Annotated in this window: 102 protein-coding genes and 1 pseudogene (2 of these 103 cut by a window edge); 53 read left to right on the top strand and 50 right to left on the bottom strand. The window is 57.6% G+C overall.

Features of this window, described 5'->3' with window-relative positions:
* The 6 genes from ACQY4Z_RS05770 to ACQY4Z_RS05745 all read left to right on the top strand — a co-directional run.
* Positions 1–226, top strand: the final stretch of a protein-coding gene (locus tag ACQY4Z_RS05770) for a GntR family transcriptional regulator (RefSeq protein ID WP_420339249.1). Its footprint begins 578 nt before the window's first position; only the last 226 of its 804 coding nucleotides appear in the window; its start codon lies off the left edge, out of view; the stop codon is at positions 224–226.
* Positions 223–1,629, top strand: coding sequence for a 3-isopropylmalate dehydratase large subunit (gene leuC / locus ACQY4Z_RS05765; protein WP_428527485.1), 1,407 nt, complete (start codon positions 223–225; stop codon positions 1,627–1,629). The genes ACQY4Z_RS05770 and leuC overlap by 4 nt, the downstream gene beginning before the upstream one ends.
* Positions 1,629–2,267: a 3-isopropylmalate dehydratase small subunit gene (gene leuD / locus ACQY4Z_RS05760; RefSeq protein WP_428527483.1), complete on the top strand. Its 639-nt coding sequence runs from the start codon at positions 1,629–1,631 to the stop codon at positions 2,265–2,267. The genes leuC and leuD overlap by 1 nt, the downstream gene beginning before the upstream one ends.
* A gap of 65 nt (positions 2,268–2,332) precedes the next feature.
* Positions 2,333–3,346, top strand: a complete 1,014-nt coding sequence (gene dctP, locus ACQY4Z_RS05755; RefSeq protein ID WP_428527481.1) for a TRAP transporter substrate-binding protein DctP — start codon at positions 2,333–2,335, stop codon at positions 3,344–3,346.
* A gap of 63 nt (positions 3,347–3,409) precedes the next feature.
* Positions 3,410–3,916 (top strand): TRAP transporter small permease, encoded by a 507-nt coding sequence (locus ACQY4Z_RS05750; protein ID WP_428527479.1) that lies wholly within the window; start codon positions 3,410–3,412, stop codon positions 3,914–3,916.
* Positions 3,916–5,223, top strand: coding sequence for a TRAP transporter large permease (locus ACQY4Z_RS05745; RefSeq protein WP_428527477.1), 1,308 nt, complete (start codon positions 3,916–3,918; stop codon positions 5,221–5,223). The genes ACQY4Z_RS05750 and ACQY4Z_RS05745 overlap by 1 nt, the downstream gene beginning before the upstream one ends.
* A 110-nt stretch (positions 5,224–5,333) precedes the next feature.
* On the opposite strand, the gene ACQY4Z_RS05740 is transcribed toward ACQY4Z_RS05745, so the two are convergent.
* Genes ACQY4Z_RS05740 through ACQY4Z_RS05730 form a run of 3 tightly spaced genes read right to left on the bottom strand, consistent with a single transcriptional unit; the run spans position 5,334 to position 12,036 of the window.
* Entirely contained in the window at positions 5,334–6,209 is an 876-nt protein-coding gene (locus ACQY4Z_RS05740; protein ID WP_428527475.1) for a transglutaminase family protein, read from the bottom strand.
* Positions 6,210–6,226: 17 nt separating this feature from the next.
* The gene (locus tag ACQY4Z_RS05735) at positions 6,227–8,623 is read right to left on the bottom strand and encodes a circularly permuted type 2 ATP-grasp protein (RefSeq protein WP_428527473.1); all 2,397 of its coding nucleotides are present in this window, start codon (positions 8,621–8,623) and stop codon (positions 6,227–6,229) included.
* Positions 8,620–12,036, bottom strand: a complete 3,417-nt coding sequence (locus tag ACQY4Z_RS05730) for a DUF2126 domain-containing protein (protein ID WP_428527471.1) — start codon at positions 12,034–12,036, stop codon at positions 8,620–8,622. Before ACQY4Z_RS05730 ends, ACQY4Z_RS05735 begins: the two co-directional genes overlap by 4 nt.
* 256 nt (positions 12,037–12,292) lie before the next feature.
* Here ACQY4Z_RS05730 and ACQY4Z_RS05725 point away from each other — a divergent pair, with 256 nt between their 5' ends.
* On the top strand, positions 12,293–13,177 hold the full coding sequence (locus ACQY4Z_RS05725; RefSeq protein WP_428527469.1) for a homocysteine S-methyltransferase family protein: 885 nt from the start codon (positions 12,293–12,295) through the stop codon (positions 13,175–13,177).
* A gap of 22 nt (positions 13,178–13,199) precedes the next feature.
* Here the strand turns inward: ACQY4Z_RS05725 and ACQY4Z_RS05720 are convergent, their stop codons facing one another.
* Positions 13,200–13,478 carry a hypothetical protein gene (locus ACQY4Z_RS05720; protein ID WP_428527467.1) on the bottom strand — a complete coding sequence of 93 codons (279 nt, stop codon included), beginning with the start codon at positions 13,476–13,478 and terminating at the stop codon, positions 13,200–13,202.
* Positions 13,479–13,869: 391 nt separating this feature from the next.
* On the opposite strand from ACQY4Z_RS05720, the gene cysQ reads away from it, so the two are divergent.
* Together cysQ and galE are read left to right on the top strand one after the other, a co-directional pair.
* The gene (gene cysQ, locus ACQY4Z_RS05715) at positions 13,870–14,715 is read left to right on the top strand and encodes a 3'(2'),5'-bisphosphate nucleotidase CysQ (protein ID WP_428527465.1); all 846 of its coding nucleotides are present in this window, start codon (positions 13,870–13,872) and stop codon (positions 14,713–14,715) included.
* 95 nt (positions 14,716–14,810) lie between these two features.
* Entirely contained in the window at positions 14,811–15,842 is a 1,032-nt protein-coding gene (gene galE / locus ACQY4Z_RS05710) for a UDP-glucose 4-epimerase GalE (protein WP_428527463.1), read from the top strand.
* 4 nt (positions 15,843–15,846) lie between these two features.
* Here galE and ACQY4Z_RS05705 read toward each other — a convergent pair whose 3' ends face one another.
* A complete protein-coding gene (locus tag ACQY4Z_RS05705) occupies positions 15,847–16,596 on the bottom strand; it encodes a metallophosphoesterase family protein (protein WP_428527461.1) in 750 nt (249 codons plus the stop codon).
* Between the two features lie 137 nt (positions 16,597–16,733).
* Complete coding sequence (gene purB / locus ACQY4Z_RS05700; RefSeq protein ID WP_133953011.1) at positions 16,734–18,062, bottom strand: adenylosuccinate lyase; 1,329 nt, start codon at positions 18,060–18,062, stop codon at positions 16,734–16,736.
* Between the two features lie 153 nt (positions 18,063–18,215).
* Between purB and ACQY4Z_RS05695 the strand changes: the two genes are divergently transcribed.
* Together ACQY4Z_RS05695 and ACQY4Z_RS05690 are read left to right on the top strand one after the other, a co-directional pair.
* Positions 18,216–18,698, top strand: a complete 483-nt coding sequence (locus tag ACQY4Z_RS05695; protein WP_428527459.1) for an NUDIX hydrolase — start codon at positions 18,216–18,218, stop codon at positions 18,696–18,698.
* An 89-nt stretch (positions 18,699–18,787) separates the two neighbouring features.
* Positions 18,788–20,413 (top strand): hypothetical protein, encoded by a 1,626-nt coding sequence (locus tag ACQY4Z_RS05690; protein WP_428527457.1) that lies wholly within the window; start codon positions 18,788–18,790, stop codon positions 20,411–20,413.
* Between the two features lie 20 nt (positions 20,414–20,433).
* On the opposite strand, the gene ACQY4Z_RS05685 is transcribed toward ACQY4Z_RS05690, so the two are convergent.
* The 4 genes from ACQY4Z_RS05685 to ACQY4Z_RS05670 form a co-directional block, all read right to left on the bottom strand.
* The gene (locus ACQY4Z_RS05685) at positions 20,434–22,053 is read right to left on the bottom strand and encodes an APC family permease (RefSeq protein WP_428529724.1); all 1,620 of its coding nucleotides are present in this window, start codon (positions 22,051–22,053) and stop codon (positions 20,434–20,436) included.
* A gap of 94 nt (positions 22,054–22,147) precedes the next feature.
* Complete coding sequence (rpe, locus tag ACQY4Z_RS05680) at positions 22,148–22,819, bottom strand: ribulose-phosphate 3-epimerase (protein ID WP_428527455.1); 672 nt, start codon at positions 22,817–22,819, stop codon at positions 22,148–22,150.
* 112 nt (positions 22,820–22,931) lie between these two features.
* The gene (locus tag ACQY4Z_RS05675) at positions 22,932–23,669 is read right to left on the bottom strand and encodes a DUF2259 domain-containing protein (RefSeq protein WP_428527453.1); all 738 of its coding nucleotides are present in this window, start codon (positions 23,667–23,669) and stop codon (positions 22,932–22,934) included.
* A gap of 52 nt (positions 23,670–23,721) precedes the next feature.
* Complete coding sequence (locus tag ACQY4Z_RS05670) at positions 23,722–24,696, bottom strand: sodium:proton symporter (protein ID WP_428527451.1); 975 nt, start codon at positions 24,694–24,696, stop codon at positions 23,722–23,724.
* Between the two features lie 109 nt (positions 24,697–24,805).
* Here ACQY4Z_RS05670 and ACQY4Z_RS05665 point away from each other — a divergent pair, with 109 nt between their 5' ends.
* The 3 genes from ACQY4Z_RS05665 to ACQY4Z_RS05655 all read left to right on the top strand — a co-directional run bounded on the left by ACQY4Z_RS05665 (position 24,806) and on the right by ACQY4Z_RS05655 (position 27,300).
* Positions 24,806–26,071 carry an NAD(P)/FAD-dependent oxidoreductase gene (locus ACQY4Z_RS05665; protein WP_428527449.1) on the top strand — a complete coding sequence of 422 codons (1,266 nt, stop codon included), beginning with the start codon at positions 24,806–24,808 and terminating at the stop codon, positions 26,069–26,071.
* Between the two features lie 218 nt (positions 26,072–26,289).
* Positions 26,290–26,586, top strand: coding sequence for a PepSY domain-containing protein (locus ACQY4Z_RS05660; protein ID WP_428527447.1), 297 nt, complete (start codon positions 26,290–26,292; stop codon positions 26,584–26,586).
* A 186-nt stretch (positions 26,587–26,772) separates the two neighbouring features.
* Complete coding sequence (locus ACQY4Z_RS05655; RefSeq protein WP_428527445.1) at positions 26,773–27,300, top strand: helix-turn-helix transcriptional regulator; 528 nt, start codon at positions 26,773–26,775, stop codon at positions 27,298–27,300.
* Here the strand turns inward: ACQY4Z_RS05655 and ACQY4Z_RS05650 are convergent.
* Complete coding sequence (locus ACQY4Z_RS05650) at positions 27,297–28,061, bottom strand: substrate-binding periplasmic protein (protein WP_428527443.1); 765 nt, start codon at positions 28,059–28,061, stop codon at positions 27,297–27,299. The genes ACQY4Z_RS05655 and ACQY4Z_RS05650 overlap by 4 nt on opposite strands.
* Before the next feature lie 112 nt (positions 28,062–28,173).
* Positions 28,174–28,653, bottom strand: coding sequence for an Lrp/AsnC family transcriptional regulator (locus ACQY4Z_RS05645; protein ID WP_008196258.1), 480 nt, complete (start codon positions 28,651–28,653; stop codon positions 28,174–28,176).
* Between the two features lie 145 nt (positions 28,654–28,798).
* Between ACQY4Z_RS05645 and ACQY4Z_RS05640 the strand changes: the two genes are divergently transcribed.
* The 3 genes from ACQY4Z_RS05640 to ACQY4Z_RS05630 all read left to right on the top strand — a co-directional run bounded on the left by ACQY4Z_RS05640 (position 28,799) and on the right by ACQY4Z_RS05630 (position 36,469).
* A complete protein-coding gene (locus ACQY4Z_RS05640; protein WP_428527441.1) occupies positions 28,799–32,320 on the top strand; it encodes an indolepyruvate ferredoxin oxidoreductase family protein in 3,522 nt (1,173 codons plus the stop codon).
* Positions 32,321–32,830: 510 nt separating this feature from the next.
* Positions 32,831–33,916: a DUF2336 domain-containing protein gene (locus ACQY4Z_RS05635; protein ID WP_422019006.1), complete on the top strand. Its 1,086-nt coding sequence runs from the start codon at positions 32,831–32,833 to the stop codon at positions 33,914–33,916.
* 150 nt (positions 33,917–34,066) lie between these two features.
* Complete coding sequence (locus tag ACQY4Z_RS05630) at positions 34,067–36,469, top strand: mechanosensitive ion channel domain-containing protein (RefSeq protein ID WP_428527438.1); 2,403 nt, start codon at positions 34,067–34,069, stop codon at positions 36,467–36,469.
* A gap of 94 nt (positions 36,470–36,563) precedes the next feature.
* Here the strand turns inward: ACQY4Z_RS05630 and ACQY4Z_RS05625 are convergent, their stop codons facing one another.
* A complete protein-coding gene (locus tag ACQY4Z_RS05625; RefSeq protein WP_428527436.1) occupies positions 36,564–38,675 on the bottom strand; it encodes a PQQ-dependent dehydrogenase, methanol/ethanol family in 2,112 nt (703 codons plus the stop codon).
* A 768-nt stretch (positions 38,676–39,443) separates the two neighbouring features.
* Between ACQY4Z_RS05625 and ACQY4Z_RS05620 the strand changes: the two genes are divergently transcribed.
* The 5 genes from ACQY4Z_RS05620 to ACQY4Z_RS05600 all read left to right on the top strand — a co-directional run bounded on the left by ACQY4Z_RS05620 (position 39,444) and on the right by ACQY4Z_RS05600 (position 46,716).
* Complete coding sequence (locus tag ACQY4Z_RS05620; RefSeq protein WP_428527434.1) at positions 39,444–40,322, top strand: LysR substrate-binding domain-containing protein; 879 nt, start codon at positions 39,444–39,446, stop codon at positions 40,320–40,322.
* Positions 40,323–40,454: 132 nt separating this feature from the next.
* Positions 40,455–41,465 carry an ArsR/SmtB family transcription factor gene (locus tag ACQY4Z_RS05615; RefSeq protein ID WP_306150327.1) on the top strand — a complete coding sequence of 337 codons (1,011 nt, stop codon included), beginning with the start codon at positions 40,455–40,457 and terminating at the stop codon, positions 41,463–41,465.
* A 1-nt stretch (position 41,466) separates the two neighbouring features.
* Positions 41,467–42,378 carry a methylenetetrahydrofolate reductase [NAD(P)H] gene (metF, locus tag ACQY4Z_RS05610; RefSeq protein WP_209173062.1) on the top strand — a complete coding sequence of 304 codons (912 nt, stop codon included), beginning with the start codon at positions 41,467–41,469 and terminating at the stop codon, positions 42,376–42,378.
* A 231-nt stretch (positions 42,379–42,609) separates the two neighbouring features.
* Positions 42,610–46,338, top strand: coding sequence for a methionine synthase (gene metH, locus ACQY4Z_RS05605; protein ID WP_428527431.1), 3,729 nt, complete (start codon positions 42,610–42,612; stop codon positions 46,336–46,338).
* A gap of 246 nt (positions 46,339–46,584) precedes the next feature.
* Positions 46,585–46,716, top strand: coding sequence for a hypothetical protein (locus tag ACQY4Z_RS05600; protein ID WP_286182913.1), 132 nt, complete (start codon positions 46,585–46,587; stop codon positions 46,714–46,716).
* Between the two features lie 146 nt (positions 46,717–46,862).
* Here the strand turns inward: ACQY4Z_RS05600 and ACQY4Z_RS05595 are convergent, their stop codons facing one another.
* Positions 46,863–47,549 (bottom strand): ArsR/SmtB family transcription factor, encoded by a 687-nt coding sequence (locus ACQY4Z_RS05595; protein WP_428527428.1) that lies wholly within the window; start codon positions 47,547–47,549, stop codon positions 46,863–46,865.
* 144 nt (positions 47,550–47,693) lie between these two features.
* On the opposite strand from ACQY4Z_RS05595, the gene ACQY4Z_RS05590 reads away from it, so the two are divergent.
* From ACQY4Z_RS05590 to ACQY4Z_RS05570, 5 genes are read left to right on the top strand one after another with little or no spacing between them, the layout of a single operon-like run.
* The gene (locus ACQY4Z_RS05590; RefSeq protein WP_428527426.1) at positions 47,694–48,038 is read left to right on the top strand and encodes an NIPSNAP family protein; all 345 of its coding nucleotides are present in this window, start codon (positions 47,694–47,696) and stop codon (positions 48,036–48,038) included.
* Positions 48,035–48,391, top strand: coding sequence for an antibiotic biosynthesis monooxygenase family protein (locus tag ACQY4Z_RS05585; protein WP_428527424.1), 357 nt, complete (start codon positions 48,035–48,037; stop codon positions 48,389–48,391). Before ACQY4Z_RS05590 ends, ACQY4Z_RS05585 begins: the two co-directional genes overlap by 4 nt.
* A complete protein-coding gene (locus ACQY4Z_RS05580) occupies positions 48,388–49,308 on the top strand; it encodes a DMT family transporter (RefSeq protein ID WP_428527422.1) in 921 nt (306 codons plus the stop codon). Before ACQY4Z_RS05585 ends, ACQY4Z_RS05580 begins: the two co-directional genes overlap by 4 nt.
* On the top strand, positions 49,305–49,727 hold the full coding sequence (locus ACQY4Z_RS05575; protein ID WP_133952994.1) for a (R)-mandelonitrile lyase: 423 nt from the start codon (positions 49,305–49,307) through the stop codon (positions 49,725–49,727). Before ACQY4Z_RS05580 ends, ACQY4Z_RS05575 begins: the two co-directional genes overlap by 4 nt.
* A 9-nt stretch (positions 49,728–49,736) precedes the next feature.
* Positions 49,737–50,249 (top strand): N-acetyltransferase family protein, encoded by a 513-nt coding sequence (locus ACQY4Z_RS05570; RefSeq protein WP_428527420.1) that lies wholly within the window; start codon positions 49,737–49,739, stop codon positions 50,247–50,249.
* Between the two features lie 170 nt (positions 50,250–50,419).
* On the opposite strand, the gene ACQY4Z_RS05565 is transcribed toward ACQY4Z_RS05570, so the two are convergent.
* The 6 genes from ACQY4Z_RS05565 to ACQY4Z_RS05540 form a co-directional block, all read right to left on the bottom strand.
* Positions 50,420–50,986, bottom strand: coding sequence for a DedA family protein (locus ACQY4Z_RS05565; protein WP_428527418.1), 567 nt, complete (start codon positions 50,984–50,986; stop codon positions 50,420–50,422).
* A 101-nt stretch (positions 50,987–51,087) separates the two neighbouring features.
* The gene (locus ACQY4Z_RS05560; RefSeq protein WP_428527416.1) at positions 51,088–51,909 is read right to left on the bottom strand and encodes an ABC transporter permease; all 822 of its coding nucleotides are present in this window, start codon (positions 51,907–51,909) and stop codon (positions 51,088–51,090) included.
* On the bottom strand, positions 51,902–52,669 hold the full coding sequence (locus ACQY4Z_RS05555; protein ID WP_428527414.1) for an ABC transporter ATP-binding protein: 768 nt from the start codon (positions 52,667–52,669) through the stop codon (positions 51,902–51,904). Before ACQY4Z_RS05555 ends, ACQY4Z_RS05560 begins: the two co-directional genes overlap by 8 nt.
* Before the next feature lie 50 nt (positions 52,670–52,719).
* A complete protein-coding gene (locus ACQY4Z_RS05550) occupies positions 52,720–53,742 on the bottom strand; it encodes an ABC transporter substrate-binding protein (protein ID WP_428527412.1) in 1,023 nt (340 codons plus the stop codon).
* A 152-nt stretch (positions 53,743–53,894) separates the two neighbouring features.
* A complete protein-coding gene (locus ACQY4Z_RS05545) occupies positions 53,895–55,334 on the bottom strand; it encodes an ATP-binding protein (RefSeq protein ID WP_428527410.1) in 1,440 nt (479 codons plus the stop codon).
* Positions 55,331–56,059: a response regulator gene (locus ACQY4Z_RS05540; protein WP_306150340.1), complete on the bottom strand. Its 729-nt coding sequence runs from the start codon at positions 56,057–56,059 to the stop codon at positions 55,331–55,333. Before ACQY4Z_RS05540 ends, ACQY4Z_RS05545 begins: the two co-directional genes overlap by 4 nt.
* Positions 56,060–56,295: 236 nt before the next feature.
* Here ACQY4Z_RS05540 and ACQY4Z_RS05535 point away from each other — a divergent pair, with 236 nt between their 5' ends.
* Together ACQY4Z_RS05535 and ACQY4Z_RS05530 are read left to right on the top strand one after the other, a co-directional pair.
* Positions 56,296–57,258, top strand: a complete 963-nt coding sequence (locus tag ACQY4Z_RS05535; RefSeq protein WP_428527407.1) for an EF-hand domain-containing protein — start codon at positions 56,296–56,298, stop codon at positions 57,256–57,258.
* 292 nt (positions 57,259–57,550) lie between these two features.
* Positions 57,551–58,552 carry a hypothetical protein gene (locus ACQY4Z_RS05530; protein ID WP_428527405.1) on the top strand — a complete coding sequence of 334 codons (1,002 nt, stop codon included), beginning with the start codon at positions 57,551–57,553 and terminating at the stop codon, positions 58,550–58,552.
* A gap of 112 nt (positions 58,553–58,664) precedes the next feature.
* Here the strand turns inward: ACQY4Z_RS05530 and ACQY4Z_RS05525 are convergent, their stop codons facing one another.
* Entirely contained in the window at positions 58,665–59,264 is a 600-nt protein-coding gene (locus tag ACQY4Z_RS05525; protein ID WP_428527403.1) for a YceI family protein, read from the bottom strand.
* Between the two features lie 609 nt (positions 59,265–59,873).
* Here ACQY4Z_RS05525 and ACQY4Z_RS05520 point away from each other — a divergent pair.
* The 3 genes from ACQY4Z_RS05520 (at position 59,874) to ACQY4Z_RS05510 (ending at position 63,841) form a co-directional block, all read left to right on the top strand.
* Entirely contained in the window at positions 59,874–61,004 is a 1,131-nt protein-coding gene (locus ACQY4Z_RS05520) for a type III PLP-dependent enzyme (RefSeq protein ID WP_428527401.1), read from the top strand.
* Positions 61,005–61,013: 9 nt separating this feature from the next.
* Entirely contained in the window at positions 61,014–61,565 is a 552-nt protein-coding gene (locus ACQY4Z_RS05515) for a GNAT family N-acetyltransferase (protein WP_428527399.1), read from the top strand.
* An 890-nt stretch (positions 61,566–62,455) separates the two neighbouring features.
* Positions 62,456–63,841 (top strand): homospermidine synthase, encoded by a 1,386-nt coding sequence (locus ACQY4Z_RS05510; RefSeq protein ID WP_428529722.1) that lies wholly within the window; start codon positions 62,456–62,458, stop codon positions 63,839–63,841.
* A 36-nt stretch (positions 63,842–63,877) separates the two neighbouring features.
* Here the strand turns inward: ACQY4Z_RS05510 and ACQY4Z_RS05505 are convergent, their stop codons facing one another.
* The 5 genes from ACQY4Z_RS05505 to ACQY4Z_RS05485 form a co-directional block, all read right to left on the bottom strand.
* Positions 63,878–64,540 carry a hypothetical protein gene (locus ACQY4Z_RS05505; protein ID WP_428527397.1) on the bottom strand — a complete coding sequence of 221 codons (663 nt, stop codon included), beginning with the start codon at positions 64,538–64,540 and terminating at the stop codon, positions 63,878–63,880.
* A gap of 273 nt (positions 64,541–64,813) precedes the next feature.
* Positions 64,814–66,214, bottom strand: coding sequence for a selenium-binding protein SBP56-related protein (locus tag ACQY4Z_RS05500; protein ID WP_428527395.1), 1,401 nt, complete (start codon positions 66,212–66,214; stop codon positions 64,814–64,816).
* 178 nt (positions 66,215–66,392) lie between these two features.
* The gene (locus tag ACQY4Z_RS05495; RefSeq protein ID WP_428527393.1) at positions 66,393–67,091 is read right to left on the bottom strand and encodes a Stf0 family sulfotransferase; all 699 of its coding nucleotides are present in this window, start codon (positions 67,089–67,091) and stop codon (positions 66,393–66,395) included.
* A 96-nt stretch (positions 67,092–67,187) separates the two neighbouring features.
* Positions 67,188–69,002 (bottom strand): adenylate/guanylate cyclase domain-containing protein, encoded by a 1,815-nt coding sequence (locus tag ACQY4Z_RS05490; protein ID WP_428527391.1) that lies wholly within the window; start codon positions 69,000–69,002, stop codon positions 67,188–67,190.
* Positions 69,003–69,140: 138 nt separating this feature from the next.
* Positions 69,141–70,739 carry a SulP family inorganic anion transporter gene (locus ACQY4Z_RS05485; RefSeq protein WP_428527389.1) on the bottom strand — a complete coding sequence of 533 codons (1,599 nt, stop codon included), beginning with the start codon at positions 70,737–70,739 and terminating at the stop codon, positions 69,141–69,143.
* Between the two features lie 373 nt (positions 70,740–71,112).
* Here ACQY4Z_RS05485 and ACQY4Z_RS05480 point away from each other — a divergent pair, with 373 nt between their 5' ends.
* Positions 71,113–71,772, top strand: a complete 660-nt coding sequence (locus ACQY4Z_RS05480; RefSeq protein WP_428527387.1) for a substrate-binding periplasmic protein — start codon at positions 71,113–71,115, stop codon at positions 71,770–71,772.
* A 26-nt stretch (positions 71,773–71,798) separates the two neighbouring features.
* Here the strand turns inward: ACQY4Z_RS05480 and ACQY4Z_RS05475 are convergent, their stop codons facing one another.
* Complete coding sequence (locus ACQY4Z_RS05475; RefSeq protein ID WP_428527385.1) at positions 71,799–73,160, bottom strand: adenylate/guanylate cyclase domain-containing protein; 1,362 nt, start codon at positions 73,158–73,160, stop codon at positions 71,799–71,801.
* Between the two features lie 170 nt (positions 73,161–73,330).
* The gene (locus tag ACQY4Z_RS05470) at positions 73,331–75,118 is read right to left on the bottom strand and encodes an SPFH domain-containing protein (protein ID WP_428527383.1); all 1,788 of its coding nucleotides are present in this window, start codon (positions 75,116–75,118) and stop codon (positions 73,331–73,333) included.
* A 236-nt stretch (positions 75,119–75,354) separates the two neighbouring features.
* Here ACQY4Z_RS05470 and ACQY4Z_RS05465 point away from each other — a divergent pair, with 236 nt between their 5' ends.
* Complete coding sequence (locus tag ACQY4Z_RS05465; protein WP_428527381.1) at positions 75,355–76,074, top strand: hypothetical protein; 720 nt, start codon at positions 75,355–75,357, stop codon at positions 76,072–76,074.
* 11 nt (positions 76,075–76,085) lie between these two features.
* Here the strand turns inward: ACQY4Z_RS05465 and ACQY4Z_RS05460 are convergent, their stop codons facing one another.
* Complete coding sequence (locus ACQY4Z_RS05460) at positions 76,086–77,552, bottom strand: alpha/beta hydrolase (protein WP_428527379.1); 1,467 nt, start codon at positions 77,550–77,552, stop codon at positions 76,086–76,088.
* A 200-nt stretch (positions 77,553–77,752) separates the two neighbouring features.
* Between ACQY4Z_RS05460 and ACQY4Z_RS05455 the strand changes: the two genes are divergently transcribed.
* Both ACQY4Z_RS05455 and ACQY4Z_RS05450 read left to right on the top strand, forming a co-directional pair.
* Complete coding sequence (locus ACQY4Z_RS05455; RefSeq protein WP_428527377.1) at positions 77,753–78,931, top strand: aminotransferase; 1,179 nt, start codon at positions 77,753–77,755, stop codon at positions 78,929–78,931.
* A gap of 38 nt (positions 78,932–78,969) precedes the next feature.
* On the top strand, positions 78,970–80,004 hold the full coding sequence (locus ACQY4Z_RS05450; RefSeq protein WP_428527375.1) for an asparaginase: 1,035 nt from the start codon (positions 78,970–78,972) through the stop codon (positions 80,002–80,004).
* 17 nt (positions 80,005–80,021) lie between these two features.
* Here the strand turns inward: ACQY4Z_RS05450 and ACQY4Z_RS05445 are convergent, their stop codons facing one another.
* The gene (locus tag ACQY4Z_RS05445) at positions 80,022–80,471 is read right to left on the bottom strand and encodes a GNAT family N-acetyltransferase (protein WP_428527373.1); all 450 of its coding nucleotides are present in this window, start codon (positions 80,469–80,471) and stop codon (positions 80,022–80,024) included.
* Positions 80,472–80,483: 12 nt separating this feature from the next.
* On the opposite strand from ACQY4Z_RS05445, the gene ACQY4Z_RS05440 reads away from it, so the two are divergent.
* The gene (locus ACQY4Z_RS05440) at positions 80,484–81,290 is read left to right on the top strand and encodes a dimethylarginine dimethylaminohydrolase family protein (RefSeq protein ID WP_428527371.1); all 807 of its coding nucleotides are present in this window, start codon (positions 80,484–80,486) and stop codon (positions 81,288–81,290) included.
* A gap of 153 nt (positions 81,291–81,443) precedes the next feature.
* On the opposite strand, the gene ACQY4Z_RS05435 is transcribed toward ACQY4Z_RS05440, so the two are convergent.
* Positions 81,444–82,796: a TIGR03808 family TAT-translocated repetitive protein gene (locus tag ACQY4Z_RS05435; protein WP_428529720.1), complete on the bottom strand. Its 1,353-nt coding sequence runs from the start codon at positions 82,794–82,796 to the stop codon at positions 81,444–81,446.
* 175 nt (positions 82,797–82,971) lie between these two features.
* Here ACQY4Z_RS05435 and ACQY4Z_RS05430 point away from each other — a divergent pair, with 175 nt between their 5' ends.
* On the top strand, positions 82,972–83,259 hold the full coding sequence (locus tag ACQY4Z_RS05430; protein ID WP_133952967.1) for a hypothetical protein: 288 nt from the start codon (positions 82,972–82,974) through the stop codon (positions 83,257–83,259).
* Positions 83,260–83,349: 90 nt separating this feature from the next.
* Here the strand turns inward: ACQY4Z_RS05430 and ACQY4Z_RS05425 are convergent, their stop codons facing one another.
* Complete coding sequence (locus tag ACQY4Z_RS05425) at positions 83,350–83,823, bottom strand: YHS domain-containing (seleno)protein (RefSeq protein WP_428527368.1); 474 nt, start codon at positions 83,821–83,823, stop codon at positions 83,350–83,352.
* Between the two features lie 289 nt (positions 83,824–84,112).
* Here ACQY4Z_RS05425 and ACQY4Z_RS05420 point away from each other — a divergent pair, with 289 nt between their 5' ends.
* Positions 84,113–84,736 (top strand): TetR/AcrR family transcriptional regulator, encoded by a 624-nt coding sequence (locus ACQY4Z_RS05420; protein WP_428527366.1) that lies wholly within the window; start codon positions 84,113–84,115, stop codon positions 84,734–84,736.
* Here the strand turns inward: ACQY4Z_RS05420 and ACQY4Z_RS05415 are convergent.
* From ACQY4Z_RS05415 to ACQY4Z_RS05385, 7 genes are all read right to left on the bottom strand, one after another.
* Positions 84,699–85,307, bottom strand: coding sequence for a peptidase C15 (locus ACQY4Z_RS05415; protein ID WP_428527364.1), 609 nt, complete (start codon positions 85,305–85,307; stop codon positions 84,699–84,701). The genes ACQY4Z_RS05420 and ACQY4Z_RS05415 overlap by 38 nt on opposite strands.
* A gap of 8 nt (positions 85,308–85,315) precedes the next feature.
* Positions 85,316–86,311 carry a methylmalonyl Co-A mutase-associated GTPase MeaB gene (gene meaB, locus ACQY4Z_RS05410; protein ID WP_209173094.1) on the bottom strand — a complete coding sequence of 332 codons (996 nt, stop codon included), beginning with the start codon at positions 86,309–86,311 and terminating at the stop codon, positions 85,316–85,318.
* 113 nt (positions 86,312–86,424) lie between these two features.
* On the bottom strand, positions 86,425–87,012 hold the full coding sequence (locus ACQY4Z_RS05405; protein WP_428527362.1) for a DUF1131 family protein: 588 nt from the start codon (positions 87,010–87,012) through the stop codon (positions 86,425–86,427).
* Between the two features lie 156 nt (positions 87,013–87,168).
* A complete protein-coding gene (locus ACQY4Z_RS05400; protein ID WP_428527360.1) occupies positions 87,169–87,750 on the bottom strand; it encodes a TIGR00730 family Rossman fold protein in 582 nt (193 codons plus the stop codon).
* 60 nt (positions 87,751–87,810) lie between these two features.
* Positions 87,811–89,199 carry a dipeptidase gene (locus ACQY4Z_RS05395; protein WP_428527358.1) on the bottom strand — a complete coding sequence of 463 codons (1,389 nt, stop codon included), beginning with the start codon at positions 89,197–89,199 and terminating at the stop codon, positions 87,811–87,813.
* Positions 89,200–89,304: 105 nt separating this feature from the next.
* A complete protein-coding gene (locus ACQY4Z_RS05390; RefSeq protein WP_428527356.1) occupies positions 89,305–90,255 on the bottom strand; it encodes a cation transporter in 951 nt (316 codons plus the stop codon).
* 19 nt (positions 90,256–90,274) lie between these two features.
* Positions 90,275–91,834, bottom strand: coding sequence for a helicase HerA-like domain-containing protein (locus ACQY4Z_RS05385; RefSeq protein WP_428527353.1), 1,560 nt, complete (start codon positions 91,832–91,834; stop codon positions 90,275–90,277).
* A 164-nt stretch (positions 91,835–91,998) separates the two neighbouring features.
* Between ACQY4Z_RS05385 and ACQY4Z_RS05380 the strand changes: the two genes are divergently transcribed.
* Together ACQY4Z_RS05380 and ACQY4Z_RS05375 are read left to right on the top strand one after the other, a co-directional pair.
* On the top strand, positions 91,999–92,388 hold the full coding sequence (locus ACQY4Z_RS05380; RefSeq protein ID WP_420338356.1) for a DUF2780 domain-containing protein: 390 nt from the start codon (positions 91,999–92,001) through the stop codon (positions 92,386–92,388).
* Between the two features lie 44 nt (positions 92,389–92,432).
* Positions 92,433–92,840, top strand: a complete 408-nt coding sequence (locus tag ACQY4Z_RS05375; RefSeq protein ID WP_209173100.1) for a DUF4332 domain-containing protein — start codon at positions 92,433–92,435, stop codon at positions 92,838–92,840.
* 93 nt (positions 92,841–92,933) lie between these two features.
* On the opposite strand, the gene ACQY4Z_RS05370 is transcribed toward ACQY4Z_RS05375, so the two are convergent.
* Both ACQY4Z_RS05370 and ACQY4Z_RS05365 read right to left on the bottom strand, forming a co-directional pair.
* Positions 92,934–93,512 (bottom strand): carbonic anhydrase, encoded by a 579-nt coding sequence (locus tag ACQY4Z_RS05370; RefSeq protein ID WP_428527350.1) that lies wholly within the window; start codon positions 93,510–93,512, stop codon positions 92,934–92,936.
* A gap of 30 nt (positions 93,513–93,542) precedes the next feature.
* Entirely contained in the window at positions 93,543–94,649 is a 1,107-nt protein-coding gene (locus ACQY4Z_RS05365) for an NmrA family NAD(P)-binding protein (protein WP_428527348.1), read from the bottom strand.
* Between the two features lie 89 nt (positions 94,650–94,738).
* On the opposite strand from ACQY4Z_RS05365, the gene ACQY4Z_RS05360 reads away from it, so the two are divergent.
* From ACQY4Z_RS05360 to ACQY4Z_RS05350, 3 genes are all read left to right on the top strand, one after another.
* Positions 94,739–95,335, top strand: a complete 597-nt coding sequence (locus tag ACQY4Z_RS05360; protein ID WP_428527346.1) for a TetR/AcrR family transcriptional regulator — start codon at positions 94,739–94,741, stop codon at positions 95,333–95,335.
* 73 nt (positions 95,336–95,408) lie between these two features.
* Entirely contained in the window at positions 95,409–96,686 is a 1,278-nt protein-coding gene (locus ACQY4Z_RS05355; RefSeq protein ID WP_428527344.1) for an amidase family protein, read from the top strand.
* 4 nt (positions 96,687–96,690) lie between these two features.
* The gene (locus tag ACQY4Z_RS05350; RefSeq protein WP_428527342.1) at positions 96,691–97,359 is read left to right on the top strand and encodes a hypothetical protein; all 669 of its coding nucleotides are present in this window, start codon (positions 96,691–96,693) and stop codon (positions 97,357–97,359) included.
* Between the two features lie 105 nt (positions 97,360–97,464).
* On the opposite strand, the gene ACQY4Z_RS05345 is transcribed toward ACQY4Z_RS05350, so the two are convergent.
* Both ACQY4Z_RS05345 and ACQY4Z_RS05340 read right to left on the bottom strand, forming a co-directional pair.
* Positions 97,465–98,433 carry a DMT family transporter gene (locus ACQY4Z_RS05345; RefSeq protein WP_428527340.1) on the bottom strand — a complete coding sequence of 323 codons (969 nt, stop codon included), beginning with the start codon at positions 98,431–98,433 and terminating at the stop codon, positions 97,465–97,467.
* Positions 98,434–98,635: 202 nt separating this feature from the next.
* Complete coding sequence (locus ACQY4Z_RS05340; RefSeq protein ID WP_133952949.1) at positions 98,636–98,968, bottom strand: hypothetical protein; 333 nt, start codon at positions 98,966–98,968, stop codon at positions 98,636–98,638.
* Between the two features lie 343 nt (positions 98,969–99,311).
* Between ACQY4Z_RS05340 and minC the strand changes: the two genes are divergently transcribed.
* From minC to minE, 3 genes are read left to right on the top strand one after another with little or no spacing between them, the layout of a single operon-like run.
* Positions 99,312–100,127: a septum site-determining protein MinC gene (minC, locus tag ACQY4Z_RS05335; RefSeq protein ID WP_428527338.1), complete on the top strand. Its 816-nt coding sequence runs from the start codon at positions 99,312–99,314 to the stop codon at positions 100,125–100,127.
* A gap of 54 nt (positions 100,128–100,181) precedes the next feature.
* Positions 100,182–101,003, top strand: coding sequence for a septum site-determining protein MinD (gene minD / locus ACQY4Z_RS05330; protein WP_008195504.1), 822 nt, complete (start codon positions 100,182–100,184; stop codon positions 101,001–101,003).
* A complete protein-coding gene (gene minE / locus ACQY4Z_RS05325; RefSeq protein ID WP_008195613.1) occupies positions 101,000–101,266 on the top strand; it encodes a cell division topological specificity factor MinE in 267 nt (88 codons plus the stop codon). Before minD ends, minE begins: the two co-directional genes overlap by 4 nt.
* Before the next feature lie 56 nt (positions 101,267–101,322).
* Here minE and ACQY4Z_RS05320 read toward each other — a convergent pair whose 3' ends face one another.
* Complete coding sequence (locus tag ACQY4Z_RS05320) at positions 101,323–101,562, bottom strand: CDGSH iron-sulfur domain-containing protein (RefSeq protein ID WP_008191849.1); 240 nt, start codon at positions 101,560–101,562, stop codon at positions 101,323–101,325.
* A 227-nt stretch (positions 101,563–101,789) separates the two neighbouring features.
* Between ACQY4Z_RS05320 and ACQY4Z_RS05315 the strand changes: the two genes are divergently transcribed.
* Together ACQY4Z_RS05315 and ACQY4Z_RS05310 are read left to right on the top strand one after the other, a co-directional pair.
* Positions 101,790–102,551: a methyltransferase family protein gene (locus ACQY4Z_RS05315; protein WP_428527335.1), complete on the top strand. Its 762-nt coding sequence runs from the start codon at positions 101,790–101,792 to the stop codon at positions 102,549–102,551.
* On the top strand, positions 102,548–102,949 hold the full coding sequence (locus ACQY4Z_RS05310) for a DUF4149 domain-containing protein (protein WP_428527333.1): 402 nt from the start codon (positions 102,548–102,550) through the stop codon (positions 102,947–102,949). The genes ACQY4Z_RS05315 and ACQY4Z_RS05310 overlap by 4 nt, the downstream gene beginning before the upstream one ends.
* An 8-nt stretch (positions 102,950–102,957) precedes the next feature.
* Here the strand turns inward: ACQY4Z_RS05310 and ACQY4Z_RS05305 are convergent, their stop codons facing one another.
* Positions 102,958–103,314, bottom strand: coding sequence for a winged helix-turn-helix transcriptional regulator (locus tag ACQY4Z_RS05305; RefSeq protein ID WP_428527331.1), 357 nt, complete (start codon positions 103,312–103,314; stop codon positions 102,958–102,960).
* A 66-nt stretch (positions 103,315–103,380) separates the two neighbouring features.
* Between ACQY4Z_RS05305 and ACQY4Z_RS05300 the strand changes: the two genes are divergently transcribed.
* Positions 103,381–104,295, top strand: a complete 915-nt coding sequence (locus tag ACQY4Z_RS05300; protein WP_428527329.1) for a DMT family transporter — start codon at positions 103,381–103,383, stop codon at positions 104,293–104,295.
* A 4-nt stretch (positions 104,296–104,299) separates the two neighbouring features.
* Here ACQY4Z_RS05300 and ACQY4Z_RS05295 read toward each other — a convergent pair whose 3' ends face one another.
* Positions 104,300–105,796: a diguanylate cyclase domain-containing protein gene (locus ACQY4Z_RS05295; protein WP_428527326.1), complete on the bottom strand. Its 1,497-nt coding sequence runs from the start codon at positions 105,794–105,796 to the stop codon at positions 104,300–104,302.
* A gap of 340 nt (positions 105,797–106,136) precedes the next feature.
* On the opposite strand from ACQY4Z_RS05295, the gene ACQY4Z_RS05290 reads away from it, so the two are divergent.
* Positions 106,137–106,706: a cadmium resistance transporter gene (locus ACQY4Z_RS05290; protein ID WP_428527324.1), complete on the top strand. Its 570-nt coding sequence runs from the start codon at positions 106,137–106,139 to the stop codon at positions 106,704–106,706.
* A 220-nt stretch (positions 106,707–106,926) separates the two neighbouring features.
* Positions 106,927–109,017 carry a methyl-accepting chemotaxis protein gene (locus ACQY4Z_RS05285; protein WP_428527322.1) on the top strand — a complete coding sequence of 697 codons (2,091 nt, stop codon included), beginning with the start codon at positions 106,927–106,929 and terminating at the stop codon, positions 109,015–109,017.
* Between the two features lie 17 nt (positions 109,018–109,034).
* Here ACQY4Z_RS05285 and ACQY4Z_RS05280 read toward each other — a convergent pair whose 3' ends face one another.
* The 3 genes and pseudogenes from ACQY4Z_RS05280 to ACQY4Z_RS05270 all read right to left on the bottom strand — a co-directional run.
* Complete coding sequence (locus ACQY4Z_RS05280) at positions 109,035–109,496, bottom strand: GNAT family N-acetyltransferase (protein ID WP_428527320.1); 462 nt, start codon at positions 109,494–109,496, stop codon at positions 109,035–109,037.
* 21 nt (positions 109,497–109,517) lie between these two features.
* Positions 109,518–110,018, bottom strand: a complete 501-nt coding sequence (locus ACQY4Z_RS05275; protein WP_428529718.1) for a hypothetical protein — start codon at positions 110,016–110,018, stop codon at positions 109,518–109,520.
* A gap of 15 nt (positions 110,019–110,033) precedes the next feature.
* A pseudogene (locus tag ACQY4Z_RS05270) lies at positions 110,034–111,115 on the bottom strand (peptide chain release factor 3); the annotation flags it as partial.
* 717 nt (positions 111,116–111,832) lie between these two features.
* Between ACQY4Z_RS05270 and ACQY4Z_RS05265 the strand changes: the two are divergent.
* Positions 111,833–112,387: a DUF2585 family protein gene (locus ACQY4Z_RS05265; protein WP_428527318.1), complete on the top strand. Its 555-nt coding sequence runs from the start codon at positions 111,833–111,835 to the stop codon at positions 112,385–112,387.
* 122 nt (positions 112,388–112,509) lie between these two features.
* Here the strand turns inward: ACQY4Z_RS05265 and ACQY4Z_RS05260 are convergent, their stop codons facing one another.
* A protein-coding gene (locus ACQY4Z_RS05260; RefSeq protein WP_428527316.1) for a di-heme oxidoredictase family protein crosses the window boundary here: on the bottom strand, positions 112,510–113,434 show its 3' portion. The gene runs 704 nt beyond the window's last position; the window shows 925 of its 1,629 coding nt (coding positions 705–1,629); its start codon lies beyond the right edge, outside the window; it ends in the stop codon at positions 112,510–112,512.

Raw genomic sequence — 113,434 nt, 5'->3', positions numbered from 1 at the left:
CCTTGCCGGCCCGGAAGTTGCCGACGCTCTCGAAGTCGCTGTCGGCTCTGCGCTTCTGTCCTTGCGCCGCGTGGTCAAGGACGTTGATGGCAACGGTGTGGAGTATTTGGCCGGACTTTACCGCCCGGACATGTTCCGGCTTGAGATGCCACTGACCCGCGTTGGGGATGGCAATGCCCGTCATTGGGAACCGGCGATTGGCAAGGCGCACGAGGAGGGTGCATGACTGCGGCCGCGACCCTTCTCGATAAGCTTTGGTCGTCGCACGAAGTGCTGACCCGTGAAGACGGGACATCGCTTTTGTGGGTGGACCGGCACCTTGTGCATGAAGGGTCCCATCATGCGTTCGCCAAACTAGCCGAGCGTGGTGCGGCCGTCGCTGAACCCGAATTGACCTTTGCCGTTGTTGATCACTATGCGCCAACGCGCCACCGAGAACATATTGCGGATCCCAAGATCCGCCGCATGATTCAAACACTGCGCGCGAATGCGACACAGCACGGTTTGCGTTTGTTCGATCTCATGGATCCGGCGCAGGGCATCGTGCATGTCGTGGGACCGGAGCAGGGCCTGACCTTGCCAGGTTTGTTGATCAATTGTGGCGACAGCCACACATCGACCCACGGTGCATTTGGTGCACTCGCCTTTGGCATCGGAGCGACGGAAGTTGCTCATGTTCTTGCGACACAAACCGTCTGGCAGAAAAAGCCAGCGGCCATGCGCATCGTCGTCGACGGAAAACTGGCCGAGGGCATCAGCGCCAAGGATATTGCGCTCAATTGGATTGCAAAACTTGGGTCCGACGGCGCACGGGGACACGCGATCGAATATGCCGGAAGCGCGATCCGGGACCTGTCCATGGAAGGGCGGATGACCCTCTGCAACCTTTCGATCGAAGGTGGCGGCCGCTTTGGCATGGTCGCGCCCGATGACACTACCCTTGCCTATCTGAAGGGGCGGCCCTTCGCGCCAACCGGCGAAGCTTTTGAAGAAGCTCAGAAAAAGTGGCAGAAACTGCGCTCGGACGAGGATGCGATCTTTGCCAAGGATGTAAATTTGGCCGCAGAAGAGATCGCCCCAACAGTCACTTGGGGCACGAGCCCTGAGCAAGCCTTGCCGGTTAGCGCAACGCTTCCTGATCCGTCCCGTTTGTCAGACGAAAAGCAAAAGGCTGCGCGCGACGCGCTGGACTATATGGGTCTGGCCGCGGGGCGCCCGATCGAAGGCACGCCGGTCGATCAGGTGTTCCTCGGTTCATGTACCAACGGGCGTATCGAAGATCTCCGCGCGGCCGCAGCTGTCCTTGCAGGACGCACTGCGAAGGTGCCCGGACTGGTTTCTCCGGGCTCGGCCCTTGTCCGCCACCAGGCAGAACAAGAAGGTCTGGACCAGATTTTTCGGGAAGCCGGTTTGGAATGGTCCGCGTCCGGCTGTTCGATGTGTGTCGGCATGAACGGCGACATCGTTGCGCCGGGCAAGCGCTGTGCATCGTCGACAAACCGGAATTTTCGCGGGCGCCAAGGCCCCGGTGCCCGCACGCATCTCATGTCACCGGCAATGGTCGCAGCCGCCGCTGTGACCGGCACCATCACCGATGTTCGCCCTCTCTTGAAGGGGAGGGCAGTCTGATGGCTGGCTGGACGGAACATCAGGGGCTAGCGGTGGTTTTGCCGGTTCACAACATCGATACGGATCAGTTGATTCCGGCCCGGTTCATGTCGACGCCACGGTCAGAGGGGTATGGACAGTTCCTCCTTCATGATCTTAGGCGTCTGGAGGGCGGATCGGAATGTCCGGACTTTCCGCTCAACCAGTTTCCGCAGGCCAGCGTCTTGATCGCGGGCCGGAATTTCGGCAGCGGCTCTTCGCGCGAAGCCGCGGTCTACGCTTTGGTGGATGCGGGTTTTAAGGCCGTGGTGGCACCGAGCTTCGGCGACATCTTTGCGAGCAATGCGGTCAACAACGGTCTGCTGCCGGCGCTCGTTTCCGAAGCCGATCTTGAGCGCCTGACGGGCGAACTCAACGAAGGCGGTGGTTCGGCACACATTCACCTGGAGCACGGACACATCATCGTCGGTGGATCCGAAGTCCCGTTCTCGCTCGACAACAGCTGGCGAACAAAGCTGATCAACGGGTGGGACGACATCGATCTGACACTGCAGCACGAACTCGCGATCGAGAAACACAAGCAAGATCGCAGAACAACTTCTTCCTGGGTTTGGCCCAACGCGGAAGACCAGAACTCTCAAGTGAATGGGAGCCAATAGCTGAGGGGCCAGCCTTGAAAACATAGGGACCAACAGAGGGACGTCCCGCAAAGTGGAGTGAGACTATGAAAAATATCCTCGTAGCTGGCCTGGTTGCCAGTGCATCACTGTTCACAGCGACCGCGTATGCGGAAGACAGGATTTCCGCAGTTCATGCGTTCCCGGAAACGCTGATCTACACCAAAAGCTTCCTGTCCTTCGTCGACAAGGTCAACGAAGCTGGAAAGGGCGTGATCCAGATTGATGTGCGCGGCGGGCCGGAAGCCATTGGCATGTTCCAGCAGCCGGATGCCGTGCGTGACGGCATTGTCGACATGGTTTACACGCCAGGCTCCTTTTATGGCGGCGCACTGCCGGAAAAAGACGCGATGGTTGGCTCCAACCTGACCGCCGTTGAGACCCGTCAGAACGGTGGTACGGAGCTGATTGATCAGATCCACCAGGAAAAAATGGGCCTGAAATACCTTGGCTGGTTTGACAGTGGCGTCTGCTACAATCTCTGGACCCGCGACGAGCCGACCTTCGATGCCAACGGCAATCTTGAGGTGGAAGGCCTGAAACTGCGCGGCAACAACGTCTACAACGCGTTTTTCTCCAACTACCTCGGCGCACAGGTCATCGATCTGCCGACCGGTGAAGTCTATGCTGCCCTGCAGCGAGGTGTTGTTGATGCAACCGGCTGGACCCAGATTGGTCTGATCGATCTGAAATGGAACGAGTTCCTGAACTACCGCATCGAGCCCTGCTTCTTCTCCACGGACCTTGGCGTGATCGTGAACCTGGAGAAATGGGATTCCCTGTCTGATGAATCCAAGAAGATCCTGCAGGACGTCGCCATCCAGCATGAGAAGGACAGTGTTGAGGCTCTGCGCAAGAAGCGGGATGAGGACTTTGCAGCGCTTGATGCTGCCGGCATGATCTCTGTCTCTTTGGAAGGTGAAGCGAAGGCCAACTACCTCGCAGCAGCCCGCGAAAAGACGTGGGAGCGCATGAAGGGCCTGATGGCAGAACAGCCGGGCGGTACCGACAATTACGACCGCTTGATCGAATTGTTCTACGATTTCGACGCTGCAAAATAAGCACTTGAAACACGGGCTCGCGGGAATCGCGGGCCCTCCTTTTTGCTGGAACAGGCGGCCTTCATGACAACACTCAAGAAAGCCTACAACGCCTTGATCGATGCAATGGCGATTGCAGCCGGGGCAACGCTTGTGTGGCTTATGGTATCGGTGGTCGGCTCTGTGCTCATGCGAAACTTGGGTATGCAGCCGTTTGCCTGGCTGTTTACGTCAGCCGAATACGGACTTCTCTATATGACCATGCTGGGGGCACCATGGCTGGTGCGCGAAAAAGGGCATGTGCATATCGAGCTCATTACGTCGATCTTGCCACCAGCCGTCCGGAACGTTGTGAGCCGGAGTGTTGCGCTCGCCTGTGTGCTGGTCTGTCTTATTCTGGCGTGGCAAGGCGTAGAGCTTTTTTTGAAAAATATCGAGCGCGGCGATTATGACACGCGTGCCTATTATTACCCGCGCTGGCTTCTCACGATCTCCTTTCCCGTCAGCTTCGGGCTGATGGCAATAGAGTTTTCGCGCTTTGTCGCCGGGCCGGACACCCTCCATACCGGCGAAGCAGGGATACACGAATAATGGAATGGTATGAGGCGCTCGCCCTTTTGCTGGGTGTGATCGTGGCCCTCATGGCGATCGGGATGCCGGTCGCCTTGGCGTTTCTTGCGGCGAACATCGTGGGCGCCTGGATCTTCATGGGCGGGGAGCGGGGCATTGGCCAGCTGCTCAACAATGGCCTTGGGTCGATGACGAAGTTCGCCCTGGTCCCCATCCCATTATTCTTGTTGATGGGGGAGATCTTCTTTCACACGGGTCTCGGCAACCGTATGTTCACGGCCATCGACAAGTTACTCGGCCGGCTTCCTGGGCGCCTCAGCTATGTCACGGTGATGGGCGGCACCGCGTTCTCCACTCTCTCTGGCTCATCCATGGGATCGACCGCGCTTCTTGGCTCGCTCATGGTCCCCGAGATGAACCGTCGCGGTTACAAGACCCATATGAGCATTGGTCCGATCCTTGGGACCGGTGGTTTGGCCATTATCATCCCGCCATCTGCTCTTGCCGTTCTTTTGGCAACGCTTGCGCAGATCGATGTTGGCGCCTTGCTGATTGCAGGGGTCATTCCGGGACTCATCCTGGCAGGATTCTACATCGCCACCATTTGGCTTCAGACGAAACTCGATCCGTCCGCTGCGCCAGCCTATGATGTGGAACCGATGTCCCTCGGTGCCAAACTCTCGCTCCTGGTGCGCGAGGTAGTACCGATGGTGGGCGTAATGGTGATCATAATTACACTGATGATCAATGGTTTCATCACGCCATCAGAAGCGGCTGCCTTCGGCGCGCTGGGCGTTCTCGTTCTGGCTGCCGTCTTCCGCTGCCTCACGTGGGAGGCCATGCGCAAATCGATCACCGGCGCGCTACGGGTCACCCTGATGGCCTACCTGATTGTGTTCGGCTCGGCCACTTTCAGCCAGCTGCTTGCATTTTCGGGGGCCTCCCGCGGGCTGGTCAACTGGGCAACATCCTTTGAGCTGGCACCGATCGCGATGCTACTCGTGATGTTTGCGGTTCTTTTGATCCTTGGCATGTTTATGGAGCAGATCTCGATCATGCTGCTGACAGTGCCGATTTTCTTCCCGCTTGCACTGACGCTGGGTTTCGATCCGATCTGGTTTGGCCTCATCATGCTCTTGTCGCTGGAAATCAGCTTTACAACACCGCCCTTTGGGCTGTTGTTGTTCGTGATGAAGGGGGTCGCGCCCCCTGGCACAACCATGCGCGACATTTACACCTCGGCTTTCCCATTCATTGGCTGCTCGCTGCTGGTTGTCGCATTGCTGGTCTTGTTTCCGGGCCTGGCGCTTTGGTTGCCGGGGTTGTAGGAGGCAATTGAGAAGGCTCTGACAAGCTGCCCACAACAGTGGGTCTGAGTGATGTGGTCTGTGCTTGAGACAACTGTGTGCAGCCTCGGGCGAACGTCAGGCCGCTCAAGTCAAAGTGGGCGAACATCGACTGCGTGAAAGCTGCTTTGGTTGCCGGAAGATCTGAGGACGCCTTTGACAGGCGCCACATCCGAATAGTCGCGACCATAGGCAACCACGATATGGTCCAGACCGGCAAAGCAGGCATTTGTTGGATCGTACTCGATCCAGCCTGTTTCGACGCCGCACCATGCGCAAACCCAAGCATGCATGGCATCCGCGCCCTCAAGGCGCGGCTGGCCTTTGGGGGGCAAGGTTCTCAAGAAGCCGGACACATATCCTGCTGGAATTCCGAGTGCCCGCAAGCCTGAAATCATGATGTGCGAAAAGTCCTGGCACACGCCATGGCGTTTTGCAAAAGCCTCTGCCGGCGGCGTGGTCACATCGGTGGCCTCAGGATCGAAGCTCATTGTTTCGTGCAAAGCCTTTCCGAAGCGCTCTACGAACTGCATGACCGAGAGGCCCTCATCTGCTTGGGCCTTTGCAAATTCGGTTATGGATGGATCGGGTGCGACCCTTGGCGACCTGCCCGTGTAGTGCGCCGGTGCGACTGCGGTCAGGCTCCGGTTTGCAATCACCTCTTGTTCAAGAGCCTGGAGATCGGGTGAAAAGTCCAGACCGGCAGCGGGGTGAAGCCGTTCAACTGTGGCCTTTAACGTTAGTTCGATCTTGTCAATTGGCTCATGAAAGACAAGCACGGTCATAACATTTCCAAAAAAGTCCCGGGTGTCGTGACGTTCCTGAGGTTTGGGATCGATGGTCAACAAACGGGCTGGAACGATCTGTTTGCCTGGAACGTCGGAGGGCAAAAGCCGGACGAGCGTTCGGGCGTGTTCAGATGGCGCACCATAATCATATCCGACAGTCAGGCGAATTTCGTAGCGCATTAGTTTTCGTTCCGATCCTAGATCAGATAATTGGTGGTCAGACGGTCCGAGACTTCGGACAGACGTATGCGAACGCGCTCAAGCCGCCGTGCGTTCATTTCTGATGGCGAGGCAACAGACAGCTGTGCTTCCAGAGGCAGCAGCAACCGGAGCACCGATGAAACACGGCCGCTTATCCGCGCATTCGGCAAGCCTTCTGCAATGCGCCGCATGGCTGTGACCTGAAACAGAATTGCGCGTGGATTGCTGGCATCAAGCGCCAGGAGGTCGGTGACCGTTTCGGTGGTTGGATCGATCCGGTAGCGCCGTTGATGGGTGATGACGCTGTCAGCATATTCAAGGGCGACATCCGGAAAACCTGGCCCAGCCTCTTCGCCGGCAAATGCCATCAACACACCTGCGGCGCCGTCGGCCCGTTCAATGGCCCGGCCGAGTGTCAGGAACCGCCAACCGGATGTCCGGTGCATATTCTCGTGTACGAGTCCCTTGAAGCCCGTAATTTTTCTCAAAAGGATACCGAGCGCTCTGGCCGTATCGTCTCCGCGCGCAAGGTCCGGGGTCAGATCTCTCAAGCTGTTGGTGAGATCGGCGAGCGCCGCCCAACCATCGATGGAAAACCGGTCGCGGACTTTGCCCGCAGACACCCGGGCAGCGCTCAACGGCGGGTTCAGAGCTGTGATAACGGCCTTATCTGGATCGAGCGACAGCAGCCGGAGCTGTTCCGCGATCTGAACAAGTCGTGGGTCTTGGTCGTAGCCGGCTTCAGCAAGCCGCAAATGATAGCCCCGCATCAGACGGATTACGCCCTCGGCCCTTTCAATGTAGCGTCCAAGCCAAAAGAGATTGTCTGCTGCCCGGCTGGGCAAGACGCTCGGGCCTTGACGCCGGAAGTTTTTCGCATCGAAAAGCGTCTCCTGCCGGACAGCGCTGTCTCTCATGACCCAGACGTCGGCAACCGAACCGCCTTGTTGCATGGATAAAGCTGTGGCATCGCCGTGGCGGCCAATCCGGGCATAGCCTCCGGGGAGGAATACCCAGCCTTGCGCGGTTCGGGCTGCAAAGACACGAATGCTCATGGGGCGGGGGACAAGACGATTGTCTTCCCAGACCGGCGTGGTGGACAACGTCACGGCTTCCTGGCCGACAAGCTGGCCGGCACGGCTGTCTATCCAGGCTGAGAGAGCCTTTTGTGTTTGCAGCGCCGGATCTTGTCTTGGCCCATCTGTTCGGCCGATGTCGAAGGGCAGCGCCCGGCTGAAAGCCTCACCAATGAACAAGTCTTTGGCATGGGCTTTCACGTAATCCCGCTCGGCGGCCTGTCCGCACCACCAGGTTGCCAGATTTGGAAGCTTGAGCGGTTCACCGAGAACAACATCTGAAATCTGCGGCAGAAATGCCATGAGCGCTCTGGTTTCCAGTATTCCGGACCCAAGACTGTTGACCAGATTTACATTGGATTGCCGGATGGCATCGACAAGACCCGGGGTGCCCAGGTGAGATGTTTCGTCAAGTTCCAATGGATCTGCATAGGAGGCGTCCAGACGGCGCCACAGAACACTGACCGGTTTCGGACCGGACACCGTCCGCATCTGCACGGTGCCATCCTGCACAAGAAGATCTGCTCCCTCCAGAAGCGTCAGGCCAAGATAACGCGCGATGTAGGTGTGTTCAAAGTAGGTATCGTTGCCGGGGCCAGGCGTCAGGATGGCGGTGCGCCCGCCCTCTGTCGACGGCAGATCATCCATGGCATCGCGAAAGGCGCGGAAGAAACCGGCCAAACGCTGAACTCTGGACTGGGGAAACGGTTCGGGAAACACCCGTACGGTCGCCATCCGGTTTTCCAGTGCAAAGCCAGCACCAGACGGGGCCTGCGTTCTGTCGCCCAGCACCAGCCAGGATCCGTCCGGGCTGCGGCCGATTTCAAACGCCAGAAAATGGAGATGGTGGCCTGAAGCCGGTGTTAAACCGACCAGTGGACGCTGCCATTCCGGGTTCTGGGCGACCAGCTCTGCGGGCAAGTGGCCGTCGCGGACAAGGGTCGCGTCGCCGTAAAGATCGGCAACAACCCGCTCCAAAAGCTCAGCGCGTTGCGTCAGCGCTTCGCAGATTTCTGTCCACTCTCTCTCATGCAAAATCACTGGAATATGGCTGAGGGGCCAGTCGCGTTCCTGATGAGAGTCTGTGCTGTACTGACGAAAAAACACACCTGCATCCCGCAGGTATTGATCCCCGCGGGCGAAACCGGCGGTGATTTGCTCTTGTGACAATCGCGACAGCTGCTGAATGAATGAACCCCAAACCGGGCGCATCACTCCGTCCGGGTCGAGCAGCTCGTCGGCAACACCTGATTGAACGGCATAATCCCGCAACAAGGGATTGGTTTCCGCGAGCGCCTCTTCCGCCGGGGTGGTCATATCAGCCCGCCCTGGCGCCGTAGATCAAGGGTCATTGGAAATTCCGGGTGCGGTGCTTCCCAAACGGGGGTGTACTGTCCGGTGGAATGGCCGAAACCTTCAAACCGGGCCAGCCGGCGTGCTTCTGCTTCATTGCCGTTGACCGGAAACGTGTCGTAGTTCCGGCCGCCTGGATGTGCCACATGATAAACGCATCCGCCGACCGGCCGCGAAGACCAGCGGTCGTAGATGTCGAAGGTCAAAGGGGCGTTGACGGGCAGAACGGGGTGCAACGCTTCTGCAGGTTGCCAGGCTTTGAAACGGACGCCGCCAACATTGACCCCGGAGGTGCCCGCCTCTGTCATCGGTATGGGCCGTTGATTGCACATGACGGCATAGCGGTCCTTGAAGGCGGTGGTCATCTTTACCTGCAGGCGCTCTACAGAGCTGTCGGTGTATCTGACCGTTCCACCGATCGCTCCGGTCTCGCCCAGGACATGCCAAGGCTCCAGGGCCTGGCGGATTTCCAGCTGAACGCCTTCGACATCGACTGCCCCACAAAACGGGAAACGGAACTCAGCTTGGGCTTCATACCAAACCGGATCGAGTTCGAAGCCATGGTCTTTCAAGTCTGTCAGAACGGCCAAAAAATCCTGCCAGACAAAGTGCGGGAGCATGTATCGATCATGAAGAACGGTGCCCCAGCGCACCGGCTGACCCGTTACCGGTTTCGCCCAGCATCGGGCAATGATTGCGCGCAAGAGCAGCTGCTGCGCAAGGTTCATGCGGGGATGCGGTGGCATTTCAAAACCGCGGAACTCCACAAGTCCCAAACGGCCGGTCGGACCATCTGGCGAATAAAGTTTGTCGATGCAGATTTCTGCCCGGTGGGTGTTGCCGGTCACATCCGTCAACATGTTCCGCAGCAAGCGGTCAACAAGCCAAGGAGGTGTGTAGTCTCCTGAGTCCGGTCCGGAAATCTGCGACAGGGCGATTTCAAGCTCGTACAGAGTATCGTGCCTTGCCTCGTCGATCCGCGGAGCTTGGCTGGTCGGACCGATAAACAGGCCGGAAAACAAGTAGGATAGGGAGGGGTGCCGCTGCCACAGCAAGATCAATGATTTCAGAAGGTCTGGCCGTCGCAAAAACGGACTGTTTTCCAGTGTTGCGCCGCCAACGACCACATGGTTCCCGCCACCGGTTCCCGTGTGGCGGCCATCGATCATGAATTTGTCGGCTCCCAAGCGGCATTGTCGGGCCTCTTCGTAGATCGCTTCCGTCGTCGTGACACAATCGTCCCAGTTTGCAGCGGGATGAATGTTGACCTCCAGAACGCCGGGGTCCGGAGCGACCCGGACGACGTTGAGCCTTGAGTCATTCGGTGGTCCATATCCCTCGATATGAACCTTGAGGCCAAGCTGTTCTGCACTCAGCTCTGCAGCGGCGAGAAGCTCGAGGTACTCTTCAAGACGTTCGACGGGCGGCATGAAGATGCACAGCCGACCCTCGCGCAATTCGATCGCAAGTGCGGTTCGGACGGATCCATCGGATGGATCGACCCCTCCTTGCGGGACAACAGTTTGCACATCCCCGGTTTCTCGCTGTGTCTGTACCGGTTGGGAATGCTCAGCACTTGCCTCTGGCAAAAGCTCAGCTTTTTCCTTCTCCTCTGCGACGAGCCGGTCAATTTCCTCCTGAATGGCACGCCGGCGTTTCTGTGTGAGCTCATCCTGATAGTCCGGCAGGGCAGCCGTTTGCAGGGAAGGGTCCGCCGTGTACGTGTAGGGATAATCGACAGGCCGTATATGGGGCAGGGATCCAAGCGGCAACCGGAAACCAGCAGGGCTGTCGCCAGGGACAAGGAACAAATGCCCACGCCGAGACCGCCAGCGTTCGGACCGCCATTTAGGGCCAGTACTCTTGCTCTGCCAGCATTGGACCGGCAGCACATAGCCGACCGCTGTTTCCAGGCCGCGCCCGAACACGCGTGCAAACCGGGCCCGCTCTTCGGCGTCTTTGAGTTTGGGATTGAGCGGTGAGATGTTGTCAGGCAGGTTCGCTTCTTTCACGATCCATTCGGCTGGATCTTCAAAGACAGGCTGGACGTGGTCTTTGGGAAGGTCGAGATGCTCCGCAATCGCTTCGAGCAGCGCTCCTGCTTTGGATGGATCTTCGACAGGCTCGCTGTCCTCGAGCGCAATCAGGTCCGGGTTCTTCCAGATCTGCGTACCATCTGTCCGCCAGAAGAGTGAGAACGTCCAGCGTGGAAGGGTTTCACCTGGGTACCATTTTCCCTGCCCGTAGTGCAGCACGCCACCGGGTGCAAACCGTTCGCGCAGGCGGCGTATCAGTTTATCGGCCAATCCCCGTTTTGTCGGCCCAACCGCGGCGGTGTTCCACTCTGAACTTTCAAAATCGTCAATGGAGACAAACGTGGGTTCCCCGCCCATTGTAAGTCGGACGTCTCCGGCTTCCAGCGCTTCATCGACTTTACGCCCGGTTTGAAGAAGCCGCTCCCAGGCGTCATCGGAAAAGGGCTTTGTGATCCTCGGGTGCTCGGAAACACGCGCGATCTTCATGTCGAACTTGAAGTCGGTTTCGGCAAAAGTGGCCGTGCCCGAAATCGGAGCCGCGTTTTTGAAATGGGGCGTTGCTGCCAGCGGGATATGGCTCTCACCGGTCAGAAGACCGGATGTCGGATCAAGACCGATCCAACCAGCGCCGGGGATATACACCTCGACCCAGGCATGGAGGTCAGTGAAGTCATGATCCGTACCGGTGGGCCCGTCCAGTGCCTTCAAATCCGGTTTCAACTGGATCAGGTAGCCGGAGACGAACCGTGCGGCAAATCCGAGATGCCGGAGGACCTGAACAAGAAGCCAGCTTGAATCCCGGCACGATCCCGACCCTTTTGTGAGGGTTTCCTCAGGTGTCTGTACGCCCGGCTCGAGACGGATTGTGTAATCCACCTCTTCGGAAATCCTATGATTGAGACCAACCAGAAAATCGACCGTTCGCGTTTCGTCAGGACTGACCGACCCGATGAACTTTGCCAGCTTCGGTCCTTCCGGCTCCGGTGTCCGGTAGATGACCAAATCATCCTTGAGGTCCGGGTCGTACTCGAACGGCCAATGTTCTGCGCGGTCTTCAACGAAAAAGTCGAACGGATTGTAGACAGTCATGTCCGCAACAAGATCGACTTCGATCTTGAACTCCCGAACGGGTTCCGGGAACACGAAGCGGGCGAGCCAATTTCCATACGGATCTTGCTGGTGATTGACGAAATGGCCGCTTGGAGAAACCTTCAGGCTGTGCGAAATCACCCGTGTCCGGCTGTGCGGTGCCGGTCTCAACCTGACAATCTGCGGTGAAAGTGTCACCGGCCGGTCATAGGCATAGTGGGTTAGGTGATAAAGACTTGCATGAATGGCCATGGAGTGCTCGTGTCGTGCGGGAGGTGCACCGCACTATGGCAGAGATGATTTGCTTTGCACAAGGACCGGGGCCAAACAGCTGTTTGAATGGGGCACCTGCCAGCGGATCTGCAGTGATCGCGTGCCAACCGGTTTTCGAACGGTCTCAGCAGCGGGTTGGACTTGATCATAATGGCCAGGATTGCGTTTCAACCTTGAAAATGCCGTGTCTCAGGACTAATTGCCCGCCGATCAGGAAATCGGGAAACGAACGAGAATGAGCAACATCACGATCCTCGACGGTGGCATGGGGCAGGAACTGGTTCACCGCAGCGGGCGGGTCCCGAGCGGGCTCTGGTCGTGCGAACTCATGATGGAACGGCCGGATCTCGTCCGAGCCATTCACGACGACTTTTTTGCTGCCGGCGCTCATGTCGCAACCGTCAACAGTTATACGCTCCACCGGGATCGGCTGCGGCCCAATGGCCTTGATGATCAGTTCAAGCGGCTGCATCACCTGGCCTGTGACCTTGCCTGCCAGTCCCGGGACGCACATGGCAGCGGGCTTGTGGCGGGTTGTCTTGGTCCGCTTGGCTGGTCCTACAGCCATGACGGGGCCCCGCCGCAAGACCAATCCATCGATCTCTATGACGAAATCTGCCGGGTTCAGAAGGACCACGTAGACCTGTTTGTCATCGAAACAATCGCTTCCATCGAACAGGCACGCGCATCCCTGACCGCAGCGCTGCGGCATGATAAACCGGTCTGGATCGCTCTGACAGTTGATGATGGGGATGGTGTTGCACTTCGGTCCGGTGAGCCGCTGCATGAGGTGGTGGATGTTGTCAAGGAACTTGGACCAGAGGCGGTTTTGATCAATTGTTCGGTGCCGGAGGCGGTGACCAGGGGCATGGCCGTTCTCGGACAGTCGGGCATGAAAACCGGTGCCTATGCCAACGGGTTTACGGCCATCAAACCGGAGTTTCTCAAGAAGGGCAGCAGCGTTTCAAAACTTGCCGCGCGCACTGATTTGACACCCGAAGTCTATGCGGATCACGCCGCTGACTGGATTGATCTTGGAGCCACGATCGTCGGCGGGTGTTGTGAGGTCAGCCCTGCCCACATAGAGGAACTGTCGCGCCGGTTTAACGCTGCGCCGTGAGTGAGCGTAGCGTGGCCTTAGATTATCGCGCGGCGGCGATCGCTGCCTGACCGAGGGACAGCCCGCCATCGTTGGCTGGCAGAGTCTTCGGAACCAGAACGTCGAACCCTTGTGCCTTAAGCTGTTCAAACAGCCCATCGGCAAGGGTCGCGTTTTGCAGGACGCCGCCCGACAAGGCGATTTTCCTGATATTCCGGGACAGGGCTGCGATTTTAAGCCCATCGCCAAAGGTCCAAATCAGCCGAAACGCACTGCAATTTATGACAGTCTGCCAGCCTACCCTGGACGCGGTCCAAGACATGGATCAAATGGCAGAAATAAGCAGGCGCGAATGTGACCTCGGCAGTCACACATCATGGCGCCACGGCGCCCTGAGATAGCTGCGTTTTCAAGCGACGCCCTACTTCGTGACGGTATCCGGATGCGCAAAAGGCCTATCGGCTCTCCCTGTTGTCGTCCCCGGATTTGAGCCGAGATCTATTCTCATCGCGGCCAGGACCAACCCATCAGTTTCGCGAGCAAGTCTTTGGGACCGAGAAGGTCCCGGATCTTCGCTCTGCTGCGTCCGGGACGACATTAGCGGGGGCAACGACGTGGGGATCTTGTAGAACGTGTCGCGAGGATCTGTGGTCTTGCGCCGGAGACAAAGCTGTTCCACAAGAGCGCCATCTTTCACTCAACACGGCGCAACGATGAGCGAACTCAAACACATGACCGGGACGGCAGATGGCCAGGTGGAAACACTCTTGAACTTGGCAGTGGCTGCCGGTGCTGAGATCCTGAAAGTCTATGCCGAAGATTTCAGCGCATCGGTCAAGGGAGACGGATCCCCGGTCACCGTCGCCGATCAGGCGGCAGAGGACGTGATCCTCAAAGGACTTGCAGATCTTTTTCCGGATGTGCCGGTGGTGGCCGAAGAATCCGTCGAAGCCGGGCAGCTGCCGGAGGGCGGTGCTCGGTATTTCCTTGTTGATCCTCTGGATGGCACCAAGGAATTCGTGAAGCGCAACGGTGAGTTCACGGTTAATATTGCGCTGATCGATGAGGGAACGCCAATTTTTGGCGTGGTTTATGCGCCCGCGCTGAAAGAGGTCTACTGGGGAGGCGCCTTGCCGGGTGGCGAAGCGCAGAGTGCCTTTCAGGGGCAGGTTTCAGGTGGTGAAATCGTTGATGTTGGAAAAATCTCTGTTCGAAAGCCGCCAGAGTCGGGATTGAGTGTTTTGGCAAGCCGCTCGCATTTGTCGGAAGAAACCGAAGCGCTGATCGCAAAGCTGAAAGTCGCCGAGAAGGTCTGTGTCGGTTCCTCGCTGAAGCTGTGCTGGGTCGCTGCAGGGCGGGCGGATCTCTATCCGCGCATGGCACCGACCATGCAGTGGGACATTGCGGCCGGCGATGCGGTGGTCCGGGCTGCCGGCGGCCATGTGGTGCTTGCAGAAACCGGTGGGGACTTCGTTTACAGGCTTGCCGAGGGCGCGACTAAAGACGATCTGCGCAATCCGCATTTCATCGCGGTGAGCGATCTGGCGCTCTTGCCATGATGGGCGTTGGGGCGCGTAAGGAAACGTGAAGGTGTTATCGGCAAATATGTCGTTGGCATTATAGGCGTTCGGCACGCGGGAAAGGCAACAGTGACATGACGATCCTGATCACCGGTGGCGCAGGCTACATCGGATCCCACTGCTGCGTGACCTTGCTGGAAGCAGGTCACGATGTCGTCGTGCTCGACAACTTTTCCAACTCCAGCCCCGAAAGCCTCAAACGGATCACCGCGATCACGGGCAAGGAAGTTGCTCATGAAGAGGGTGACATCCGGGACCGGGACACACTTGAAAGGGTGCTGAAGAAGTACAACTGCTCAGGCGTCATTCACTTTGCTGGATTAAAGGCTGTCGGTGAGTCCACAAAGGTTCCGCTCAGCTATTACGCCAACAACATCACCGGAACGCTCGAGCTCTTGGCCGCCATGGAGGCGTGCAATGTGCGCCAGCTCATATTCTCCTCTTCGGCCACTGTTTATGGCGAGCCGAAGTTCCTGCCCTTGACGGAAGATCATCCGCTGAGCGCCACCAACCCCTATGGCCGCACAAAGCTGATGATTGAGGAAATTCTGGGCGATGTCTCTGCGAGTGACCCGCGATGGCGCTTCGGCATCTTGCGCTATTTCAATCCGGTCGGCGCCCACAAAAGCGGCCTGATCGGGGAAGACCCGCAAGGGATTCCGAACAACCTGATGCCGTTTGTCTCGCAAGTCGCCAGCGGTCGACGCGACAAACTCTCGGTCTTTGGCAACGACTATGACACGCGCGATGGCACCGGTGTCCGCGATTACATCCACGTGGTCGATCTGGTGGTAGGGCACCTGCGCGCCTATGAGGCCCTGTCTTCGCTCACAGACACGGACAACAGCTTTACCGTCAATCTGGGGACCGGAACCGGGTACAGCGTGCTGGAGATGGTGAAAGCCTTTGAACGGGCGTCAAACCAGGCGATCCCTTATACAATCGCTCCGAGGCGTCCCGGGGACGTCGCCGAGGTGTATGCCGACACAAACAAAGCGGCGGAGAAGCTCAATTGGACCGCGGACCGCGGCCTGGAAGACATGTGCTCCGACACCTGGAACTGGGCCTGCAAGAACCCAAAGGGCTATGGCGCGTCGAGCGATTAAAACCCTACGACAAAGGCCCGTAAAACCCGCGGCGCAATGAGCGCCCCCAGCCTGGGCGCTTGTTCTTTTCCGCTTCTAGTGCCGCAGCTTCCCAGTCGTAAGGCAGGATCTTTTCCTGAAAACTCCATCCTGATGCACCTTTGGTCATCAGCGCATACCGCGCGTGCGGGCTGCCAACTTCCATTGTGTGGCGGTTCGGGTGATCATCTTCATAAGACGGCAAGCCGACGCTGCCGGGGTTAAGGATCGTCTGCCTCGTCTCATGAAGATGAATGACCCGCGGAATATGGGTGTGACCGCAGCAGATGATCGGGGATGTTTCGCCTTTGAGCTCAGCAATCAACGTTTCTTCATCCGGCAGATGACCTTTGGGGCCCTCCACCTTTTCGGTCAAATACCGGTCGTCATTGTCCGGAGTGCCATGGCAGAGGAAAACGTCATCACTCAACCGGATGGTCTGTTCAGACGTCTTCAACCAGTCAAGGCTTTGCCGAGACAGCCGTTCGGCTGTAAAGGCGTCCGTCGGGCCCATCTTCTCTTTCGGACTTTCAAGGACGATCCGATCATGATTGCCGCGCACCGTCGGCCACTTGGTTTCCCGCAGGATCTCAGCCGTCTCCTCCGGCCACAGAGGACCGGAGACGCAATCGCCGAGATTGACGACGACATCAGGAGCTTCGCCGGTAAGATCCGCCAGCACCGCTTCCAGCGCCAGCACATTCCCGTGAATGTCCGAAACAACCGCAATTTTCATGAATGATTGCCCCATTTACACCCTGCCGTCCCTGCGAAGGCAGGGATCCAGTAACCCGGGAAGATAGACAGGAACCCTGACAGCCGTTTGAAGGTTCCGAGCCCCTGCCTGCGCAGGGGCGGCACAGGGTCGTGCGGTCAGCTCTCGCCGAACACCCGCTCAAAAATAACGTCGACGTTCTTGGTGTGATAGCCAAGATCGAAGCGGTCGCGGATTTCTTCTTCGGACAGGTAGTTGCGGACGTCTTCGTCATTGAGAAGCTCGGTCAGGAAGTCGACTTTGGCGTCGCCGGATACCTGATAGCTGTCCCAGACCTTCATCGCGTTGCGCTGAACGAGGCGGTAGGCGTCTTCACGGGAGGAGCCTGCTTGCGTCAGGGCGAGCAGGATCCGCTGGGAATGGACGAGACCGCCGAGACGGTCCATGTTGCCCATCATGCGCTCCGGGTAGACCACAAGCTTGTCGATCACACCGGTGAGGCGCGCCAGGGCAAAGTCGAGGGTCACGGTCGTGTCCGGGCCGATCATGCGCTCAACGGACGAATGCGAGATGTCACGTTCGTGCCAGAGCGCCACGTTCTCCATGGCCGGTACGGTGGACATACGCACCAGACGGGCAAGGCCGGTCAGGTTTTCGGTCAGGACCGGGTTGCGCTTGTGCGGCATCGCCGACGAGCCTTTCTGGCCCTTGGAGAAGAATTCTTCTGCTTCCAGTACTTCCGTGCGCTGCAGGTGGCGGATTTCGGTCGCAAGACGCTCGATGGACGAGGCGATGACCCCAAGGGTCGCGAAGTACATCGCGTGGCGGTCGCGCGGGATCACCTGGGTAGATACCGGCTCGGCCTTAAGCCCAAGTGCCTTGGCGACATGTTCTTCAACGCGCGGGTCGATGTTGGCGAAGGTGCCGACAGCACCGGAGATGGCACCGGTGGCGATTTCCTCGCGGGCATTCAGAAGGCGCGCCTTGCAGCGGTCGAACTCCGCATAAGCTTGAGCCATTTTCAAACCGAAAGTGACCGGTTCGGCGTGGATGCCGTGGGATCGGCCGATGGTGACCGTGTCTTTGTGCTCAAATGCTCGGCGCTTGATGGCCGCCAGCAGCTCGTCCATGTCCTTCAAAAGAAGGTCGGTCGCCTTGACCAGCTGGATGTTGAAGCAGGTGTCCAGAACATCCGACGAGGTCATGCCCTGGTGCACGAAGCGCGCATCCGGTCCAACGATCTCTGCAAGATGGGTCAGGAAGGCGATGACGTCATGCTTTGTCTCCCGCTCGATCTCGTCGATACGGTCGATGTCGAAGGTGGCGCTACCGCCTTTTTCCCAGATTGTCTTGGCAGCGTCTTCCGGGATCACGCCGAGCTCCGCCAATGCATCGCAGGCATGGGCCTCGATCTCGAACCAGATGCGGAATTTCGACTCCGGAGACCAGATATCGACCATGTCTTGGCGGGAATAGCGCGGGATCATCGCAGGTTCAGTCCTCGTCTTGGGAAGTGTTGGCTGCGGGATAGCAGAGCGCGCCCGGCCCTTCAATGGAAAGCCGCCGTTTTTGCTTGCAGCGGGCCGGGGAATATGACTGATTATCGCGCAACTCACCCATTTCTGGTGTCGGAGGCCTTCATGACCATCTGGCGACCCGCCAATTTCATTACCGTCAAAGCCCTGGCGCTCATCTGGCAAGATGACGCTCTGCTCCTGACCGAGATCTATGACGATCATGGTAATGTAAAGGGCATGCGCCCCTTGGGCGGAACTGTTGAATTCGGCGAAGCTTGGCGCGATACGTTGCAGCGGGAGTTTTTGGAAGTACTCGGTGCGCGGATATCTCTGGGCAGTGACCATTTTGTCCTTGAAAACATCTACGAACACTACGGCCAAACCGGCCATGAGATCGTTTTCTTGTGCCACGCGCATTTTTCAGATGGGCGCTTCTACCGGCAAGATGCCATCCCGTTTCTGGAGCATGATGAAACCGAGTGTATTGCCAGATGGATGTCGGTTGCAGAATTGAAGGCCAAACAGATCGAACTCTATCCCGAAGGCTTGATGGAGCGGCTCACCCAACCTGTCGCCGGCTCGGCAGTAAGCCGCCGATACAGCTAAAACGACGCGCGATCGCTTGATTCTTTGTGTATCCGCCAGAAATACTGTGAGGAAGGTGTACGCGGAGACGGAAAGGGAGGCCGGTTTTGGTGCTTACACGGAGTGCAGGTCTGCCAATCGGTTTCTTGGCGGTTTTCATTGTTTGGATGAGTGTGATTTCCGGCCCAACGTTGGCGAACGGGGGATTGGAGGATGTCCGGCGGGTTTTGAACACGCCGGAACGCCTGTCTCTCATCGTTGAAAAACGCCGTCGGGAAATCAGCGCCTATTATGGGGCCGAAGACGCATCTCTCTTATGGCTTGGAACGGACAGGGCCGCGGCCTTCTTGGATCTCCTGAGAAATGCGCATCTCCACGGTCTCCGCCCGGAAGACTATCCGCACGCCTATCTTGAAGCCGAGCTCAAGTCCGTTGACGAAGGTCTCAATCCTTCAGAGGCCGCATGGATTGAGCTCCTGTTCACAGGCCATTTTCTTGACTTTGCCAATGACCTCCGGGCTGGCCGGGTAACGCCTCGGGTGCTCTATCCTGGCGCCTACATGCCCATCCACACAATCAATGGCACGGATGCCTTGAAGCGGCTCGCAGCCGCACCCCAACTGTCGGATTTCGTGTCGATTTGGGAACCGCAGGACGATACCTATCGCTTGCTGAAGACACACCTTGCGCGCCTGTATGCAGTCAAGGATGGCGGCGGTTTTACATACCTGGATATTCAAGAAGAGCTTTCGCCGGGCACACAGAGTGATCAGGTGCCCAACCTGCGGCGCCGGATGTTCGAAGACGGTCTTGTCGGCGAAAGTACAGGCGGAGAGCTTTTCGACAAGCGGCTTGCATTTGCGGTCGCCCAATCCAAACACAGATACGTTCTTCCTGTTTCTAGCGAGGTGACACCCCGGCTTGTCCGCGCGCTGAACATTCCCATTGAGCGCCGGATCGAGCAGGTCAGCAACGCCATGGAGCGCATTCGCTGGATCCCGCCGGAGTTTTCCCGGGTTAAGCTGTTCATCAACAAAGGTGAGAACCAGTTTGTATTCTCTGAGTCGGGGCGTGTGGTGATGGAAGGTCAGGCTTTCGCCAACTGCCCGGACAGAAACTACGCGAATACGGCGACAGCCATTGAAGCTGTGACCTTTCATCCGACCTGGCAGGTTCCTCTGGAGTTTCTTGGTAATGAATTGCTGCCGCGGTTGAAGGACGATCCGGCGGAGGTTGAGGGGGTTGGGTACTATTTGAGACGGAGAGGGGCGGATGTGCCGCTCAGTTCGCTCCCTTGGGGACAGGCAACGCCGCGCGCCATCAACCGTTTCAAAGATGAGTTCAATCTCTATCTGCCAGCTTCAGACGAAAATCCGCTTGGAAGCTACGCATTCCGGCTCCGGCAAGAACAGAAACTGGCGTTGTTCCATCTAGATTCTGCCCCGGAAGACGGTGTGTTCTGCAACCCCTATCTTCCGGCCAATGCGTTTGGAATTGTCGATGGGTTGGCGTTGCTGGAGCAGGTGATCGAACCGAGGGTGTTTCCGGCCGAGGGAATTGAAAACCGGCTCGCACGGGGGGATACGATTACTTTTCCTGCTCGGTCGGGCCTTATGGCTGTTGCAACGCACCAGTCCGTCTGGTTGCAGCATCAAGGCGCAATCCGCTTCGGCCATGACCCCTATCTAGAGGATGCACGGCTCACGGCCGCTTTGTCCGGGAGACCAAAGCCCTAGGTCTCTCTCGAGGAATGTAGTCATTCGCGTCCTGTTTTTCGAAACGGCCCTTCATAGATGTCGTCTTCAAGGGTGCCGTATTCTTCAACTTCATCCGCTTTTTCTTCGGCCATGTACTGGTCGAATTTGGACTGATGCAGTCTGAGATGAGCTGCAAGGATGTAAATCAGGGTCGAAAACAGGCCAACAACGGCGATGTCCGGACCAACCGGCAGCAGACCGGCTCCACTGCCAAATGATCCGAGATATGAGAGCAAGGCAATCCCAACGAAATAGGGAGCAAGCCAGATCGCTTCACGCCAATCGAGTTCGGCCATACCGACCCGGTAACCGCGATAGAGTAGCAGCAGGATACCGAGAATAAGGCAAATCCCAAGGTGCAGCATGGTGTCCCAGCCGCTCCAATAGATAATCAGCGTGGCAACAACAAACGCAAGGCAGCCGGTGACAGGGGCGGCTGGTAGCACAAAGGCTCTTGGTGTGTTCGGCAGCAGCCGGCGGAACGCGAGGACCGCGATTGGACCGACCACGAAGGACAGAACGATAGAAGAGGTGTTAAGCGCCAGAACTTCCTTGAACGGCAGAGCGACGAAGAACAGGGCGGACACGACAAAGTTCACCATCAGTGCGAACAGCGGCACGCCGCGGTTGGACAGGGTTTCCATGAACTTCGGGAACAGGCCGTTCTGGGCCATGGCAAGTCCCAGCCGTGCGTTTGATCCAACCGATACAAGACCTGAGGCAAATGAAGAAATCCGCGCACTTGTGTCGAGAATGGAAACGATCCAGAGCGCTCCAACTGCCGTTGCGATGGCGGCCATCGGCCCGAGTTCACCCGGGAAATGCAATGCTGGCCAGCCGTTCTCCAGCTCGCTGTGATCGAGCGCGCCGAGGAAGGCGAGTTGCAAGCCGCCATAAATCAGCAAGCAAATTACGAGGGACAGGACCAACGCAAGTGGCACATTCACTTTCGGATTGCGGGCTTCACCGGCCATGTCGATGACATGACGGAAGCCAATCAGCGCGAAGATAACACCACCTGTGGAGATTGCCGACAAGACGCCTTTCATACCTTCAGGGGCAAATCCGCCATAGTCCGTGAAATTCGCATATCGGAATTCCGATGTTAGAATGGCTGCGGCTAGGAGAGCCGGAACCACGATCTTGACCCATGTGAGTGTCGTGTTGATCCGCGCGAAAAAGCGGACACCAAACGCGTTTAGGACCGTAAATACTGCCAGCAGCAGCATGGCGACGCCCAAACCTGCGGTACTCAGCTTGTCTTCGCCCACGTAAAGCCAGGGAGCCAGACTGGTGGAATACCGCAGTACAGCCTCCACCTCGATGGTTGCGGTGGTGTTATACCCGACCCAGGCGGTCCAACCCATCGTCATGGAGACGACAGAGCCATGAGAAAAGTGAGGCACACGGCCAATCCCGCCAGCAACTGGAAGAATGGTGGCGATTTCCGCAAAGGTCGCTGCAAGCAGCAGCATGGCGAAGCCGCCGATGACCCAAGCGAGAAGGGCAGAGGGACCTGCGGCTTGGGCTGCCAGAAGCGGTGCGAACAGCCAACCCGACCCGAGAATGCCGCTGATTGCGACAAACGTCAGGCCGAGCAGGCCAATGTTGCGTTGCATATGTGCCAAACGACACCCCCCAGACTATGCCGTTCAGCTTAGCCGAAGGGACTGCCGGATCAAAAGGTGTTTGGCGAAGAGTTTTTTGCTTCTGTTAGGCGTTTGCAGCCGCAGTCCGGATTGCATCGATGTTGGACTTGTAGGCGTCGACTGTACCGCCCTTGAAAACCGCGGATCCGGCAACGAGAACGTTGGCACCGGCGGCTGCAACCAGCGGAGCGGTTTCGGGCGTGACGCCGCCATCGATCTCCAGATCGATTGGTCTATCGCCGATCATTTGTTTGATCCGGGCTGTCTTTTCCACCATGGCCTCAATGAACTTCTGACCGCCGAAGCCCGGGTTCACCGTCATCACAAGGATCAGGTCGAGTCGGTCGAGCACGTACTCCAAAACGCTTTCCGGCGTTGCCGGGTTGAGCGACACGCCGGCCTTTTTGCCGAGCGCGCGAATGGCCTGCAACGAACGGTCCAGGTGGGTGGTTGCTTCTGCGTGCACGGTGATGATGTCCGACCCGGCTTTGGCAAAGGCTTCCAGGTAAGGATCGCAAGGTTCGATCATCAAGTGCGTGTCGAACACCTTGTCGGTGTGCGGGCGCATCTTGGCGATGACATCCGGACCGAAGGTGATGTTCGGAACGAAATGGCCGTCCATTACGTCTAGATGGATCCAGTCTGCTCCCGCCTCGACAACATCGCGGACTTCCTGACCGAGCTTGGAAAAGTCAGACGCAAGGACGGACGGTGCAATTTTGATCTCGCGCGGCATTTGGGATCTCCTGAGGGCGGCGGCAACGCTGGCCATAGACTGTTGGCGCCGCGCTACCACGTGTCCGGCAGACCGGCAAGGGAAAGACTTCGTTCCTAATCGGTTTAACTGTTCACAGCCGCCCGGAGATGGCAAGAAACCGGCCGTCAGGTCCTTCAAAACCGTGGGTCGCCATGTGAACGATTAGGGTGATGACAGGTGGTTTACCTTCCGGGAAATAGCTGACGACTTTGTCTATCCGGTAGCCGATCGGGCACCCGCGGCTTTTCGGGAGACTTTTGTCCAGATGTCGGACGCGCGCTTCTCCGCCATAGATCGTGTTGAGCTGGAACCCCTTGGTGGCCGCGCCATAGCTGGCACACGTGTCGTCGGGCAGGGGAAATTCCATCAACTGGATCTCCATCGGCTCATCGATCGGGGGGACAACGGGCCGCAGATTGACCTTCATGTTGAAAGGATTGGCGGAGATTTCCGTGATCGGATTGCTGCCGACTGTCAGTCCGTGGCCGTCAATACCGAGGGAATTGAGAAGCGGGGCTGCAGCGGCTTTGTTGGCGGCCCGGGCAGCCTTTAGGAGAGCTACCGGATTGTAGCCGTTGCTGTCGTCGATTTCATCGCGGCGGCGAAACGGAGACGGGCTCACCCATTTGTCCTCATGGACATCGATCACGAATATTTCTGAATAGGGAAAACCGGAGCCGTCCTGAATTCCTGACTGCTCAAAGGCAAAGTAACGGCCATCTTCAGAGTAGCCGAGAATGTCCAAACGGGCCTGATCTCCGGCAATTGCTGCCGACATCGAGCCTGTTATGAACGCAAAAAAAGCAACGAGCAGTTTGCAGAAACGCATGACCGGTCTCCCTTCGATTTGTTCAAGAGAGTATCGCCGGGTTTTAGGTCTGTCAGGTCTGCGGCGTCACAGTTTTGAGCTTTAGTCCGCAAAACCATCCGACAAACGGTTTCAGGACCATCGGCAAAATATAGATCGGGAATTGTCCGACTGCGAACCAAAGCCACGTGAGCTCCGGCAGTGTTCCGCCAAAGGCGGCGACCATCAGCCCCATGTTGCGCGTGCCGCAAGTGTGCGCAATAGCATAGGCATCTTCTCGGCTTGCTGGCGAAAACAGGAGCAAGGTTACACCGATCTGTGCAAAGGCGAGGCAGAAAGTGATCGCGGTCAAGCCGAGGGTAAAGCCAGGTCTGTCCGCGAAACTCGCCGCAACGCCATCCATCGCCGCAATCGCAAAGATCAAAAGCAAGAGAACATTCAAGCCGCTGATCATGTTTGCGCCGTTTGCAATTCGTTCCTGTCCGGCAATCCGGCGGATCACCATTGCAGTGAGAAATGACCCAACAAGCAAAAATGACAGTTGCGCAGCCAGGCCACCGATACTCAGCGGCAAGGCGTCCCCCAGCATCAGTTCGCCGATGAAAGGTGCCGAAAGCGGCGTAACGATCAGGGCCGCAACGGAAAGCGCAAGGCTGAGCGTGCCATTCAGGCCCAGGAGATAAATAAATGCCGGTGCCGCCATAACCGGCGGGGCGGCTGTAGAGATAAACAGCGCTAGGACTAGATCTGGCCCAAGGGTTTCCGGTCCAATCAACTGAACGGCTGCAAAAGCAATCAACGGCACACCGAGCATCATCCAAACGAGTGCGGTGAGGAGAAGGGTCGGTCGTTTCAAGCGCAGTTTGATGGCTTCTATATCGACCCTCAAGAAAGCCAGCACCAGCAGGCTGAAGACCGAAACACCGAGATAGGGTCGCAGATGTTCCGACAGGGCTGGTAGCGCCATGCCGATGAAGATACTCACAGCCAAAGCGGCCGTTCCATGCTGGCCGATCCATGCCACAGCTACCGCGAGCATCCGAATCATTTAAAATCAACTCCTGAAAATCGCGTGTGGGCAGGGACTTGCGGTTCTTTTAAGGGAACTTGACCGGACTTGCCAATCACGATGGCGTCCTGCCGTCGGACTGTGGGCCATGACAACTTCGAAGCAGATGCAGACATTTGATGTGATGGTCCTGGGGGCCGGAATTGTCGGTGTTTCGACCGCAGCGCATTTGCGCCGCCTTGGCCTGGATGTCGCTTTGATCGATCGGAAGCATCCGGGCGGCGAAGCTTCTGCAGGCAACGCAGGTGTCGTCCAGCACAATGGGTTCGTCCCGCAAGGTCTGCCGAAAAACCCGGTGGCGTTCCTGAAGTCATCCTTCAATCTTGGCGGACCATTTTCGTACAGACCGCTTACCTTAGTGAAGATGCTCCCGTGGATCCGGCAGTATGTCCGGGCAAGTTACGGCGAGGCGGCAGAGGCATATTGCCGGGCCATCATGCCGTTGCGCCAACAGGCGGTCAAAGCGCATCTTGATCTTGCCGAGCAGTCAAATGCCGGCCGGTTTTACCGCAAGGGTGGTTGGCTGCACCTGTACCGAACGCCAGCCAGTTTTGATGCAGATGATATGTCCAGGTACTACGCCCGGATCTACGGTGTTGATTACAAGGAAATGGATGGCGCAGAAGCCAGTGTTCTGGAGCCTGGGTTGAAGCTTTCAGGCATCAAGGCCGTGCATTGGACCGAAAGCTGGTCGGTCTCCAACCCGGCTGCTGTCGTCGATGCATTCTGGCGGGGATACATCCAAAACGGTGGCCAGTATTTTCGCGCGGACGCCAAAAAGCTGATCCGCCAGAGAGGCGGGTGGAGCCTCGAGGGAGAACGTGGGCCCGTGTTCGCCCGCAATGTCGTCGTTTGCTTGGGCGCCTGGTCCATGGATGTCCTGAAGAAACTTGGCGAGCAGTATCCGCTGGCCGTCAAGCGCGGCTACCATATGCATTATAGGCCGCTCTCCGGGGCGTCCCTGTCGCGCCCCGTCGTGGACATCGACAACGGGTTTGCATTAACTCCCACCGACTTCGGCATCCGGCTGACGACGGGAGTGGAGCTGGCAGGACGCGACGCACCGCCCAACCCGCAGATCATCAAACAGGTCCGACGCAGGGCAGAAGAGATCTTTTCTCTTGGACGCGCGCTTCACGATGAACCATGGGTGGGAAGCCGGCCCTGTGTGCCGGATTCTCTTCCGGTCATCGGACCGTCCCCGTCTGTAAAAGGGTTGTGGCTCAATTTCGCCCATGGCCATGATGGTTTTACGCTCGGACCGGTCTCCGGCCAGATCATGGCCGATATGATTGCCAACAAACCTCTTGTTGCAGACCCCGCCGGTGTCTCACCGCACCGCTTTCAGAGCTGAGTTTGCACCCGCTGTGAAGATAGAGCCTGCTATCAAAAGCTTCCTTGAGACGGCGGTGGAACTCGTAAACCATGGTTTATCGGGTGGTTTATAGGCTTTCGGTTGATGGCTGTTGTTACCGTAGTGGCCTAGATCCATCGATGTGCTTAAGAGGTCAGGTTGATGCGACCTCCAAGGTAGGTGCGTATCCAACCAATGGGTCTAGGGTGACATTTTTCATGAAAGCCGTTGCGGTCGCCGGATTTATGGCAATCATCCCGCTTCCTAGCGCTGCCATCGCTTCCAAGACCGTTACGTTGGGCGAGACACTTGGCAACAACGAAAAGGCAATTCGTGCTGTTCTGGTTTCCCGTGGGTACGTCGTTTCAGAGATCGAGCCCGAGCATGGGAAGCTTGAAGCCGAAGTGATCCTAGATGGCCAGGAGATGGAGATCGTGATCGATGCACTGTCAGGTCGGGTTCTGGAAATGGAGCTAGATACTGACGGTTATCGCGACCAAAAAGACCACGATTGAAGCTCCATTGGTCGGCCCGGCTGGCAAACGCCTTAGGAGCACCCCCGCTCTTGCCGGTCGGGCCCCTTTATTATCACTTTCTATCTGTTGTCCTTCTAATTTCTAACCACGCTGGACAGGCCGCGTTAGCAAAGCTAGTCAACAACAGCGTCAATTCATTTAAGAGAAGATGGACTTCACCTTGCCATGTTGAAGGAAGCCGATTGGAAAGCCATTGCTCCTTGGGCGTTATTCGGCCTTCAGGCAATTTGCGTGCTCTTCATTGTTTCTGAGGAAGTTGCCGGGGCCATCTTTGGAGAACAGGCCATTGGGATACTTGAAAGTGATGGTCTGGAGTATCTGATAATCACTGCCTTGGTCGTTGGCTTGATCGCATCGGGTTTTGAAATCCGAAGAGGCCTCAAGCGGCAGAAGCGAATGGAACAGCAGGTCAAGGCTGCGTCTGGCGCTTTTGCAAGCCTTCTTGAAGAGCATTTTGAACTTTGGAAACTCACGCCATCGGAGGCCGATGTCGCATTGTTGGCTCTTAAAGGCTTTTCAATCGCGGAGATTGCCGCCTTTCGTCAGACGGCAGAGGGGACGGTCAAAGCCCAGTGCAATGCGATCTACCGCAAAGCGGGCGTTTCGGGCCGCCCTCAGCTGCTTTCTCTATTCATCGATGAATTGCTGGGTGGCGTGGTTGAGGCTGGAAATGTTCGCCGATCAGATCTCTAGCTGGAAGGCCCGATATAGGTCGCCTTGATTTGGTCGATAGATCCATCGTCTTTCATACGCCGGATGATCCGATCGTACTGGGTCTTTAACTTGTCCATATCCGGGTGCGTCGAGGCTTTGGAAAAGACGTTGTAATAGGCTTTCGACTTCATTGGTTTGGGCAGGAAATCGATTTGGTTTCGATAGCCGCCGATATGAGCCTGGTGCAGTGTCGAGATGGTGTTCATCGGAACCGCGTCGATCCTGCCTGCGAGCAGCTTGTCGATCTGCAGGGAATTCTCTGAGACAAGTTGCAGCTGGAGGCCCGCGTCCCAGAATTCCGGGGTGTAGGAAATTCCATGCGTTGCACCGATCGTCATTGAGCGCAGGTCATCGAACTTCGAAAACGTGAACTTGCCGCGATCTTCCGCCCTGATGAAGAAATTCCAGTCCAGATCGATGTAGCTTTCGCTTGGATAGTCCAGAAAGGTCCGGCGGTCTTCGTTTTGCGAATACAATAGCAGCACATCGATCCGCCCGGCTTTGGCTTCGACCTGCAGGCGCTGGTCGGACTCAATAAGCAGCACCTCATACTCAATCGCCAGTTCGCGCAGGACTTCGTCCATGACTTCAATGTCGATGCCCCGCACATTGCCGTCCGCCTCGTATTTGAAGGGGGCTTGAGGATTGGCGGCAATGATCAAAGGGCGGGCTGTCGCCGATGTTTGCCACATCGCAGCCAAAAGACAGCATATGCAAAACAGACCGATTTTCCGAAGCACGCCTAAAAACCTTCCCAAGTCACTGCCGGACAAACACACGGGAGTTTTCACTGTTCCATGCAATAGCCAAACAAACAGTGAATTTTGAAGAGGCAGCAATGTAAAGCGAGTCTTAATTCTCGCGAAGAGGCAGTGCAGCAGTATCCTTTACCGTGTTGACAACAATGCGTGACTGAACGTCAGATACCAGTGTATTATCAAGAAGCTTCAAACGCAGGAAGTCGTCATAGGTCTTGATGTCATCGGTTACCACCTTGATGAGGTAATCGACCGCACCTGTGATACGTTCACAAATAACGACTTCCGGCCAATGATGGACGAGCTTGTCGAAGGTTTCCATGTTTTCGCGGCTGGGAACAGCGAGCTTGACGAAGGAATAGGCGACAAAGCCAAGGCCCACAGCTTCGCGGTCTATGATCGCGGTAATTTGCTTGATAATGCCTTGTTCCTTCAACCGTTTGATGCGGCGCCAGCAAGGCGTTTGGCTCATGCCAGCCTCTTTGGCGACTTCTGCGATTGAAAGGGAGGCATCCCTTTGCAATACGCGCAAAACGCGGATGTCGGACGGGTCCAGAAGATTCTTTTCGGTCATTGGGTCATTTTCGGAAATTTTATGCTGCCTGGTGACGAATTGCGGTGACGATAGCACAGAAATCGCTGCTGAAAAGGACGATATTAATCGGAAATGGCAGTTCGCCGTAGAGGGCCGCCCCGGGGGCGTAGGAGGAGAATACCGAATGGATGTGCTTGTGTCCGATATCAGCCTTGAAGACAAATACACCGCGACGGACGGTCGTGTGTATCTGACAGGCATTCAGGCGCTGGTCAGACTGGCTCTGGACCGCGCGCGCCTGGACCGGCAGGCAGGTCTTAAAACCGGTGGTTTCATTTCCGGATACCGCGGGTCGCCGCTGGCTGGATATGACACTGAGCTGGAGCGCGCCCACCGGCACCTAAAGGGCCTTGAAGTTGTTTTCAAGCCTGGCGTGAACGAGGAACTTGGGGCGACCGCAGTTTGGGGAAGCCAAAAACTGCGCGGCGAGGGCGGTGTCGGACGGCCTACAGAATATGACGGCGTCTTTGGCATCTGGTACGGCAAGGCCCCAGGTGTTGACCGGGCTGGCGACGCACTGCGTCAGGGGAACGCGTCGGGCACGGACCGCAACGGCGGTGTTCTGGCTTTGGCCGGTGACGATCACCTCGCCAAGTCCTCCATCCTGCCTGCGCAGAGCGAATTCTTCTTTGAACATGCCGAAATGCCGGTTCTGAACCCGGCGGATATTCAGGACGTTCTCGACTACGGTCTGCACGGGCTTGAGATGTCCCGTTTTTCCAGTTTGTGGACGGCGTTGATTTGCGTGGCCGACACGATGGATGCGTCCGCCACCATCAATGTATCGCCAAACCGTTTGCGGATGGTTCGCCCTCTGGAAGGTGATCCGCGCAAGGATTATCATCAAAACCGCGATCTGCTGCTCGGCAACCGGTTGGAAACAGAGCGCCTGGTGCGTGAGCTGCGGATTCCTGCTGCCCAAGCCTATGTTCGCACAAACGGCCTTGATCGTGTGACCTTCGGTGTCCGGCAAAATCCGAAACTCGGCATTATTTCTTCCGGCAAAGCCTATCGGGACCTGCTTCAGGCACTCGATCTCATGGGTGTGACGGAAGACAAGGCCAAAGCGCTGGGCCTCGGCATCTATAAGGTTGCTATGACCTGGCCGATGGAACCGCTTGGCCTGCGGGATTTTGCCCGCGGCGCAGAGAAACTATTGGTCGTGGAGCACAAGCGGGCCTTCATGGAGCCGCAGATCAAGGAAATCTCCTATCACTGGCCGGACATGAGCCGTCCTGAGATTTGGGGCAAACGCCGCCCGGATGGCGCTCCGTTCCTGTCCGATGTTCTGGAGATCTCCGTTGCTGAGCTGATCGAAGGTTTGATGAAGTGGTTGCCGGCCGATGCCGTCACCGAAGAAATGCAGGCCGTTGCCGCGCGCATGACCAAGCAGGCCATGTGGGCGCAAGGCCATGCGGAACGCGCCTCCCGTGTGCCTTACTTCTGTTCCGGCTGTCCACATTCAACCTCGACTAAGACGCCGGAAGGCTCCCGGTCAATGCCGGGTATTGGCTGTCATGCCATGACCGAAATGGCGGGCCGGACCACGGAAGGCCAGATCCAGATGGGCGGAGAGGGCGTCCTTTGGGTTGGTCAGCAGCCGTTCTCGGGCGACAGCCACGTCTTTGCAAACGTTGGCGATGGCACCTATTTCCACTCCGGTATTCTCGCGATCCGTCAGGCGCTCGCGGCAAAGGTGCCAATCACCTACAAGATCCTTTACAACGATGCCGTGGCCATGACCGGTGGTCAGAAGCATGATGGACAGTTGAGTGTTCCGCAGATTACCCGTCAGTTGGAAGCTGAAGGCGTAGAACGCATTTCGGTGGTCTCCGAAAATCCAGATGCTTACGGATCGTGGACGCCAATTGCAGCCGGAACCAAGGTCTATCATCGCGACGAGTTGATGGATGTGCAGAAGGACCTGCAGACCTTCAACGGCGTTTCCGTAATCGTTTACGACCAAACCTGTGCAGCCGAGAAACGGCGCCGCCGGAAGCGCGGGCTGTTCCCGGATCCGGATCAGCGCCTGTTTATCAACGATCGCGTCTGCGAAGGCTGCGGTGACTGCTCGGTCCAGTCCAACTGCCTTTCGGTTGAACCGCTGGCAACGCCGTTTGGCGAAAAGCGTGTCATCAACCAGTCCAGCTGCAACAAGGATTTTTCCTGCATCAAGGGTTTCTGTCCGTCCTTTGTCGAGATCGACGGGGCGGCGCTCAAAAAGCCGAAAAAGGCTGATGTGGATATCGACGCGCTGGTCGAACAGCTGCCGGAGCCGGTTCTGCCGGCGCTGGACCGGACGCAGAACGCGTTGGTTGCCGGCATTGGTGGCATGGGTGTCACCACAATCAGTGCTGTTCTAGCAATGGCGGCGCATATCGATGGCAAGCAAGCCTCGACCCTGGACATGACGGGATTGGCGCAGAAGGGCGGGCCGGTGACCTCGCATGTTCGTTTCGCTTCCATTGACCGCGCCATTGAAGGTCCCCGGGTGCCGGCCGCGAGCCTCGATCTGTTGATTGCAAGTGACATGGTCGTTGCCACCAATGCGGAACAACTGGCACTGGCCCACCGTGGTCAGACCGTGACAGTGGCAAACACCAAGGTTGCCCCGACTGCAGAGTTTGTCCTGAAGCAGACCCTGTCTTTCGATGAGAAGAAGATGGACGCCGCCTTGAAGGCAGCATCCGGCACGTATCTCGCGATGGATGCGGCCGGAATTGCCGAGAAGCTGCTGGGCGATGCGATCTTTGCCAACATGCTGCTCGTGGGCATGGCGTATCAATCAGGCGCCCTGCCGGTTTCCGGCGATGCCATTGAGACAGCCTTGCAGCTGAACGGGGCGGCAGTGGCCGGAAACATCAAGGCGTTCCGCGCCGGCCGTGTTCTGGCTGCCGACGCTGAGCTGTTGTTGAAGGCTTTGCCAGCGAGCGAAAAACCGCGCACGTTCACATTGGATGAAAAGATTGCATTCAATGCCGACGAGCTTGTCAGGTATCAGGACGAAGCCTATGCGGCCCGTTATCGGGATCTCGTTGAAAAAGTGAAGGCAGCGGACGAAGCTCATGGCCCGGGGCAAATGCGCCTCTCCAGAACCGTTGCTGATCTGCTCTATAAAGTAATGGCTTACAAGGACGAATATGAAGTCGGCCGCCTTTATTCCGATCCGGCCTTCAAGGAAAAGATCGCGCAGCGGTTCGAAGATCCGAAGAAGCTGAAGGTCTATCTGGCCCCGCCGATGCTGGCGCACCGGAAGGACCCGAAAACCGGACGCCCGGAGAAGATGGCATTCGGACCGTGGATCTTTACCGCGTTCAAAATCCTTGCCGGGTTCAAAGGCATGCGCGGCAAATGGTACGACCCATTCGGACGGACCGCGGAGCGCCGCGCAGAACGGGCCCTGATCGCTCAGTACGAAAAGGACATTGCGGAGATCATCACCCGTTTGCCGAACGGTAATTACGGTCTCCTCGTAGAGCTGGCACGGGTGCCGGATCTGGTCCGCGGGTTTGGCCCGGTCAAGGAAGCGAACCTGGAAAAGGCCGCGGACAAACGCCGGGTGGTCCTTGAACAACTCAATACCCTCAAAGACGGCGGCAATGATGGCGATCATCAAAGCGGCGACTTCCTCCAAGCCGCCGAATAACGCGCGGTATTCTTATTGAAAATTCAGGCCGGCGCAGCTTCTGCGCCGGTTTTTCGTTTGAAGACATGGCAGTGCACTGCGCCAGTCTGACGCAAGAAAAACCAGCATATCTATCGAAGCTACGGAAGCGGCTTGTGCACGCGAATTTCCTTATATGCATCGCCGCTTTCGGATCTGCCCACCAGGGCAACGCGAATTAATACTCCGGTTAAAGAATTGAGGCATTCGGCGTGAAAACGAGGCTTGGCCAAGACAAAAATGCGCCCAGCTAACAAAAATTAATACTCGAATTTTTGACCTTCAGAGAGCGCTGAAACGGGATGTCAGATCCGATAAATTCATAAAAAACAATGGAATGTAGAGTAACTGGCAAATCTAGTTAGAATTCTTCGTAAAATTTATAAAAACACGATTACATTCTCCAAATACCTGTTTCTGTCTTCTTTAAATCTCCAATTCATTTTGTGGCCAGAGCCGAAGACCGGCGTAAGATTCAATCTGGTAATGAAAATGAGTGAAGCGTTGAAAACAGAACTGGTGAACTTCTCGGAGCTGACCGGGGAAGCAGCAAGCGCCCGCCGGGCAGAACTGGCCCGCCATGTGGCAACGCTCTTTGCGTTGACATCCGACAGATGCTCTGACGAACAGGTCGATATTTACGACTCCGTGCTGCTACGCTTGGTGGATATGGTGGAATCTGAAGTCCGCCGTTTTGTCGCCGAGCAGATGAGCACCTTACGCCGCGGTCCGGAAGAGACCATCCGGCGTCTTGCAAGTGATGTGATCGAGGTGTCCGAACCGATCCTCGTCCGCTCGACCGTCCTGCGCGATGCTGATCTGGTGTCAATTGCAGAAGAGCAGGGCAACGATCACCGCTATGCAATTGCGCAACGCGAAGTTCTCTCCGCGGATGTCAGCGAAATTCTTGTCCGGCGCGGTGATCTGAAGGTCAAGCGCAAGATAGCCAGCAACGAAGGTGCAAGCCTGTCAGGGTCTGCCATCGAGATACTCATTTCTGATTCCGCTGCTGACGCAACCCTTCAGCTCAGCTTGAGCGACCGGCCGGATCTCGCCGAAGCGCAGATCGCGAGCCTGATTTCCATCGCGAGCGACGAAGTCCGCAAGAAATTGCAGACATCCGGCCGTTCCGGTGAAACCGCGCAATTGAATGAGGCTGCCGATATTGCCGCGCGGCGTATGTCCAATCAGTACTGGTTGGGCCGGTACGATTTTGAAACAGCCCGTAGCCGCATTCTTCTCTTGGCGAAAAAGGGCATGGTGAATGAAGCCGCTTTGCGCCGGTTCGCGTCCGAAGACAGGTTCGCCGAAGCCGTTGCCACCTTCGCCTGGTTGGTTCGGTGCGGCGTTGAGGAAGCCAGCCACTGGATGGTGCGCCCGGACCCGGAGCCGTTTGTCATTCTCGCAAAAGCTTCCGGCTTTTCGTCGATCACCGTTGGGTCATTGTTAAGCATCGGCCCGTGGCGTCATCGCCTGACACCAGAGACCCGCAGCAATGCGATGAACCTTTATGAGCGCATGACTGTTGCAGAAGCCAAGCGCAAGATCGCCCATTGGAGCTACAACGTTCTGAAGTGATCTGACTAGGCAGAAAGCGCAAGACGTCAAGCCCGGCCTCTGTGCCGGGCTTTTTTTCGTCCGCAACTAACGAGCGACATGCCTTTTTTCCTTAGCGGAACCGTGCTTTACAGGGCGAAACAGATTCTGCAAAGAGCGGGGCCATGGGGTATGCGCAGATCCGTCCATCAACTACTGCAACATGAACTGCTTCCGGAGATGCGCACTTTCTTCGGCCGCGCCCCGGTCCTCGCAATTGCCGTCCTGAGCATGCTGTTTGTGAGTTTAAGCGCCGCTCCGGATTATGCCCACGCCCAAGGCCCCGCGAGCTTATTGTCGGCGGTTAGCGGCGGTTCGAAGGAAAAGGCTGCGGAGACAACCGCAAAACACACAGAACCTGCCTCTGAGGGAGGCGGTGTCAGCGCCGAAGAGGGCGGCGGCGCGATGATGGAGTCTATGGACGAGTTTGCAGATGAAGCCGTCCGTGCCCGCGACACTTTAAAATCAATCGTTCAGAAGATCCCGAATATTCGCGCTGCGATGGTCGATACGCTTCGCTCGCAAGGCGAAGACCAAGGACTGGGCTGGATATCATCCGCGCTGATCGATGTCGTGATCGCGGTTCTCTTCGGTCTTGCGGCCTCGACGTTGCTGGCGCGTTGGGGGCGGCGACAGTTCGCGGGAATGTACAAGCCCGACGTCTACACCCGTTCCGACAAGATTATCTATCTGTATTTGCGGGCGATTTTGATGATCGCCGGGGTGGTCCTCTATTTTGCAGTGGCGACGGTTGTTTATCTCCTGATTGGCACTGGTCTGGAAGCTGCCAATGAAACCGCCCTCGTCGCCTTCAGTATGAGCGCCGCCTTCATGGCACTGCGGATCATATGGATGAACCTGCTGGCCCCGGATGCGGAAAGCCATCGGTTGGTCGCACTGAGCAACAGGGAAGCGAAGGGGCTCTACCGGTTCTTGCTGGTCGGCAGTGGCATATCAATAGGTGCGATCGCGTTCTGCCTCTGGATGGAGCGTCTTGGTCTGCCGCAGGACATTCACAAACTGGCGCTCATCGCAGCGTCTGGTCTGTCAATGGTTATCCTATGCGTCATTGCCGTGGCGTATCGAGCGGTGATAGCGCGCTTGATCCGCGGAGGTGCAGGGGACCAAGCCCCGATGTGGCGCCGGGTGCTCGCCGCTGTTTGGCATCTCATCGCCGTTATCTACTTTGTGATTGCCTGGGGAATTTCTGCTCTTCGGATCCTTTTGGACTTGCCGTCCGCAACAGGACTTGTGGGGGCTCCGATCCAGGTTTTGCTGGTGGCAGCCGTTGCCTATGGGCTGCTTATCCTTCTGATCGACCGTGTGTTGTTGCCGCGTCTTGATACCGCTAAAGCCGAAGCGAAGATTGCTGAGGACATTCAGCGGGCAGAAGAGAGCGAGGGTGCTGAGCAGGACCCGGAAAGCACGCTGGCCCAAGCGCATGCTGAAGCTGCTGACCGCGAAGCCGATCGGTCCCCGTTCCGCGCACTACTGGATCGCGGCGCTGCGATCCTCGTGGTCTTCGGCGGACTGGACCTCTTGACGTCTCTTTGGGGTGTCGGCATGGCCGGGGAAGGGTCGATCATTGGATCCTTCATTGAGGTCCTGCTGGTCATGTTCCTTGGATACATGGCGTATGAGGCGGTCAAGATCCTGATCGACCGCCAGATCGCGAAGGAATCTCCAGCGGAGAAAGACGAAGAAGCTGAAATTGGCGGGGCCGGTGAAAGCCGGATTTCGACCCTGCTGCCGATCTTCCGGAACTTCTTGCTGATCACCATCGTGGTGATTGCGGCCATGGTTGTCCTGGCTGAGCTGGGTGTCAATATCGCGCCGCTCTTCGCCGGTGCTGGTGTTGTCGGTCTGGCGGTCGGGTTTGGCGCACAGACCCTCATTCGGGATATCTTTTCCGGTGCGTTCTACCTGATCGATGATGCCTTCCGGAAAGGCGAGTACATCGACATTGGCAGCGCCAAGGGGACTGTAGAGAAAATCTCGATCCGCTCCATGCAGCTGCGCCACCATCGCGGGGCGCTTACCACCATCCCGTTTGGCGAAATCCAGCAGGTGGAAAACTTCTCGCGCGACTGGGCCATCATGAAGCTCGCCTTCCGGGTCACCTATGACACGGATGTCGAAAAGATGCGCAAGATCATCAAGAAGTTCGGCCAACGGCTTCTTGAGGATGAGTACTATGGACCGATGTTCCTCGCGCCGCTGAAATCCCAGGGCATCATGTCCATGGAAGACTCCGCCATGATCGCCCGGGTGAAGTTCACCGCAAAACCCGGCAAGCAGTTCGAATTGCGGAAGGTGATCTACGCAGGTCTGCGCGATCTCTTCGAAGAAAATGGCATCAGGTTTGCCCATCGCCAGGTTACGGTCCGCGTTGCCGGTGCAGGAGATGATGAGGACGATGGCGCCAACGGCAAAATCTCACCAGAAGCGGCCAAGGCTGCTGCAGGTGCTGCGGCCATGTCGGGAATGCTGGACGAAGAAGCCAATGGGGACAGAGGTCAAGATGACCCGATCTGACGGTGGATAAGCACTTACAGAAAAAGGCTCTGCGGAGACATTGGCAGAGCCTTCTTCATTTGCTGTAAGGCCTCTCGGCCGTTGCGCCAAAACCCTACTGCGCCTTGGTTGCCGCCGCAGCCCTTAAAGAGTCGGCTGTGCCCTGGATAAACGCCAGCACGTTTTGAACGTCGGCATCGGTCAAATGCGCATCAAAGCGCGGCATGCCGTTGTGCAGTCCGGCACCTTGCAGGACCCAGGCGTCCGCATTGGTCAGGACTTCTGGTTCCGAGTAGCCAAGGTTTGGAACTGCACCGCCATTGTTGACCCCCGGCACACCGTGACAAAAGAGACAGTTGGAGACATAGGTCGCGAGCCCTGCTGTAACCTGTTCCGGGTCATAAGGAACGCCGGAGACGAGTTCGGTGCGGGTCGACAGTTCCGCTGTTGGAATCTCCTCAGTCGCGCCAATCCGGAAGGTGAAAACCCGACCCGGCCCGACCTTTTCGGTGGCCCGCTGCATGAGGCCATAAACCCCGCCCCAGCCGGCTGCAATCGTGACGTATTGTTCGCCCTCGTGTTCCCAGGTCATGGGGGCGGCAATGACGCCTGATGTCATGGGAACCTGCCAGAGCGTCTCTCCGTTCGTGGCATTGTAGGCAATGAACCGGCCATCAGCGGTTCCCTGAAACACCAGATTTCCGGCCGTGGTCAGGGTGCCGCCATTCCAGGGCGAGACATATTCCGCGCGCCAGGCCTCCCGCTGGTTCACCGGATCCCAAGCCAGAAGGTGTCCGAAGGGCGTTGCTTGCGGCGCAACAACGTTGAACAGATATCCGAGGTTCCAACCTACTCCTGACATGGTCGACATAGGCTTATGCGAATTGAGCTCCCAACTCGGATCGGTCGACTGCACCAGCGGCACGCCTTGAGCTGGGATGTAAACAAGTCCGGTATCCGGATTAAAGCTCATGGGATGCCAGTTATGCGCACCGTAAGCGGATGGAACCGGTTCGAACGGCTTGTCTTTTGAGCGGGCATCCGGGTTTTCGATAGGCCTGCCATCGGCGTCATAGGCCTTGGCCCAAGTCGTCTCAACGAATGGTTCTGCTGAAATGAATTCGCCGTTGGTGCGGTCAATCACATAGAAGAAGCCGTTCTTCGGGGCCTGCATCAGCACTTGGCGCATGTCGCCGTCGATCTCGAGATCGGCAAGAATAATGTGCTGAGTAGATGTATAGTCCCAGGTATCCCCTGGCGTGTTCTGGTAGTGCCAGACATAGTCGCCGGTGTCCGGATTTAGCGCGACGATGGAGGCAAGGAACAGGTTGTCGCCCCCGGCCGGTGAACGCAGATGCTGGTTCCATGGCGATCCGTTGCCCGTCCCGATGTAAAGAAGGTTCAGCTCCGGATCATAGGCCATGGCGTCCCAAACCGTGCCGCCGCCGCCTGCCTCCCAATATTTGGCGGACGGATCCCAGGTTTCCGCCGCCAATTTCATGGCGTCATTTTCATAAGGCTTGGCCGGGTCGCCAGGCACCGTATACCAACGCCAGGCGGTGTCCCCGGTCTCCGTATCATAGGCTGAAATGTAGCCGCGCACGCCAAACTCAGCGCCACCATTGCCGATGATGACCTTGCCGTTGACGACCCGTGGTGCCCCGGTCACGGTGTAGGACATATCCCGGTTTTCAATGGTGTCGATCTTCCAGAGTAGCTCGCCGGTGGCAGCATCCAGGGCATGCAGATAACCGTCATAGGATCCAACGAAGACCTTGCCTTCATAGATGGCGACGCCCCGGTTGACGACGTCGCAGCATCCCTTGGCGGCGTATTCGCCGGGCACCTCTGGATCATATGCCCAGAGCTTTTCTCCCGTAATGGCGTCCAGCGCATGAACAACAGACCAGGATGCGGTGACATACATGACACCATCAGCCACGATCGGTGTCGCCTGAACACCACGGCGGGATTCCAGATTGTAGGACCAGGCCAACCCAAGCTCGCCGACATTGTTGGCCGTTATTGTGTCGAGTTGAGAGTATCGCGTTTCGGCGTAATTCAGGCCGTAGTTGAGCCAATTTTGGTCTGACGAGTCGTTTTCGATGATCGTTGCCGTGTTGATGCCGCCGGTAGCCGCGCGAATGGCGTCTGCCGAAATTGGCTCAGCCGCCACCAGATCGGGGCTGACAAGTAGTGCCATTACCCCGCCAATAAAGCGTTTCATAAATTGTTTCCTCCCTCACGAATTTATTGTTTGCCCCGCGCAGAGCACCGTCCCGCGGTCCAACCTCAGGCTCTCCTCCAGCCGGTTGAACTCAGTGACGGGCAAGCGGGATAGAACCGTGCCTCCCAGTTTTGATGTTAGTGAATAATACTAATGCGAATTAAGTTGGGCGCAACTGAATGCGCGGTTCTCGTGCTAAAGTACAAGAAGCACTTATCGCGCGTGGTGGCGGGTGTAGCGAGCGATCAAAAGGATTTGCTGACGTCTTCGGCAGGCTTAAATACTTGATCGGTTTCGGCGGAAACCAAGGCGCTTTGCAAGCATTTCAAATTGCACAATCTCGGCCTTCGGCCATGTTTCATCGATCCGTTTCAGCTCGAATCGGAGGAACCTGCGTGAGCGCAACTGCGCGCGGGTGAGGCCAAGATCAGCCAAAACACTATCGGGTTCCTCCCGGAGCAAGTGTTGTCTCTCCGAGGCCAATTGCAGGAACTGCTTTATTTTTGTGGTTTTGTCGTGCAACCAGTTTGCCAGACGGTATTTGTGAGAAAATCTCTTAAGGCAGTGGTTTTGACTGGGGAAGGAAATAACCCGCGCCGTTTGCGGCGTCGAGATGGGTTTGAAAACGAGCTTTTGTGTCTTCACGGTATTTGTCCGGAGTAAGAGCGGAATGATTTCACTATCACGAAGAAATATCGCCTGGTCGAAGGAGAAGTTGTCAGTCTATTGTGAGAAAAAAGAACATATTTCGCGAGGTGAGAGACTGAGATGAAACGGCTGCCACCCTTGAATGCCTTGCCAGCTTTGGAAGCGACGGCGCGGCTCGGATCCATGAGTGCCGCTGCAGATGAGCTTGGCCGGACCCATGGCGCGATCAGCAAGCAGCTCGCTCATCTGGCAGAGCAGGCGGGTGTCGCCTTGTTCCGGAAGGACGGGCAGGGGGTGGCCCTGACCCCGGAAGGGGAAAAGTTTGCAAAGACGGTCGGTGGGTCGTTGCAGGAGATCGAAGCGGCTTGGCGGGGGCTCACGCAGCTTGCTGACAGTCCGACCCTCGACATCGGAATCAGCGCGACGTTTGCCATGCGCTGGTTGATGCCGCGTCTGCCGCGGTTCTATCAGAGGTATCCCGATGCACAGGTCAACTTCCGGATGACCGGGAAACACTGGCTGCCGGAAGAGCAGATGGATGCGATCCTGACCTGGGACCGTTTGCGCTGGCAGTTCGGTGGTCGAACGGACATTGAAATTCTGGGAGATGTTGCCTTCGGTATTGTCCATGCGCCCGGCCTCGACGTTGACGTCAAAGAATGCGTGCTGACGGTGAAGAACCGTTGCGTTCAGGAGTTGCCCGGCGATGTGTGGGGCGCTTATCAGACGCTGGCCGGAGTTGAAGTCGTCTCGGAAACAGCAACGGCTTACCCGCATACGTTTTTGGTGATTGAAGCCGCCTTGGCCGGTTTGGGAGCAGCTCTGGTGGAAAAGCGCATTGTGGCGGAGGAGCTGGCGGATGGCCGCCTTGTGGCCCCCTTTGGATTCACGCTGATCAAGGATGGTTTCGGTGCGATTGTTTCTCAACGAAAACGGCCGAAGCGTCTGGCGCGCGCCTTTCTGGGCTGGCTGCGTGAGGAAGCGGAAGCTGCGCAATAGCAGTCCCGTTAACTGTTGATTTGCCAATATTGTCGCTCAGAGACAAGAGCGTGACGCATTTGGGTCGCTGGGCTTGCATCGTTAATGTGTTTGATATAAAGATATCTTTATATTGACATTGGCGGTGAGTAAATGACCGAGCGAAACACCCTATCTGTGGAAGAGACCCTGGCCGCCTTGCGGGCAGTGGGGGAAGCAACACGGATCCGTCTGATCGCTCTGCTGGCGCAAAACGAACTCACCGTGAAGGATGCCACTGCGATCCTCGGTCAGAGTCAACCGCGCATCTCCCGTCATTTGAAACTGCTTGCTGAAGCCGACGTCATCCAACGCTTCCCGGAAGGCTCGTGGGTCTACTACCGTCTGTCGGACGGCCCCGAGGGCGCATTGGCGCGTGATGTCGTAGCCCGGATCTCTGATGAAGACGCCGTTCTGGCAGCCGATCAGGAGCGTTTTCAGGCTATCCGCAAAGCCAAGGCGGAAGAGGCAGCTGCCTTCTTTGCCGCCCGTGCGCTCACTTGGGATCGGGAGCGCTCTTTGCATGTGCTGGAGGCCGACGTTGAAGCGGCTATGCGCAATGCGCTTGGCGATGCACCGTTCCAGACATTCCTTGATCTTGGGACTGGCACAGGCCGTCTTCTGGAAGTCTTTTCGGATCAGTATGTCTCCGCTCTTGGCGTAGACGCCTCCCATGACATGCTGGCCGTCGCGCGGGCGAACTTGTCAAAAGCAGGCCTGAACAATGCCCAGGTTCGCCATGGCGATGTCTACGCTCTGAACGTGCCGCCGAAATCCTTTGACGTGGTCGCAATCCACCAGGTGCTGCACTTCCTGGATGATCCGGCACGTGCGCTTGCAGAAGCTGCACGGGCACTGCGCCCCGGCGGACGCTTGCTGATTGTCGATTTTGCGCCGCATGAGCTTGAGTTTCTGCGGGACCAGCATGCCCACCGCCGCCTCGGCTTTGCCAGCGAGCAGATGGAGCGCTGGCTGGACGCGCTGGATCTCGATCTTGAAAAAACAACGGACCTCGTTCCCGGCGAGGCCGATGACAGCAAACTGACCGTTACCCTTTGGCTGGCCCGCGATCGGCGGATCATCACCGACGTGCCTGCCCAGAATTCTTCCCGAGAGGTTGCCTGATATGACCGTTTTGTCATCCCGACTGTCCCGAGGTGCTACCCAGACACCGATCACCGCATCCTTCGAGTTCTTCCCCCCGAAGTCCGAGAAGATGGGTGAGACACTTTGGGAAACGGTCCAGCGCCTTGCGCCGCTCAACCCGTCCTTTGTGTCGGTCACCTATGGTGCAGGCGGATCGACCCGCGAGCGGACCCACAAGACCGTCGAGCGCATTTTGAACGAGACCGATCTTGCTCCGGCGGCACACTTGACTTGTGTCGGCTCTCCGAAAGCGGAAGTCGATGCGATTGTTAAAGACTATTGGGATCTTGGCGTGCGCCATCTTGTGGCACTGCGTGGTGACCCGCTTGCAGGCATCGGCGCGGTTTATGAGCCGCATCCTGAGGGATATGCCTACGCGACCGATCTGGTTGAAGGCATCAAGAAGATCGCCAATTTCGATGTGTCGGTATCAGGTTACCCGGAAAAACATCCTGAGAGTGGCAGCTGGCAGAAAGAGATCGACAATCTGAAGCGCAAGGTTGATGCCGGTGCGGACCGGATCATCACCCAGTACTTCTTCGACAACGATCTGTTCGATGATTACCTGGATCGTATTGCGGCGGCGGGTATCAATATCCCGGTGATCCCCGGCATCCTGCCGATCCATAATTTCGAGCAGACCATGGTGTTTTCCGCAAAATGCGGCACCTCGATCCCCGAATGGGTCGCGCGGCGCTTTGCCGGTCTGCAAAACGATCCGGAAACCCGCAAGCTCGTCGGCGTTGCCATCGCTTGTGAGCAGGTGATGGATCTGGTGGATCGCGGCCTGACGGACTTCCATTTCTATACGATGAACCGTGCCGATCTGACATACGCGATCTGCCACATGCTCGGCATGGGGCAGCAAGGCACCGAGAAAGTGGCGGCCTAAAACAAATCCTTAGGCTGCCATCCCGGCGTTGCGCCGGAACAGCATGAGTTTGAGATATGAGGGCCCCGGATCAGGTCCGGGGCGGCATTAGTATAACGACTGTCCCGGTCTTGAACCGGGACCTCACGAGTTTGGAATAACGCGGCCCGGAGCTAGTCCGGTGCGGCAATGTCAAAAAAACAGCCGTCCCGGCCTCAAGCCGGGATCATGGCCAAGAGGTAGGAAATCCCCGTGACCAAGTCTGACGCCTTCGCGCGCCTTCAGGAGATCGCAAAATCCCGCATCCTCGTGCTGGACGGAGCCATGGGGACTGAAATTCAGTTGCTCAAACTGGACGAGGCAGCCTATCGCGGTGAGCGTTTCAAGGACTGGCCGTCGGACGTCAAGGGCAACAACGATCTCCTCAGCCTAACAATGCCGGACGCCATCCGCCAGATCCATATCGACTATCTGGAAGCGGGCGCGGATATCGTTGAAACCAATACCTTTTCCTCAACCACCATCGCCCAGGCCGATTACGGCATGGAGGACTTGGCCTATGAGCTGAACCTGGAAAGCGCCCGCCTTGCTCGTGAGGCCTGCGATCAGGTAACAGCTCAAGATCCGTCCCGGCCCCGCTATGTTGCTGGAGCGCTTGGGCCGACCAACCGGACTGCATCGATCTCACCGGATGTAAACAATCCCGGCTACCGGGCCGTCAGCTTTGATGATCTCCGGATCGCCTATGCTGAGGCCGTGCGCGGCTTGATTGAAGGTGGTGCGGATATCCTTCTTGTCGAGACAATCTTCGACACGCTGAATGCCAAGGCTGCGCTGTTTGCCATTGAAGAAGTGTTCGAGGAAATCGGCAGGGAATTGCCGGTGATGATTTCCGGAACGATCACCGATCTCTCCGGCAGGACCTTGTCTGGTCAGACGCCGGAAGCTTTCTGGAATTCCGTGCGCCACACCAATCCGCTGACCATCGGCCTCAATTGTGCGCTCGGCGCGAAGGAAATGCGGGCGCATGTCGATGAGCTTGGCCGTGTGGCCGATACACTCGTCTGTGCCTATCCGAACGCGGGTCTGCCGAACGAGTTTGGCGAATATGATGAAAGCCCGGAGCATATGGCCGGCCTCATTGAGGAGTTCGCCTCCGCCGGTCTCGTGAACATGGTCGGTGGGTGCTGCGGCACCACGCCTGCGCACATCAAGGCGATTGCCGAGGCGGTCAAGGACAAGGCTCCGCGGCAGATACCGGAGGTTGCCCGTTTCATGCGGTTGTCGGGTCTCGAGCCGTTCACGCTGACGCCGGAAGTCAATTTTGTGAACGTCGGCGAGCGGACGAACGTCACCGGCTCAGCCCGGTTCCGCAAGCTGATCAAGGAAGGCGACTACGCGACTGCGCTCGACGTTGCCCGCCAGCAGGTCGAGAACGGTGCCCAGATCATCGACATCAACATGGACGAAGGGCTTCTGGATTCCGAAGAAGCCATGGTCACCTTCCTCAATCTCGTGGCAGCTGAACCCGATATCGCCAAAGTGCCGGTGATGATTGACAGTTCCAAATGGACGGTTATCGAAGCTGGATTGAAATGCATCCAGGGCAAAGGCGTCGTCAACTCGATCTCCCTGAAAGAGGGCGAAGAAGCCTTCCTGGAGCAAGCAAAGCTGATCCGGCGCTACGGCGCGGCTGTCGTCGTCATGGCCTTTGACGAACAGGGCCAGGCGGACACTTTTGAACGCAAGACCGAGATCTGCGCACGCTCTTACAAGGTTCTGACTGAAAAGGCAGGCTTTGCACCGGAAGACATCATCTTCGATCCGAACATCTTCGCCGTTGCGACAGGGATCGAGGAACACGACAACTACGGCGTCGATTTCATCGAGGCAACCGGCTGGATCCGTGAGAACCTGCCGCATGCCCATGTGTCGGGCGGGGTGTCCAACCTGTCGTTCTCGTTCCGCGGCAACGAGGCCGTGCGCGAGGCCATGCACTCCGTCTTCCTCTATCACTGCATCAAGCGCGGCATGGACATGGGGATCGTCAATGCCGGTCAGCTGGCAGTCTACAACGACCTTGATGCCGAACTGCGCGAGCTTTGCGAAGACGTTGTTCTGAACCGGCGGTCTGATGCAACGGACCGCATGCTGGAGGCGGCCGAGCGCTGGAAAGGCGAGGGTGGCAAAAAGAAAGAAGCCGATCTCACCTGGCGGACCTGGGGCGTCGCCAAACGCCTGGAGCACGCGCTGGTTCACGGCATTGACGACTATGTGGTGGAGGATACCGAGGAAGCCCGTCAAAGCTTCGACCGTCCGCTGCATGTGATCGAAGGTCCGCTGATGGACGGCATGAACGTGGTTGGCGATCTCTTCGGATCTGGTCAGATGTTCCTGCCGCAGGTGGTCAAATCCGCCCGCGTCATGAAAAAGGCCGTCGCCTATCTGATGCCCTTCATGGAGAAGGAAAAGGAAGAGCAGGGCCTCACCGGTCATTCCTCGCAGGGCAAGATCCTGATGGCAACGGTGAAGGGTGACGTCCACGACATCGGCAAGAACATTGTCGGCGTGGTCCTTCAGTGCAACAACTTCGAGGTCATCGACCTTGGGGTCATGGTTCCGGCTGCAAAGATCCTGGAGACGGCCAAGCAGGAACAGGTCGACATCATCGGTCTCAGCGGACTGATCACGCCGTCGCTGGATGAAATGTGTCACGTTGCAGCTGAAATGGAGCGCGAAGGACTGGATATTCCGCTGCTGATTGGCGGTGCCACCACGTCGAAGATCCACACAGCAGTGAAGATTCACCCAAACTATGAAAAGGGACAGGCGATCTATGTGACCGATGCGGGCCGAGCGGTTGGTGTTGCCTCAAAGCTGATGAGTGAGGGGGGACGTGCGCCATACTATGGCGAGGTGCGCACGGAATATGCGGATATAGCCGAAAAGCATGCTGCTGGCCGCGGTGCTGCCCGCCGGATCCAGTTGGCAGATGCCCGCGCCAATGCCTTCAAGGTCGATTTCGAAGAAACAGCGCCCGTCAGACCGAACCAGTTGGGAACAACGGTGTTTGACGACTTCCCGCTGGAAGAACTGGTGCCAGTAATCGACTGGACACCGTTCTTTGCGACTTGGGAAATCAAGGGCCGCTACCCGCAGGTTCTGACCGATGACCGCTATGGTGTTGCAGCAACGGCGCTTTTTGATGACGCCCGGCGGATGCTGGACGAAATCGTTGAAAAGAAACTTCTGACAGCGCGTGGCGTTGCGAAGCTGTGGCCGGCAAATGCGGTAGGCGACGACATTCTCGTTTACACCGGAGAAAACCGCGGCGAAGTCGCGGCGACCTTCCACACACTCCGTCAGCAAATGGCGCGCACGTCCGGTGGCCGGGCCAATGTCGCCATGAGCGATTTCGTAGCGCCACTCGACAGCGGCATCAATGACTGGATCGGCGGATTTGCTGTTACAGCTGGTCATGGCGAGGACGAGCTTGCTGGCCGCTACGCCAAGCAGGGCGACGATTACAACAAAATCCTGTCGCAGGCTCTCGCGGATCGTCTTGCAGAAGCTTTTGCCGAGAAGCTGCACCAAATCGTGCGCAAGGATCTTTGGGGCTACGCAGCGGATGAATCGTTGTCGAGTGAAGACCTGATTGCTGAGAAGTATCAGGGCATCCGTCCGGCTCCTGGTTATCCCGCACAGCCGGACCACACGGAGAAGGACACGCTCTTCCGCTTGCTTGATGCGGAGAAGCTGACAGGCATTCAACTCACCGAAAGCCGGGCCATGTTGCCGGGATCCTCCGTGTCCGGCCTCTATTTCGCGCATCCGGACAGCCACTATTTCGGTGTCGGGAAGATCGAAAAGGATCAAATCGTGGATTATGCAAAGAGAAAAGGCTGGGATGTCGAGTACGCAGAACGCTGGCTCGCTCCAATCCTCAATTATGATCCGGCGCAGCTACAAGCCGCGGAATAGATCACCTCTTTCAAATTGTTATGCATTGAGCGATTCCCGCGGCCTGTCCGCGGGATTTTTTTCGATGGTTAGTGATAAGTCGGCTAACAATTTGCGTTCGCCATGCTGGATCAGCTTTACGTCGGGAAGTTAAAGGAAATTTCATAAAAAATGCACAATGTGCGCCTTGAAAAGGTGCACGTGGTGCGCTAAATTTGTTTCCATAATAAAAGAACCCCACCCGGTTTCCGGGGAAAGGAGATAACAATGATTGTGCAAGTCGCTAAGACACTTCTGGTCAACCATCGTCAGGACTACAACCGTGACCGTTTGCCGTGGCTGCCCGCACGGCTCTACCGGTCATTGCGTGAAGCCCGTCAGGGCCGCAAGGCGAGCTGAGAAAGCTCTTTAGTGGCCCCGTACCGCATCCGGCCCAAGCGGAAAAACAAACAAAATACTTCGGATAATTTGAAACACTGAAAACCCGGCCTCGGCCGGGTTTTGTTTCGGTGAAACCAGAACTCGGGTATGGAAACGGACTCCAATCAAATTGGAAACAAGGCCGCGAGTTCAGCCTCGCCCTTTGAAGAAATATGGACCACACGGCTGTCAGGTTCGCGACGGAGCCATTTGTTTTGCTGAAAGCGGGACAAAAGGGCAGCTCCCACCGCACCGGCCAGATGATTGCGCCGTTCGCTCCAGTCGAGACACGGGCGGCACAAGGGTCTGCGGGCCGCCTTCAAAGGTGCAAGGTCAACGCCGATCGTCGCCAAAAAAGCCTCACCGGTCTCCGTTAAGGCAATCCCGCCGGCATCAGTGGATGTGGTCAAGAAGCCGCGCGTTTCGAGACTGTCATAGATCCGGACTGCCATATCGCCCGCAAGGTGATCATAACAAACACGGGCTGTGCGCATGGCCGGATCACGCGGTCCGGTTCGCGTGCGCAAATGCCCCTTTTTTGCCGCAAGCCCCATCAGGGCCTCAAGGGTCGTGCCAACGTCCGGGCCTGCCAGAGTGAAATACCGGTGCCTGCCCTGTTTGGCCTGGGCGAGCAGCCCGCCTTCCATGAGTTTTTTAAGGTGAGAGCTGGCTGTCTGGCCGGTGATCCCGGCTTCGACTGCCAGTTCTGTTGCAGTGAGCGCCTTGCCGCTCATCAGGGCTGACAGAATGTTGGCTCTGGCGGGATCGCCAATGAGTGCGCCAATCCGTGCAATGTCCGGTCCGTCTTTCATGGTTCGATCTCCATCAAAGTGTGGCCGCAAGATTGGCATGTGGCGGCAGGGAGCGCCAGTCACAATGCTTCGATCCGCGTCGAAGCATTCGAAGCGGCACCTGTGGCACATCCTCGGCCGGCACAACGAAAGAGGACCGCTGCCATGATCACTTGTTTCATCCGCTATCACATCGATCCTACCAAAAAGGCTCAGTTCGAAGAATATGCACGCAACTGGGGACAGGCGATTCCCCGCTTTGGTGCGGATCTCATCGGGTATTTTTCTCCGCATGAGGGCTCGACCACTCTGGCGTATGGCGTTTATTCCATTGAAAACTTGGCAGCCTATGAAACCTATCGCGCCAGGCTTTCCGCCGATCCGCTTGGACAGGAGAATTACGCCTTTGCCATGCGCGAAAAATTCATCTTGAGAGAAGACCGGACGTTCTTGAAACTGGCTTCAACACCGCATGGCAAACTGATCGGGTTTGAGGGAGAGCACCAATGATCGCAGTCATTTTCGAGGTCATACCGCATGAACACAAGAAACAGGATTACCTCGACATGGCCGCTGAGATGCGGCCCTTGGTCGAAGAAATCGACGGTTTCTTGTCTGTCGAGCGGTTTCAAAGCCTGACCAATCCGGAAAAGCTGCTCTCGCTGTCCTTCTTCAGAGATGAAGAGGCGCTCGATCAGTGGCGTCAGCTGACCCAGCACCGCAAGGCGCAATCGGTCGGGCGGAACAGCTATTTCAAGGACTACCGGCTCCGGGTGTCACATGTGCTGCGCGATTACGGCATGACGGAGCGGGCGGAAGCGCCGTCGGACAGCCGCGCCTTGCATGATTGCGAAGAGGGATGACCGGGCTGAGATTGGAGTTCGGCCTGCTGGGTCTGCTGGCGCTCCTTTGGGGCTCATCCTACATGTGGATCAGCCTTGCGCTCGACACCATTCCGCCGCTGACGCTGATCACATTCAGAGTTGGATTGGCGTCGCTGATCTTGGTCGCGATCCTGAGTTTTCGCGGTTTGCGATTGCCGTCCGAGACGCACACCTGGCGCGCACTCTTTATCCAATCCATCGTCAACAGCACAGGACCCTGGCTGCTTCTGGCCTGGGGACAGCAGTCCGTCGACAGCGCGGTCGCCAGTGTCCTGAACTCCACTTCTCCTCTGTTTGTCTTTTTCTTTTCCCTTTTCCTGATGTCCGGCAGTGATAGGCCAGCGGGGCAGCAGCTTCTCGGTGCCCTTGCCGGGATTGCGGGAATCGTTCTGATTGTCGGGACCGGGGCTTTGGAGAGTTTGGGCGGTGCTTTTGTGCCGCAAGTCGCGGTTCTCGCCGGTGCGGCTCTCTACGGGATTGCCGCGATCCGGGGACGCCAGTTTGCGCATATGCCGCCGCTGGTCACGGCCGCCGGGACGCTCATTTGCTCGACCCTGACGCTGCTGCCGCTCAGCCTGATGATCGATCATCCCTGGACCTTGCAAATTTCGCCTCAAAGCTTTTGGGCTGCAGGAATTCTGAGCGTTTTCTGCACAGCGTTTGCGTTTCTGATCTATTTCCGTCTGATCAACACGATCGGGCCCATGGGGACATCCAGCCAGGCCTATCTGCGCTCCGGAATTGGTGTTCTTCTGGGTATCGTCTTCTTGAACGAAACACTGGATCTGGAAACGTTTGCGGGGATTTGCCTTGCCATATTCGGTGTTGTTCTGATCAACTGGCGACGCCCCAAAAAGCAAGCATCGAGTAAAACGGCACAGGAGAGCTCCGGATGAGTGTGTTGACGGTTTATGAGGCGGGATCCCGGCCAACAAAACGGGCTAACCCGGACTATTTCACAGGAACCGTTTGGCAGGACCCGGTGATCGAGGCGCCGGCTCCGGCGCGGGTTCAAGCGGTCAAGGTGACCTTTGAACCAGGAGCCCGCACACATTGGCACACACATCCCCTCGGCCAGACCCTACAAATCCTCAGTGGCGCTGGCTTCGTGCATTTGTGGGGGCAGGAAAAGCTGTCGATCATGCCAGGCGACGTCATCTGGATCCCGCCCGGTGTCAAACACTGGCATGGCGCGGCCCGGCACGTTTCCATGGTGCATCTTGCGATCCACGAAGCTGAGAACGGGTCCGTCGCAGAGTGGCTGGAACCTGTCGATGAGGCCACCTACCGGGGAGATCTGGAAGCGCGGCGTTAAGGAGACTACATGGACGTTTTCATACGCAGACTGTCGGAAGCGGATGTCGCAACCTACAGGCAAATTCGGCTAGAGAGCTTGCAGCGGCATCCCGACTTGTTCGGGACCAGCTATGACGAAGAAGCAGCCCTGCCGGATGATGTATTCGTGGAGACACTGAGGACAAACTTAATCCTCGGCGGAGGGGCTGACGAACAACATATCACTGGAATTGTTGGTTTTGTCGTGGGTGGGGCGGCGAAGGTCGGGCACAAAGGTATCCTCTGGGGGCTTTATGTGCAGCCGGAAGCCCGTGGATCAGGATTGGCAAAAGCGCTGGTCAATACGCTTATTGATGCGGTGAAGGATGAAGTTGAGCAAATCCAATTGTCTGTTGGTACGCATAACATCCCGGCAGCCAGACTGTATCAGGGGTTTGGGTTTGAACCCTATGGACTTGAAAACAGCGCCCTAAAGGTTGGGGGGCAGTCCTTTGACGAAGTTCTCATGGCCCTCGATCTGCGCAAATTGAAGCAGTCCTAAGTTCATCGACCCAAAAGCCGCCGCTCAAGAAACCTGAGGACTATTCTGGCGATTTCCCGAACGGGGAAAGGAACGACACGTTCGCAGGTCGCCGGTCGATGAGGCTCTAGCCGGAGGGGGCTGGAATCTCAACGTAAACGGGTCCGGTCTGCTGCGAAACTTAGCAGCCGTTAGTTCGCAGAGGCGAGGGGCGTCCGGCTCAATCGCCACCACGTAAGGCCGATCACCAGAGCCATTGCAGCGAGCAACGCAACACTTACCAGTCCCCATCCGCCCTCGACGGCCGTTTGAACCTGCGCACCGAACACGTAGCCCGCACCGACCAAAACTCCTGTCCAGAGGGCTGCCGACGCAGCATTCAGCAGCGTGAAAGTTGGCCACGGCATCGGTCCAAGTCCCATGGGCAAGGCCCCGATGGTGCGCATGCCTTTCGGATACCGGTACATGAAGACGTAAAGCCATCCGTACCTGGTGACCAACGAGGTGGCCGTTGTAAACGCGCGTTGAAGACGAGGCCGGTGAGACAGGTCCGGGAGCCCGTAACGGCGGACCAGACCGAACCGCAACTCATCGCCGAGATACCCGCCCATAAACGTGGCTGCTGCGACGGGGCCGACCTCAAGAGCACCCGTTTGAGCAGCAAACCCCGCGAACAATGGCAATGCGCCGCTCTTCAACGCACAATAGCCAAAGAGCAGCACATAAACCAAAGGGCCGTAAGAGCTGATCAAGTCCAAGAGTTGTTCCAGAGAGATCTCCTGCAGGCTAAGAGTTTGAACTCAGGAGATCGAAGATAGGTCGTCTCTTGTCTGCGACCAGATCTGAAATGCCGGCAGCTCTAAACCCGCCATACCAGAAGCCTGCGTTCCAAGAAGCCAATGACCATGTTGAGGAGCACGCCGAGCAAGGACAGGATCACGACGCCTGCAAAAAGACGGTCAAGGTCATAGAGCGATCCGGCCTGAAGCACATAGGCGCCAATGCCGTATTCCGCGCCCAGCATCTCTGCGGCCGTCAGCAAGATGATGGCGATCGCCAGGGATATGCGGAGGCCGGACAGGATACCCGGCATGGCGCCCGGCAGAATGATTTTCCGGACAATCGACAGCCAGGACAGGCCGAAGCTCTGCCCCATCCGGATCAGAGTACGATCAACGTTGTCGACGGCTCCATAAGTCGCCACGACGGTGGGCGTGAAGGTGCCAAAGGCGATCAGCGCGTATTTCGACCCCTCATCGATGCCGAACCAGATGACAAACAAAGGCAAAAGGGCGATTTTCGGCACCGGAAACAACGCCGCGATCAGAGGTACGAGCCCTGAGCGGACGTAGCTGAACAGACCGATGAGAATGCCGGTTCCAATTCCAGCCACAGCACCGAGGAAACCGCCAACGGCCAACCGGGTCAGCGAGGGCGCCATATGGGCCGTGAACTGGCCCGACTGGTAGAGTTCGACAAGAGTGCCGAGCACGTCCGACGGTTTTGGCAGTGTTAGCGCCGAGATCCAGCCGGACTGCGTGCCCCATTCCAAAACCAGAATGAGCACAACAAAAACCGCAATGCCCGTCCAACGGCGCGGTTTTGGTGCAAAGCCGCCGCCGCGAAACCGAACGGTCTGGGCCGCGCCCTTGTTGCTGTCTGACAAAGAGGCATCAGCCATCGATCAATTCCGTATCGGCGGTCCGGGCCTCTTCCCTGAGAAGAGACCACAAGTGTTTCTGTGTTTTTTCCAGGTCTGGATCGCCCAGTTGACGCTCTTCCAGAGGCTTTTCGAGTGTCACGATCTCGCGGATCTTGCCCGGTCTGCGGGACAGGACCACAATGGAATGCCCAAGACGCACGGCCTCTGCCAGATTGTGGGTGACATAGACGGAGGTAAAGGGCGTCCGCGTCCACAGCCCGACCAGGTCGTCCATCAACAGTTCACGGGTCTGGCTGTCGAGGGCAGACAAGGGTTCGTCCATCAGCATGACCGCCGGTCGGACTGCCAAAGCTCTTGCAATCGTAACACGTTGTTTCATGCCGCCGGAGAGCTGCTTGGGCAGAGCCTTTTCGAAACCGGTGAGATTGGTCCGCGCAAGGACATCGGAAATGATCTCACGCGATTCCGAGCCTTTGATGCCATGGTCTTCCAGGACCAGCGAAATGTTGCCCTCAACGGTTCGCCAGGGAAGTAGCGCAAAATCCTGAAACACATACGTCAGCGGATTGAGACTTCCTGGCGGTGGCGATCCGACTTGAACAACGCGGCCCTTGGTCGGTTGTTCCAACCCCCCGATGAATCGCAAAAGCGTGGATTTTCCGCAGCCGGACGGGCCGACAATGCACACGATATGGCCGCTGGGGACGTCGAGCGTGATGTCTTCGAGCACGGTGACAGTGTCATAAGCGTGCCCGACGCCCTCAAGACGTAGGTCCATGAGTTACTCCGTGAAGTGCGGGCGCTTGGCGCCCGCCTTCATGCATTTTATCAGGATTTCAGGATCTCGACGTAGGACGGATCGACCAGTGTATCCAGCGTCACGTCCTTGGACACAAGATCCTCGGACTGGAACCAGGCCAGCTGGTTTTCGATCGATGTGACGTTCAAGGCTGCGCCTTTGTTGAGGTACATCGCGCCATTGATGATCGATGGGGCTGCCTTTTCCCGCGGACGGTCCGTGTAGACATACTTGTGAATGAGATCGACCATCTCGTTCACACCGGCGTCGCCATTTGTCTTCGAAACAAGATCAGCATCATAATCGGCAACGCCCCTGGAGAAGGCCGTCAGGAAATCCGTTGTCATGCCTTTTTCGTCTTCCGCGTTCTTGGTCGACGTAAAGACCGTGGTGACCTGGTAGTCCGGGATGTAGTCAACAACATTGCCGATGATGTGCACGGCGCCGGAGCCGGACAGCGGCTTGGCGATGTGTGGAACAATGGACCAAGCGTCGATCTGGCCGGACTTCAGGGCGCCAATGATCGCACCGACCTTCTGTAATGGCTTGAACTTGAGGTCTACGCCTTCTTTCGCAGCAATCGTGGAGCCCATGTAGTGGAAGGACGAGCCGGCCGTCGTAATGCCGAATGTCTTGCCGCCGAGATCGGCTGGGGTCTTCAGACCGCCTTGGAAGGCTGCGTCGGAGGCGAGAATTTTCTGTCCATCGACACCTTTCTTTTCAGACAAGGCACCACCGATCACCTTGATCGCGCCTTTGTCCGCAAGCGAAATCAGGCCGCCGGAAACGGCTGTTACGGCATAGTCGATGTCGCCGGAAGCGATGGCGACCGCCATCGGCTGGGCCGCCTGGAAGAATTTGAATTCAACGTCGAGACCGGCATCTGCAAAATAGCCGCGCTCATAGGCTACAAAGCTGCCCGAGTGTGATGTAAAGGGCAGCGCGCCGACCTTGATCTTTTTGTTGCTGGCAATCGCAGGGGCGCTCAGCGTGGTGGATGCTGCAGCAGCACCAAGCAGCGTTAGAGCCTTGCGGCGGTTCATCGAGATCATGGTGTCCTCCCTTTGGTATTAACCTCCGGCCATAAAGACATAAACGAGGCGTTTTGAAAAACGCCCGGCCGGAAAATCATCAGCTTTATCAATTGTTGGACAAAATGCTTAGCACGCAGCCGTGCCGTCGGCCAGACCGTGAAAGACGCAGATCAGTTCCCTTTCGGAAGGCGGACTTCTACCCTCAAGCCAGTGCCAGCTACATTGGAAAGCGTGATCGTGCCGCCATGAGCGTGGATGATTGATCGCGCGATCGCAAGGCCAAGACCGATACCACCGGTTTCTTCGTTGCGGCTTTCTTCAAGGCGCACAAAGGGTTCAAAGACATCCGCCAAACGGTCTTCCGGGATGCCGGGGCCCTGATCAAAGATCTCGACGATCACTTCAGCCTCCAGCGCCTTTGCCGTGATCTTGACCGAACCGCCGTAGCGGATGCCGTTTTCTATGAGATTGCGGAAGGCGCGCTTCAAGGAAAGAGGACGGCACGACAGGACAATCCTTTCCTCCACATCAACTTCGCAAGTATGGCCGAGGTCTTGCTGGTCGTCCGCCAGGCTCTCCAGCAAAGCACCCAGGTCCGCCTGCTCGGCAGGTTCCTGACTGGCATCGTCTTTGGCGAACCTGAGCGCGGCTTCGGCCATGGCTGCCATGTCGTCGAGGGTCTCGATCATCTTTGTCCTGTTTTCCTCATCGTCGATAAACTCCGCCCGAAGGCGCAATGAGGTGATCGGTGTTCTTAAATCATGGCTGATTGCCGCCAGCATCCGGGTGCGGTCGCGCACAAACCGGGTCAGATGCTCCTGCATCTCGTTAAAGGCGGACGTTACGGCGCGGACTTCGCTCGGACCGGTCTCCGGCAAACTGTCGACATCTTCGCCGCGCCCGAGCCGGCCGGCGGCATCTGCAAGACCGCGCAAGGGGCGGGTGACCCGGCGCACGGCAAAGGCGACGATGCCGATGATGGCCAATCCCATAAGTGAAAGCTGGACCACCAGCGGGATGAAGGCGCCGGGCGGCGGCCGGTAGCTCGTGGCCATGTTCAGCCAAGTGCCATCGTTCAGCTGGATGGAAAGGGACAGATCCTCCGGCTTGTTCATGACCCGTTTCAGGTGGCGTGGCCGCTCGGACTTAGGCACGTCGCGCCAGCTTTCCTTGAAGTCATCACCCCGGTTGCGCCAAGACGGGCCGCGTTTTTCATCTGAATGAAGATTGATGTGGATCGTCCGCTCAGATCCGAGTTGCCGCGCCGCGTAGTTTTGCACACGCTGTTCGAACCGGCTTTTTCCCGGCTCCTTTGCAAGCGGCACTTCGCCGGTCCAGAACGCGACATAGCGGGTGCTGCTGGCTTCCAGAACCCTGCTGTGCAGGTACGGCGGCGTTTCTTCCAGGAGCTCTGCGATAGAGACCGCACGGGCCAGGATGCTGTCACGGGCAAGGGCAACAAGGGCAATCCGGCGCTCGTCGTGGAAAATGTAGATCGAAATCGCCTGAACAACCACAATCGCTGCCAGTAGAAGCAGGATGAGCTGGGACGCCAGGTTGCGCGGCCACAAGCGCTGAAAAATCGAGGAGCGGGGAGATGATGCGCTCATTCCACCTGCTCTTTCACATCGGCCGTAAACATGTAACCGCCGCCCCAGACGGTTTTGATCAGCTTGGGATCTTTCGGATCCTCTTCAATTTTCCGGCGCAAGCGCGAGACCTGATTGTCGATGGACCGATCAAAGACGGCCGGCGTGCGCCCTGTGGTAAGGTCCATCAGCTGATCGCGGTTCAAGACCATTTTCGGCCGTTTCAGAAACGCGCAAAGCAGTTGAAATTCACCGCTGGAAAGCGCGACAGCGATGCCGTCCGGATCCGTCAATTCCCGGCGGGTCACATTGAGGGCCCAGCCGTCGAAATGCATCCGGTCCTGTTCGATCGGGTCGCGGTCCTTCGGCACCAGCGATGTCCGTCGCAGCACAGCTCGGATGCGAGCAAGCAATTCGCGCGGATTGAAGGGTTTGGTGACATAATCATCGGCGCCGATTTCCAGACCGATCACCCGGTCCGTATCATCGGCCATGGCGGTTAGAAGGATCACCGGCATGGAGCCCGTTTCGACAAGATGACGGCACAGCGACAGCCCATCTTCGCCCGGCATCATGATGTCGAGAACCACAAGATCTATGGAGGCAGCCTTCAGCGCCTTGCGGGCGGCGGCGGCATTTTCGCAAGCCGTCGCGCGCAGACCGTTCTTCACCAGATACCGGGCGAGGGTCTCGCGGATATCGCGGTGGTCATCGACGACAAGAATGTGTGGGCTCGGATCGCTCACCTTTATCTCCACTCGGTCGCGGTGCAAGGTACCGTTTCAGCACAAGCATTTGCGAACTGCGTTGTATCTAAAGGAAAAGTAATAACAACCCGGCTCCCGTGCGAGCAGAGTTTGTAACAAACTGTATCATCGGCCTGTCCCGTGACAGGTTGCGACACTTGAACGGGTTTTTGCAGGTAATCCTGCGACAATTGCCTCCTACCTTGAGCTCATCAACGAACCAAGGAGTTGTTGGAATGAAACCGTTCAAGACGATTGCAATCGCTGCCCTGGCCGCAAGTGTTGCCGGCACCGCACTCACCGCGGGCCTGCCCGCCTACGCCCAGTCCGGCACGGCAAACGCGGGCGGGGGGCAAAACAACCAGGCAACAGCCGAGCAGAGCTTGGCGCATATGGGTGAACGCGGCGGATATGAGTATGGTCATGGTCCGCGCGGCAGCCGCCGTATGGCCAACCGGATTTTCGAGCGCTTCGACGTCGATAAAGATGGCGCCATCACCCAGGCTGAGATCGAGGAGGTCCGCACGGCCGATTTTGCGGCAGCAGACACCAACGGTGACGGCGAGATCAGCCTGGAAGAGTTCAAGGCTGCTTTCATGGAGCGCTCCAATGACCGCATGGTCCGCGTCTTCCAGCGTCTCGACCGGGATGGTGACGGCATTGTGACCCAGGCCGAGGCGGATCGCGCGGCCAACCGGATGTTCAACCGGCTGGACCGGGACGGCAACGGTGTCGTTGAGAAGGTGCGCGGCGGCAAACGAGGTCATGACGGCGGCGGCAAGAAGGCCGAGGCCGGCAAGCGCGGCGAGCATGGCAAGCGCCATGCCCATGGAGGCCGCGGTGGTCCTGCCGGCATGTTCATGGCGGTCTTTGACACAGACGGCACCGGCTCTGTGACCCGTGAGGAGTATGATGCCAAACGTGCCGAGCTGTTTGCACTGGCCGACACCAACGGCAGCGGCTCTTTCACCCTGGAAGACTTCGGACCGCTTTGGCTGGCCATGAATGATGCCCGCATCGTCAACATGTTCCAGCGCGCAGATGCTGATGGCAGCCTGGGCATAACGGCCGAAGAGCAGGAACAAGCCTTGTCGAAGATGCTGAATCGGGTGGACCGGAACGGCGATGGTGTGATTACCAAGTCCGACTTCAAACGCAGTCACAAGGGAAAGCACGGCAAGCACCGCGACCGGAGCTAAGCCTCAAGAAACAGCTTCCAGGAGCGTTTCCAGGCGAAGTGGAGACCGGTTCGCCGTCCGGAAGCGCTTGAAAACAACAGCTGAGTGCATATCGCGTGAGTTAGCGAAACCGGGATATGCGCGAGCCCGCCTCTAGGAAGCTGGCCGGGTCCAATCCCCCGTCCCGGGAACCCGGATACAGAGAGGGAGCCGCCCGCGCGGCTCCCTTTTTTTGCCAACAAGCTGTACCCTGCGTAACCCTATCTTCAAGGTTGCTGGCAGATAGTGCGGTGCCAGATCGATGGGGGACACTATGGCAAAACCGGGCTTGGGTGAATTTCTGGACGTCAAGATTTCGAACGGTCAGTTTTCAGAAGATGATGTCATTACGCTGCGCCGGTACATCTATGGCGATATGCATGTCACGCTGGAAGAGGGCGCGGGTCTCTTCCGGCTGAACAATGCCGGTCTTGTGATGCCTCAAACCTGGTTCGAGCTGTTTCCTGAGGCGATCGGCGATATCCTCGTTCATCAGGCAAACCCTCAAGGGTACGTTTCTGATGAAAATGCCCACTGGTTGATCGGTGAGATCACTGCGAATGGCCATGTCTGCAGCCGCACGGAGCTTGATGCGGTGCTGCATGTCCTGGAAAAGGCGCGCCAGGCCCCCCAGTTCCTGGAACAGTTTGCTCTGAAGACTGTGGCCGATTCCGTCATTTCAGGGCAGGGGGCAACCCGCTCCGGCGCAACACTGACCCCAGGCGTGATCTTAGATGCGGAAGTGGAGATCCTTCGGCGCGTTCTTTATGCCGGCGCAGGCTGTGGGGGCATCGCCATATCCAAGGCGGAAGCTGAAATTCTGTTCGATCTGAATGATGCCACCAGCGAAGCGGATAACGCCCCGGCCTGGTCAGAGCTGTTTGCCAAGGCGGTTGCCAACTATCTGATGGCGCTGTCCGGTTTTGCGCCGCCGCCGCGAGAGGTCGCGCTGGCGCGAGAAGACTGGATCAACAGCCCCGGTGGCTTTGATGGCGGCATTTCCGGGTTTTTCAGATCCATGTTCGGCGGCGGTGTCAGCGGGATCCGCGATGCCTACTCTGATCAGCCGGATCCGTTTGCCGCAAAAGGGGCTGCCATGGCAGCCGAGATTGCGGTGAATGAGGTGGTGACCGAAGATGAGGCTCAGTGGCTTGTCGATCGGATTGGCCGCGACGGTGTTCTGCACGAGAACGAGAAGGCCCTGTTGCGCTTTATCCAGCAAGAGAGCCCGGATATTCATCCGGTGCTCAAGCCGTTGGTGGAGAAAGCCATTTAAAGCAAATCGCGTTTAAACTGATTCAGATTTCGCTGCGACTGTGCTTTGCCTCGTTCGCGAAACCTGAAGCAGCTTGAATTCAATGAGACGCGACACGCTCCAAGTCCGGCGCTTAGTCGACCCGCCAGGCTTCCGTTTCGATGATCACCTGGACGTCATCTCCAACGAAACCGTTTTCAACCGCATAGGTCATGCCGAAGTCGCTGCGCTTGACCACGCCTTGCGCACTGATGCCGAGCGTGAAACGGCCATGTCCAAACGGATATTTGGCGGCCTTGTTGAGGGTGACATCCAGCGTCAGAGGCTGGGTTTTGCCAAGCAGGGTCAACTCGCCCTCCACGACGCCGGATGTGTCATCGGCCGGTGTGCCGCCGGAGGCTGTGAAGGTCATCACCGGGTGGTTGGCAACGTCCAGAAAATCCTTGTTCAGGACATGATTGTCGCGGGCTTCGTTGAAGCTCTCAACGCTAGCCGTTTGAACGTTGACCTTCAGATCGCTCAGTTTCTGGGTGTCCATGTCATAGGTGAAGCTGCCCTCAAATTCCAGAAAGACACCGAGCGTGTCCGCATATCCCAGATGGTCCACCATGAACGCGATCGTGGTGTGTTCCGGATCAAGCTCATAGCGATGCGGCTCTGCTTGAGCGGATTGGACGAAGGGGACTACGGCAATACCTGCCAAAACCAGGCTTTTGCGGGCGAAACGAACCATCAGAATCCTCACATGCGTTGAGATCAAAAATGTCTGCGTCTGGTTTTCACAAGTAGCGTTTGCCGGTCCAGGTTCAACGGCAAGTGGCGATCACTTGTGGGTTGTGTTTACCAAATTGCAGCCCTGCAAAAATTTCCTGTTGCGCAAGCGGGCAAATCGGGTCATACACCCTCTGCCCAAATTCGCACGTGCCCGTGGTCGTTCATGGGATTTCGATGAAATCTCTTAAGGGGTAGCTGCCAAGAAACACCGCCAAGGGGCGGGGCAGTCAATCCGGACGGCTTAAAGCAACGACGTAAGAGGGCCCTTTTGGTCTCTGCCGGGGTTTCCAACCTCCGGGGTAACAGAAGAGGCACTTGTTACATCCTTGCCCGACGTGCGGTTCGGTTTCTCCCGATCCAATCAACGGCATTCCCGACGCGGGAAAGCTTTGCGCATCCACACCACGGTGCTGCATGGCCCAACCGTCTCTGAAGATCCTTGTACGCCCTCCGGTTCCATCCCGGGGGAGGCGCGCTCGCATCTTTGGCACCCTGCGACGTGAAACTGCAGCGCCTAACAGCGATTTTAAAGGCGGCTGCAGCCAGACATTGGAAAGGGGTAATCCCCATGAGCGAACGTATCCGCGAATTCCTCCGCCGACGCGACGAAGATGGTCCGTGCGTTGTTGTCGATCTCGACATCGTCCGCGACAATTTCGAAGCTTTTGCCCGGTCCCTGCCGGACACGTCCGTTTATTATGCGGTGAAAGCCAACCCGGCGCCTGAAATCCTGACCCTTCTGGAACGCCTTGGTTCTTCCTTCGACTGCGCCTCCGTTGGCGAAATCGAAATGGTTCTGGCAACCGGTGCCAATGCGTCCCGCATTTCCTATGGCAACACAATCAAGAAGGAGCGGGACATTGCGCGTGCCTTTGAATTCGGTGTCCGTCTCTTTGCCGTCGACTGCGTCGAAGAAGTCGAAAAAATCGCTCGGGTCGCGCCGGGCTCCCGCGTCTTCTGCCGAGTCCTGTGTGACGGCGTTGGTGCCGAGTGGCCGCTCTCCCGCAAATTCGGCTGCGACCCTCAAATGGCGCCCGACGTCCTTGAACACGCCCACCGCCACGGTCTCGAAGCCTATGGTGTCTCCTTCCACGTCGGCTCCCAGCAAGCCAACCTCCAAGCCTGGGATTTCGCTCTCGCCATGGCGGCAGGCGTCTTCCGGGAAATGGCGCTGCGCGGCATCGAACTGAAAATGGTCAACATGGGTGGGGGCTTTCCGACCCGCTACCTGAAAGACGTGCCAGGTGTGCCGCGGTATGGCGAAGCCATATTCCAGGCCCTGTCCAAGCATTTCGGCAACCGTTTGCCGTCAACCATCATTGAGCCGGGCCGCGGCATGGTCGGCAATGCCGGTTTGATCGAAGCAGAAGTCGTTCTGATTTCCAGGAAATCCGAGATGGATGAAGTCCGCTGGGTTTATCTGGATATCGGCAAGTTTCACGGTCTGGCCGAAACAATGGACGAAGCCATCCGGTATCCGATCAAGACACCGCGTGACGGCGATCGTACGGCGCCTTGTGTGCTGGCAGGTCCGACCTGCGACAGTGTCGATGTTCTTTATGAGAAGACGCCGTATGACCTGCCGGTCAGCCTTTCGATTGGCGACAAGGTGCTGATCGAAGCCTGCGGCGCTTACACGACCACTTATTCCTCGGTTGGGTTCAACGGCTTCGCGCCGCTGGCCTCCTACGTCATCTGACGCAAAGCCATGATCGACGTTGTTGACGAGGCGCAGGCGCATGGTTGTGCCCGCGAGGCGCTGCTCGACCTGAGTTTCGGCCTCGACCGGCATTTGAAGACATCGGAACGCCTGAGAGAAGGCCGACTTCCAGTGTTCGCCTTCACAGCGCTTGATGAAAACGGGAATTTGGTCGGCACTGTCCGGCTATGGGCTGTGGCAGACCGCTGGGGGCACCAGTCCCTTCTGCTTGGACCCCTGGCGGTGGACCCGGAGTGCCGCGGCCTGAAGGTTGGTGACCGGTTGATGCGACATGCGCTCAACCAGGCGGCCCTTCATGGTCATGGTTCAGTCCTGCTTGTTGGGGATCTGCCCTACTACGAGCGCTTTGGCTTTGCCGCTGGTCTGCTGGAAGATGTAGCGCTGCCGGGACCGGTGGACTATCGCCGCTTTCTTGGGCTTGAGATTGCACCTGGTCATTTGGCCGGATTGGAAGGAACACTGTGTGCAGCCGGTGTCCTCGATCCCATCGCGTCCTTTTCCGACGCCGACGATGGCCTTGTGCTTTCCAAGCTCGCATAACTACACTCAGCCGAATTGAAAATTTGCCCGGAGGTCTTGCGCTTCCGGGCAAAAATTGTCATGCCTACAATAGGGCGCAATCAGTGCGCTTTTTGTGTGAGGGGAAACAAGAATTACCGGGCGCGAACATGCATTCGAAGCAGCGGGCCGGACAATGAATGGAGCTTTGGAATATGACAGACGACCCGAAGGGCGACGCACCAAAAACCGCAGCAGCGAAACCGGCAACCCGCCGCAAACCGGCTGCAGCGAAAACGACCACCGGGAGTGCGTCCGGTTCGAGAACGTCCCGCACCAAAGCTTCTGCGAGTAAGACAACAGCCGCTTCCAAACCGGCCGCTGCCTCAGCGGCAAGCAAGTCTGCAACGTCCAAAGCAGCCGCTGCCAAGCCGACTGCTGCTAAAACAGCATCAGCCAAAACCACTGCGCGCAAACCGGTTGTTGCGGCCAGAGCCTCTGCTGCAAAGTCTGCAGCCGCACAACCTGCCACTTCGAAAACCGCGCCAAAGGCTCCAAGGACAACGAAGCCTGTAGCCGTGAAACCGTCCGCTCAAAAGTCCGCAGCGGCCAAAACATCGGCTACGTCCAAAACCGCTGCACCGGCAAAGGCCCCTGCTGCAAAACCTGCAACCACTAAGCCCGCTGCTTCGAAGGCGGCACCGAAGAAACCGCGGGCGACAAAGGCAGCGGCCACCAAACCAGCCGCTCAAAAATCTGCAGTGGCTAAACCGGCTGCTGCAGCCAAAACCGCTACAGCAGCCAAAGCGTCAGCCGCTAAAACGGCACCTGCCAAAACGCCTGCAAAGAAGCCTGCGACCCGCAAAGCGCCGGCGAAATCAGTCGCGAGCAAGTCCTGGCCGGTCCACGGCACGATCACGGGTCCGCTTGTGATGATCGGTCTCGGGTCGATCGGCAAAGGGACGCTGCCGCTGATCGAGCGCCACTTCAAATTCGACAAGTCCCGGTTCACGGTCATCGACCCGGTCGATAGTGATGCCAAACTGGTCACGGACAAGGGCTACAAGTTCCAGAAAGTAGCGCTAACTCCGGAAAACTACGAGGAAGTGCTGACGCCTTTGCTGAGCGAAGGTGAGGGACAAGGATTTGTTGTGAACCTGTCGGTCGACACGTCTTCCCTCGACCTCATGAAGTTCTGCCGCAACCTTGGTGTGCTGTATATCGATACAGTCGTCGAGCCTTGGCCCGGTTTTTACTTCGATGACACGGCGAAGGCCGCCGACCGGACGAACTACGCGCTTCGTGAGACGGTCCGCAAGGAAAAGAAGAAGAACCCTGGCGGTACCACGGCTGTGTCCTGCTGCGGCGCCAATCCCGGCATGGTGTCCTGGTTCGTCAAGCAGGCGCTTGTGGACATAGCGACCGACACCGGCGTCAAATTCAATGAGCCGTCCAGTCAGAAAGACTGGGCGAAGCTGATGAAAAAGGTTGGCGTCAAGGGCATCCATATTGCCGAGCGTGATACCCAGCGCGCAAAGAAGCCCAAGCCCATGGGCGAGTTTTGGAACACCTGGTCGGTGGAGGGCTTCCTCTCCGAAGGGTTCCAGCCGGCAGAACTCGGTTGGGGAACACACGAAACCTGGAAGCCAAAGAACGCCAAGGAACACAAGAAGGGCTGCCGCGCGGCAATCTATCTGGAACAGCCGGGGGCGAGCACACGGGTGCGCACCTGGTGCCCGACACCTGGCCCGCAATACGGCTTCCTTGTGACCCACAACGAGGCGATTTCGATCGCAGACTACTTCACGCTGGAGGGTGGCAAGAAACTGAAGTACCGCCCGACCTGCCACTACGCCTATCATCCGGCAAATGTTGCGGTTCTGTCGTTGCATGAGCTCTTCGGTTCGGCAGGCAAGATCCAGGAAAAACTACACGTCCTCGATGAAAGCGAAATCCAGGACGGCATCGATGAGCTGGGTGTCCTTCTCTATGGGCACAAGAAGAACGCCTATTGGTACGGCTCCCAATTGTCCGTTGAAGAAACCCGCAAGCTGGCGCCGTACCAGAATGCGACCGGTCTTCAGGTCACGTCCGCTGTTCTTGCGGGTATGGTCTGGGCGCTGGAAAACCCGGAAGCCGGGATCGTTGAAACGGACGAGATGGATTACAAGCGCTGCCTGGAAATCCAGAAGCCATATCTGGGGCCAGTGAAGGGCTATTATACCGACTGGACGCCGCTTGATGGCCGTCCGGGCTTTTACCCAGAAGACCTCGACACCAGCGACCCTTGGCAGTTCAAGAACATTCTTGTGCGGTGACAGACGGGCTCACAAAAACGGACGGGCGGCGCTCCTTCAAAGCGCCGCCCACAATCCGATGCCGCCGACCAGGATGAGGCTGAGGGCCCAGACCACATCCAGATTGAACCAGCTCTGGGAGACGAATTTCAGTCCCAGAATACGGTAGACCGCGTAAGCGACAGCGCCGCCCGAGAGGATCATCGCTGCGGTGTGAAGAACGGCGACGCCAAGAGCAATGCCTATATTGAAACTCATGAGCTGAACAGGCGCACCGTAGTCGGGTCCCGGACCGCCCGGCCCGCAGAGACCCAGATAGATCGGGACAAGCATCAGTCCCGCACCATGCGCCATGGCAACCAGAAACGACCAGAGCGCAAGGCGGGACGGTTTGACCCGGGACAAGAAGCGGGGGTGGCGCCGGTTGATCACGAGGTAGAGCCCGGCCGCGATCACGAGGCACGAAGCACCAATTCTGATTTCTCGTTGATACTCGACCAGCACAAACATCACCGCAAAGGGCAAAAGAATGCCGAGCATGGCGAGCAGGTGGCCGAAGCCGAGTGCTGCGAGCGCACGGAGCAGGGCCGTCCGCTGGCCTTCAAACAGCGCTGCGGAGACGGCAAGGGGCCAGCCCATACCGGGATTGATGCCGTGATAAATGCCTGAAGTCACAACGACGAGCCAAAGGCCCGCCGCCGAGGTCATGAAGTCTGACAAGTTTGGTCTCCAGAGCGGGTCGCGTTTAATCGGGTTCATTTGATGAGCTTACTGAGTTCATTCGGCAAGGCGCGTCGTGAAGCGCGGCCTGGTTGGCCGGGCAACGTCGCAACGCGGTCGATGGGCTCAGCAAGCTCACCCTTCGGGCCGGACAATTTTTGCCTCTGGCTTTGTTGTGGTCCGCTTATGGTACCCCGCACCACCGCGCGGACCACGCCTCGCCAAAAACAAAAATCGTCTCGGCCAAATGAAACCGATTAAATGCGACCCGCTCTAGACAGACGGATAGCAGAAGCTGTCCGTTGAGCAGTCCCCGCCCTCAAGCCGGATCTGGTGGCTGCGGTAGCCTTTCGGGAACTCGACATAGAAGTCTGGATCAAGCTCCAGTCCACCGCCTTCTTGAACGTGGGCGACGACCATCGCGGCACCCCGTTCCCCTGGATAGAACTGGTCATCCCAGGTGGAGTAGAGCGAATTGGTCCAGAACACCCGCTTTCCGTCGCGGCTGATCTCAACCATCTGCGGGCCGTAACCGAAATCCTTGCCGCTGGGATGTTTGGTTTTCTTGACGATCCCGCCGATCTCGACCTTGCCGGCCAGTTTCGGGTTCATCGGGTCGGAGACGTCATACTGGTGCATTTCACCCTGACCCCAGCACGAGACATACAGGTACTTGTCATCCAGGCTGAGATCGATATCGGTCACCAGGGCCGGAACCGCGCCGAACCCGGCCAGCAATGGCGGCAGATCTTCAGCATCAGCCGGTTGCGGAGCGATTGTGATGGTTTTCTTGGCTTCAAACGTCCCATCGTCGTTCCGCCACCAAGTGAAAATCGCACCTTCCAGATTGGTCGTGTCGACGACGACACCAACAAAGCCATACTGCTTGACTGGATCGTGCGCAGGGCGGATCTCCAGCGCCATTTGATGGTTTTCGCCAAGATCAATCGTCTGGATGTTTTTCCGGCCGCGCAGATCCCAGAAGTGAATCTTGTGGCCGTATTTGTTGCTGAGAAGATCTTCCGGGACGATGCCGTTTTCGAATTGTGGCGGCAGCGCCCACTCGGACGAGACCATATAGTCGCGCGGCAGGTTCCACCAGAAATCATAGTGTTTGTCCTGGATGCCGCGCTCGATCTCATACCGGCCGATGATCTCGAATGTCTGGCAGTCCATGATGAAAATGCCGGGAGGCCCGTCCGTTCCGTCCTCACCGCCACCGCCAAGGGTCGAGACATAGATGCCTTCGGGACCGCAATGGATGGTATGCGGCCGCGAATAGCCGGTTTTCTCAAAAACCTCTTTCGGCTCGATGATCTTGTGGATCTTCGCCTTGAGCGGCTCCTTGACATCAATGACGTAAATCCGGCTCGACCGGATGCCAGGAATAATCAGATAGCGGCGCTCAAGGAACGCATGCCCGGTCAAAGGGGAGAGGGCGGAGGAACAGGCGTTCCAGCCGAAATGGTGAAACTCATCGCCCGTATTGGGCATCATCACGGAGTGCAGGATTTGGCCGTACGTCTTTGACTTCGGATCGACATCAACGACGGCCAGACCGTCGGGCTGCGAAAAATCTGGGCTCAGCATCAAAGTGAAAGCGAGCGTTTCCGCAGGAGCTTCCATGGCGATTTTCGGCGACGCATAGAACGTCGGATCAGGTCTGACTGTCATGCTTTTCCTCCCTAAGCGCCTGTGCCTGGCCGCCTCAAAATCGGGCGGATTTAACCTGAGGTGACAGGCGCAATTGGAAGTAAACGCGCGGGTTCGGCAGCGGTCAAGAAAAATGACTTCCGCAGCGTCTTCATTTGGTTACTTGGGTTTGCTGTTAAGCTGGTCGGGCAGGCCCAGGTCAGGAGCCCGCAGCAGCCTGGTCCTGAAACCTCTTGATCCAGTCCGCGTTAATGCTGTCTGCGAGTTTGGCAACGCCTGGCTGGACAGGATCTGCCGCGGATGGCGGAAGGTCGAGGGCGGTCAAAACCCTTTTGAGTTCGGTTTGTGGGTCGGCACACAGATCGTCGTAGGACAGGCGAAGCGGCTCAATAGCCTGCTCGGCAAACCAGTCGTTCCAATCCCGATCGAATTGAATGAACTGATCGCGGCAGTTTTTCAATGCTGTAAAATCATAGACTGGATCTGCAGGAGGCGAGAGACGTTCCAACTCCGAGCCGTCGGCTGCCCTGTGCCATAAGCCGCTTTGTTGTGCTTTGACGAAAGAAACCGCCTGCGAGAGCTTGTCCGGTCGTGTGAGGTGAACGAACAGCGTGCGGCCAAACACGGCCTCAATACGGGCCTTGTCCGTTGGTTCATCCGGGCGAAGAATATGGAGCTGGCGGAAGAAGAAGTCGAAGCTGTGCCGCTGGAGTCGCAGTCCAAACATGCCTGTGTTCGCGGTTCCCTGGTCGATCGCGGTATCAATCAAGAGCCTCAGGTACTCCAACTCGCTCATTCCAGCCGAGCGGGAGGCACCAAGATCAGACGCCCAGTTCCCAAGATCAGGTTTGTGAAAGTAGGATTCCGGGTGACCGGCCACACCGGTCTCGGCGAGCATCTTGCAAAGCAGTGTGCTTCCGCTTCGAGGAGAGGTGCATAGAACGTAAGACTGAAAATCTGACATCAAAATGGGCTTTATAAATGTATGTTGAGCTTACGGGAGGATCCGCAGAACGGTCACCGGTTCGTCCCGGCCTTTTACCTTGTGCGGTCCAATGGGTTCAAGGTTAAGGTTGTCTGAGAGCGAAGCTGCAACCTCTTCAGACGCCGTGATAATCACATCCGCGTTCGGATCGATTTCTTTGCCGAGGCTTTCAAGGCGGGCGGCGATGTTTACCGTATCGCCGATCACCGTGTAATTGACCCGCTCCGGCGCGCCGATGTCGCCGACAACCAATGGGCCGATATGAAGTCCGATGCGGATACGCACGGGCTTTTCACCGCGTTCCACCCGTTCCAAATTGTCCTGCCGGATCGCGGATGCGATGCCGATAGCCGCCTTGGCAGCAGCGGCTGCAGGATTGTCGAGCATTTCCGGAGCACCCCAGAATGCCATCACTGCGTCGCCAATGTATTTGTCTATCGTTCCGTTTTGTTTCTTGATCTCTGCCCCGATCAAGGACAGGTGGTGGTTGATAAATTTGGCGGTTTCGCTCGCTGACAGTCCCTCAGAGAGCGATGTATAGCCTGCGATATCGGTGAAGAGGACAGCGACCTCTCGTTCCTCCGGTGGCGTTTCCGTGCGGCCTTCCTGAAGCAGCCGCCTGACCAGGCTCGTTGGAACGTACCGGTTAAAGGCCTTGAGGCCCGCGACCATAGAATTGAAGCCTTTTGAAAGATCGTCGAGTTCGCGGATCGTGCTTGGCGGCAAGTCCTCCACCTTCCCAAGGTTCAAGTCCGCAACATCCTTGGCGGCGATTGACGCTCTTTTGACAGGCACCGAGATCCGGCGTGCAAGGAGACCCGACCCCAGCAGAGAAATCCCAAGCAGGCCAAGGCCGGTGAGCGCAGCGCTCGAAAGCTGGTTTATGGAGTGTTCCAGAAAATCCGCCGGAAAATGAACGCCGATGCGCACCGGCAGCCCCCGAAACCGCCGATTTTCATCCTCCAGGACGAGAAACCGCTTTTCACCATTCTCGTCATAACCGGAATACAGCGTGTCGCGCGGGTTCAGGTCGTAGGTCCGGTTGCCGATCTGCCTGAGTTCAGAAAATCCGGCGAGAAAGGGATCGGGCACATCGTCGACATCCACCAGAATGTTGTCGGGGCTGAGATCTGCAAAATGATGATTGAGGCCGGGATGAGCGATGATTTCGCTGGTGCCCACTTCCATCAAGAATACGGTAACATCGTCGTCCGAGAGATACCGGGTGATGTCCGACATCCTGTAGAGGGACATTCCAAGAATGATACTGCCGAGATACTTATCCGCTTCGTGAAGCGGTTTGACATAAAGCAGGTACGTGTTGTCGCGTTCAGGAAGGAAGATCGGCTTGCTCCAGAACGAGGAGTAAGTCGAGCGCGCCCGGTTGAAGATCGGGGCAACAAGCGGTTCGTCCAAGTTCACCGAAAACGTCTCGGACAAGAGCGTGCCATCACCGGGGCCGCGGTCAACCATAAGTCCCGAGCCATTGGCGTCAATCAGCAGCGAGAAGGACACAAAATCCAGCGGAGCCAGAGACCCGAAGAGGTACTGTTCGGCCTTGTCGGTGTCATCAAAACTGAGGGTCCCCATGTCGAGGGCGCGCGCTGTGTACCGAGCAGTCTTTCGGATCGCATAGAGCTGTTCGGCAACCGCAGCTTCCAGACCGTCCATGCCATTGTCGATGAGCTCTCCACCCAGCTCCCGCACGACGTCTCTGGAAATGACGGCCTGAACCACAAGGACGGCACCGGCTGTCAAAAGAACGAACAGACCCAGGACGGTTGTCAGGGCCGGTGTAATGCGAAATTTTTTGGCGTGAGACACTGCGCTGGTTTGTCTTTCTTGTTTGCATGATGCTTGTCTCACCGAGTTAGAATCAAGAAACCCCGCAAGGTCAATGACCCTGCGGGGTTTCTGTCTAACTATTCAGGTGGATCGCTCGCCAGCCCGAAGCATTGCTTCTTATTTTGCTTTTTCAGGCGTGTCGAACGTGTGGCCGTAATCGACAGCGATTTCGTAGTCCGGGTCTTCAAGCACAGAAACTTCGACGAGGTTGCCAGCTTTGCTCAGCAGTTTCTGGCAGTCGGGAGACAGGTGGCGCAGGTGCAAGCGCTTCCCAGCTACCAGATACTTTGAGGCCAGCGCATCAATTGCTTCAAGGCCGGAGTGGTCGACAACACGGCTGTCCATGAAGTCGACAACCACATCTTCCGGATCGTTCAGCGGATCGAAGAGGTCCACAAATCCGGTCGTCGAGCCAAAGAACAACGGGCCTTCAAGGCGGTAGACCTTCCAGCCTTCCTTGCTCTTGCCGATTTTCGCATTGATGCGGCTTGCCGCATTCCAGGCATAGGCGAGGGCTGAGATAATCACACCGACAACGACCGCGACGGCAAGGTCGGCATAAACGGTAACGCCCGTCACGATGATCATCACCAGCGCGTCGGTCAGCGGGATCTTGTGCATGATCTTCAAGCTGGTCCAGGCGAAGGTGCCGATGACCACCATGAACATGACGCCGACCAGCGCGGCAACCGGGATCTGCTCGATCAGGGACGAGGCAACCACGATAAAGGACAAGAGGAACAGCGCCGCAGCGATACCGGAAATCCGGGTGCGGGCACCGGATTTCACGTTGATCATCGACTGGCCGATCATGGCGCAGCCGCCCATGCCGCCAAAGAAGCCAGTGACGATGTTTGCCGTGCCCTGCGCAACACATTCCTTGGAGGCACCGCCCTTGGTATTGGTCATATCCGCAACGAGGTTCAGGGTCAGAAGCGATTCAATCAGGCCAATTGCCGCGAGAATGATCGCATATGGCAGAATGATCTGCAGCGTCTCAAGGTTCAGCGGCACCATCGGGATGTGGAAGGTCGGCAGGCCGCCGGCAATCGACGCAAGATCACCAACCGACCGTGTGTCGAGGCCAAAACCCAAAACGAGGCCAGACACCACGAGGATACCGGCAAGCGGTGCCGGAAAGGCCTTTGTGAACCGCGGGAGCAGGTAAATCACAGCCATGGTCAGTGCGATGAGGCCAAGCATCAGGTACAGCTGCGAGCCAGTCATCCATTCCTGGCCGCCGGCACCGTCCGGAACCTTGAACTGGCCAAGCTGGGCAAGGAAAATCACGATGGCAAGGCCGTTGACGAATCCGAGCATTACCGGGTGCGGCACCATGCGGATGAACTTGCCCCAGCGCAATACGCCTACGGCGATCTGAATGATCCCCATCAACACAACGGTGGCGAAGAGGTACTCGACACCATGTTGGGCAACGAGCGAGACCATCACGACGGCAAGCGCGCCGGTTGCGCCGGAGATCATGCCCGGGCGGCCGCCGATGCAGGCGGTGATGAGGCCGACAAAAAAGGCGGCGTAGAGACCGACCAGCGGATTGACGCCCGCCACAAAAGCAAATGCAACAGCTTCCGGCACTAGCGCAAGTGCAACGGTCAGGCCGGCAAGAAGTTCGGTTTTGATGCGCGCAGCATCGAGTTTTGTCGATTGAACAGGCGCAACGGCCTCGGCTCGTCCGGTCAAGGCGGGCTCCAACATGTCTAGCGTGTGTTTGGCAGGTCTTGGGCCGCGGTTTGGCCCCCCACGGCAGACTGACCTCAGTCAAGTTGCCTGTCTTTTACTGGAAATATTGCGTCGCAGCAAGGCGCGCTGTGCCGGGCAGCCATGCAACGGCGGGACCGCGCCGGTTTCAACAAAAAGGTCCATGTAAGAAATGCTTAGAATCTCGGGGGAGTATTTCAGCATGATTTTGGATTTTGAAATCATTATCCTTTTTGTGGTTTTTAATATTATTGTACGAAAAAGGAAATTGGTGCGGCGGAATACGAAGTTCATGTTGTGTCGTTTCTATGCATTTTGCTTAATGCTGCTGGTTTGGGCTTCTCCGTCTGAGGCGGGTCAAGATGTGCTCGTGATTTCGACCATCGAGAACTCGCCGCTGACCAGGATTGCCGAACTCATCATGACAGAAGCTTATGGACGCTTGGGCATTCCGGTTGAGATCTATTCAACGTCTGGAAACAGGTCTTTGGTGGTGTCCTCAAGCGGCAAAGTTGATGGCGAGCTTGCCCGCATCGGGGCTGTCAAAGACCTTTATCCAACCTTGGTGCAAGTGCCGGTGCCGAACATGGAGTTGAAGGGCATTGTCTATGTCCGTGCTGACGAGAAGGACCGGATTACATCTGGAAATCTTACGAAGTTGCGTGTGGGTTATCTGGAAGGCGTGGTTCAGGCGGAGCAGTTCACGCAAGGTATTGAGAGCGTCTGGGCCGGGCAGTCGGAGGAGGAGCTCTTCCGGTTGCTTGCGGCTGGCCGGCTCGATGCCGTTGTCAGCGATCAAATCGACGGTGCGCTGGCAATTGCCGGGCTCGGTCTGACCAATGTCGTTCCCTTGGGGCGGCCGTTTCAGGTGGAACCGATGTTTCACTACTTGCATGAGAAACATGCAAACCTGGTGCCGCAACTCGCCACCGTTTTGGCCAAAATGCGTGGGGACGGGGAGTTGGATAGAATCGTCGAGACTGCCATGGATGCGATGATCGCAGGTCAGCGCATCCAAAACGCCGAATGACCTTTGTTCTGCTATTCTCTGGCAGATCAGTCTGGACGCCACGTCCATATCGACCAACTGCCGGGAAGTCCCTTGAGTTGGTGCTCACCCGCAAGGGTAAGTTCTTTTTCATCTGACGTTTGTGCAACGCTGGTGTCGGCGATGATCGCAGCATTCAGCTCCTTGCCCAGTGTCTCCAGCCGGGCCGCCCGGTTGACGGTTTCGCCGTAAACAGTGAACGCCTGGCGTTCGGAGGATCCGACGCTGCCGGCCGCCAACGGTCCGCTGGCGAGGCCAACACGCAATTGGAACCCTTCGGAATGCGCATGGGCAACCAGATCCCGGGCACAGGCAAGTGCGGCACGTTCCGGAGCTTCTATCGGAATTGGGGTGTTGAAGCTGGCTAGCAAACCATCGCCGGTGAACAGAATGACCACACCGTTATGTGTGGCAACGCTGGTTGCCGCCAGATCGAGGAAGTCGTTCAGACGTCCGATCACTTCAGTCGGAGGCTTGCCAGCCGCGAAGTCTGAGAACCCTGCAATATCAGCGATCAACACCACGCCGTGTACCTCCTGGGGGACCATCGCCTGGTTGTCGTTGACCAGGCGCAGCGCCACGGCCTCGGGGACGTATTTTCCGAGAACGCTGGTTGCGCGCTCTCTTGTTGCTTGCGCCTCCTCGCGCGCTTGCTCAGCTCTAAGCTGCGCAAAAAACACGCGCCGTGCGCGATAGACTGCGAGAGCCAGCACGGCTGAGGCGAGAAACAGCATGCCGGCTTCTCCGATCCGGTTTCCGGTGCCCGCAAACTCGGTCGACAGGAAGAGGGTTTCGTAGTCCGCAGTGGTTGGATTGTCTGGAAAATCACGCCACTCGATGATGCGCGGCATATCCCGCAGGACCCACCAGTAGGCCGTGAACCAACCGGCCAAAGCGACAAAACCGCTCCACAAAACCAGACGCCAGGACAACGAAAGACAGGCTAAGGCGATCAGCGGAAAAAGGAAGTGAATGCCATAGGCCCGAAACGCGATAATTTGCGGAATCTCCTGGCCCTGGCGCAAGGGGAGGAGAGCGAAGGCCGCGCAAACGGCGAGGATGTCGATAGTGTAAATTGTATATTTCAGCCACCAGCGGTCCAGGCGCGTTCCGATAAGAAAATAGGCGATCACGCCATAGATCGTGAGGCTCGCCAAAATACCCATGGCCGTGGGAGAGACCGTGGCCCCGATGAGGGCTGTTGCTGCAACCCAATAGACGGCACAGACCCCAATGACCGCGGTCCGGCACAGGACAGCAAGCTTGAGCCCGGCCCTTTCAGCTAACTTAAGGCGCGACATCTCCTCGGCAGATGCTTGAGCCCTGCCGGAAGCGGCTCTTTGTGTGTCAGGCGGCGCAGTTTCTGCCAAGCAAGGTCCAGTCTATTGCGGCAACAGGAATGCTACTGGACAATGATAGGGGCGGTTGCGGCGAAGTCGATGTCTTGAAACAAACAAGGATCATCATTCCCAGATGTGTTCAGGAGGCCAAGCTTTGGACGTGTCAAACAATCCTCGCCCGGCCTCCAATCCTAAGGGCGCTATTGCAAAGGTGTTCGGGGTGTTTCCGAAGCAGCGGATTGTCCACCAATACTGGCCCCCAGAAGAGCAGCTGCTCCAGCAAGGCCCGCACCGTCTCCCCCAACAATGGTGTTGGGCACCAGTTTGCCGACGAGACCGACGAGCTCCGGTTTGCGTTCCAGCGATGTCAGGAGCTTCTCCAGTGCCTGCAAGAGTGCAACCCGGTCCTGGCCGAGAACGTCGACTTGAGCGCGCTGACCGCGGGCCAGCTCCTCAAGATATTGCCGTTCTGCCCGGCCGAGAGCTGCGCGCTCCTGTTCGCGCTGATTGGCGACTTGCACAGCGATCTGGGCTTCCACCAAACGAGGTTGCTCGTCAGCAGTTGAGCGGGCTTGTTCAGTCTCGATCCGCTTTTGCTGCGCGTCCGTTTCGCGTTCATAGGCGGTCGAGAGCTGGTCGGCCAATTGAACCCGGAGACGGGACACCAGAAGTTCCGGCGGGATAGCCGGTTCACCGAGCCGGATTTCACGGATGTTCACGCCGGCCTTGTTGCCTTCGATCTTGATCTGTTGCTCGATGGTTTGCTCAAGCGCATCACGGTTTTCAATGAGATCCAGAACCCGTGTCGGGCGTACCGTGAACTGTGCTGGTTCGACGGGCGTTCCATCAGCGTTCTTGTCCGGGACCCGGATAGAGGCGCCCGCGACATTGCGCACGATCGACCGGATTGCCGGCGTCAAAATACGGTTCTCGATCTCGCCCAAACCGCCGACCGAGCCAACCACGACCGGAGCGTTTGTTGGATCAACCTGCACGAGCGCACGAAGTTCCAGTGGAATATCCCAGCCTTCAACTTTGACGTAGACGGCCCGGTCGGCTGCATCATCCGGAATGCGTTCCTGAACGGAGCGCTCGTTCTGCTGAATGTTGCCCTGTTGATCCACGGAGAGGTCGATGATGCGTTTGGTATATCCGCCCTTGTACTCCCAGGTCTGCACCCGCGTATCGACCAGCGTGACTTCATAGGCCTGACGATTCAGATAATAGGCTCCCGGAAAGAGGGGTTCTTTCCAGATTCCAACGCAGCCGCGCGGAACCAGCGGAACGGTCAACGCTTCGCGCGAGGCTGTTGAGGCTGAGACTTCTTCTTCTACACAATTGATCCCGGGTTGGCTGACATTCGACTTGACCACACCCACATGCCCTGCCGGGATGATGGTGGCATTCGTGTTTTCATCGAGCCGCAGGTCAAAGAGATACCGGTTCAAGCGGTATTGCCCAGGCTTCAGGACCGTTTCTTGGGGACCTCGAAGCCCCCCCTTTGTCAGAAAACTCTCGGCTTTGAGCATGTCGCCGACTTCTGAATCGGAGATTGCAGGCGCCATGAACATGCCCGAGGGCATGGCCGCCCCGTCAAGCGCCGTCAGCTGACCGTAATATCCTTCCGGAATGGAGACGACATCCCATTCCTCAAAATCGTAAAGGACCCTGACAAGCGGAATGAAATGAAAGCCGGGTCCGAGGATCTGGGCTTGCGGGCCTTTTTCGCCTTCAAGCGCGATGATCCGGCCTTCGGGCAGCTCTTTAAATGCATATATGCGCTTGAGGTGGCCAACGCTGTTTGCATCGACAAACACAAAAGACGTCGACATCAACATGAAGCCGCCGATCAGAACGAGAAAAACGCCGACTGGCTTTCCTGTTAGGATCTTTGACACTCGGGAACTGCCGGCAGCCGGACCTCCCCGTCTGAGCAAGGCGCTGGCTCCCAGCACGATGGCGACCAAGCCGATGATAACGCCAAGCATAATCTATCCTCCGGTATGAGAGCCCGGCGGAAGTTGCCGGTTGTGACTCATAATGGTGAAAACCATAAGAGGGCCCCATGAAGGGAATGTTAAATGAAAATTCAATGCGCGCCGAGCCTGCCGGTGGCTAACAGGGAGATTTTGGAAATTTACTTAAGGTAGAAAAGACCATATATTGCAATTTAAGCGATATAGTATTCAATGTTCGCCTTTGGGCTCTTTGAGAGGAGCTGCGCGTGACAAGAGATGATTGTTTGCAAAAACTTCTATGGGTCATCTGTTTTGTCCTGTCTCTGACCATAGGGCTGCCAGACCGTGCTGTGTCGGAGACTTATTTCAAGTTCACCGCCGTTGAGGGGATGCGCCACAATATGGAGGGGCTGAGGCTGCTCCGTGAGGCCTACGCGGCGATTGGTGTAGAGTTTTCCGTGCTTTACCTCACACCCAACCGATCTATTCAGGAAGTTGAAAGCGGCGCAGCGGATGGTGAATTGCTGAGAATCCGGCAGGTCGGTCACCACTTCACCGAGATCGTGCGTGTCGAAGTTCCGGTGATTTCTCTCCCCATTTATGCATACACAAATGATCCGCAGCTGGCAGGATTGACGCTAGGCGAGATGGGGCGCTTTCGGGTCGGGTATGTCGATGGTGCATTGTTCGCACAGCGCATGACCGCAAAACTCCCGGACGTCACGCCCGTTGAAAGTCCTGACATGCTGTTCAAGATGTTGGTGTTGGATCGGTTGGACATTGTGATCGCTGCCGAAAATCCCGGTGATACCGTCATGCAAACCGTTGGCAATGGCCGGATCTACAAGGGGTCAAAGCAGCTTCGTTCGGTCGAATTCTATCATTACCTAAATCGGCGCCATCGCGCGCTGGTTCCAAGGATCGAGTGGATTCTAGCCGAATTGAAAGAGGGGCGGACGCAAATCACGCGCACGTTGGAACGTTAGGTTCAACAGCCTCAATCTTCAGTGCCGAGTCCCAAGAAACTCTGGGTCTCCGACATCAGGATTGAATGAAACGGGTTCCACCGCATGCGCAGCATGTCACCGGCCGGGATTTCCGAGATCCCGCGCTCTCCGCGCAGCGCAAGTGCGCCCAACTGAAGCCTTGAGATTTCCGGCTGCGGGATTATTCCGTAGAGCGGGTCTTCCGCGGAGAACGGGAGCGAGATGTGCGCCAATGAGAAAACGCCGCGTGGCCAAGAGAGGTCTAGGCGTTGCACAGCCGGTTCATTGGTGCCGGGAACATAAGTGTTCAAGACTGTTTTTCGGTCCGATGGCGTTTCATTGGTAATAACGCGCAAGGTGTAGGTGCGGGCTGCGTCTGTCACAAGCGGGTCCAGAAAATCTGCCGCATCATCGGAGAGCAACGGACGTTTTGTAAGAAACTGATTTGTGTCGAACAAAAGCAGTTCCGATCCGTTTTCAGGCAGCTTGGCATAGAGATTTGAAATCATATCCCGGGTGATCACAGTCGCATCGACTGCGGATGAAAAGCCAAGGATTGGTGGCAGTACGGCAACCGATCCATCCGCCGTAGCCGCATCCATGCGCGATCTAATCTCCATCGTCAGCTGGTGGGTGACATAGCCGGCATTGATGGCAAAGGACGTGTATTTGTATGGATCGTATTCCGGTCCGAGAGAACTCCAGGCAAGACGCTGGACACCCAGAATGTGCCCGAGCTGAATGGCGATTGGCGCGTAGGCTGCAGCCGGCGTAACCCCGATTGCGGGGGACAAGAGGATAATCCGATCGATCTTCGCAAGTGACGGGTCCTCCAACTGCCGGAGTGCGTGCACGACCGAAAGGGCGCCGCCATTGGAATAGCCAACGGCATAAAGCGGTTTGTCCGGCTGCATCGCCTTCAAATGCTTGGCAGCGAGCGCGGTCGCGGAAATCATGTCCTCAGCTTTGGTTTCCAGAAGACCGGCCGGGGCCGTGCCATGTCCTGGCAGGCGCAGTCCAAGCACGTTGGCTCCGGCTTCATGCAAGGATTGTCCTATCTCTCGCAAGCTGTAGGGGGAATCCGACATTCCGTGGAGCAAGAGGACGGAAGCAGTGGGGCTTTCGGTTTCAAAAAGAAACGACCGGTTCCAATTCCGCGGCCAGGTCAGCGGATTTGAAACACTGTCAGGCTGGAAGCGATTGACTTCATCCTTGGGGCCGAAGCTGAGTTTGGAAATCAACTCGTCCTGGAGTTCGGCAAACAGGCGGTCTTCCATGGCGAGGTAGTCGGTAAAGGAGCTAACGGCCCCGTCTGCCGTATAATCCTCGTCGAGGTGGACCGTGTGCCAGGGCTCCAGATCCGAAAGGCTGTTCAAATAGAAGATCGCAACGGCAACGATCGCAACGAACCCGCCAAGAGCGGTGAACCCTGCAAACTTGAGGGCGCGTATCAGAGGGCGGTGGACAAACTTCAACATTTCTACCTCAACAAACTGACGCAACCAACCCGAGCTATTGGGCCACCGTTTTGTGCCCGACGCATCCCGATTCCGTTCAGAAACATCTGAAGGGTGCAGCTCAAGGCTGTCAAATATCTGTGGTGTTCGGTTTGACCATGAAGGCCTCGACGGTCCGGCCAATTCAGACTAAACAAGCCGAAGCAAACATTGGGGATATCATGAAGTCGACCAATCCGGTTTTCACCGGCATTCAGACCACTGTTTTTGAAACCATGTCGCGCCTTGCGATGGCGCATGGGGCCGTCAATCTCGGTCAAGGCTTTCCGGACGTCGATGGACCGGAAGACATTCGTGAGACGGCCGCCAAGGCATTGATTGATGGTCCGAACCAATACCCGCCCATGCTTGGACTACCGGAGTTGCGGCAGGCGGTCGCCGATGCCAACAAACGATTTTATGGCCTTGAGATCGATCCACAGACCGAAGTGCTTGTGACATCAGGGGCAACCGAGGCCCTGTCAGATGCGATCATGTCGCTTGTCTCTCCGGGGGACGAGGTGGTTTTGATCGAACCACTTTATGATTGTTATCTTCCGCTGGTGGAACGCGCCGGTGGCATCGCGGTTCGCGTCCGTGTGACCCCTCCGCACTGGCATCTGGATGAAGACGATCTGAAAGCTGCGTTCTCGGACAAGACCAAAGCGGTTTTGATCAACAACCCAATGAACCCGACCGCCAAGGTTTTCTCAGACGCCGAGCTTGGTCTGATCGCAGACCTCTGCAAACATCATGATGCCTATGCAATCTGCGATGAAGTTTACGAGCATCTGGTGTTTGACGGCCACAAGCACCGGCCATTGATGACATTTGACGGCATGCGCGAGCGGACGATCCGGATCGGCTCGGCCGGCAAGACATTCTCTTTGACAGGATGGAAAGTCGGCTACATCACCGGCCCGGCGTCTATGCTGGATCCGATCGCGAAGGCACACCAATGGACCACGTTCACCACTCCGCCGAACCTGCAAAAGGCCGTGGCCTACGGGATCGGCAAGGATGACGGCTACTATCAGGGTCTTGCGGATGATTTGAGTGCAAAACGGGACCGTATGGCAATAGGCCTCTCCGCGCTGGGCTTTGAGGTGCTGCCTTGTGCGGCGACCTACTTCCTGACCTGCGGGATCACAGGGACCGGGCTGGGTGACAATGATGTCGAAGCTTGTGAGATCCTGGTGAAAGAGGCTGGTGTTGCTGCAGTTCCTGTGTCGGCGTTTTATGGCTCGGATGCGCCGACCGGCTTCATCCGCTTTTGCTTCTGCAAACAGGATGCGGTGATTGACGAGGCCCTGGAACGCCTATCGCGCTTTTTGACTGCGGCGCGGGCCGAATCCGCATAAAATCTCAATCAATTCAGACCGAGCGAAACGAGACCTTGATGACCAATCCTGCCCTTGTGGACGTGACCCGCGGCCAGCTCACCGAAAGCCTGCATCGCGGCAGCGTTGCGGTTGTTGATGCCGATGGCAAGTTGGTGTGTGGTGTTGGTGATTTCGAGGCACGCGTCTTTCCGCGCTCTGCAATCAAGGCTCTGCAAGCCATCCCGCTGGTGGAATCCGGTGCCGCCGAGGCGTTGGATCTCACCGACGCAGAACTGTCGCTTGCCTGCGCCTCGCATAATGGCGAGGAGGTTCACGCCAATTCCGCGCGTGTCATGCTGATGAAGGCGGGTCTCACCGAGGATGATCTGGAGTGTGGGCCCCAGTGGCCAAAGCGGATGGAGGACGCCGCTAAACTCATTCTGGCCGATGAAACACCCTGCGGGCTGCACAACAACTGCTCGGGAAAACACGCCGGTTTTCTTGGCCTTGCCAAGGTTATGGGTGTTGAAACGAAAGGGTACGTTGAGCCGTCCCACCCGGTGCAACGCGAAATCCGGAACGTGATGGAGCAATTGACCGGCGACGTCGTTTCGGAAGACGTTTGCGGCACCGACGGGTGCTCGATCCCGACCTATGCTTCGCCGATGAACAGTTTTGCCCGCGCTTTTGCGGCCTTCGGAACGGGCGAGGGGCTGGAGCCGCTCCGCCAGGACGCTGCGCAACGCATATTCGACGCCTGCATCAATGAACCTTACATGGTTGCCGGTGCAGACCGCTTCTGCACAAAGGTCATGGAAGGTTTCCGCGGGCGTGTTTTTGTGAAAACCGGTGCGGAAGGGGTCTTCTGCGCGTCCATCCCTGAGCTTGGATATGGCGTTGCCTTGAAGTGCGACGACGGCGCGACCCGGGCCGCCGAGGTCATGATGGCAACCGTGCTCGAAGTGATGCTGGAAGTTGATGAAACAGAGGCAAAGCTTCTGGATGGCCTGGTCAACCCGCCGGTGCTGACGCGCCGGGGTGCGGAGGCAGGTGTCATCCGGCCGCGCAGCGAATTTCTTCAGATGCTCAAAGAGGCGTTGCCGGCCAACTGACGCGGAAGTGCACGGCCCTAGAGTGGTTTGCTCATCCGGACCTTGTTGCCAGAGCGTCCGGTCTCTGACCAGCCAAGATGAGCGTATAGCGCAACGTTTTCGGGCATTCCGATATGCGTTGCGAGCTGGATTTCTATCGCGCCCATGTCCCGAGCGTGGGTTTCGATAACGTCGATGAGTTTTCGGCCGGCGCCGCGTCCACCGTATTCCGGATCGACCGCGATGTTGACGAGCAGAGCCGTTTTCCCATCAACCGCCAAAACGGCACATCCGATTATGTCTTCGTCGGTTTCAGCTACATAAACCACGTTGTCTGTGATCTCGGATTCTAACCCTGCGGAAACATCGGGCAGGTCGCTGAGCCGCGCCTTTACCGGTGCATAGGCGCGGTCAATACACTGTTTTAGCGCTCTCACGTCTTGCAAATTTGCTCTGCGAATGGCTGGGTCTTGGTTTGTTATTGTCATTGGAGTTCCAAAATGGTGGCGCGCGCCGGTCTGTCCTATCGTTTCACTCATGCTATCACCCGCAAGCCGGCAGACAGTGTCGCGAATGGGTTGCGGGCTGTGGACACAGGTGATCCGAGCGGTGACGCCTTTCGGGCAGAACATGAGCTCTACGTGAAGGCATTGCAAGATGCCGGACTGACTGTCGACGTGTTGCCGCAGTTGGAAACCTATCCGGACAGTTGCTTCGTTGAGGATCCCGCCTTCTGTCTTCCGGAAGGTGCGATCCAATTGCGCCCGGGCACTGCAAGCCGGGAGGGCGAAGGCAAGGAAATTCGGGCAGCGCTCGATGCACGCTTCGACACAGTCGTCGAATTGCCGGGCGGCGGTTTCGTTGATGGCGGCGACATCCTGATGCTGGACGATGTGATCCTGATCGGCCTTTCTGCGCGCACCAACCGGGAAGGTGCAAACGCGTTCGCACAACTCCTCTCAGAATGGGGTTACAATGCGGAGGTCTGCGAAACGCCGGAAGGTGTGCTCCACTTCAAGACTGCCTGCTCGACCCTTGGTGAGGGCGTCATTCTGGCAACTGAGGTGATGGCGAAAAGTGGGTTCTTCGGCGAGCGGAAAGTCGTCGTAGTGCCGGACGGGGAAGACTATGCGGCCAACGTGATCCGTGTGAACGACGTTGTTCTGGTGCCGGAAGGCTATCCCAAAACCCTTGCAGCCATCGAAGCCGCTGGTTTCAGGACGGTTGTTCTTCCAACGCACGAGGCGCGCAAGGTGGACGGTGGTCTGTCCTGCCTGTCGTTGCGTTTCGCGAGCAAGGCCGCCTGACGCGACGAACTGTCAGATCTGGCGGTGGGCGGATCCCAGGGCCTGGAATCCGCCTCAGCCCAATGCCATCTTTTCCGTCGGCCGGAAGTGTGCTGAGAAACTGTGTGGCAGTTCCCCGGCTGGGTCCTTGCCCGCATCATCGCCCGCAGACAATCAACTCCAGATCTGGTTGCTGTGAACCGTGAGGTTGGCAAACTCGGAAGTTCCGTTGAGTTCGCCGGTCGCCCGCTCAAGCCATCGGAAGCCGTTGATTGACCCCCGCTTGGCACCTTGGACAATATTGTTGGTGACGATGGCTGGACCGGCGCCATCGGCAACACTGACCGCAATGCCAGTTGCGCAATTGCGCAATACGTTCTGCGAGGCAATCACGTTGCGCAGGTAGGGACCCCATCCGAGCATAAGGCCGAATTTCGGGGCGTCTTCGATCACGTTCCCTGTAACCGTTGTATCGGCTTCCGCGGCAATCCCGATCCCGAAGCCGGCAACCTCTGGGGGATAAGGGCCGGTGTCCTTGATATTGCGGATGAGGTTTCCGGAGCAGACAGCAAGCCTGCCGTCGTCAGCAAAATTGGCGATGGAGATGCCGATGGTGCCGCCGTCGGCAATGTTGTTGGCGATGACTGCCCCTTGAAACCCGAACTCGCTGTAAATGGCGGTCTCACCGGACCGCAAACAGGAGTTCCCGATGATCTGGATGTTGGATCCGGCATTGGAGCGGATCGCGGAAAAGGCACAGTCGGCCACCTTGTTGTTGGAGACAACAACTCCGGCAGCCCGAAATACGTTGATGCCGTTGCCGAACTGACCGGTGCCGCCATACCGTGCGCTGATCCGTTCGACCCGGTTGCCAGACACAATGGTGCCGTCTTCGCCGTCCTGCCAGCGATGCACCCAAATGCCGCCGTTGGCGCAGTCCGTTACGGTGTTGCCGATGATCGAGAGGCCGGTAGCCTCATTGGAGCGGATACCGGCTTCGGCAGCCCCGGAAATCCGGGAATTCTCGATCCGGCCGGAGCACCGGTCGAGCAGGAGCCCGGATTTGGTTGACCCGGCGACTTCGCATTCGTCGATCGCCAGATTGCGGACCCCAATGAAGTGCAAGAGACCGTCCGTGAAGTCGCCGATGGAGCGGTTCGCTCCATCAAACGTAATTCCGGTAAGGCCGATGTTGCTGACCCCTTCTGCCCGGATGAGCTGGCCTCCGCCGCCTTGATAAACAAGCCGTGTCCGGCCCGGAACGCCGACGATCAATGTCCCGGACGGCAGGCGCAGGTTCGCTACCGGATATGTTCCAGCGGGCAGGAATAGGGCCCGGCCGCGTTCGACAGCCCGGTTGACGGCGTTTTGAAACTGCGCGGTCTGGTCATTTGTGGCGTTGGGAATGAGACCAAGATCAGCAGAGTCAATCGAGCCACGCAGATCTGCAACATTCATGGAGGCGCCGGCAGCTGTCCCGGAAAGGCACAAGGCTGTGCCAGCAAGGAACGCCCGCCGTGTTGTCAGGCCGGGCTTGGGGCATTTTCTGGCGTCTTTTGGCACGGATCAGCTCCAAAACGATAAATCGAGTTGTTTTGGAGTTCAAAACAGCAAGCGGCGTGCCGGGTTCTTTGAACAAGTCGATTTTGACGCACTTTGTGCGGTTTGATATTCTTTGCCGGCTATGGGTGGAGGATCCAACATGATTACCATTCAAGACTGCATCGGCATGTCCGATCTGGACGAGGCTGAAATCCTTGCTCTTGCCGAACACGAACATATCAGCGAAATCGCGGCGGCAGCACTCGGTGCTTATCTTCTGCATCAACCAAAGGGCGCGGATAAGATTGTGCGCATGATTGAGGACGACATTCGTGACGCCCTTGATCGTGGGGACAAGGCCCATGCGAAGGAATTGTTCATGGCGCTTCGGCATTTTCTCCATGAGCACGCGGGAGAACTGAGCCGTAGGACAACTGCCTTGAGCTGAAGGGGCTGATCGGCCGGCCGGGAAGTGCAGGGACGAGAAAGGCGGAGATGAGGCCATCTCCGCCTGTCGTAAGTTCTTGTCTTTCAGGTATTACAGCTCGGACGGATCGACGTTTTCGATTTCAGTCCACTTGTCGTCGCCTTTTTCGATGAAGCCGGCCGTGTCCTTGTTCCAACGCTCCTGGATGCTTTGGGACAGGTTCAGGTAAAGCTTTCCATCAACGATTTTCCAGAGGTCCGGATCGCCATCTACCTTCACGCCCATCGCGGTGCCGAAGGCACAGAACCCGCCGTATTGCGGCAGATACTTCTCAGGGTTCTTTTCAAAAAGGTCTTTGTTTTCTTCAGTGGTAAACCGGTAGGTCGCACCGTTGTGGACCGACGTGATGGAGAAATCGCCATCTTTCGGAGCGCCGTTGGTGAAATAAGACACCGGGTCAACGCCGCGCAGGGCCAGACCGGTGACGGTTGCGTTGACATCGACACCTGCAGCGAAGGCGCTGGATACGAGAGTGCCGGCAACAACAGCAGCAGCAACGGTGCCGCGGATCAGATTAGCAAACATGTTTTTTTAACTCCAAGGAAAGACAGGGTAATCGGCAAGGGAGTTCGTTTCGAAAATAGGGAACCAAACGGTTCCGAACTTATCAAAAAAAATTTGCCCTCGCCGGTGAACCTGAATTGGGAACTCGGATGATCATCTGCAAAGCACGAAGCGGTGAGCGGTTTGTGAGATCTTGAGAGCACCCACCTGAAATACGATGGTGTCCTGGCGATCGGTACCCGATCATCCTTGCAAACCGCCCGAAAGGTGCCGATGTTTGGAAGGCAGCTAAAGGAGGCTGACCAAACCGATGGCAAGACCAAGGGAATTTGAGACAGATGCAGCACTGGACAGTGCCATGAGCCTGTTCTGGGACCTTGGCTATGAGGAAGCTTCTCTTGCCCGTCTTCTGACGACCATGAAGATCACAAGGGGATCGTTCTATAAGGCGTTCAAGGACAAACACGCGGTCTATCTGGCAACGCTGGACCGCTATGATCGACAGGTCGTGTCTTCGACGGTTGCTTTTTTGGGTAACCCCGAAAACGGGTCCGGTCGGGACCGCATCCTCAGCCTTCTGACAAATATCGCGGACATGGCCGAGACAGACGGCGACCGGCTCGGCTGCTTTTTATGTAACGCCATGGCAGATAAGGGAGCGCAAGGCGGGGAGATCGAACAGAGGTTGCAGGCTATGGCCATGAGGCTGGAAGCGGCCTTTCAAAAAGCCCTGGAAGATGATTTGACCCCGTCAGATCGCGCGGGCCACCGCGCCGGAGAAACAGCGCGGGCCCTGTTGGCGCTTTACTTTGGAATGCGTGTTTTGGGACGCGCCGGTCTCGCTGGCCGAATGGCGCGGGATTGCGTCACGCAAGCCGAAAACCTGATTGCCGGTATTACCGCATCCGGCGGGCGAGTTCCTGCAGCAGACTAACCGCAGCATTCTCAAGCAAGGCAAGGGACGGGCGTGGATCCCATCTCGTCCGCGGTAGCGGCGGAACGTGGACGAAAATGCTCGGGATGCCGGACCCGATGGAATCCCACAGCGTGGCATTGCAAAGGTACGTCCCCGCATTCTGAGACACCTTTGTTGAGGCTCCCGATTGCCGCGCCGCTGTGGCCAGATGTCCGGCGGGAAGAGTTGCAGTACGCGCACGTTCGCCCTTCGGGTCGAGCTCCGGATTTGCGGGGCCTTTTCCGGCGCTGTCGAACCGGACTTGAATGGCCTTGTTGACCGCACGGTTTTCAACATTGATGTCCTTCCGGGTGCCATCAACGCCGAAATGCACGATGGCATCTGGCTGGACCTCGCGGCGCAGCGCATCCGTAACACTTGAGCGGGCCTCCCAGGTCGTCGGCAGGACATCAAAGTGATAGGCGACGCCGTGCTGATGCACACCTAGCCGCTTCGGGAGCCGTTTCATAAGGAGTTGCGTCGGATTGACAGGGGCCCCTGGAAAGGGGGTGAAACCGGTTACAAGTATCGTTTTTTGAGTATTCTTCATAAATCAAATCAATCGTTTAAGCCCATGAGGGTGGATAATTCATCAACGGCTACGGACACCGCCGTGGTGCCGTCGCGCACATCTGCTTCCAAGGTCTTCAGCCGGTTGGCGGTCTTCTGATTTGTTTTCAGAGATTCCATCAGGCGTTGTTGCAGTGTATCCCACATCCATGAGACTTGCTGGTCTGCACGGCGTTTTTGCCATTCCCCGCTTGCGGTCATGCGCTCGCGGTACACCGTGATCTGCTCCCACATATGGTCCAGACCTTCATTGGCAAGCCCGGAGATCGTGATCACAGGCGGGCTCCAGGTCGGCGTTTTCGGAGCCAGAATATGCAATGCGGCGCGGTAGTCAGAGGCTGCAGCTCTTGCCCTGGTGGCGCCATCGCCGTCGGCCTTGTTCACGGCAATCATATCGGCGATTTCAAGGACGCCCTTCTTGATGCCTTGGAGCTCGTCGCCCGCTCCAGGCAACATCAGCACAAGAAAAAAATCGACCATATCGGCAACCGTTGTCTCAGACTGCCCGATGCCAACGGTTTCGACGAGAATGACATCGAAACCGGCAGCTTCGCACAGGAGCATCGTCTCCCGTGTCTTGGCTGCAACGCCGCCCAAAGTGCCAGCGGACGGCGACGGCCGGATAAAGGCATTCCGGTCGACGGCAAGCCGGGCCATGCGGGTTTTGTCGCCGAGAATAGAGCCCCCAGTGCGTGTGGAAGACGGGTCGACCGCCAGAACCGCGACCTTGTGGCCAGCTGCCGTGAGATTGGACCCGAAGGTGTCGATCGTGGTCGATTTCCCGGCGCCTGGAACGCCGGTGATGCCGACGCGAAGCGCTTTGCCAGTCCGAGGCAGGACTTCCTGCACCAGTTCCCGAGCGATCTTGCGATGCTCCGGTTTTTTGGATTCAACAAGCGTGATTGCGCGGGCAAGCGCAGCCCGGTTGCCTGATATCAATTGTCCGGCAAGGTGCCTTGGATCGGGTAAGGTCCTATGAGTCATAGGACCATGGCTTTACGCCAAGAATCAGCAAAGGTCACCAGCAACGTTTGGACGAGGAATGCTCGCCGCAAAGGCTCCGGCGTTCCTCAAACCAGTTCGTTTAGGGTCAGGACCTAGGTCTTTGGTGTCCAAAGGATGCGCTGCAACTGCGCGTCAAAGAGTTCCTGTGCAGGTGGCAGGACATCGAACGGACCAGTGTATCCCGGTATGGCGTAGACCAGTTCGACATTCGGATGGCCGGTTGACTCGCAGATTGCCATACCCCGCCACAAGTTGCGCCCAATGCGGCAATCAGCGCGCGCGGTGCCGATCTCCGCGAAGGTCATTCCAATGCGCTCGCCATTAGGGCCCTGCAAATGATGGGTGACGCCATGAACGGTGCGCACCTTGCCATTCTGTCCCTTGAAAACCTGCAAGACCTGAAAACCGTCAGTGTTGAATGCGGCCAATGCCCATTCCGTGTTGTTTTCAACGGCGGTCTGAATGCCCTCGGTGGTAAAGCCGGGAAGGGAGGCCTCAATCGCTTTTGGTGCATAGGCCGTTTCTGCGGTGATGCCGCCAACCCGGTCTTCGGTGATTTGCAACAGGGTGACATTGGAAGTCCGGAACGCAGCTTCCGGGGCTGCAAGGTCCACAGACGGCGTACAGGCAGTGGTCAGAAAAGCGGAAATCAAAAGGAACGCAACAATCGGCGCACGCATAAACAAGATACTCCATCGGCCATGGGAACAGGCAATTTCACGACGCGGGTTTTAGCATCACCAACGGGATCGAGGAAACCATCCGCTCGTCAGTTTTAACACTCTTCACAGGGCATTTTGTCTCAATCATCCGAACCGGCAGACGGCCTCGTGATCTCAGGTTTCGTCCTTCTTGATCCACTTGGGTGTCGATGGCGCAGAATAACGTTCAAACAGCGCAATGAGGTCTTCTGGCGCGCCCGCGATCTGCGCCATGTTCCGCATTTCTTTCTTGGTGAAGCCTTCCTGTGTCTGATGATCGAGGAAGGCAATCAGGTGGTCGTAGTAGCCATTGATGTTGAGAAATCCGCAGGGTTTTTGATGGTAGCCCAGCTGACCCCAGGTCCAGACCTCAAAGATCTCTTCCAGAGTCCCGACACCGCCGGGTAGGGCGATAAAGCCATCCGACAGGTCCGCCATCATGGCCTTGCGCTCGTGCATGGACTTGACGAGGTGCAGTTCGGTCAGACCTTGGTGCTCGATCTCCTTTTCCTTTAGCGAGTGCGGAAGAACTCCGATCACCTCGCCGCCAGCTTCCAGAGCTGCATCGGCAACGCTGCCCATCAGGCCGACCCGCGCCCCGCCATAGACCAGCCGCAGGCCTTTTTCGGCAATGGCCTTACCGGTTGCTTTTGCCGCGTCGTTGTAGTCTTCCAGCGCGCCGTAACTTGACCCGCAGAACACGCAAATCGATTTCATGGTTTTCTCCGAACTGGGAATTCCGGCCGCCACTTGGCGGCCGGAGACTTGAGCTCAACTTCAGTCCTTTGCAAGCTCATCGAGAACCCGCGCCCAGGACCGGATGCCCTTGTGGAAGCTCTTCAGGTTGTATTTTTCGTTCGGCGAGTGGATCTGGTCGTCCTCGAGGCCGAACCCGATCAGCAAGGAATCCATGCCGAGCATCCGCTTGAAATCACCAACGATCGGAATGGACCCGCCCATGCCGGTGAGCGCTGCGTCCTTCCCCCACTCATCTTTCAAGGCCTTTTTGCCTTTCTCCAGAACCGGCATCGCGAAATCGAGCCGGAGCGCCGGGCTGCCGTCCTTGGATATGAATTCGACCGAACAGTCTGCCGGGATCTTGGAGCGGACATAGGCACGGAACGCGTCCTGGATTTTTTCCGGGTCCTGATCGCCGACCAGGCGGAATGTGAATTTGGCATGGGCTTCGGCCGGAATGACGGTCTTCGTACCAGCGCCTTGGTAGCCGCCCCACATGCCGTTGACCTCACAGGTCGGACGGGTCCACAGGTGCTCCAGCGGGGTGCGGTCGTTTTCGCCGCGTGGGTGTTTCAGGCCGACATCGCCAAGGAACTCTTCGACATCGAAGCCGAGCTTGTCCCACATCGCCGTGACCTCTTCCGGCATGTCGATGACGCCGTCATAAAAGCCCGGCAATGTGATCTTGCCGTTTTCATCGTGAAGTCCTGCAATGATGTTGGCAACGATGTGGTTCGGGTTCTGCGCCGACCCGCCATAGGACCCGGAGTGCAGGTCCCGGCTGGCGGCCTTGACGATGATTTCGTCGCCGACCATGCCGCGCAGCATGACGGAAATCGCCGGAGTATCGGCGTCCCATTGACCCGTGTCACACACCAGCGCCATATCACAGGAAAGCTCGTCCTTGTTGGCTTCCAGGAACGGATGCAGGGAGGGGGAGCCGGATTCTTCCTCGCCCTCGAACAGGATGGAGACATCGACCGGCAGATCTCCGGTTTCAGCGATGAAGGCGCGGGCCGCTTCCACGAAGGTCATCAGCTGGCCCTTGTCATCGGCAGCTCCGCGCGCAACGATGATCTTGGTCCCGTCTTCCTTCGTTTCGATCGCAGGGTCGAACGGATCCCGGTTCCAAAGGTTCAGCGGATCGACCGGCTGTACATCGTAGTGGCCGTAAAACAGAACATGCGGACCAGGCTTACCGGATTTGCGATGTCCGACGACCATCGGATGGCCTTCCGTATCGCGGACGGAGGCCTCAATCCCGATGTCGTTCAATTCTTTCGCCAGCCACTCGGCAGCTTCCCGGCACGGGGCCTTGAATTCCGGGTCGGTGGAGATGGACTTGATTTTGAGGAGTTCAAACAGGCGATCGAGACTGTTGTCCAGGTCGGCATCAATGCGCGCCAATACCTTGTCGATGGAACTCATGACATGTCCTTAAATTATGAAACAGGATGTGAAAGGCCGGCTTACAAGCGGCCTTGAGAAGGGCATAAAAGGCCACAAGATCGGGCGGGGCGCAATGCGTTTTCCTTAAGCGCTTGCCGCCGTTGGGGAAGTCTTGAGACCGTTGCGGGCGGTGACCATCACCTCCACACGGGTTGGCCCGACCACATCTTCAAGCCGCCCTGATACCTTGTCCTTGAAAAGGTCGACGTCATGGGCCTCGATGGGCTTCAGCGGATCAATGTAGATGGCGGCATAATGCATGCGCCCGGCTTGCAGCACCGCAACCCGATGCAGCTTGTAACCATGTTCTTTTGCAAGATCGCGGGCAACGCGGGATACCTTTGAGTAAGTCTTGCGTGGCGCGCTGGTGCCGGACAGATCTGCCAGTGTGGACCGGAATGAAGAGAGTGGCTGCCAAATGATCACCAGGATCAGCAGCACCACAATTACCGCGTCGCCAATCGGCACATAAGGTCCAAGAGGCGTGTCTTGCAAGAAGGGTAGAGACAGGAGTGCAGCGCCAGTGCCGACGCTCAAGGCGCCGTCAATGATGGCAGCCCGGGATTCGGTTTTCAGCACCGCGCTGCGCTGGCCGGTCTTGCGGTATGCGCGGTGATAATTGAAGGCAAGGGCAAGACAGATTGCGACAATGACGACCGAGTAGATGACTATCGGTCCGAAGACCAACTCTGGCACGTCGCCGCCAGTGAAGAAGGTCCAGATCTTGGTACCTGAGACAAAGCCTGCAAAGACCAGGATGCCGATCAAAATGAGACTGCGAAAGGTAACATAAAGCACCTCATCGAAGTCATGCCCCCACGGGCGGCTGCGGGTGGCGGGAAGACCGACGCGTGCGCCAATCCGTGCAGCAGCAATCGCCGAAACGAAGTTGACGGCTGAATAAAGCCCATCCACGAGCATGGCGTCCGAGCGGGACAGCCAGGATGCGAGGATGCCGGCAAAGGCCATGAACAGGTTCGACCATTTCCCGATGGTCAGGGCACGCTGCTCGATCAGCAGTTCCGGGGACGCCATTGCCGTTGCTCCGTTCTGGTCAATTGCCGCGTTTCAATGATCCCATCAGACCGCGCACGAGGGCACGTCCAAGCGATGTACCGAAGCTTCGGGCAGCTGACTTCAAACCGGCTTCGAAAGCCGTGTCTCGCTGGCTGCGCCGCTGCGTCCGCCGCTGGCGGCTCTGCCGGCGTGGACGGTCGTCACGTCCAAAATCCGGCAATTGAAAACCCGAACGCGTGCGGCGCGGTTCGCCGTGTTTTTCCGCGAACTTATCGTCCTTTTCCGCCTGCCTCTGTTCCATCCGCTGGGTCTCTTCGGCCCGGTTCATCAGAACTTCATAGGCAGATACCCGATCTCTTTGACGCTCATAGAGCCCGAAGACGGGGCTGGACTGGATTAAGGTCCGCCGTTCCGCTTGGGTGATTGGCCCGAGTTGTGAACAGGGTGGCCGGATCAGCGTGCGCTGAACGATGGAGGGAATGCCTTTGCCTTCGAGCGTCGAGACCAGTGCTTCGCCAACGCCAAGTTCGGTAATGACACGTTCGGTATCGAGATCCGGGTTGGGCCGGAAGGTTTCGGCTGCCGCCCGCACTGCCTTTTGATCGCGCGGCGTGAACGCGCGCAGGGCATGCTGGATCCGGTTGCCGAGCTGCGCCAGAACAGTCTCGGGGATGTCCAGCGGGTTCTGTGTCACGAAATAGACCCCGACCCCCTTTGAGCGGATCAGGCGCACCACCTGTTCCACTTTTTCCAGAAGCGCTTTGGGAGCGCCGTTGAACAAAAGATGCGCTTCGTCGAAGAAGAAAACGAGTTTCGGCTTGTCCGGGTCTCCAACTTCGGGGAGTTCTTCAAAGAGTTCGGAGAGGAGCCAAAGCAGGAACACGGCATAAAGCCGCGGGGCCGTCATCAGCTTGTCGGCAGCCAGGATGTTCACCATGCCGCGGCCGTCCGGAGCGGTGCGGATGAAGTCGCGGATGTCGAGTGCCGGTTCACCGAAGAAATGGTCGCCGCCCTGGCGCTCCAAAACCAAAAGCCGACGCTGGATGGCACCAATCGAGGATCTCGAGACGTTGCCGTAGACGGTGGAAAGCTCAGAGGCCCGCTCGGCCACATGCGTCAGCATGGCTCTCAAATCCTTGAGATCGAGGAGCAGCAGGCCTTCGTCATCGGCGAGCTCGAACAGGACATTGAGCACACCTTCCTGGGTGTCGTTCAGCTCCAAAAGCCGGGCCAGGAGCAGGGGGCCGATTTCCGATACGGTCGTACGGATCGGATGGCCTTGTTTGCCGAGCAGATCCCAAAAGGCCGTCGGTACGGCCTCATAGTCGTAAGTCTTGTCGATCCCGACTTCCTTGGCACGCTTTTCCAGGAAGTCCTTGGAGGTGCCGGCTGCTGCGAGACCTGAAAGATCCCCTTTGATATCGGAGCAGAACACCGGCACCCCGGCTTTGGAAAATCCTTCTGCAAGGATCTGCAGCGAAACAGTTTTGCCGGTTCCGGTTGCCCCGGCAATCAGGCCGTGGCGGTTGGCCAGTTTCAATGAAAGCGCTTCGTCCTTGCCGCTGTATCCAACAAAAATCTGACTGTCCTTACTCACATTCGTCCCCCGAATCCGTCCCTTACGGAAACAACCTAGCCCAGTCTTTTGAAAATTGCGCGTGTTAGACCAAATGCCGTCGACGAAGCTGTCATCGAGCCTGTATAGGGAGGCAACTTCAAACTTGCCGGAGGTTCCCGGCGCAATCTTCAGGACGTGACAACATGCAAGAACTGATCAGCCGCATCATGGCAAGAGCGGGCATCGAACAGCAGCAGGCCGAGGATGGTCTTGGGATTATCCTGGGCTTTTTGAACAAGGAAGCACCGGCAGAAAAAATGCAGCAGGTGCTCGATGCTTTGCCGGGCGCTGCCGATCTTCTGGCCGCGCGGGCAGGTGCCAGTGGCGGGGGCCTTCTGGGCGGCCTTGGCAACATGATGGGTGGCACAATGGGGGCGATGGCCGCGCTCAACGAGCTCAACAAAGCCGGGCTCGGCATGGGTGAAATACAAGGGCTTGTCAAAGAACTCGTCTCTTATGCTAAAGAAAAAGCCGGGGATGACGTTGTTGATGAGGTAATTGCGAAAATTCCGGGACTGAGCCAGATCGTCTAACTGCCCCAGGGTTCGGCCGCCGGTGCAACGGGAGTGAATTGAGGATGTCTTATTCCATCGATGAGATCGAGGGCATCGGCCCGACTTATGCGGCCAAACTCGGCGAAATCGGCATCAAGACAACGGAAGCGTATCTTGAGCGGGCAAAGGACCCGAAGGGCCGCAAGGCGCTGGAAGAGGAAACCGGCATTGACGGCAAGCGCATCCTCAAATGGGCCAACATGGCCGATCTGATGCGCATCAGCGGCGTCGGCGAAGAGTATTCCGAACTTCTGGAAGCGGCCGGTGTGGACACCGTCAAGGAACTCAAGCACCGCAACGCGGCGAACCTTGCCGCGAAAATGAAAGAAGTGAACGACGAAAAGAGCCTCGTGCGGCAGGTGCCGAGCGAAACTCAGGTCACCAAGTGGGTCGATCAGGCCAAGGACCTTGCCCCGATGATGACCTACTGATCGTTCCGGTCAGTCCATCTGTTTTGCAGCGGGCGCGCCATCGGCGCGCCCGTCTGTTATTCAGAAACGTGTCGTAGGTCTTTTAGGCGAGGTTCAAAGCGTGGCGCTTGTTGGCGTGGAAGTGGGGACACGTTCGGCGCGCCAGTCCTGAAGCGGTTTTGCGGGGGCGATTTCCTCCACCAGCCCTGTTGCGACATCATAAAGGGTCGCCGAGACAGAAATCCCGCCGGGCACCTGTGCTGCCGCGCAAAGCCGGTCGATATCGCCCATCAAGTCGGACCGTTGATCCTGGATCGCATATTCCGAAACGTCGATGCCCATCTTTTCCTTCATCATCGCCTGCATTTCCGGCTGCGCCAGTCTTTGCGCGCCGCACTGCGTGTGTTGCATGAGAATGACGTTGAACCGCGGCTCCTGGCCATTTGTCGCCGCACGAACAAGAGCCGCCAGGGTCGCGACTTCCTCGATCACAGCACGGGTTACCCGCCCGCCGGTATTCCGGATCACGACGGCGTCTCCAAGCTCTAGCCCGAAGAGATGGGCCGGATCGGTGCGGGCATCAAGGCAAGCGATGATGAGGGTTTGCAGTGTCGGCAATATGGGCAGATCCGCCTTGTCGAAACTGGAGGCAAACGCCTTGTTGCGGTTAAGGAGCTCTGATTGCGGGGTCATGGGGGATAATCCTTGTCGGTTCAAAGTGGTTCAGGCGACGCGGGCCGCGGGGAGGGTGATGGATGCCGGTTGATGTGTTGCCTGCCAGGAAGCGTCGTCTTGTGCGAACACCGGCGCGGACAGTTGGACGTAATCCCGCTCCGCTTCGGCGCGCTTCAGGTCAAACGGCCGGGTTGCCAGGATCTTGGCAAAGCGGGCCATGGCGCCGAGGCTTCGCAAGGGGCTTTTCACCAGTCCGGGTTGGCCGGCTGCATGTTTGCGCACAATCGCTTCAAAGCTCTCCGGTTCTTGTCCCCCAATCCGTGCAACGTGATCGGTCGGTGCGTTCACCGAAAAGCTGCCACGCCGGTATTCGTCTGCATAAAGGGCAAGCTGCGTCACGGCGGCAACGGAGTAATTGGAGGGCGGCAGAGCCTTGAGCGCCTTCACCATCATCCGTTCGGAAATGTCCATGTAGCGTACCCGGCGGCGCAGCGCGCGGCTCATGGCAGCGGCAATGTCATTGGGAGAAAGCAGCTCGGGCCCTGTCGGACGGTAAGTTTGACCGGCATGTTTTGCGGGATCGGTAAGGGACGCCACCACGACGCGTGCAATGTCTTCGTTTGACGGCGGTGCATTTTTCTTCTGATCCCCCGCACCGAGCGGCATGGTGAAGAGGCCCAGATGCGCGGCCATGTCGAGAACCATCAGGTAATTGTCCGCAAACCAGCCCGGATTGACGGTGGTGATCGACATTTCCGGCCGCATCCCGATCAGGATGTCGCCAAGATACACTTCCCGCGTAAACAGCGACGGGTGGTCCGCACTTGAGAGCCACTGGCTAAGGGTGACGACATGTTCCAGCTTGGCCTCATGGGCCGCTGCCGTGAAAACGGCATTGAAGTGTAGGCCATTTGGTGCCGTCGGAGCGCATTGATAGACGCGGCTCACACCAGTCATCGCGGTGCGCATATCGGTCAGCGAATATTGATTGCCGACGAACACCTCCGCACCGGCCCGTTCCAGCGTCTCTGACCGATGGTCCCGCCGGCGCACGAAGGCGCGCACCGGATAGTCTTGCTGGCGGAGCTGCAGGGTGACATGCAGGCCGGTTTTTCCGGCGGCACTTGTCACAAGAATTTTGGGAAGGGTCTTCATGGGAGATATCCTTAATGATGATAGTTGTCATCTATAAATTAGATGATATACGTCATCATTAGTGTCAAGAAGATTTTCGGAGGCTTTTGATGCCGCGTGTGTCGAACGAAGAAAAACAACGAAATCACAACAAGATAGTCGATGCAGCCGCCCGGTTGTTTCGGGAGAACGGGATCGAGATGACCAGTGTTGCCGATGTGATGAAGGCCGCCGGCCTGACCCATGGCGGGTTCTACAGACACTTTGGCTCAAAGGAAGATTTGATCTCAGCTGCGCTGGATCGTGCGGTCGATGACGTCTTGAAGGAGGGCGAAGAGGCTCCGGAGGGGGCAGCGCGCACGTTGGCGCGGGACGCCTACATCGCACGGTATCTTTCGGAAGATCATTTGTCGGGGCGTGGCAAAGGCTGTCCGTTGGCAGCCTTGGGCACGGAACTCGTCCGGATGGACGGGGCCCCTCAGGACGCGGCGCAAAATGCGGTTCACCGCACGGTCCAATTGCTCAATCTGGGCGAGGGGAAACGGGGTCCGAAGGGGAAGGCCGTGCTTGCCCTCCTGCTTGGCTCCGTGGTTCTCGCCCGCTTGACGGACGGCGATGACGACAAGGCCAAGATGATGGACGCTGCGAAGACCGCTGCTGCGCTGCTTGAGGACGCGTGGCCGGTCGAGACGGACGCAAACACTTAAGGCCCCTGTTCAGAACGGCCAATCGTGCTATCAGGTTCGGACAATAAGAACTTTTGGCAAGGATTGGGCGAAAATGAACGCAGCGGTTTCCTGGGATGCAGCAACGGCGGGTCAGCGGCTGGACGCAGCCCTGGAGAAGGCAAAAAGCGACCCGGCGGCGGCCCATGTCTACATAAAACTCCTGGAAACCCGTGCCCGCCAGCAGGTGGCGAAAGCGGCTGAAAATGGCGGTCCGCTCAAAGGAGCGCTGGTCAGCGTCAAGGCGCTGTTTGACGTTGCCGGGGAAGTGACGACGTCAGCCACGACCGTTCTGAGAAACGATCCGCCGGCAACGGAAGATGCGCCCGCGATTGCCCGGCTGGATGCGGCGGGGGCGGTGTTCACCGGCCTCACCAACATGTCCGAATTTGCCTATTCCGGGCTCGGCCTCAATCCCCATTACGGTACGCCGGAAAACGCGCTTTATCCCGGCTGTGCACCTGGCGGATCGACCAGCGGCGGGGCGGTCGCCGTAGCGCTGGGCCTCTGCGACATTGCGATTGGTAGCGACACTGGCGGATCCTTGCGCATTCCAGCGGCGTTCAACGGCATCACCGGCTTCAAACCGACGCAAAGCACTGTCTCGATGGCAGGCGGCAAGCCGCTGTCCGACAGTCTCGACAGTTTTGGCCCGATGGCAAAAAGCGTCGCGGAATGTGAACTTGCCTGGCAGGTGATGGCAGGGCGGGAAACCATCCCGGTAGAGCCCAAGGCTGCTCGCCTCGTGGTGCCGAAAAACTTCGGCTTTGATGAAATCGAAGCGCCTGTTGCCAAAGGCTTCAAGGCCGTGGTCGAAAAACTGCGCGAAGCCGGTTTAGAGGTTGTCGAGAAGGATCTCGCCGTCATCGATCTCTACGCAAAGGTTCCGCCGTGGCACATGACGTCGGTGGAATCGCGGGCTCATTACGAGGATCATTTCCAGACATCACCGGACCAGTTCGACCCGCGTGTGCATGCGCGCATGGGCCGGGCAGAGGAGATTTCCGCGGTCGAGTACCGGCAGACGCTGAACCGGCGTCAAACCTTGATTGAGGCCTTTGCGGAGGAGGTCGGCAGCGACATTCTCCTGCTGCCGACAACACCCATTCTGCCACCAAAAATTGCCGATCTGGCGGACGATGACGCCTTCAACCGGCTCAATCTTCTGGCCCTGCGCAATCCATCGCTCGCCAATGTCTGCGATGGCTGCGGCATCGCGCTGCCATACCAAAACGCCGGCACCACCTTGAGCGCCATGCTGGTCGCCCCGGGCGGTGAGGATGAAAACCTGCTCGCCTGCGCCAAGGCGGTGGAGACCGTTCTGGGAGGTTAGGTCCGTGGCAGAGGAAATCTGGGTCAGCAGTGTACGAAGCAACTATTTACTGGGAACCAAGCTCGGTATTCGTGAAAAACACTTTGGGCAGGATTGGGCGCCGCCTCAGTTTGAAATGGGAGCGCCGACCGAAGAACATATGAAAAATGTGAATCGGGCTTCGCAAGGCGAGAAACTAAGCCGGGAAGAATTCGTAGAATCCGCCTATGTTTTTGATCAAAAAAGATGGTCTCGGGTCAAAGACTTGTTTTGGGTGGATGGATTTATCGCCGTAAAAGGAAAACTGGCAGAACTGCTCAAGGACTTTGATCTTGGCGATGGCGAGCTTGTCGAATTTCCGATCTTTGAGATGGACAAGTCCACGCGACTTCCAGGTCCGTTCTACTTCCTGAATTTCGGCTCGCAAAAGGACTGTTTTGTGCCGAGGGAAAGCCAGCGCGTCAGCATTCTTGCTCGGAACAAGAAAACGGGTCAAGAACTCTGGAGTGGTCCGATAGAACCAAAAGATGGAGAAATCGTTGTTTCGGCCTCGGCCAGAGTCGGTGCAGATCTTTGGGTCGATCCTAAACTTAGCTCCGCAATTTTCATGAGTGGTGCGCTTCATGATGCGATCGAGGCTGCCAAGCTGAAAATCGATTTCCGGTTTGCAAGAGCGCGCATTGTTCCGGACTAGATCGGCGGTGTGCGGCCCATCGAATTGGGCCGATGCAACCTACGACGCAGTCATACCATCCCGTATATAGCGGTCGTTGGATGCGCCGCAGCCGTTTTTGTTACCTCAGTCATTACCCGGCTTTTCGTCGTCGTCCTTATCCTCCGCCCGGTTGACGCTGGAGGCGTAGCCGGTGTTGAAGCGGAAGCTGGCGCTGCGAGTGACCGGGCGGCGGGCGGAAACGTTTTCTTGTGCCTCGCGCCAGACCACGAACAGGCCGGACGCGACAATGATCGCCGAGCCGAGCGCCACATAAAAATCCGGTGTTTCTGAAAAGAACAGCGCGCCGAAAAGGGCCGCCCACAGGATCTGGCTGTATTGCAACGGTGCGACAACGGCGGCGGGCGCGGCACGGTAGGCGCCTATGATGGCCGATTGGGCAATCACCGACAGAAAGCCGATTGCGGCCATTAGTCCGAGATCGCCCACGGCCATCGGCTGGTAGGAGCTGGGCATCAGGATGGACATCACGATCAACATCAGGATCATCGGATAAAGGATCAGGACCGCAGAGCGTTCTTGCCCGCCGATTTTGCGGACCAGGATCGAGGAGACCGAGTTCGCGCTGGCCGACAAAAGCGCGGCGATGTGGCCGGCGGACAGTGCGCTGACACCGGGGCGTAGGACGATCACCACGCCGATCAGCCCGATAATGACCGCGATCCAGCGCTGAAAACGCACAGTTTCGCCAAGGAGCGGCACGGACAAGGCGGTGACCAGCAGCGGCGTTGCAAAAAGGAGGGCATAGACCTCGGCAAGCGGCAGAACGGTAAAGGCGTAAAACCCGCCGGACATTGCAACGATCGCAAGGCTTGATCTCAAGAGCACCAATCCGGGTCGCCGGGGGCGGAAATTGTCCGCCTTGCCGTCCGCCAGAATGATCAGGGAGACGGGCACAAAGGCGAACAGGACCGAGAAGAAAATGATCTGGAAGGCCGGATAGGTGCCGCCGAGCGCCTTGATCAAGGCGTCATGGGTGGAAAAGATCGCAAAGCCGCTGAGAGCGAACAAAAAGCCTTTGAGCGATGCGGACATGGGCAGCGGCCTTGAAGAAGCGGTTTTTTGAGGGTCTGGCCATCTGCCGAGTGGCAAGGTCAGGGAATTTCCTGCGGTCTGGTAAAGCGCCGCACCGGCACAAGTGTTAGCAGAAAAGCGGGCACTGCCAAAGGCGGGAACGGTCCGGAAACAAGCCGCTTTGCACACTTTTCTAATCGGTTTAATTCTCTGCTCTGCAGCCTCAGACAAAAACCCGGGCAAGGGTGGCAACGGCGAGGGCGGTGGCGGCGCGCTTTGGGCCGGCAAGATCGGAGGACATCTGGCTCGGCATGTTCAGCGTGACACGGTTGAGGTCAGAGGCCTCCAGATGGTCAAGGTCAGCCGATTTCGCAGCCTCTTCGGCGGAGCGGCGCACGTCGTCGAGCATCTGCACGAGGGACTGCCAAATGTGCAGGGGCGGCGCCTCATTTGTGTTGCGCCAGCGAACAATTTCGTCTGCAGATGAGTTGAGGACGCGGGCTGCCTCGTCCTGAGACAGACCCAGATAGTCCATTACATCGCTGAAATTACTCATGTTTGTTCCAGGCTTAGTCAGCGCGCTCGGTTGTTAGATAGCTTATTTTGCACTGCAATATGGCAAAAGTGAAGCTTTCATCTGGAATTCGGTTAACCGGCGGCGGCTCAGATTGACAGAATCGCCCTGTATTCAAGGTGATTCCTGCCGATTGGATCGGCAGTTTTGTCAGGTCTGCCGCCGAAGGCCCATCAGGGAGACGCCGCAGACCCGACAATTGCCTGAAAACTCGGAAGAATTTGGATATCCGTGGAAAACGGTCCGCTGCCCAATTGTCCGGTTCGGTTAATGATAGGTTTATGCTTCTAAGCACTCCGTTTGAGAAAGACGCCGGGCCTCTTTGATGAAATTCAAGGGAAAATCCTTCATTGCGATCGTGTTGTCTCCCGAGCCGCCCTATCAGGACTGGTTCAAGGAGATCGACCGGATTATCGCGCGCACACCGGGATTTTTCATCGACCGGCCGATCGTTCTGGACGTGCGCGGCACCAAGATCCCGATTGAGGACCTTGAGACGGTTCTGGACGGCTTGAGCGAGCGCTCCATCCGGGTTTTCGGCATAGACGGGATATCCGGAACGCGCCTCAAACCAGGAATGCCGCCGAGTTTTGGCGGTGGACGACTGACGGCTGATGTCGAAATCCCGGAAACCGCTGTCGGGAATGAGCCGGTGACAGAGGCTGCGGGCCAAAAGACAATCGACAAGACCGATACGCCCAAAAAGGCAGTGAAAACAGGTGCATCCGACCCGGACCCGGCAATCAAGACCGCTGAGAAGCCGGTTGCGAAAAAAGCAGATCGGCAGACTCGGGCGATGCCAGAGGCCAATGGATCATCAATCGTCATTACCGAGCATGTGCGCTCCGGTCAGAGCATCCTGCATCCGGATGGAGACGTGACGATTGTCGGCTCGGTCAGCTCCGGCGCCGAGATCATCGCGGGCGGATCAATCCACGTTTATGGCGCCCTGCGCGGACGCGCTTTGGCCGGGGTGTCTGGACGCGATGGAGCGCGGATCTTCTGCTCGAAACTGGACGCCGAACTGGTGTCCATCAACGGACTTTACAAGGTTGCCGATGACTTCGACGCGGCTCTGCGCAACGCACCAGCGCAGATCCGCTTTGAAGACGAGAGCCTTGTCTTTGAACAACTGAGTTAACTCCGGTCGGGGCCGCGAAGAGCCTTTGCACCGTCAACAAGTGGGACGAACACCATGAGCAACGCAACGGTCGTTGTGGTCACGTCAGGCAAGGGCGGGGTTGGTAAGACAACCACATCCGCCGCAATCGCCTCAGCGCTGGCCAAGGAAGGTTATCAGGTCTGTGCTATCGACTTCGATGTGGGCTTGCGTAACCTGGACCTGATCATGGGCGCGGAACGGCGCGTCGTGTTCGATCTGGTCAACGTGGTGCGCGGCGAGGCGACCATCAAGCAGGCTTTGGTCCGCGACAAGAAGCTGAACAACCTGTTCCTTCTGCCGGCCTCCCAGACCCGCGACAAGGATGCGCTCACCGAAGAGGGCGTTGCCAGCGTCATCAGCGAACTGCGCCATTACTTCGACTGGATCGTCTGCGACAGCCCGGCGGGCATTGAGCGCGGCGCGACGCTGGCCATGCGCCACGCCGATGAAGCCATCATCGTTTCCAACCCGGAAGTCTCTTCCGTGCGCGACTGCGACCGGATCATTGGGCTTCTGGACGCCAAGACGCAGGTTGCGGAGCAGGGCGGGCGCATGCCCAAGCACCTTCTGATCACCCGGTACGACAGCGCCCGCGCCAAAACAGGCGAGATGCTGGCAACCGACGATGTGGTGGACATCTTGTCAGTGCCGCTCATTGGCGTGATCCCGGAAAGCAAGGACGTCCTGAAGGCCTCCAACGTCGGCCTGCCGGTCACGCTGGCCGATGAAGGTTCGCCCGCGGCCCGTGCCTATATGGAAGCAACGCGCCGTCTTTTGGGGGAAAACATTCCCGTCACCATCCCGGAAGAAAAGAAGGGCTTGTTCGGCAAGATCTTCAAGGGGAGGGCGGCATGAACATCCTGAGCCTTTTTGGCAAGAGAAGCCAAAGCGCTTCGGTTGCCAAGAACCGGCTGCAGATCCTTCTCGCGCATGAACGCGCCGGCAACAGCGATGATGCAGCGCTGATTTCCAGTCTTCGCGAAGACATTCTGGCGGTCGTGGCCAAGCGGATCGATATCGATCCCGATGCCGTCCGGCTTGAAATGGACCGGGAAGGCGATGTCACCACGCTTGGCATCGATATCGAATTGCCGCCGTCCGCAGCCCGGGCGTCCTGACACAACGAAAATCTGAAGACAGCCGGATCGGGGTCCCCGGTCCGGCTGTTTCGTGTTTACAGCTTGCTGTGGGTCCCGTCGCAAAGCGGGGATTTACTGCTTGCCTTGCAGCCGCAGAAGAACGCTTTGCCGTCCTTTTCCGCCGTGTATTTGACCGGTGCGAAATCTGTGCCCTTGTGGCTTCCGTCGCAAAACGGCTGGTTCGCGCTCTTGCCGCACGCACACCAGAAGTAGTTTTTTCCCGCTTCAACTTCGACCGCATAGGGCGCTTTTTGCGCAACAACTGGTTCAGACATTCAGTTCTCCCTCAACTCTCAACCGTGTAATTAGGAAGATGACCGGGGACGCCAAGGTTTCCGGCGGTTTTCTGCCGCTCCTGGTCCAACTTTTTGGGGATCTCTCAGACCTCTGCGACAAACCGTCAAGTGCCACTGGCGATAAGGACGCACGGCGCTAGGTTCTGTCAGCGATGACGCTGGTTGACCTGAGACCTTTGAAAAGACTGCTCCGCCTGGTGGCGGGAATGCTGTCCGTCCCGCCCGGGCGCGGGCGGATCGCGCTTGCCTATTTATATGGTCTTGTCTGCCACACACTCTTTGCGGCAGCAGTTCTTGCGATGATCGCTGCAATGTTTTTCGGGATGAGCCGCAGCCTGGGCACGCTTCCGGATCCATGGCGGTATCTCGCCAATGCGTTCCTCTTGCTGCAGTTCCCGCTCACCCATTCCGCGCTCCTTTCGGCTCGCGGGCGTAAGTGGCTATCGGCGCTCGCCCCGTCCGGCCACGGCAAGACTCTAGCGACCACGACCTATGCCATCATCGCCTCCTTTCAGCTGCTTTTGCTGTTCGCATTCTGGACACCAAGCGGTGTGATCTGGTGGCAAGCGGAAGGAGCGGTTTTTTTGCTTTTGTGCGGGCTTTACACGCTCTCATGGGTGTTGTTGATCAAGGCGAGTTACGACGCAGGCGCTGAGGTGCAATCAGGCGCGCTCGGCTGGATGTCACTGGCGCAGAATATTCGCCCGATCTTCCCGGACATGCCGGAGACGGGGCTCTTCAAGATCATCCGCCAGCCGATTTATGTGTCCTTTGCCCTGACAACGTGGACGGTGCCGGTCTGGACGCCTGACCAGCTCGCTGTTGCAAGTTTTCTAACAGCCTACTGCCTGCTCGCACCGATGCTGAAGGAACGGCGTTTCGCCTCACAGTTCGGGGATCGTTTCCGGCAGTACCAGGCAACCGTTCCCTATATTTTACCCAGTGTCACACGGAGACCTAAGAAATGATCGTCACCTCAGCGACCCTTCTTGTGACCGCGCTGTTGTTCGGTGGCATGACGCTCTATTCCTTTGGCTTCGCGGCCTTCGTCTTCACCGCGCTGCCGGCGGAAACGGCAGGACCCCTTATCCGCAAGGCCTTCCCGCACTTCTATCTGTTTGTGATTGCGACATCCTTGGCCGCGGCGCTTGGGACCGGAGTTCTGGATGTGGTCTCTTGCGTGGTGATGGTCCTGATTGCAGCATCCGCGATCTTTGCAAGACAGGTCCTGATGCCGATGATCAACGCGGCGACCGATGCGGGCGAAACAAAGCGTTTCAAGGTTCTGCATGGCGCGTCCGTCGTCATAACGCTTGCGCATATCATCGCGAGCGCTGCTGTCTTGATCCGTCTTGCAGTTGCCTGAGTAGCGAACTACTCAGACGCGCCGGAGCCGCTCTGCTCAATGCGCGCGGCCCAGACCTTGGACACTTTAGAAAGTGGCAGGAGCGCTTCGTAGACCTCTTGCCCAAGCGGTGACACGCAATACCCGCCATCCCCTTGTGTGACGAACCCCGCTGCCCGCAATTCTTTCAATCGGGCATTCAAAACAGCCGGAGAAATGCTCTCGCAAGCCTCCTGCAATGCGCGGAAGGTGCAAGGGCCCTGTTCGCTCAAGGTCCAGACCACACCCATTGCCCAGCGGCGTCCCAGTAAGTCGAACAAGGCCATGATCGGCGCGCCGCTGCGCGATCCGCGGACGGCCTTTCCGGGGACCGGAATGTCGGTCATATATCCTCCATTGCTATTAAAATAATAGCATGCTATTTCTTTCATAGCAGTTTAGAGGATAGGCCCATGCAGGCAAGAGACTTTCTATTGTGGTCGGTGCTCGCCGCGCTGTGGGGCAGTTCGTTCCTGGCGATTGGTGTTGCCGTCAAAGACATTAACCCGGCCACGTTGGTCTTTACGCGGATGGCGATTGCAGCGCCTGTTCTGGGCTGTGTGCTGCTGCTGAGGGGAGGCGGTTTTAGCCTCGGGGTTCGCGGCTGGATCATTGCGGCCATTGTCGGCGTCAGCGGCAATGTCTTGCCGTTTCTTCTGATCAGTTACGCAGAGCAGGAGGTCAACACCGGGCTTGCCGCGCTGATCATGGGCATTGCTCCGATCATCACTCTGGTTGCCGCGCCTCTGACCCATTTTGAGGAAAGTCTAACAAGACTGAAGGTGTTCGGTGCGCTGGCCGGTTTTGCCGGGGTCGCCGTTCTGGCGGCACCGGACTTAAGTGCAGGCAGTATCGGCAGTCTTCTGCCCGAGCTTTGCCTGGTCATGGCGGCCTGTTGTTATGCCTTCACGGCGCTTTTCTCGCGGAGATTTCCCTTTCCTGATCCCTTGCAAATGGCAGCAGCCTCGGTCTTCGTTGGGCTGCTGGCGCTGGGGGGATACATGGTTTTGTTCGCGCCGGACCTTGGTCTGTCCGCTGCGCTGGTTCCGGCGCTCGCCGCGGTCCTTTATTTGGGACTGGGACCGACAGCGCTGGCGGCCTTGATCTATTTTTACTTGATCCCGCGCATCGGGGCCGCCCGGGTGCAGCAAGTGAATTATGCAGTGCCTGTGATCGGCACTTTGCTCGGCATCGCTGTGCTTGGTGAACAGCCTGGCTGGACCGCCTGGCCGGCTCTTGGCCTCATTGTTTTCGGCGTTTATCTGGTGACGCGGCCGGACAAGACTGAACCGGCGCCAGCGCGCCAAATCGCGGAACCTGCTGAATAGACGGCTATAGCGTTTCGGTCGCAGGTAACCGTTGAGCTGATGTGTCGGTGGAATCCGGGATATAGACCGTGACTTGGCCGCGCCCCTTTTTCTTGGAGGCGTAAAGGGCCGTATCCGCCCGCCTTAGCAAGTTGACCGGTTCGGTCGAATAGGCAATGCCGGCGCTGGCCCCAAAGTGGCAGGAATGGCCGTTGAGGGTCACCCGTTGAGACAGGATCGCGATCGCCTCCTTGGCGACAGCCAGAACACGCTCGCGGTCCGTCAAGCCGAAGACGATCACAAACTCATCCCCACCAAGTCGGAAAACCTTGTCCTGCGGGTAGGTGAGCGAGCTTAAGGTCTCACCGACATATTTGAGAACTTCATCGCCGGTTTCGTGCCCCAAGGTGTCATTGATCGTCTTGAACCGGTCAAGGTCGAAGCAGACAAGAGCGAATTCCTTGGTGCCGTCGGCCTTGGCGGAGAGTGCGTCAAGGCTTTGCTCAAAGCTCCACCGGTTGCCGAGGTTTGTAAGAGCATCCGTGTTCGCCTGATGGGCAAGAAGCTCCTTGGCCCGCTCCGTCCGTCTTTTGGCCACCTCCAGAGCGCTGACCATATGGGTTGCCTGCTTCAAGAACGCCCGGGCCGCGATCATCATGCCTGCATAAACGATGATCAGGCCGATCGCCAAGGGCGGCAGCAGCCGTTGGCCTGGAAGAGCCGGGTTCCAGATGAAGTTGGCTAGCGTGATGCCGTCTTCGTTTCGGATTGGCCAACTGGCCTGGAAATAGGACGGAGAATCTTTTGTGATTTGGAGGCCGGGCAGCTGGAATTTCTCGCCAAGATCCGCAAGCGCCTCGTCATCCAGCGGGCGCACGAACATCATGACATGATCAATGCTTGTATCTGTCTCTGCGTCGTAGGTGGTCATGCGCGCCGCGGAGGCGAGATAGAGATCATCGATTGTGCCCAAAAACCCGGTGGCTGGTATCGGCGTTTCATTGGTCGGGGTTCGACGGGCGCGGTTGATCAGTTTTTCCGCATCCGGCCCGTAACGCTCCATGGAAGTTCCGTCAGTGACGGCATCTTCGTAAACGTGCAAACGGTCCGCATTCTCACCATCCACAACATGGACACCGATAATCCCAAGATCTGAGTACATGTAATCGACGAAGGTGTTCTCTACCCAGTTTTCATCGAAGCTGTCCACGAGCCGGTTCACCGACTCATCCCAGTAGGCGTATTCCAGTGTGAGTTCTGAAAGCCGATCCAGGCGCTCGCCAAGGACCGAACCCATGACCCGTTCACTTGACGTGATGGCTTGCCGGTCAAGTGCGTTGACCAGGAAGGCTGCAAATACAAGCAGGCTCACGGCACCAATGATGAAAGACGCCCAGAACGGGCGGGACAGCTTGTGGATCCGCTTCAGGCGCGCTTTTCCTGCCGGTGCATCAGCTTGCTGATGCCCGGGTGGCGCTCTGGAAGTTCCTTTTTGACTGGCCCCAATCTCCGTGGACAACACGATCCCAAATTCTCGCAAGCCGTTTTTTCGTTATCTCGCAAGTATAAGTGCAGTTCATCGAAAAACGAGCTCGTATTTTAATAAAACTTGGGATTTCGGAGTTTCTGGAAAATAAAAAGGAAATTTGCTAAAACACCCATTGTGAAAACTTCGTAGAAAGACAAATTCCGACTTCCTCATTTTTGACGAGGGCGCGCGCCTTCTAGGTGTGAAGTTGTAGACTTCGCCTCTTCGTCAGGCCTTCTCATCCATCTGATGATGGTTTTTTCCGGGACAGAGTGCCTTGGCGTCTTTATGACTGATGGTCGTACTTGAACCGCCATGGCCTTGGATCTGCTGGATGTTTTTTGCGCTCTCTGTCGCAACCACCTACATACTCACCAACATCGACGGGTTGTTCGCCTTTTTGGCGCTGGCGGCCACGGGGCGCAAACCGGCGGCCATTACCGGCTTTTTGCTGGCGCAAATCGTTGTAATCGGTGGGGCGGTGCTTGTCGGCGGCGGAGCCGCGCTTCTGGCACCGGCTGATCTCGGGTTGCTGGGCATTGTGCCGGTAGCACTCGGGTTTCGTGAAGTCTTGAAAAACCGCCGCAAACCCGATCAGGATGATGAAGTCAAGGCACCGGCTCCTGGCTCAATCATTGGGGTTGTCGTCCTTTTTCTGGCGCTTAGCACCGATACCTTCGTTTTGATGGCAACGTTTTTTGCAGATACGAGACCCGAGCTCGACCGCTTTGTCCTATCCGGCGCCCTGATCGCGGTGGCAACGCTTCTTGCGCTTGGGACCTTCTTGAGCCGTCTCATAAAGCCGACACCGGCCACAGAGAAATTCTTCGAACGCCTTGCCCCGCTCGTCATGATCGTCGCCGGCCTTTACATCCTCATGGACACGCAAACGGATGTTTTTTAGGTGTCTGCAATTTCTACTTATTGTTAATAATGCTTCCGTTTATCAACGCCGGGGGCGGTAATGCTGTCATCGGTTTGACCCCAAGCTTCGTATTGGTGATCAGGGCAGAAATGCACTGACGTGGTTGTCCGCATTTTGGAAGCGCCTCAACGCAAGTCTTTACGGTTTTGGAAGTTATTTGAACTAATATGTATTTATACGTATGAAGCGGAGAGGGCTTATGATTTCTGTAAGGACATGGCTGCTGGCATCCAACGCTGTTCTAGCGTTGGTCTTCTTCGCTGTTTTGGCTTTGCAAGTGCATAGGGACTGGCAGGCATACAAAACACTCCAGAGCGCGTCCCAGGCGGTCTCGGTGGTCAGCGACATGTCTTCAGCCACAATTGAGCTGTCGCTGGAACGCTCCCTGACGCAAGTTGCAATCAATCTGGATGACCCGATTGCTCCGGAAATTCGCTCCATGCTGATGGATCAGCGGCGCAAATCCAATGCCCTCTTTGCGGAAGCCAAAGAGGTGCTTTTGTCTTCTTCTGAAATCGGAGAGCGGGAGGCTTTGGCCAGCCGGCTCGACAGCCAGCTGGGACAAATCGCATCGCTGCGTCAACATGCGGATCGGTTGATCAATGTCCCCATCGGCGATCGCAAACGGCAAGAAATCGTGTCGCTGCCGATTGAAATCAAGCAGATGGTGTCATCTCTGGATGGTCTTCTCGGCGATATTCGGGGGCTGATGGAAGAAGCCCCAACAGACATTCTCGCGACAGACGAGATTGTTCGGCAAGCATGGAAGATCCGTGAATATGGCGGCCGCGAACGGACGCTGTATGCCATCGCGACAGCACGCCGCGACCCGATCAGCCGGGCCGACCTGACGTATATGTTTGAAAACCATGGCCGGACGGTGCAGGCATGGGAAGCGATCGAAGCGGCGAAGGACAGCGAGCAACTGTCAGCTGATGTTAGATCTGGGATTGCGACCCTGGGCAGTTCCTATTTCGACCGCTACGACCGGCTGCGCAAGCAATTGATCGCAGAGTCGGAAACAGGCTACTATTCCGCGGAATTCGGAAGGCTGTTCCAAGAATCAGAGGCGGCCCTGCAAACGGCAATTCGTCTTCTGGAATTGGCCGTTGAAAGCAACCGGGTCAAAGTCGAGAATGCACTGGCGTCTGCATCAACGCGGCTGAGTGTCGAGTTTGGCATCGCCCTGGCAATGCTGATGCTCATTGTGGCGATGAGTTGGGTCTCCATGGCGCGTGTTGCCCGGCCGATCGGCTCTCTGACCCACGCAATGACGGCAATCAGCCGGGACAGCAATACGTCCGTTGAGATTGACGGTCTGAACCGCAAGGACGAGATCGGCGATATGGCGCGAGCCTTGGAGGTCTTTCGTGACAATGCCGAGAAGGTTGCGCGGCTGACGGAAGAAGAAAAACTCCGCGAGCAAAAAGCTGCCGCCGACAAAGCTGCCGCGATGGAAGACCTGGCCCAACGGTTTGAACAAACGATTTCCCAGATAGCGCAGGACGTCAATGCGTCTGCACAAACCATTGCGGCAAGTGCCACGACAGTGCGGGATCAGGTGGGCGAGGCTGGGCACCAAGCCGAAGGTGTAAATCAGTCAGCCGTGCGCGCATCTGAGATGGTGCAGTCCGCAGCGTCGGCCGCAGATGAGTTGTCTCAGTCCATCTCCGAGATCGGGCAACAGGTGAGCAGCGCGGCGACGATTGCAGGACGTGCTGTGACCGAAGCCGACAAGACCCGGGAAGAAGCCGAAGCACTGGCCGCAAATGCCCAGGAGATCGGCAACATCATCAAGCTTATTCAAGAGATCGCCGAGCAAACAAATCTCCTGGCCTTGAATGCAACGATTGAGGCCGCAAGGGCCGGAGACGCCGGACGCGGGTTTGCCGTGGTGGCCTCTGAGGTGAAGACCCTGGCTGAACAAACCCAGAAGGCGACGGAAGAAATCTCCACCCAGATCGAAACCATTCAGGCAGCCAGCGGCAGGATGTCCGCATCGACAATTTCTATCGGCAAGACGATTGAGGAAATTGCAACTGTTGCCGGCGATGTATCGACATCGATGGATCAACAAAACGCGGCAACTGGAGAAATTGCCCGGACTATCGGCACCACATCTGACGAGACCCGGCAGGCGAGCGATGGGATCAGCTCGGTCACCACAGCCACAAACACGTCGCTGGAGAGCGTCGAGGCCTTGCTTCACGCCGCAAGTGTTCTGAATGGGAATTCCGAAGCCTTGCGTGAACGCGTCAATGATTTCACCGCCGAAATCCGCGCGGGCTGACGCACAAAAGGCCGGTTTCAGCGCAATTCCTTGGCCATCTGGGCCGTTTGCTGCCACCCGTCGCGTTCGTAGAGCGGCCGCGCCTGATCGGTCGCGGTCAGAACGGCATGGGTGATCCCGCGCGCCGTGAAGGCGTCATCGGATGCGGCCATCAGGCGTTTGGCGACGCCTTTTCCGCGGTGGTCCGGTTCGACAAAAACGTTCAGCACATACCCGCGGTGCAAGACGTCCGGGTGGAGATGGTGGGGAGGCCAGTCGATGACCATCAGCCCAACACCGCCGACAGCAACCCCGCCCACTTCTGCAATGAAGCCAAAATAGCTTTTGGACTGGAGCGTGTTTTGTTGCCACTCTCGATAGGCCGGGCTAAAGGCAGCCTTGGCTGCCTCGTGATCTCCAGCGGCCTGAAACATGTCGTGCCGGTGCCGGCAGATCAGATCGCAATCTGATGGCGCGACAGGGCGAAGAGTGACGGTCATGTCAGACAGGGCCCTTGTTTCTCACCCCTCGTAGACGATCTCACGCGTCTCGCGGAAGGTGACATCGGAGAATTTTTCGGTGATGTGGCCCACTTCCCAGGCGTTCTTGAACAGGAAAACGGGCTTGTCGTCGCGGTCGTTGGCGATCGACATGCGGTGGCCTTCGATCATCTTTTGCAGGGTTTGGCTGTCGGTCTCGATCCAGCGGGCGGTCGTGTAAGGTACGGCCTCAAAGCCAATTTCTGTGCCGTATTCCGCGCGCAGGCGATCAACCACAACATCGAGCTGCAGCGCGCCGACAACGCCCACGATCCAGTTGGAGCCAAGGTCCGGCTTGAAAATCTGAACAAGGCCTTCTTCGGCCAGGTCCTGCAGACCCTGACGCATCTGCTTGACGCGCATGGTGTCGGAGAGGCGCACGCGGCGCAGAATTTCCGGCGCAAACGCAGGGAGGCCGGTCACGTGGATGTTCTCGCCTTCGGTCAAGGTATCGCCAACGCGCAGCTGGCCGTGGTTCGGCACGCCAATCACGTCGCCTGGGTAGGCAAGATCTGCGATCTCGCGTTCCTCGGCAAAGAAGAAGATCGGGGCGGAGACGGCGATCTGTTTGCCGCGCGCACGTGCTTCAGCTTCATGCCGCGCTTGAAGGTGCCCGAACACAGCCGCACAAACGCAATGCGGTCGCGGTGCTTCGGATCCATGTTCGCCTGAACCTTGAAGACAAAGCCGGTGACTTTATCCTCGTTCGGCATGATGGTCCGTCCGCCAGTCGCCGGCTGGGAGTGCGGCGGCGGGGCAAAGTCGGCTATGAAATCAAGGATTTCCTCAATGCCATAGTCGCGCAGGGCCGAGCCGAAGAACACCGGGGTCAAATGGCCTTCCAGGAAGCTTTCATTGTCGAACTCCGCATAGCCTTCCGCGCCGAGTTCGACGTTTTCGGTGAGCTCATCCATGATCCGGTCGAAGACGGTGCCGGTGAGAGCGTCGTCGTCCAGACCGGAGACGGTCTTGGTTTCCGTGTACGGCCCGCCGCGATCGCCGCCGGATGTGTGGAACTGCTTCTTCTGCCAGTCGTAAACGCCGAAAAAGTCGGAGCCCATGCCGACCGGCCAGGTCTGCGGAGACACATCGAGGGCGAGGGCTTCCTGAACTTCGTCGAGGATCTCTAGCGCATGCCGGCCTTCACGGTCGATCTTGTTGACGAAGGTGATGATCGGGATGTCGCGCAGCCGGCAAACCTCGAAGAGTTTGCGGGTTTGGGTTTCGATACCCTTGGCCGCATCGATGACCATGACCGCCGCATCCACGGCGGTCAGCGTGCGGTAGGTGTCTTCGGAAAAGTCTTCGTGACCCGGCGTGTCGAGCAGGTTGTAGATGATGCCCTTTCGCTCGAACGTCATGACGGAGGAGGAGACGGAGATGCCGCGTTCCTGCTCGATCTTCATCCAGTCGGAGCGGGCCCGGCGGCGTTCACCGCGCGCGCGGACCTGACCGGCGGCCCGGATCGCACCGCCCGACAGGAGGAGCTTTTCGGTGAGCGTCGTTTTACCGGCATCCGGGTGCGAAATGATCGCAAAGGTGCGCCGGGTCTGGTGTGGCGCCGCGCCGTTGGTGGCCATCGAGGTGTCTCCTGAGCAAACCGCCGGACAAAGCCATCGTCTGGGCCGCGCATCACACCGGAGATCCAGGAGCGCAAGCCGTCACAAAAGGCCGGACGGATTGATGTTTCGTTGGCGCAAGGTTCTAGAGGGATTTGCGGCAAAACTCCAGCGGGATTTATGAGCGTGACTTTTCCTGGTCAGGTCCCGGCGCAAGGCCGGGACTGCGCCAAGTGAAGTGGTCACCGATTTGGTTTCCAGTCGCCGTATCGCCAATTAGGGATGGGTATTCATCAGCCCGAGGGTATCACCGCGTGGGGCGCAACAGGCGCGGTTACCTTTATTTTCAAAGCAATCAGATACCCGGCGACAATGGCGACGAAAATCGCATAATGAATTCCCGTTTGGCGGGATTGCTTTTCAGGAACAGCGCTTCTGTCTAGGATAAACCAGGCTGAATTTAACAGAAGTGCGATTGCAAAGACCCAGAAATACCGAAACCCAAGTCGCTCAGACATGGCGTGTGGGTGGTAAAAGGCAACAACCGAGTAGTTCATGAAGGCCCATCCGAATGCGGCTGCACTCAGGCCAAGAAGCAACGTTTTTCTGATGACATAGGACATTATCGGCAATACGCGTTAACGGTTTGATTTCTGGAAGTTCGCTGGACTTATCAAATTTGGTCAGGGAAAACATACCTTCTCTTCCGGCCTAATCTGCAACAAAAAGAAAGAGAAAATGACCAACCGCGCTTGCCTGATCACCGGCCTCCTCATGATCGCTGCGACCGCTGTGATCTTGCTCTTCATGGGCCGGATTCCGATCTGTGTGTGCGGCTATGTGCTTTTCTGGACGCCGGCGAGCGATGTGTCCGGATCCTCGCAGCATATTGCTGACTGGTACACCTTCAGCCACATCATCCATGGGTTTTTGTTTTACTGGCTGCTCTGGGCTTTGTTCAAACAGAGACCTGTTGGGGAGCGCGCTTTGGGCGCGATCTTCATTGAGGCGGCCTGGGAAGTGGCGGAAAACAGCCCCTGGATCATCGATCGTTACCGCGAAGCGACGATTGCGGTCGGCTACACCGGCGACAGCGTGCTCAATTCCGTGTTCGACATCCTCTGGATGCTCGCTGGTTTCTTCTTCGCCTGGCGGATGCCGGTTTGGGTCACGGTCGTGGTCGGCATCGTCTTTGAGCTCCTCGCGCTCTGGGTGATCCGCGACAATCTCACCCTGAATGTTCTGATGCTGATTTATCCGATAGATGCCATCAAGGTTTGGCAAGCGGGTTGACCGGACACAGACAGTTTTTGGGAGATAATTTGCCGCGGTGGTCCAGATGCGGGTGGATGATGGACCACCGCGGCAGTTTCACGCTGCCATCAAGAAGTGGCAAACCCTTCAGTTTCGGGGCATCAGGGTTTTACGGGCGGAAGGACGGTAACCAGGCGGGCAGTCCTGGTGCTGGCGTCCTCAGATGCCGCTCCTTGTGAGGCCGCAGCGTGATTTTCTTCATCCTCTTCCTCCGGGTCGAGGTCGATGATGATCAGGTTTTCCAAAAAGGCGATGATGGCCGCGCGGTCCTTGTCGCCGAGCGCCTCATAGGCAAGACGGCTGGCTTCGGCTTCGCCGCCATGGGCCCGGATCGCTTCATCCAGGGTCGTCGCGTTGCCATCGTGCAGCCAGGGGCCGGTCGAACCGACGCCGGCAAGTGAGGCCGTCGGCCAGACGGACGCACCAAATCCGTGCACATCCACCGGATCGGCAAGGTTTTCGCCCATGTCGTGCCGTTTGAAGTCGGAGTACCAGGAGACAAGCGCCCCGCCGTCGCCGGCCTTCGGAAAGGCGCCAAGGTTCAGCGTTTCTCCCTTGGCGGTTACGATATGGTTGTTGGGGCTGTCTTCTGTGAGGTCAAACCAGATTGGCGCGTGACCATCGAGACCGGTGTCGATCGCCTTCTGGCCGGAGGGGAAAATGTCCTCCCGGAAACCGGTCTGCAAACTCGGTTCGGAAAAGATCGGTGTCGAGATTTTGAGCGTCGGCACATGACAGGTGGTGCACTGGGCTTCGGTCATCAAACGTTCGCCGCGCTCGATCTCCAGAACTTCCCCGGCTGTCAGCTCCATTAGGCCATGTTTGGCAAGTTCGAGTTTCGAGGCCGGCCGTTCCAAGGCGGCCATATAGATGGACAAAGCGGTCAGATCGCCGACGGACAGCTCTCCTGTCACGCCATCATGATCGCCGTCATGGTTGCCCACCAGTTCATCTGCCTGCATGCCGAGCTCATTATGGGCGGCGTGGCGGGTGAAGGCTCTCAAGGTGGCGTGCGAGCCCTTCCAG

Source organism: Roseibium sp. (genome assembly GCF_965276855.1).
Lineage (GTDB): Bacteria > Pseudomonadota > Alphaproteobacteria > Rhizobiales > Stappiaceae > Roseibium.
Note: the sequence above shows the minus strand (reverse complement) of the source record. Positions and strands in the feature narration are given on the sequence as shown.

What these genes read in the sequence shown, in the direction of transcription:
- ACQY4Z_RS05705 (WP_428527461.1), bottom strand. Translation starts at nt 16,596, where the DNA reads ATGAAAATTGCGGTTGTTTCGGACATTCACGGGAATGTGCTGGCGCTG.
- ACQY4Z_RS05510 (WP_428529722.1), top strand. Translation starts at nt 62,456, where the DNA reads ATGATCGGTCTCGGGTCGATCGGCAAAGGGACGCTGCCGCTGATCGAG.
- minE (WP_008195613.1), top strand. Translation starts at nt 101,000, where the DNA reads ATGAACATCCTGAGCCTTTTTGGCAAGAGAAGCCAAAGCGCTTCGGTT.
- ACQY4Z_RS05750 (WP_428527479.1), top strand. Translation starts at nt 3,410, where the DNA reads ATGACAACACTCAAGAAAGCCTACAACGCCTTGATCGATGCAATGGCG.
- ACQY4Z_RS05570 (WP_428527420.1), top strand. Translation starts at nt 49,737, where the DNA reads ATGGACGTTTTCATACGCAGACTGTCGGAAGCGGATGTCGCAACCTAC.
- leuC (WP_428527485.1), top strand. Translation starts at nt 223, where the DNA reads ATGACTGCGGCCGCGACCCTTCTCGATAAGCTTTGGTCGTCGCACGAA.
- ACQY4Z_RS05745 (WP_428527477.1), top strand. Translation starts at nt 3,916, where the DNA reads ATGGAATGGTATGAGGCGCTCGCCCTTTTGCTGGGTGTGATCGTGGCC.
- ACQY4Z_RS05345 (WP_428527340.1), bottom strand. Translation starts at nt 98,433, where the DNA reads ATGTCCGCATCGCTCAAAGGCTTTTTGTTCGCTCTCAGCGGCTTTGCG.
- ACQY4Z_RS05370 (WP_428527350.1), bottom strand. Translation starts at nt 93,512, where the DNA reads ATGACCCCGCAATCAGAGCTCCTTAACCGCAACAAGGCGTTTGCCTCC.
- ACQY4Z_RS05675 (WP_428527453.1), bottom strand. Translation starts at nt 23,669, where the DNA reads ATGCGTTTCTGCAAACTGCTCGTTGCTTTTTTTGCGTTCATAACAGGC.
- purB (WP_133953011.1), bottom strand. Translation starts at nt 18,062, where the DNA reads ATGATCCCGCGCTATTCCCGCCAAGACATGGTCGATATCTGGTCTCCG.
- metF (WP_209173062.1), top strand. Translation starts at nt 41,467, where the DNA reads ATGACCGTTTTGTCATCCCGACTGTCCCGAGGTGCTACCCAGACACCG.
- minC (WP_428527338.1), top strand. Translation starts at nt 99,312, where the DNA reads ATGAAATTCAAGGGAAAATCCTTCATTGCGATCGTGTTGTCTCCCGAG.
- ACQY4Z_RS05725 (WP_428527469.1), top strand. Translation starts at nt 12,293, where the DNA reads ATGAGCAACATCACGATCCTCGACGGTGGCATGGGGCAGGAACTGGTT.
- ACQY4Z_RS05500 (WP_428527395.1), bottom strand. Translation starts at nt 66,214, where the DNA reads ATGACAGTCAGACCTGATCCGACGTTCTATGCGTCGCCGAAAATCGCC.
- ACQY4Z_RS05495 (WP_428527393.1), bottom strand. Translation starts at nt 67,091, where the DNA reads ATGCTCGCCGAGACCGGTGTGGCCGGTCACCCGGAATCCTACTTTCAC.
- ACQY4Z_RS05550 (WP_428527412.1), bottom strand. Translation starts at nt 53,742, where the DNA reads ATGATCTCGATGAACCGCCGCAAGGCTCTAACGCTGCTTGGTGCTGCT.
- ACQY4Z_RS05665 (WP_428527449.1), top strand. Translation starts at nt 24,806, where the DNA reads ATGACAACTTCGAAGCAGATGCAGACATTTGATGTGATGGTCCTGGGG.
- ACQY4Z_RS05575 (WP_133952994.1), top strand. Translation starts at nt 49,305, where the DNA reads ATGAGTGTGTTGACGGTTTATGAGGCGGGATCCCGGCCAACAAAACGG.
- ACQY4Z_RS05660 (WP_428527447.1), top strand. Translation starts at nt 26,290, where the DNA reads ATGAAAGCCGTTGCGGTCGCCGGATTTATGGCAATCATCCCGCTTCCT.
- ACQY4Z_RS05400 (WP_428527360.1), bottom strand. Translation starts at nt 87,750, where the DNA reads ATGAAATCGATTTGCGTGTTCTGCGGGTCAAGTTACGGCGCGCTGGAA.
- ACQY4Z_RS05310 (WP_428527333.1), top strand. Translation starts at nt 102,548, where the DNA reads ATGATCGTCACCTCAGCGACCCTTCTTGTGACCGCGCTGTTGTTCGGT.
- ACQY4Z_RS05580 (WP_428527422.1), top strand. Translation starts at nt 48,388, where the DNA reads ATGACCGGGCTGAGATTGGAGTTCGGCCTGCTGGGTCTGCTGGCGCTC.
- cysQ (WP_428527465.1), top strand. Translation starts at nt 13,870, where the DNA reads ATGAGCGAACTCAAACACATGACCGGGACGGCAGATGGCCAGGTGGAA.
- ACQY4Z_RS05525 (WP_428527403.1), bottom strand. Translation starts at nt 59,264, where the DNA reads ATGGTTCGTTTCGCCCGCAAAAGCCTGGTTTTGGCAGGTATTGCCGTA.
- ACQY4Z_RS05365 (WP_428527348.1), bottom strand. Translation starts at nt 94,649, where the DNA reads ATGAAGACCCTTCCCAAAATTCTTGTGACAAGTGCCGCCGGAAAAACC.
- rpe (WP_428527455.1), bottom strand. Translation starts at nt 22,819, where the DNA reads ATGCCGCGCGAGATCAAAATTGCACCGTCCGTCCTTGCGTCTGACTTT.
- ACQY4Z_RS05425 (WP_428527368.1), bottom strand. Translation starts at nt 83,823, where the DNA reads ATGTTTGCTAATCTGATCCGCGGCACCGTTGCTGCTGCTGTTGTTGCC.
- ACQY4Z_RS05415 (WP_428527364.1), bottom strand. Translation starts at nt 85,307, where the DNA reads ATGAAGAATACTCAAAAAACGATACTTGTAACCGGTTTCACCCCCTTT.
- ACQY4Z_RS05440 (WP_428527371.1), top strand. Translation starts at nt 80,484, where the DNA reads ATGGTGGCGCGCGCCGGTCTGTCCTATCGTTTCACTCATGCTATCACC.
- ACQY4Z_RS05720 (WP_428527467.1), bottom strand. Translation starts at nt 13,478, where the DNA reads ATGTCTTGGACCGCGTCCAGGGTAGGCTGGCAGACTGTCATAAATTGC.
- ACQY4Z_RS05320 (WP_008191849.1), bottom strand. Translation starts at nt 101,562, where the DNA reads ATGTCTGAACCAGTTGTTGCGCAAAAAGCGCCCTATGCGGTCGAAGTT.
- ACQY4Z_RS05460 (WP_428527379.1), bottom strand. Translation starts at nt 77,552, where the DNA reads ATGTTGAAGTTTGTCCACCGCCCTCTGATACGCGCCCTCAAGTTTGCA.
- ACQY4Z_RS05470 (WP_428527383.1), bottom strand. Translation starts at nt 75,118, where the DNA reads ATGCTTGGCGTTATCATCGGCTTGGTCGCCATCGTGCTGGGAGCCAGC.
- ACQY4Z_RS05305 (WP_428527331.1), bottom strand. Translation starts at nt 103,314, where the DNA reads ATGACCGACATTCCGGTCCCCGGAAAGGCCGTCCGCGGATCGCGCAGC.
- ACQY4Z_RS05280 (WP_428527320.1), bottom strand. Translation starts at nt 109,496, where the DNA reads ATGACCGTCACTCTTCGCCCTGTCGCGCCATCAGATTGCGATCTGATC.
- ACQY4Z_RS05730 (WP_428527471.1), bottom strand. Translation starts at nt 12,036, where the DNA reads ATGGCCATTCATGCAAGTCTTTATCACCTAACCCACTATGCCTATGAC.
- ACQY4Z_RS05545 (WP_428527410.1), bottom strand. Translation starts at nt 55,334, where the DNA reads ATGAGCGCATCATCTCCCCGCTCCTCGATTTTTCAGCGCTTGTGGCCG.
- ACQY4Z_RS05455 (WP_428527377.1), top strand. Translation starts at nt 77,753, where the DNA reads ATGAAGTCGACCAATCCGGTTTTCACCGGCATTCAGACCACTGTTTTT.
- ACQY4Z_RS05670 (WP_428527451.1), bottom strand. Translation starts at nt 24,696, where the DNA reads ATGATTCGGATGCTCGCGGTAGCTGTGGCATGGATCGGCCAGCATGGA.
- ACQY4Z_RS05315 (WP_428527335.1), top strand. Translation starts at nt 101,790, where the DNA reads ATGCTGTCCGTCCCGCCCGGGCGCGGGCGGATCGCGCTTGCCTATTTA.
- ACQY4Z_RS05340 (WP_133952949.1), bottom strand. Translation starts at nt 98,968, where the DNA reads ATGAGTAATTTCAGCGATGTAATGGACTATCTGGGTCTGTCTCAGGAC.
- ACQY4Z_RS05615 (WP_306150327.1), top strand. Translation starts at nt 40,455, where the DNA reads ATGACCGAGCGAAACACCCTATCTGTGGAAGAGACCCTGGCCGCCTTG.
- ACQY4Z_RS05625 (WP_428527436.1), bottom strand. Translation starts at nt 38,675, where the DNA reads ATGAAACGCTTTATTGGCGGGGTAATGGCACTACTTGTCAGCCCCGAT.
- ACQY4Z_RS05560 (WP_428527416.1), bottom strand. Translation starts at nt 51,909, where the DNA reads ATGGCTGATGCCTCTTTGTCAGACAGCAACAAGGGCGCGGCCCAGACC.
- ACQY4Z_RS05535 (WP_428527407.1), top strand. Translation starts at nt 56,296, where the DNA reads ATGAAACCGTTCAAGACGATTGCAATCGCTGCCCTGGCCGCAAGTGTT.
- ACQY4Z_RS05640 (WP_428527441.1), top strand. Translation starts at nt 28,799, where the DNA reads ATGGATGTGCTTGTGTCCGATATCAGCCTTGAAGACAAATACACCGCG.
- ACQY4Z_RS05585 (WP_428527424.1), top strand. Translation starts at nt 48,035, where the DNA reads ATGATCGCAGTCATTTTCGAGGTCATACCGCATGAACACAAGAAACAG.
- ACQY4Z_RS05740 (WP_428527475.1), bottom strand. Translation starts at nt 6,209, where the DNA reads ATGCGCTACGAAATTCGCCTGACTGTCGGATATGATTATGGTGCGCCA.
- ACQY4Z_RS05450 (WP_428527375.1), top strand. Translation starts at nt 78,970, where the DNA reads ATGACCAATCCTGCCCTTGTGGACGTGACCCGCGGCCAGCTCACCGAA.
- ACQY4Z_RS05285 (WP_428527322.1), top strand. Translation starts at nt 106,927, where the DNA reads ATGATTTCTGTAAGGACATGGCTGCTGGCATCCAACGCTGTTCTAGCG.
- ACQY4Z_RS05555 (WP_428527414.1), bottom strand. Translation starts at nt 52,669, where the DNA reads ATGGACCTACGTCTTGAGGGCGTCGGGCACGCTTATGACACTGTCACC.
- ACQY4Z_RS05300 (WP_428527329.1), top strand. Translation starts at nt 103,381, where the DNA reads ATGCAGGCAAGAGACTTTCTATTGTGGTCGGTGCTCGCCGCGCTGTGG.
- ACQY4Z_RS05405 (WP_428527362.1), bottom strand. Translation starts at nt 87,012, where the DNA reads ATGCGTGCGCCGATTGTTGCGTTCCTTTTGATTTCCGCTTTTCTGACC.
- leuD (WP_428527483.1), top strand. Translation starts at nt 1,629, where the DNA reads ATGGCTGGCTGGACGGAACATCAGGGGCTAGCGGTGGTTTTGCCGGTT.
- dctP (WP_428527481.1), top strand. Translation starts at nt 2,333, where the DNA reads ATGAAAAATATCCTCGTAGCTGGCCTGGTTGCCAGTGCATCACTGTTC.
- ACQY4Z_RS05530 (WP_428527405.1), top strand. Translation starts at nt 57,551, where the DNA reads ATGGCAAAACCGGGCTTGGGTGAATTTCTGGACGTCAAGATTTCGAAC.
- ACQY4Z_RS05420 (WP_428527366.1), top strand. Translation starts at nt 84,113, where the DNA reads ATGGCAAGACCAAGGGAATTTGAGACAGATGCAGCACTGGACAGTGCC.
- ACQY4Z_RS05630 (WP_428527438.1), top strand. Translation starts at nt 34,067, where the DNA reads ATGCGCAGATCCGTCCATCAACTACTGCAACATGAACTGCTTCCGGAG.
- ACQY4Z_RS05620 (WP_428527434.1), top strand. Translation starts at nt 39,444, where the DNA reads ATGAAACGGCTGCCACCCTTGAATGCCTTGCCAGCTTTGGAAGCGACG.
- ACQY4Z_RS05430 (WP_133952967.1), top strand. Translation starts at nt 82,972, where the DNA reads ATGATTACCATTCAAGACTGCATCGGCATGTCCGATCTGGACGAGGCT.
- ACQY4Z_RS05290 (WP_428527324.1), top strand. Translation starts at nt 106,137, where the DNA reads ATGTTTTTTGCGCTCTCTGTCGCAACCACCTACATACTCACCAACATC.
- galE (WP_428527463.1), top strand. Translation starts at nt 14,811, where the DNA reads ATGACGATCCTGATCACCGGTGGCGCAGGCTACATCGGATCCCACTGC.
- ACQY4Z_RS05695 (WP_428527459.1), top strand. Translation starts at nt 18,216, where the DNA reads ATGACCATCTGGCGACCCGCCAATTTCATTACCGTCAAAGCCCTGGCG.
- minD (WP_008195504.1), top strand. Translation starts at nt 100,182, where the DNA reads ATGAGCAACGCAACGGTCGTTGTGGTCACGTCAGGCAAGGGCGGGGTT.
- ACQY4Z_RS05375 (WP_209173100.1), top strand. Translation starts at nt 92,433, where the DNA reads ATGTCTTATTCCATCGATGAGATCGAGGGCATCGGCCCGACTTATGCG.
- ACQY4Z_RS05600 (WP_286182913.1), top strand. Translation starts at nt 46,585, where the DNA reads ATGATTGTGCAAGTCGCTAAGACACTTCTGGTCAACCATCGTCAGGAC.
- ACQY4Z_RS05595 (WP_428527428.1), bottom strand. Translation starts at nt 47,549, where the DNA reads ATGAAAGACGGACCGGACATTGCACGGATTGGCGCACTCATTGGCGAT.
- ACQY4Z_RS05380 (WP_420338356.1), top strand. Translation starts at nt 91,999, where the DNA reads ATGCAAGAACTGATCAGCCGCATCATGGCAAGAGCGGGCATCGAACAG.
- ACQY4Z_RS05485 (WP_428527389.1), bottom strand. Translation starts at nt 70,739, where the DNA reads ATGTTGGAGCCCGCCTTGACCGGACGAGCCGAGGCCGTTGCGCCTGTT.
- meaB (WP_209173094.1), bottom strand. Translation starts at nt 86,311, where the DNA reads ATGACTCATAGGACCTTACCCGATCCAAGGCACCTTGCCGGACAATTG.
- ACQY4Z_RS05655 (WP_428527445.1), top strand. Translation starts at nt 26,773, where the DNA reads ATGTTGAAGGAAGCCGATTGGAAAGCCATTGCTCCTTGGGCGTTATTC.
- ACQY4Z_RS05645 (WP_008196258.1), bottom strand. Translation starts at nt 28,653, where the DNA reads ATGACCGAAAAGAATCTTCTGGACCCGTCCGACATCCGCGTTTTGCGC.
- ACQY4Z_RS05590 (WP_428527426.1), top strand. Translation starts at nt 47,694, where the DNA reads ATGATCACTTGTTTCATCCGCTATCACATCGATCCTACCAAAAAGGCT.
- ACQY4Z_RS05520 (WP_428527401.1), top strand. Translation starts at nt 59,874, where the DNA reads ATGAGCGAACGTATCCGCGAATTCCTCCGCCGACGCGACGAAGATGGT.
- ACQY4Z_RS05515 (WP_428527399.1), top strand. Translation starts at nt 61,014, where the DNA reads ATGATCGACGTTGTTGACGAGGCGCAGGCGCATGGTTGTGCCCGCGAG.
- ACQY4Z_RS05360 (WP_428527346.1), top strand. Translation starts at nt 94,739, where the DNA reads ATGCCGCGTGTGTCGAACGAAGAAAAACAACGAAATCACAACAAGATA.
- ACQY4Z_RS05395 (WP_428527358.1), bottom strand. Translation starts at nt 89,199, where the DNA reads ATGAGTTCCATCGACAAGGTATTGGCGCGCATTGATGCCGACCTGGAC.
- ACQY4Z_RS05635 (WP_422019006.1), top strand. Translation starts at nt 32,831, where the DNA reads ATGAGTGAAGCGTTGAAAACAGAACTGGTGAACTTCTCGGAGCTGACC.
- ACQY4Z_RS05735 (WP_428527473.1), bottom strand. Translation starts at nt 8,623, where the DNA reads ATGACCACCCCGGCGGAAGAGGCGCTCGCGGAAACCAATCCCTTGTTG.
- ACQY4Z_RS05265 (WP_428527318.1), top strand. Translation starts at nt 111,833, where the DNA reads ATGACCAACCGCGCTTGCCTGATCACCGGCCTCCTCATGATCGCTGCG.
- ACQY4Z_RS05685 (WP_428529724.1), bottom strand. Translation starts at nt 22,053, where the DNA reads ATGCAACGCAACATTGGCCTGCTCGGCCTGACGTTTGTCGCAATCAGC.
- ACQY4Z_RS05355 (WP_428527344.1), top strand. Translation starts at nt 95,409, where the DNA reads ATGAACGCAGCGGTTTCCTGGGATGCAGCAACGGCGGGTCAGCGGCTG.
- ACQY4Z_RS05445 (WP_428527373.1), bottom strand. Translation starts at nt 80,471, where the DNA reads ATGACAATAACAAACCAAGACCCAGCCATTCGCAGAGCAAATTTGCAA.
- ACQY4Z_RS05390 (WP_428527356.1), bottom strand. Translation starts at nt 90,255, where the DNA reads ATGGCGTCCCCGGAACTGCTGATCGAGCAGCGTGCCCTGACCATCGGG.